This window comes from Psychrobacter muriicola 2pS (assembly GCF_904846535.1).
In the GTDB taxonomy this organism is placed as follows: domain Bacteria; phylum Pseudomonadota; class Gammaproteobacteria; order Pseudomonadales; family Moraxellaceae; genus Psychrobacter; species Psychrobacter aquimaris.
In genome coordinates, this window is sequence record NZ_CAJHBC010000005.1 from 1 (window position 1) to 115,343 (window position 115,343).

At 43.3% G+C, this 115,343-nt stretch carries 92 protein-coding genes, 2 tRNA genes and 1 pseudogene (1 of these 95 running past the window's edge); 65 read left to right on the top strand and 30 right to left on the bottom strand.

All coding sequences use genetic code 11. The features are described 5' to 3' along the window. The first annotated feature begins 38 nt into the window (after window positions 1-38). From JMX93_RS08640 to JMX93_RS08655, 4 genes are all read left to right on the top strand, one after another. Window positions 39-1,316 (top strand): hypothetical protein, encoded by a 1,278-nt coding sequence (locus tag JMX93_RS08640; protein WP_270896402.1) that lies wholly within the window; start codon window positions 39-41, stop codon window positions 1,314-1,316. 193 nt (window positions 1,317-1,509) lie between these two features. After that, a complete protein-coding gene (locus tag JMX93_RS08645; RefSeq protein ID WP_270896400.1) occupies window positions 1,510-1,923 on the top strand; it encodes an OsmC family protein in 414 nt (137 codons plus the stop codon). 4 nt (window positions 1,924-1,927) lie between these two features. Continuing rightward, window positions 1,928-2,389 carry a flavodoxin family protein gene (locus JMX93_RS08650; protein ID WP_270896398.1) on the top strand — a complete coding sequence of 154 codons (462 nt, stop codon included), beginning with the start codon at window positions 1,928-1,930 and terminating at the stop codon, window positions 2,387-2,389. A gap of 100 nt (window positions 2,390-2,489) precedes the next feature. Beyond that, window positions 2,490-3,167: a DUF938 domain-containing protein gene (locus tag JMX93_RS08655; protein WP_270896397.1), complete on the top strand. Its 678-nt coding sequence runs from the start codon at window positions 2,490-2,492 to the stop codon at window positions 3,165-3,167. Between the two features lie 95 nt (window positions 3,168-3,262). On the opposite strand, the gene ppc is transcribed toward JMX93_RS08655, so the two are convergent. Both ppc and JMX93_RS08665 read right to left on the bottom strand, forming a co-directional pair. Further along, the gene (ppc, locus tag JMX93_RS08660) at window positions 3,263-6,052 is read right to left on the bottom strand and encodes a phosphoenolpyruvate carboxylase (RefSeq protein WP_496192048.1); all 2,790 of its coding nucleotides are present in this window, start codon (window positions 6,050-6,052) and stop codon (window positions 3,263-3,265) included. A gap of 94 nt (window positions 6,053-6,146) precedes the next feature. Further along, complete coding sequence (locus tag JMX93_RS08665) at window positions 6,147-6,962, bottom strand: dienelactone hydrolase family protein (protein ID WP_265089968.1); 816 nt, start codon at window positions 6,960-6,962, stop codon at window positions 6,147-6,149. Between the two features lie 541 nt (window positions 6,963-7,503). On the opposite strand from JMX93_RS08665, the gene JMX93_RS08670 reads away from it, so the two are divergent. Next, window positions 7,504-9,591 carry a catalase gene (locus tag JMX93_RS08670; RefSeq protein WP_499204462.1) on the top strand — a complete coding sequence of 696 codons (2,088 nt, stop codon included), beginning with the start codon at window positions 7,504-7,506 and terminating at the stop codon, window positions 9,589-9,591. A gap of 247 nt (window positions 9,592-9,838) precedes the next feature. Then, a complete protein-coding gene (locus JMX93_RS08675; protein WP_499204463.1) occupies window positions 9,839-10,627 on the top strand; it encodes an MBL fold metallo-hydrolase in 789 nt (262 codons plus the stop codon). Window positions 10,628-10,691: 64 nt separating this feature from the next. Here the strand turns inward: JMX93_RS08675 and JMX93_RS08680 are convergent. From JMX93_RS08680 to leuS, 7 genes are all read right to left on the bottom strand, one after another. Beyond that, a tRNA-Lys gene (locus JMX93_RS08680) sits at window positions 10,692-10,767 on the bottom strand. A gap of 160 nt (window positions 10,768-10,927) precedes the next feature. Continuing rightward, a tRNA-Lys gene (locus JMX93_RS08685) sits at window positions 10,928-11,003 on the bottom strand. A gap of 341 nt (window positions 11,004-11,344) precedes the next feature. Next, entirely contained in the window at window positions 11,345-13,342 is a 1,998-nt protein-coding gene (locus JMX93_RS08690; RefSeq protein ID WP_198333002.1) for a MacB family efflux pump subunit, read from the bottom strand. A gap of 117 nt (window positions 13,343-13,459) precedes the next feature. Continuing rightward, complete coding sequence (locus JMX93_RS08695; RefSeq protein WP_499204464.1) at window positions 13,460-14,788, bottom strand: efflux RND transporter periplasmic adaptor subunit; 1,329 nt, start codon at window positions 14,786-14,788, stop codon at window positions 13,460-13,462. Between the two features lie 260 nt (window positions 14,789-15,048). After that, complete coding sequence (holA, locus tag JMX93_RS08700; RefSeq protein ID WP_499204465.1) at window positions 15,049-16,125, bottom strand: DNA polymerase III subunit delta; 1,077 nt, start codon at window positions 16,123-16,125, stop codon at window positions 15,049-15,051. Window positions 16,126-16,183: 58 nt separating this feature from the next. Beyond that, a complete protein-coding gene (locus JMX93_RS08705; protein ID WP_443510153.1) occupies window positions 16,184-16,903 on the bottom strand; it encodes an LPS-assembly lipoprotein LptE in 720 nt (239 codons plus the stop codon). Between the two features lie 73 nt (window positions 16,904-16,976). Beyond that, on the bottom strand, window positions 16,977-19,664 hold the full coding sequence (gene leuS, locus JMX93_RS08710) for a leucine--tRNA ligase (RefSeq protein ID WP_499204466.1): 2,688 nt from the start codon (window positions 19,662-19,664) through the stop codon (window positions 16,977-16,979). Between the two features lie 226 nt (window positions 19,665-19,890). Between leuS and JMX93_RS08715 the strand changes: the two genes are divergently transcribed. Continuing rightward, a complete protein-coding gene (locus JMX93_RS08715) occupies window positions 19,891-20,262 on the top strand; it encodes an arsenate reductase (RefSeq protein ID WP_198332997.1) in 372 nt (123 codons plus the stop codon). Between the two features lie 22 nt (window positions 20,263-20,284). On the opposite strand, the gene JMX93_RS08720 is transcribed toward JMX93_RS08715, so the two are convergent. From JMX93_RS08720 to JMX93_RS08745, 6 genes are all read right to left on the bottom strand, one after another. Further along, entirely contained in the window at window positions 20,285-20,521 is a 237-nt protein-coding gene (locus JMX93_RS08720) for a hypothetical protein (protein ID WP_198332996.1), read from the bottom strand. Between the two features lie 12 nt (window positions 20,522-20,533). Then, window positions 20,534-21,448 (bottom strand): acetylglutamate kinase, encoded by a 915-nt coding sequence (argB, locus tag JMX93_RS08725; protein WP_193012329.1) that lies wholly within the window; start codon window positions 21,446-21,448, stop codon window positions 20,534-20,536. 81 nt (window positions 21,449-21,529) lie between these two features. After that, window positions 21,530-23,311, bottom strand: a complete 1,782-nt coding sequence (locus JMX93_RS08730; RefSeq protein ID WP_499204467.1) for a phosphohexomutase domain-containing protein — start codon at window positions 23,309-23,311, stop codon at window positions 21,530-21,532. A 90-nt stretch (window positions 23,312-23,401) separates the two neighbouring features. Next, complete coding sequence (dut, locus tag JMX93_RS08735; RefSeq protein WP_193012327.1) at window positions 23,402-23,866, bottom strand: dUTP diphosphatase; 465 nt, start codon at window positions 23,864-23,866, stop codon at window positions 23,402-23,404. 273 nt (window positions 23,867-24,139) lie between these two features. Then, window positions 24,140-25,543 carry a magnesium transporter gene (mgtE, locus tag JMX93_RS08740; RefSeq protein WP_499204468.1) on the bottom strand — a complete coding sequence of 468 codons (1,404 nt, stop codon included), beginning with the start codon at window positions 25,541-25,543 and terminating at the stop codon, window positions 24,140-24,142. A 105-nt stretch (window positions 25,544-25,648) separates the two neighbouring features. Continuing rightward, window positions 25,649-27,682: a UvrD-helicase domain-containing protein gene (locus tag JMX93_RS08745; RefSeq protein ID WP_193012325.1), complete on the bottom strand. Its 2,034-nt coding sequence runs from the start codon at window positions 27,680-27,682 to the stop codon at window positions 25,649-25,651. A 902-nt stretch (window positions 27,683-28,584) separates the two neighbouring features. Here JMX93_RS08745 and ndhC point away from each other — a divergent pair. From ndhC to JMX93_RS08815, 14 genes are all read left to right on the top strand, one after another. Further along, entirely contained in the window at window positions 28,585-29,208 is a 624-nt protein-coding gene (gene ndhC, locus JMX93_RS08750) for an NADH-quinone oxidoreductase subunit A (RefSeq protein WP_499204469.1), read from the top strand. Window positions 29,209-29,328: 120 nt separating this feature from the next. Next, window positions 29,329-29,997: a NuoB/complex I 20 kDa subunit family protein gene (locus JMX93_RS08755; RefSeq protein WP_062844008.1), complete on the top strand. Its 669-nt coding sequence runs from the start codon at window positions 29,329-29,331 to the stop codon at window positions 29,995-29,997. A 132-nt stretch (window positions 29,998-30,129) separates the two neighbouring features. Continuing rightward, window positions 30,130-31,905, top strand: a complete 1,776-nt coding sequence (nuoC, locus tag JMX93_RS08760) for an NADH-quinone oxidoreductase subunit C/D (RefSeq protein ID WP_193012323.1) — start codon at window positions 30,130-30,132, stop codon at window positions 31,903-31,905. Between the two features lie 147 nt (window positions 31,906-32,052). Then, window positions 32,053-32,562, top strand: a complete 510-nt coding sequence (gene nuoE / locus JMX93_RS08765) for an NADH-quinone oxidoreductase subunit NuoE (protein ID WP_198332985.1) — start codon at window positions 32,053-32,055, stop codon at window positions 32,560-32,562. Continuing rightward, window positions 32,559-33,983 (top strand): NADH-quinone oxidoreductase subunit NuoF, encoded by a 1,425-nt coding sequence (nuoF, locus tag JMX93_RS08770; protein ID WP_193012321.1) that lies wholly within the window; start codon window positions 32,559-32,561, stop codon window positions 33,981-33,983. The genes nuoE and nuoF overlap by 4 nt, the downstream gene beginning before the upstream one ends. 10 nt (window positions 33,984-33,993) lie before the next feature. Beyond that, on the top strand, window positions 33,994-37,074 hold the full coding sequence (nuoG, locus tag JMX93_RS08775) for an NADH-quinone oxidoreductase subunit NuoG (protein ID WP_499204470.1): 3,081 nt from the start codon (window positions 33,994-33,996) through the stop codon (window positions 37,072-37,074). 52 nt (window positions 37,075-37,126) lie between these two features. Beyond that, entirely contained in the window at window positions 37,127-38,119 is a 993-nt protein-coding gene (nuoH, locus tag JMX93_RS08780; RefSeq protein ID WP_193012346.1) for an NADH-quinone oxidoreductase subunit NuoH, read from the top strand. A gap of 55 nt (window positions 38,120-38,174) precedes the next feature. After that, window positions 38,175-38,723 (top strand): NADH-quinone oxidoreductase subunit NuoI, encoded by a 549-nt coding sequence (gene nuoI / locus JMX93_RS08785; protein WP_010198902.1) that lies wholly within the window; start codon window positions 38,175-38,177, stop codon window positions 38,721-38,723. Next, window positions 38,720-39,451, top strand: a complete 732-nt coding sequence (gene nuoJ, locus JMX93_RS08790; protein ID WP_499204471.1) for an NADH-quinone oxidoreductase subunit J — start codon at window positions 38,720-38,722, stop codon at window positions 39,449-39,451. Before nuoI ends, nuoJ begins: the two co-directional genes overlap by 4 nt. Window positions 39,452-39,549: 98 nt before the next feature. Next, window positions 39,550-39,858 (top strand): NADH-quinone oxidoreductase subunit NuoK, encoded by a 309-nt coding sequence (nuoK, locus tag JMX93_RS08795; RefSeq protein WP_045445153.1) that lies wholly within the window; start codon window positions 39,550-39,552, stop codon window positions 39,856-39,858. 4 nt (window positions 39,859-39,862) lie between these two features. Beyond that, entirely contained in the window at window positions 39,863-41,737 is a 1,875-nt protein-coding gene (gene nuoL, locus JMX93_RS08800; RefSeq protein WP_499204472.1) for an NADH-quinone oxidoreductase subunit L, read from the top strand. Between the two features lies 1 nt (window position 41,738). Beyond that, on the top strand, window positions 41,739-43,364 hold the full coding sequence (nuoM, locus tag JMX93_RS08805; protein WP_193012316.1) for an NADH-quinone oxidoreductase subunit M: 1,626 nt from the start codon (window positions 41,739-41,741) through the stop codon (window positions 43,362-43,364). Between the two features lie 3 nt (window positions 43,365-43,367). Then, a complete protein-coding gene (gene nuoN / locus JMX93_RS08810; protein WP_499204473.1) occupies window positions 43,368-44,846 on the top strand; it encodes an NADH-quinone oxidoreductase subunit NuoN in 1,479 nt (492 codons plus the stop codon). Window positions 44,847-45,041: 195 nt separating this feature from the next. After that, the gene (locus JMX93_RS08815) at window positions 45,042-45,872 is read left to right on the top strand and encodes a ferredoxin--NADP reductase (protein ID WP_193012314.1); all 831 of its coding nucleotides are present in this window, start codon (window positions 45,042-45,044) and stop codon (window positions 45,870-45,872) included. Between the two features lie 138 nt (window positions 45,873-46,010). On the opposite strand, the gene JMX93_RS08820 is transcribed toward JMX93_RS08815, so the two are convergent. Next, window positions 46,011-46,790, bottom strand: coding sequence for a hypothetical protein (locus tag JMX93_RS08820; RefSeq protein WP_443556828.1), 780 nt, complete (start codon window positions 46,788-46,790; stop codon window positions 46,011-46,013). Window positions 46,791-47,449: 659 nt separating this feature from the next. Here JMX93_RS08820 and JMX93_RS08825 point away from each other — a divergent pair. Continuing rightward, window positions 47,450-48,337: an energy transducer TonB gene (locus tag JMX93_RS08825; protein ID WP_443556829.1), complete on the top strand. Its 888-nt coding sequence runs from the start codon at window positions 47,450-47,452 to the stop codon at window positions 48,335-48,337. A 126-nt stretch (window positions 48,338-48,463) separates the two neighbouring features. Next, on the top strand, window positions 48,464-49,339 hold the full coding sequence (locus JMX93_RS08830) for a mechanosensitive ion channel family protein (protein WP_443510173.1): 876 nt from the start codon (window positions 48,464-48,466) through the stop codon (window positions 49,337-49,339). A 17-nt stretch (window positions 49,340-49,356) separates the two neighbouring features. Here JMX93_RS08830 and ybeY read toward each other — a convergent pair whose 3' ends face one another. After that, on the bottom strand, window positions 49,357-49,971 hold the full coding sequence (ybeY, locus tag JMX93_RS08835) for an rRNA maturation RNase YbeY (protein WP_499204474.1): 615 nt from the start codon (window positions 49,969-49,971) through the stop codon (window positions 49,357-49,359). A 151-nt stretch (window positions 49,972-50,122) separates the two neighbouring features. Beyond that, window positions 50,123-51,205, bottom strand: coding sequence for a PhoH family protein (locus JMX93_RS08840; RefSeq protein WP_443557333.1), 1,083 nt, complete (start codon window positions 51,203-51,205; stop codon window positions 50,123-50,125). 617 nt (window positions 51,206-51,822) lie between these two features. Between JMX93_RS08840 and JMX93_RS08845 the strand changes: the two genes are divergently transcribed. Continuing rightward, window positions 51,823-53,133, top strand: coding sequence for an FAD-dependent monooxygenase (locus JMX93_RS08845; protein ID WP_499204475.1), 1,311 nt, complete (start codon window positions 51,823-51,825; stop codon window positions 53,131-53,133). A gap of 8 nt (window positions 53,134-53,141) precedes the next feature. Here the strand turns inward: JMX93_RS08845 and JMX93_RS08850 are convergent. Beyond that, window positions 53,142-53,255, bottom strand: a pseudogene (locus JMX93_RS08850) (hypothetical protein); the annotation flags it as partial. 5 nt (window positions 53,256-53,260) lie between these two features. Here JMX93_RS08850 and JMX93_RS08855 point away from each other — a divergent pair. Both JMX93_RS08855 and JMX93_RS08860 read left to right on the top strand, forming a co-directional pair. Further along, window positions 53,261-54,529: an FAD-dependent monooxygenase gene (locus JMX93_RS08855; RefSeq protein WP_499204476.1), complete on the top strand. Its 1,269-nt coding sequence runs from the start codon at window positions 53,261-53,263 to the stop codon at window positions 54,527-54,529. 59 nt (window positions 54,530-54,588) lie between these two features. Continuing rightward, window positions 54,589-55,782 (top strand): hypothetical protein, encoded by a 1,194-nt coding sequence (locus JMX93_RS08860; RefSeq protein ID WP_499204477.1) that lies wholly within the window; start codon window positions 54,589-54,591, stop codon window positions 55,780-55,782. 140 nt (window positions 55,783-55,922) lie between these two features. On the opposite strand, the gene JMX93_RS08865 is transcribed toward JMX93_RS08860, so the two are convergent. From JMX93_RS08865 to nadA, 3 genes are all read right to left on the bottom strand, one after another. After that, window positions 55,923-56,834 (bottom strand): LysO family transporter, encoded by a 912-nt coding sequence (locus tag JMX93_RS08865; protein ID WP_496191502.1) that lies wholly within the window; start codon window positions 56,832-56,834, stop codon window positions 55,923-55,925. Window positions 56,835-57,017: 183 nt separating this feature from the next. Beyond that, on the bottom strand, window positions 57,018-58,889 hold the full coding sequence (gene nadB / locus JMX93_RS08870) for an L-aspartate oxidase (RefSeq protein WP_499204478.1): 1,872 nt from the start codon (window positions 58,887-58,889) through the stop codon (window positions 57,018-57,020). 1 nt (window position 58,890) lies between these two features. Further along, window positions 58,891-60,030: a quinolinate synthase NadA gene (gene nadA / locus JMX93_RS08875; RefSeq protein ID WP_193012302.1), complete on the bottom strand. Its 1,140-nt coding sequence runs from the start codon at window positions 60,028-60,030 to the stop codon at window positions 58,891-58,893. Between the two features lie 437 nt (window positions 60,031-60,467). Here nadA and JMX93_RS08880 point away from each other — a divergent pair, with 437 nt between their 5' ends. From JMX93_RS08880 to JMX93_RS08890, 3 genes are all read left to right on the top strand, one after another. After that, a complete protein-coding gene (locus tag JMX93_RS08880; RefSeq protein WP_226914509.1) occupies window positions 60,468-61,544 on the top strand; it encodes an NUDIX hydrolase in 1,077 nt (358 codons plus the stop codon). Between the two features lie 170 nt (window positions 61,545-61,714). Continuing rightward, window positions 61,715-62,575 carry a carboxylating nicotinate-nucleotide diphosphorylase gene (nadC, locus tag JMX93_RS08885; protein WP_499204479.1) on the top strand — a complete coding sequence of 287 codons (861 nt, stop codon included), beginning with the start codon at window positions 61,715-61,717 and terminating at the stop codon, window positions 62,573-62,575. A gap of 252 nt (window positions 62,576-62,827) precedes the next feature. Further along, complete coding sequence (locus JMX93_RS08890; protein WP_083475671.1) at window positions 62,828-63,469, top strand: MarC family protein; 642 nt, start codon at window positions 62,828-62,830, stop codon at window positions 63,467-63,469. Between the two features lie 76 nt (window positions 63,470-63,545). Here the strand turns inward: JMX93_RS08890 and JMX93_RS08895 are convergent, their stop codons facing one another. Together JMX93_RS08895 and JMX93_RS08900 are read right to left on the bottom strand one after the other, a co-directional pair. Continuing rightward, complete coding sequence (locus tag JMX93_RS08895) at window positions 63,546-64,766, bottom strand: acetamidase/formamidase family protein (protein ID WP_198332966.1); 1,221 nt, start codon at window positions 64,764-64,766, stop codon at window positions 63,546-63,548. Between the two features lie 204 nt (window positions 64,767-64,970). Next, window positions 64,971-65,573, bottom strand: a complete 603-nt coding sequence (locus tag JMX93_RS08900; protein WP_499204480.1) for a LysE/ArgO family amino acid transporter — start codon at window positions 65,571-65,573, stop codon at window positions 64,971-64,973. 167 nt (window positions 65,574-65,740) lie between these two features. Between JMX93_RS08900 and JMX93_RS08905 the strand changes: the two genes are divergently transcribed. From JMX93_RS08905 to JMX93_RS08915, 3 genes are all read left to right on the top strand, one after another. Continuing rightward, window positions 65,741-66,472, top strand: coding sequence for a hypothetical protein (locus JMX93_RS08905; RefSeq protein WP_198332965.1), 732 nt, complete (start codon window positions 65,741-65,743; stop codon window positions 66,470-66,472). A 249-nt stretch (window positions 66,473-66,721) separates the two neighbouring features. Further along, window positions 66,722-67,405 (top strand): hypothetical protein, encoded by a 684-nt coding sequence (locus tag JMX93_RS08910; RefSeq protein WP_499204481.1) that lies wholly within the window; start codon window positions 66,722-66,724, stop codon window positions 67,403-67,405. Window positions 67,406-67,445: 40 nt separating this feature from the next. Continuing rightward, window positions 67,446-68,003, top strand: coding sequence for a hypothetical protein (locus JMX93_RS08915; protein WP_499204482.1), 558 nt, complete (start codon window positions 67,446-67,448; stop codon window positions 68,001-68,003). Window positions 68,004-68,147: 144 nt separating this feature from the next. Here JMX93_RS08915 and rluB read toward each other — a convergent pair whose 3' ends face one another. Next, window positions 68,148-69,095: a 23S rRNA pseudouridine(2605) synthase RluB gene (gene rluB, locus JMX93_RS08920; RefSeq protein WP_443214980.1), complete on the bottom strand. Its 948-nt coding sequence runs from the start codon at window positions 69,093-69,095 to the stop codon at window positions 68,148-68,150. A 643-nt stretch (window positions 69,096-69,738) separates the two neighbouring features. Between rluB and JMX93_RS08925 the strand changes: the two genes are divergently transcribed. The 17 genes from JMX93_RS08925 to JMX93_RS09005 all read left to right on the top strand — a co-directional run bounded on the left by JMX93_RS08925 (window position 69,739) and on the right by JMX93_RS09005 (window position 89,460). Continuing rightward, on the top strand, window positions 69,739-70,779 hold the full coding sequence (locus JMX93_RS08925; RefSeq protein WP_443556843.1) for a polysaccharide biosynthesis/export family protein: 1,041 nt from the start codon (window positions 69,739-69,741) through the stop codon (window positions 70,777-70,779). Between the two features lie 9 nt (window positions 70,780-70,788). Beyond that, the gene (locus JMX93_RS08930; RefSeq protein ID WP_499204483.1) at window positions 70,789-71,265 is read left to right on the top strand and encodes a low molecular weight protein-tyrosine-phosphatase; all 477 of its coding nucleotides are present in this window, start codon (window positions 70,789-70,791) and stop codon (window positions 71,263-71,265) included. A gap of 31 nt (window positions 71,266-71,296) precedes the next feature. Further along, window positions 71,297-73,555, top strand: a complete 2,259-nt coding sequence (locus tag JMX93_RS08935; protein WP_499204484.1) for a polysaccharide biosynthesis tyrosine autokinase — start codon at window positions 71,297-71,299, stop codon at window positions 73,553-73,555. A gap of 49 nt (window positions 73,556-73,604) precedes the next feature. Further along, on the top strand, window positions 73,605-75,608 hold the full coding sequence (locus JMX93_RS08940) for a polysaccharide biosynthesis protein (protein ID WP_499204485.1): 2,004 nt from the start codon (window positions 73,605-73,607) through the stop codon (window positions 75,606-75,608). A 66-nt stretch (window positions 75,609-75,674) separates the two neighbouring features. Beyond that, complete coding sequence (locus JMX93_RS08945) at window positions 75,675-76,991, top strand: oligosaccharide flippase family protein (protein ID WP_443517825.1); 1,317 nt, start codon at window positions 75,675-75,677, stop codon at window positions 76,989-76,991. A 69-nt stretch (window positions 76,992-77,060) separates the two neighbouring features. Further along, the gene (locus JMX93_RS08950) at window positions 77,061-78,077 is read left to right on the top strand and encodes a glycosyltransferase family 2 protein (protein WP_499204486.1); all 1,017 of its coding nucleotides are present in this window, start codon (window positions 77,061-77,063) and stop codon (window positions 78,075-78,077) included. Further along, window positions 78,070-79,260 (top strand): hypothetical protein, encoded by a 1,191-nt coding sequence (locus tag JMX93_RS08955; RefSeq protein WP_499204487.1) that lies wholly within the window; start codon window positions 78,070-78,072, stop codon window positions 79,258-79,260. Before JMX93_RS08950 ends, JMX93_RS08955 begins: the two co-directional genes overlap by 8 nt. A gap of 13 nt (window positions 79,261-79,273) precedes the next feature. Further along, a complete protein-coding gene (locus JMX93_RS08960; RefSeq protein ID WP_499204488.1) occupies window positions 79,274-80,356 on the top strand; it encodes a polysaccharide pyruvyl transferase family protein in 1,083 nt (360 codons plus the stop codon). Continuing rightward, window positions 80,353-81,354: a glycosyltransferase family 2 protein gene (locus tag JMX93_RS08965; protein ID WP_499204489.1), complete on the top strand. Its 1,002-nt coding sequence runs from the start codon at window positions 80,353-80,355 to the stop codon at window positions 81,352-81,354. The genes JMX93_RS08960 and JMX93_RS08965 overlap by 4 nt, the downstream gene beginning before the upstream one ends. A 57-nt stretch (window positions 81,355-81,411) precedes the next feature. Then, window positions 81,412-82,506: a glycosyltransferase gene (locus JMX93_RS08970; RefSeq protein ID WP_499204490.1), complete on the top strand. Its 1,095-nt coding sequence runs from the start codon at window positions 81,412-81,414 to the stop codon at window positions 82,504-82,506. Window positions 82,507-82,693: 187 nt separating this feature from the next. Next, the gene (locus JMX93_RS08975) at window positions 82,694-83,734 is read left to right on the top strand and encodes an EpsG family protein (protein WP_499204491.1); all 1,041 of its coding nucleotides are present in this window, start codon (window positions 82,694-82,696) and stop codon (window positions 83,732-83,734) included. Then, on the top strand, window positions 83,734-84,597 hold the full coding sequence (locus tag JMX93_RS08980) for a glycosyltransferase family 2 protein (RefSeq protein ID WP_499204492.1): 864 nt from the start codon (window positions 83,734-83,736) through the stop codon (window positions 84,595-84,597). Before JMX93_RS08975 ends, JMX93_RS08980 begins: the two co-directional genes overlap by 1 nt. Before the next feature lie 81 nt (window positions 84,598-84,678). Then, entirely contained in the window at window positions 84,679-85,824 is a 1,146-nt protein-coding gene (locus JMX93_RS08985; protein ID WP_499204493.1) for a glycosyltransferase, read from the top strand. After that, complete coding sequence (locus JMX93_RS08990) at window positions 85,821-86,432, top strand: sugar transferase (RefSeq protein WP_443510222.1); 612 nt, start codon at window positions 85,821-85,823, stop codon at window positions 86,430-86,432. Before JMX93_RS08985 ends, JMX93_RS08990 begins: the two co-directional genes overlap by 4 nt. Window positions 86,433-86,442: 10 nt before the next feature. After that, window positions 86,443-87,642, top strand: coding sequence for a DegT/DnrJ/EryC1/StrS family aminotransferase (locus JMX93_RS08995; RefSeq protein ID WP_499204494.1), 1,200 nt, complete (start codon window positions 86,443-86,445; stop codon window positions 87,640-87,642). A 321-nt stretch (window positions 87,643-87,963) separates the two neighbouring features. Continuing rightward, entirely contained in the window at window positions 87,964-88,842 is an 879-nt protein-coding gene (folD, locus tag JMX93_RS09000; protein WP_193011867.1) for a bifunctional methylenetetrahydrofolate dehydrogenase/methenyltetrahydrofolate cyclohydrolase FolD, read from the top strand. A gap of 99 nt (window positions 88,843-88,941) precedes the next feature. Beyond that, window positions 88,942-89,460, top strand: a complete 519-nt coding sequence (locus JMX93_RS09005) for a phosphate-starvation-inducible protein PsiE (RefSeq protein WP_499204495.1) — start codon at window positions 88,942-88,944, stop codon at window positions 89,458-89,460. A 189-nt stretch (window positions 89,461-89,649) separates the two neighbouring features. On the opposite strand, the gene JMX93_RS09010 is transcribed toward JMX93_RS09005, so the two are convergent. The 3 genes from JMX93_RS09010 to JMX93_RS09020 form a co-directional block, all read right to left on the bottom strand. Further along, complete coding sequence (locus JMX93_RS09010) at window positions 89,650-89,709, bottom strand: hypothetical protein (RefSeq protein WP_443510303.1); 60 nt, start codon at window positions 89,707-89,709, stop codon at window positions 89,650-89,652. A gap of 57 nt (window positions 89,710-89,766) precedes the next feature. Next, window positions 89,767-90,981, bottom strand: a complete 1,215-nt coding sequence (gene corA / locus JMX93_RS09015; protein WP_499204496.1) for a magnesium/cobalt transporter CorA — start codon at window positions 90,979-90,981, stop codon at window positions 89,767-89,769. A gap of 74 nt (window positions 90,982-91,055) precedes the next feature. Next, entirely contained in the window at window positions 91,056-91,445 is a 390-nt protein-coding gene (locus JMX93_RS09020) for a DUF2237 family protein (protein WP_443214986.1), read from the bottom strand. 478 nt (window positions 91,446-91,923) lie between these two features. On the opposite strand from JMX93_RS09020, the gene JMX93_RS09025 reads away from it, so the two are divergent. From JMX93_RS09025 to JMX93_RS09085, 13 genes are all read left to right on the top strand, one after another. Continuing rightward, window positions 91,924-93,231, top strand: a complete 1,308-nt coding sequence (locus JMX93_RS09025; protein ID WP_443214987.1) for an ATP phosphoribosyltransferase regulatory subunit — start codon at window positions 91,924-91,926, stop codon at window positions 93,229-93,231. A 119-nt stretch (window positions 93,232-93,350) separates the two neighbouring features. After that, the gene (locus tag JMX93_RS09030) at window positions 93,351-94,640 is read left to right on the top strand and encodes an adenylosuccinate synthase (RefSeq protein WP_193011874.1); all 1,290 of its coding nucleotides are present in this window, start codon (window positions 93,351-93,353) and stop codon (window positions 94,638-94,640) included. 470 nt (window positions 94,641-95,110) lie between these two features. Continuing rightward, the gene (locus tag JMX93_RS09035; protein WP_499204497.1) at window positions 95,111-95,527 is read left to right on the top strand and encodes a lysozyme inhibitor LprI family protein; all 417 of its coding nucleotides are present in this window, start codon (window positions 95,111-95,113) and stop codon (window positions 95,525-95,527) included. 437 nt (window positions 95,528-95,964) lie between these two features. After that, window positions 95,965-96,396: a nucleoside-diphosphate kinase gene (gene ndk / locus JMX93_RS09040; protein WP_193011877.1), complete on the top strand. Its 432-nt coding sequence runs from the start codon at window positions 95,965-95,967 to the stop codon at window positions 96,394-96,396. Between the two features lie 336 nt (window positions 96,397-96,732). Further along, window positions 96,733-97,950 carry a dual-specificity RNA methyltransferase RlmN gene (gene rlmN / locus JMX93_RS09045; RefSeq protein WP_499204498.1) on the top strand — a complete coding sequence of 406 codons (1,218 nt, stop codon included), beginning with the start codon at window positions 96,733-96,735 and terminating at the stop codon, window positions 97,948-97,950. A gap of 385 nt (window positions 97,951-98,335) precedes the next feature. Continuing rightward, a complete protein-coding gene (gene pilW / locus JMX93_RS09050) occupies window positions 98,336-99,286 on the top strand; it encodes a type IV pilus biogenesis/stability protein PilW (protein ID WP_496191478.1) in 951 nt (316 codons plus the stop codon). Beyond that, window positions 99,283-100,095: a helix-turn-helix domain-containing protein gene (locus tag JMX93_RS09055; protein WP_193011881.1), complete on the top strand. Its 813-nt coding sequence runs from the start codon at window positions 99,283-99,285 to the stop codon at window positions 100,093-100,095. Before pilW ends, JMX93_RS09055 begins: the two co-directional genes overlap by 4 nt. A 133-nt stretch (window positions 100,096-100,228) precedes the next feature. Continuing rightward, window positions 100,229-101,344: a flavodoxin-dependent (E)-4-hydroxy-3-methylbut-2-enyl-diphosphate synthase gene (gene ispG, locus JMX93_RS09060; RefSeq protein ID WP_193011883.1), complete on the top strand. Its 1,116-nt coding sequence runs from the start codon at window positions 100,229-100,231 to the stop codon at window positions 101,342-101,344. Window positions 101,345-101,408: 64 nt separating this feature from the next. After that, window positions 101,409-102,698, top strand: a complete 1,290-nt coding sequence (gene hisS / locus JMX93_RS09065) for a histidine--tRNA ligase (protein ID WP_499204499.1) — start codon at window positions 101,409-101,411, stop codon at window positions 102,696-102,698. A 55-nt stretch (window positions 102,699-102,753) separates the two neighbouring features. Further along, the gene (locus JMX93_RS09070; protein ID WP_198332940.1) at window positions 102,754-103,539 is read left to right on the top strand and encodes a YfgM family protein; all 786 of its coding nucleotides are present in this window, start codon (window positions 102,754-102,756) and stop codon (window positions 103,537-103,539) included. Between the two features lie 239 nt (window positions 103,540-103,778). After that, a complete protein-coding gene (gene bamB / locus JMX93_RS09075) occupies window positions 103,779-104,987 on the top strand; it encodes an outer membrane protein assembly factor BamB (RefSeq protein ID WP_499204500.1) in 1,209 nt (402 codons plus the stop codon). A 386-nt stretch (window positions 104,988-105,373) separates the two neighbouring features. Next, window positions 105,374-106,816, top strand: a complete 1,443-nt coding sequence (der, locus tag JMX93_RS09080) for a ribosome biogenesis GTPase Der (RefSeq protein WP_193011649.1) — start codon at window positions 105,374-105,376, stop codon at window positions 106,814-106,816. 220 nt (window positions 106,817-107,036) lie between these two features. Then, window positions 107,037-108,974 (top strand): sensor histidine kinase, encoded by a 1,938-nt coding sequence (locus tag JMX93_RS09085; RefSeq protein WP_499204501.1) that lies wholly within the window; start codon window positions 107,037-107,039, stop codon window positions 108,972-108,974. A gap of 314 nt (window positions 108,975-109,288) precedes the next feature. On the opposite strand, the gene JMX93_RS09090 is transcribed toward JMX93_RS09085, so the two are convergent. Then, window positions 109,289-110,455, bottom strand: a complete 1,167-nt coding sequence (locus JMX93_RS09090; protein ID WP_198332937.1) for a D-alanyl-D-alanine carboxypeptidase family protein — start codon at window positions 110,453-110,455, stop codon at window positions 109,289-109,291. A gap of 747 nt (window positions 110,456-111,202) precedes the next feature. Next, entirely contained in the window at window positions 111,203-111,637 is a 435-nt protein-coding gene (locus tag JMX93_RS09095; protein WP_193011652.1) for an MCR_0457 family protein, read from the bottom strand. A gap of 596 nt (window positions 111,638-112,233) precedes the next feature. Between JMX93_RS09095 and surE the strand changes: the two genes are divergently transcribed. From surE to JMX93_RS09110, 3 genes are all read left to right on the top strand, one after another. Then, window positions 112,234-113,046 carry a 5'/3'-nucleotidase SurE gene (gene surE, locus JMX93_RS09100; protein ID WP_499204502.1) on the top strand — a complete coding sequence of 271 codons (813 nt, stop codon included), beginning with the start codon at window positions 112,234-112,236 and terminating at the stop codon, window positions 113,044-113,046. Between the two features lie 307 nt (window positions 113,047-113,353). Further along, window positions 113,354-114,148, top strand: coding sequence for a peptidoglycan DD-metalloendopeptidase family protein (locus JMX93_RS09105; protein WP_499204503.1), 795 nt, complete (start codon window positions 113,354-113,356; stop codon window positions 114,146-114,148). Between the two features lie 123 nt (window positions 114,149-114,271). Beyond that, window positions 114,272-115,343, top strand: partial view of a lytic murein transglycosylase gene (locus JMX93_RS09110; protein ID WP_443556866.1) — the 5' portion only. Its footprint extends 233 nt past the window's final position; only the first 1,072 of its 1,305 coding nucleotides appear in the window; its start codon is at window positions 114,272-114,274; its stop codon lies beyond the right edge, outside the window.

Below are 115,343 nucleotides of genomic sequence, written 5' to 3' on the forward strand. Positions count from 1 at the left end.
GTTTTGAATTAATAATTTATTTAAATTAAGGATAGTGTATGCCATCACCTTTAGCTGACTTAGATGAGCTAGTTTTAAAATGTAGAGATGAAAGAGCTCTTCAATATATAAAGGAAGCTGTGAGTTGTTATAAGTCTGGTGCATTCCGATCAGCTATAGTCTCTACATGGATTGCAGTTACTTTTGATCTTATTGATAAGTTTAAAGAGCTTTCTCTACTGGGTGATAAAGAAGCGGAAAAACAAGTTGAGGAAATAGAGAAGGCTAGGCACATTAACGATATCACTAGATTTTTGCAATTAGAAAGAGATATTATTAATGTAGCTAGAGACAAGCTAGAGTTGATTTCTCATACAGAGAGTATAGATTTAGAAAGGTTGAAAGAAGATCGCAACAGATGCGCCCATCCTTCTATGAACTTAGAAGGAGATATTTTTAATCCATCAGCTGAACTAGCAAGGCTGCATATTCATTCTGCAGTAAATCATTTGTTACAGTATCCCCCTTCTCAAGGGAAATATGCATTAGATAAAATAATATTAGAAATTGAATCAAATTTTTTTCCGTCATCAAAAAAAGATGTTTTATCTGTGATAAGAAATAGTCCTTTAAGCAAGCCTCGATATAGCCTTTTAAGGAACTTTATAGTTGTTTTAATAAAAAATACATTGAAAGAAGGGTACGAAACAAGAGTAAAGACTAAGATATATCTAGTTTTAGAAGCCATTAAAGAACTTCATCAAGAGAGTTATGATGATATCCTTGGAAAAGATTTGTCTAGAATAATTTCTACAGTCTCTGATGACAATTTAAATTTTGCAGTGATTCTACTTATGAATGTAGATGATTCTTGGGAGTATTTGGAAGAATCCGTTAAGCTTAAGTTGAATAATTTTGTTCAAGAGTTGCCTACAAGACACATTGATTATTTGGAAGATTTTATTGATTATGCACCTGTAGCAGTTGCAGCAAAAGAAAGGCTTGATAGAGCTACAATGACTGAGCTAGTGAGTACTGTGCCTTTTGCTATGCATCATAAAATTATTGATAGAATGATAGAAATATATGGAAATTCACATAATTTTGAATCAGCCAATAATTGGGTAAACAAGGCTATAAGACATATAATTGATTTTTCACCTAAACACGTAGAAAAAATTATTGAGGTTGCTTCAACAAATAGTCAAATCTTTGATAGCAACGAATATCCTAGATTAATCAGAGCTATTCGTTCTAAAAAAATTGTTAGTGAGCATGATTTAAATATTTGGCTAAAGAAATTTGACATGGAAAATTTAGTGTCAGTATCAAAATAAAAAATAATGAGTGAGGTTGCTAATCTTGATTATATGATTGTTAATCATAAGTGTTATCACGATGAGTAAATTCTTAATCTTAGATATAGATGATTCAATACGGATACAGTTACGTCCGTAACCTAAGATAGGAGCTATGAGCAACAATGCTATTTATATTTTAATAGTTAACTCCATTTACCAGAGAACCCCTATGACCACATCAAAAGTAACTTACCAAGGCGATTTGCGTACTACCGCCATTCATTTGCAATCAAACAATGAAATTATCACCGACGCCCCAACGGACAATCAGGGTAAGGGCGAGGCATTTTCACCAACTGATTTGCTAGCCACCAGTTTGGCCAGTTGTATGTTGACCATCATGGGCATCAAAGCCCGTGATATGGAGATTGACCTTGCAGGCACCACGGCTGAAGTGACTAAAGTCATGGCTACTGATCCAAGACGCGTGAGTGAGATCCATATCATCGTGACTTTTAATAATGAACTTGATGATAGAACGCAAACCATCTTTTATAATACCGCATTGACTTGCCCAGTCGCCAACAGCATTCACCCTGATATCACGCAGAACTTAACGTTCCGTACCGCTCGTGGCCTTTAAAGCTATGGCAAAAACGTTATTGATCGTCGCTCATGCGCCGTCGCCCAATACTGAGAAATTGGCGCAAGCCGCGTATGCTGGTGCCAATCATCTTGATATAGATATCAATGTCGTTTTGAAATCGCCGCAGGATACGCAGCCTGAAGACGTATTGGCTGCTGATGCGCTACTGATCGGCACGACTGAAAATCTGGCGTATATGGCAGGGCTGACCAAAGACTTCTTTGATCGCTGTTATTATCCTGTGTTGGAAGAGAAGCAAGGCATGCCATTTGCACTATATATACGCGCAGGACATGATGGTACGGGTACCAAGCTTGCGATGAAGACGATTACGACGGGGCTGCGTTGGTCATGGATTCAAGAAGCGCTGATACTACAAGGCGAGTGGCAAGATAGCTTTACTGAGCAAGTAGAAGAGCTTGCTATGACGCTAGCCGCTGGCGTTGAGGCGGGTATTTACTAGTAGTGAGTTGTTTGGACAATCACTAGGGCAGTGTTTGACAATGCTCGTCAATATATTGCAATCGATGCCAAGAGCATAATAGACGGTTTGGAGAATAATAATGCAGAACGATAATCCAAATAGTAAAGTCGATATCGCTGCATTGCCATTTTCGCAAGCGTGTGAGAACAACAAGCAGCCTATTCTAGAAGTGTTGCAAAGCGAGCTACAAGGCTTTACGCATGTACTAGAGATTGGCTCTGGAACGGGTCAGCATAGCGTTTATTTCTCACCAAAATTGCCACATTTAAAATGGCAAACCAGCGATGTCACTAGTAATCACCATTATATAGCAGCTTGGCATAACGCTTATCCTGCACCCAATCTATCTCTGCCTTTGGCGTTTGATTTGGCTCATGATTCGATACCTGTTAATACTCATTTAAATAGCAGTCATTTAGATAGCAATCATTCAGACAAGCCCTATGATGCGTTATTTACAGCTAATACGCTGCATATCATCAGTTGGGCTTTGGTCGAACGGTTATTTGCATTGGCTGGTGATGCATTACCAGTGGATGGTAAGCTGATTGTCTATGGCCCATTTAATGAGCACGGCAACTATACCAGTGAGGGGAATCAGCGATTTGATGCGATGTTGAGAGCAGGTAATACTGACAGCGGTATTCGTCATAAAGAAGACATTGTAAATTTGGCAAATACACATCATTTAACATTAAGTAAGCGTCATGCGATGCCATCTAACAATCAAATATTAGTATTTATAAAACTTTATTAACGTAAAAAGCTGAGTGGATTCACTGTGATAACACCATGAATCCACTCAGCTTTGATATAAGTTCGAATCAGTAAAGACCAACCTATTTATAAATACTAACCTGTATTGCGTAGCCCTGCTGCCAAGGCGTTGATACTACGAATTAATGCATCTTCGACAGCAAGTCTATCGTTATTTTCTAGATTGTCATTGCCCGTGTTATCGGATTGGCGCATACGTTTGAGTAGCTCAATCTGGATATAATTAATGGGGTCTAAATAGGCGTTACGCCATTCTAATGACTGAGCCAAGTCTTGTTGGTTTGAGAGTAAAGACGTTTGTTCTAGCAAGGAGTTGAGACCTGCGTGAGTCAGTTCATGCTCATCAATCACTGCCTGCATTACTTGCTCACGTAAGCTTTCGTCTTTACACAGTTGACTGTATGCACGGGCGATATTCATCTCAGATTTTGTGAAGGCCATTTCGATATTACTGATAAAAACATTGAAAAACGGCCAGTTTTTATTCATCTCTTTCATTAATGCTTCGTCTTTTTTGACGCTATCTAATGCACTGCCCACGCCATACCAAGCGGGAAGGGTAAAGCGTGCCAACGACCAGCCAAATACCCACGGTATCGCTCGAATCGTCGATTTGCTCGGCAGTCCTTTTTTACGGTGAGCAGGACGCGAGCCAATATTGAGTAATGAAATCTCTTGTACCGGCGTGGCTTCAGAATAAAACTGATAGAAGCCTTCGGTATTATCCGTTAACTCTCGATATTGCTGTTCGCCTGCATCTGCTAAATCAGCAAACAAGGCTTCATAGCTATCAAGCTGCTTGGGTTGTTCCACAAATCGTGACGAGCTGGCTTTTAGGGCACCAGTGATTCCCATGGTTAATTCAAATACGGCGGTATCTGGATTGGCATACTTGGCGTAGAGCACTTCGCCTTGTTCAGTGAACTTGATTTGTCCATTTAAGGTGCCAGCAGGCTGCGCGGCAATGGCTTGATGGGTTGAGCCACCACCACGACTGACGGAACCGCCACGACCATGGAACAGGCGGGTGGTGATACCATATTGATTGGCGATATCGGTGATGGTTTGCTGGGCGCTATACAGCTGCCAAGCGGAGGTAATAATGCCGCCATCTTTAGAGGAGTCTGAGTAGCCGAGCATAATCTCTTGAATGTTTCCTGAGTGTTCAAGTAGCTCACGATATAGCCGATTGTCCAACACCATTGGCATAATCTTATCGATATTTTTTAAATCTTCGATGGTTTCAAACAGCGGCGCAACCGGTAGGGCGGAAAATAAATGTCCGTTCTCATCAATACCCGATAAGCCTGCAAAACGCATTAGTAGCAGCACCTCTAATAGCTGACTGGCGTTATTGGTCATCGAGATCACATAGCTACCAAAAGTGTCGTCGCCAACCAGTTTACGCAGTTTAGCGACAGAATTCATCAGAGCAAGCTGTTCGTGTGTTTGCTCGCTCAAGTTGTCGGTATAAATCAGCGGTGCACCTGGCTTTTCTAGCAAACGGGTTAGCCATTCTTGACGCTCTGTTTCGCTGAGTGTTCGATAGTCGGGCAGATTCGAGGCGCTAGCAAAAATATCTGCAATGACTTCGCCGTGATATCCTGAATCTTGGCGAATATCCAGCGAGGCCAAATGGAATCCACAGGTTTTGACTAGGCGAATGGTATCAAGCAGTAAGCCTTCGCCATGCGCCTTGTCATGGGTATTGACACTTTTGCGAATGAGTCGTAAATCATCTAGCAAGGCCGTCGGTGTTGAGTAAGCATCTTGTGCAGCCTCACCATCTGTGCCTTGGCTTTGGATATGCTGGTTGGTCGCTTTTATTTTAGCCAGAATAATGGATAGCAATCTTCGGTACGGCTCATTATTGTAATCATCAGGATTGTAGCAAAAGACTTTTTGATCGAGTGTGCTGTAGTCTTTGATACGGGTATAAATCTCTGGAGCGATATCGACGATAGTATCGCTATGAATCAGCTCACGACGCAATTTTCTGACCAATACTTGGTAATGGCGTAGCACGGTATTAGCATGCATCAATACCGCCATTTCAGTGGTTTCATGGGTGACGAAAGGATTGCCATCTCTATCGCCACCAATCCAAGAGCCAAAACTGACAAAGGCGGGTAAAGGGTAGTCGATTAACTCAGGATAGATATCGATAATAGCATCTTTGATATTACGATAAACTTTGGGAATGGCAGTGAATAAGCTGGCGTCAAAATAGTGTAAGCCGTTGTTTATTTCATCATAAACCAGAGGTTTTCGGCTGCGAACTTCGTCTGATGACCACAGCAAGTCAATGGTTTCTGCCGTCTTTTGCTTAGCTTGCATAAAGGCCAGACTGCCTTCGGGATAGTCGCTCATGGCATCGGTATGCTCATAGAGGGTCTGCAAGATATTCATGGTGGTGCGTCTACGGGCTTCGGTAGGATGAGCCGTAAAAACAGGAATAAATTTAAGGTGATCAATAAGCTCTTTTATTTGCGCAGGTTCGATTTGCCGCTCACGGCACTCTAACAAGGTACGGCGAAAGGAGCCTTCCCAGCTTTGATTGGACTGGGCACGCATAGTACGGCGCTGCTCACGTAGATAATTTTCTTCGGTTAAATTGGCGAGGAAAAAGTAAATAGAGAATGCTCGAATGACGTTTTTTAATGTTTGATTGTCCAACGAAGCGATGAGGTCAATAAGTTGTTGCTTGTTTGCTTCATTATGCTCGCGGCGCTCCTGAATAAAGCCTTTACGTAATGTTTCGATAGTACGTAAGGTGTCCTCCCCAGATTGGCGAGAAATGGCTTCACCTAAAAATGCGCCTAACAATCTAACACGTGCACGTAATACGTCGTTCTTCAATAGCATAACTGGCTTCCTTGGCTTCTAATCGACTCATTTATCAATGAGGTAGGCTGGTTAATGAATAAGGGTCGCTGTTCTTATAAAATATGAATTAAAGTTATTTATATTCATCTGTTAAAAAATCCAAATAGCGTTTCCACGAGCGCTCATCGGCACGTGCATCATATCTATCACTGCCGAACACGCTAAAGGCGTGTGGCGCGCCACTGTATGTCACCATCTCATGCGGTACTTTAGCGGCTTCTAATGTCTTACCCAAAGTCGCGAAGCTCTCTAGGGATACAGACTCATCAGCAGAGCCGTGGAATACTAAGATTTCCCCAGTCGTCTGGTCATAACTTTGACCCGTTGGGATATCAAAGGCACCATGGAAAGGTACAAATGCTTTTTGCGGGAAACCTGAACGCGCTAGCTCCAGAGCAACCGTACCGCCAAAACAATAACCCATGGTAACGCCTTCACGCACGTCATTACCTTGCAGTCGTCCAGCATTTAATGCACCTTCTAGCAAGCGTCGCATTTTGCTGCGGTCGTCATACAGTTCCCCAGTTAAGCGTTTATTTTCTTCAATAGAGGTGGGGCGAACACCTTGCCCAAACATGTCTGCTGCCAATACGTTGTAGCCTTCAGTCGCTAACATATCAGCACGTTTGCGCTCATAGTCTGTCAATCCATCCCAATCATGAATGAGTAGGATAAAAGGCGCATTGGCTTTGTCAGCTTTGGCGTAATAGCCTTCGTATGCTTGATCATCCACGGTATAGGTAATGTTTTTGGTCGTAATGGCGGCAGCTGTTTGACTAAAAGTGAGTGCCATTAGACCTAATGAGGTTCCAAGTGCTAATGAGCGATAGAGGCTTTTAGAAGGAAGAACAGATGATAAATCAGATGTGGTCAACGACGTAAATAACATAATAGATAGCCTCCAAGTGTCATAAAAAAAAGATAAATAGGTGGCTAAAAATAATGTCCATTTATTTATCATCGACAGATATAGTCAAAGAAATGCCAAATCGTTGCTGTGTCATTCTCGCTAGATGTAATACTTATACAATTACAATCTGCGCTCGAATGCCTTGTCTCGATTGTAGACTTCTTCAACTATCATCCTGTTTAAAGCATACCTTAAAGAATATCCATATTACAACAATCGATTATCAATAAGGTTAGAATGCAAAATATCGAAAATTTTAGTGGTATCTACTTTAACTAAATATCAACACGCTTAACGATATATGTGACGTAAATGGCTGATTTTTTGAGTAATATGATCGGTGAGCATGATTTTTAATCATTAACCGCTTTAATAATAAGCATTGCCAAGACACAGACTACTAAGCGACAGTTGAAGTCACTATCGAAGTCACTACGAATCTCCAAGGATATAAATACTGTGTCGGCTCTTTTTTAATGGTCTCATTGAAGCCCATTTTACTCATCAGCTAGGATATATTATGAATAAGAATTTAGATCATACGGACCCCGCTAATAATATGAATACCGAACGTGGCAATGGCGGTGAGACTCATCAGCGCGCAGGGGATGACACTAAAGTGCTGACGACCCAACAAGGTGTCGCCATCTCTGACAATCAAAACTCTCTAAAAGCAGGCGCACGTGGGCCAACCTTGTTAGAAGACTTTGTATTACGCGAAAAGATTCATCATTTTGACCATGAGCGTATTCCTGAGCGTATCGTTCATGCGCGTGGTAGTGCTGCACACGGTTATTTTGAACTGACTGAGTCGCTCGAAAAATATACTACTGCCAAAATTTTGACTGAAACCGGTAAGCAGACGCCTTTATTTACCCGCTTTTCTACCGTTGCAGGAAACAAAGGCTCAAAAGATACACCACGTGATGTCCGTGGTTTTGCTGTAAAAATTTATACCGAAGAAGGTAATTGGGACATTGTTGGTAACAACATGCCAATCTTCTTTATCCAAGATGCAATGAAGTTTCCAGATCTGATCCATGCGGTCAAACCAGAACCTGATCGTGGCTTTCCGCAAGCCGCTTCGGCACATGATACATTTTGGGACTTTGTGTCATTAAGTCCTGAGACCATGCATAATTTAATTTGGCTGATGAGTGACCGTGGACTACCACGCAGTTTACGTATGATGGAAGGCTTTGGTATTCATAGCTATCGTTTAATTAACAAAGAAGGCAAGAGTACCTTCGTACGTTTCCATTGGAAGCCTGTACTCGGTGTACAATCAACCACATGGGATGAGGCGGTGAAAATCTCAGGCGCTGACCCTGATTATCATCGCCGTGATTTGTTTGAATCCATTAATAATGGCGACTATCCTGAGTGGGAGTTTGGCGTACAGTTATTTACTGAAGAGGAAGCGAATGAATTTCCATTTGATCATTTAGACGCTACTAAGCTGATTCCAGAAGAGATGGTGCCAGTGAAAGTTGTGGGTAAAATGGTGCTTAATCGCTATCCCGATAATTTCTTTGCAGAAACGGAACAAGTCGCGTTCTGTCCATCACACTTGCCACCAGGTATCGACTTCAGTAACGATCCATTATTACAAGGTCGTCTGTTCAGTTATCTAGATACGCAGTTATCACGTTTAGGTTCGCCTAACTTTGCCCAAATTCCAATTAATGCGCCGAAATGCCCGTTTGCTAACAATCAGCAAGATGGACATATGCAGATGCAAGTGCCTAAGACGCGTGTGCTCTATGAACCACAAAGCTTAGATCCAACGCGTCCACGTGAAAGCACCAAACGCGGCTTTGAGTCATTTCATGAGCAGTTAGATGATGGTGTGAAAGGTCGTGTGCGTGCAGAAAGCTTCGCCGATCATTATAGTCAACCGCGTATGTTTTATCGTAGCCAGACGCCAGCTGAGCAAGCACATATTGCGTCTGCCTATGCATTTGAGCTTGGTAAAGTAGATACGGCACATGTACGTACTCGTATGCTGAGTCATCTGCCGCATATCGATGAAGACTTGGCACATCGTGTGGCCAAAGCGCTTGGTATGGAATTACCAGCACCAGCCGACGCTGCGGCTCCCGTACAAGATATGGCGACATCGAAAGCAGTACAAACGATTGGTTTGACTCCTAAGAGTCTACAAGGGCGCTTGATTGGTATCTTGGTCGCTGAAGGCTCTAAGCATAGTGAAATCAAAAAGTTCGAAGAGGCGGCAAAAGCGCAGGGTGCTAGCGTGAAAATCGTTGCACCCAATAAAGAAGTCGTCTTAGATGACGATACCCGCATACAAGCAGATGAGCGCCTCGCTGGTGGTCCGTCAGTGATGTTTGATGCGGTCGTTAGTATCATTATGCCAGAGCAAGCTAAGAAGCTGGCAAAAGACAGCTCAGCGCTAGATTGGTTCAATGATGCTTATGGACATTGTAAAGCGATTGCTTATTGTGGCGCGACCGATGAATTTATCTTAAGTAAGCTGCCCATTGAAAAAGACGCCTTTGTCACGCCACTAGCTGATTTGGATGCTTTTATTGAAAATGCCAAATCGCGTCTGTGGGAGCGTGAGCCAAAGGTTCGTGATCTTGCCTAGTTAACTTAGTAAAGGTAAGCTCGCTTATAGATAGCGCTAACTACAATCATTAATAATGAATGGTTTAACCTTAAACTCAGCCTATGTGCTGGGTTTTTTGTTTTGGTTGAGAGTTTTATAAAAAAAGCGATTTATAGTCACAAGCGTTCACTTAAAATCCTTACAATCGAGGTGACGGGCGCTATACTAAAATGAATGATATTAAATAAGCCTCATCACCATAGATAACTATGGGCAGGGAATGCAAATGAGTTTATGTGACATTGTACGCTTGGATGGATATATCCAAAGTACCTATCTTGCGATATATCCAGATAAAATTATGCTACTGGACGGTGGTTGCCGACCTGATGTAGCGATGGTGTTAGATTATATTATAACGACTTTACAGCGGCCAATCAGCGATCTAAAAGTCGTCGTGGTGACCCATATGCATCCTGATCATGCAGGTGGCGCTCATCAATTTAGAAAAGAGACAGGGTGTATCATTGTTTCGGCAGAAAAAAAGCGTCAATGGTATAGCGGTATCGGTGGGCATGCCATGCATTTTGTGGATATAAATCTTGCACATTATGTAGCGAAACGTCAAGGTCGCCCATTTAAAAACCTATATTATCCCGCCCATCTTACGCCTAATATGACTGTTAAAGATGGGGATAGTGTGCCTAAATTTGATGAATGGCAAGTGCTAGAAACACCCGGACATACAGATCGTGATTTGTCCTTATTTCATGTACCAAGTCGGCAAGTCTATACGGCAGATTTAATTATCAAACTGCGTCATAAGTTCGTGGCGCCTTTTCCTATTTATGATCCTAAAGTCTATATTCAGTCACTACAAAGAATAAAGGCATTAAAACCCTCTATGGTTATGATGGCACACGGATGTGAGTTGGCAATAGATGAAGCAACTTTTGATATGCTGATGACGCAAGCACCTAAGCATCCGCGTACGATTAAAGACACCATTAAGCATAAGCTACTGTGGCGAAAAGACGCTGATTTCACTATTTTTAAACGAAACCGTAAAAAATAAAGTGAAATTTTAAACAAAAAAAATCCCAGTCACTATGCAATATAATGACTGGGTTTTCTAAATATGGTGGGCCGACCGCGACTCGAACGCGGGACCAATTGATTAAAAGTCAACTGCTCTACCAACTGAGCTATCGGCCCTGAAGAGCGTATAAAAAAAGCATTGCTTTTTTAACTCTGCAAGTGAATTTACATGTTCGTAAATTCGGTGAAGTTTTCTAAAAGAAAGCTTCTTAAACTTTGTTACTTATTATACCTATGCCTGATAGGGCAATGTACATAACAAGCGTACTACTAAATATGGTGGGCCGACCGCGACTCGAACGCGGGACCAATTGATTAAAAGTCAACTGCTCTACCAACTGAGCTATCGGCCCTGAAAAGCATTAAAAAATTGTATTACAATTTTAGCTTCGCAAGATAAACTTCCTTAAAGGGAAATTTAATAAAACTAGACATTTAAAAAATGTCTTTAAACTTAATTTTTTAATATTGATGTAACTAACATTAAATAAAAGATGCATTAAGTTTGTTTCAACGTTTAAATAATTTCTATCCCTAAACGTGAGAGCACATTATATATATAATTATGACAATTACAACCCCATATGACGAAAAAAGTGCAAATATAAGGTAAAAATCACTATTTTTTTATAATTTCAGCATAATATCCGTTTTAAGGGCTTAATTTTTGACTGAATGTGGGGATTATCGCTAGTTAGTCTCTAGAAAGCGCTTCAACAGGATCCAGTTTGGCGGCGTTACGTGCTGGTAAAAAGCCGAAAACGACACCAATGAGTGTTGAGCAAACAAAGGCTGCAATGATAGAGGTGGGTGAGTAAATCACTTTGAAACTATCACCGCCGATGCGATTGATTAACTCACCAATGGCAAATGCCAGTCCAATCCCTAGTAAGCCTCCTAAAATACAGACGAGAACCGCTTCAATCAAAAATTGCTGCATGATATCGCTTTGGCGTGCACCAACGGCCATGCGTACACCAATCTCATTGGTGCGCTCAGTGACTGATACCAGCATGATATTCATCACACCAATACCGCCGACGACTAAAGAGATAATGGCAATCGATGAAATTAATAACGTCATGGCTGTGGTGGTGGATTCGATGGTTTGGCGAATAGAGTCTGAATTGCGGATACGAAAGTCATCGGTACCGTGGCGGCTTTCCATCAGTTGTGAAATGGCTGACTCGGCGGCTGAAGAAGAGATATTGTCATCGATCAAGGCGACAAAGCTCTCGATATGGGAGCCGCCTTTGATACGTGACATCATGGTGGTGTAGGGCATATATAACGTCGGCGTGTCGACATTTCGACTAAATCCACTGTCATTGGGCGCAAGGACACCGATCACCCGTCCCGGTACGCTACCGATCAGCAAGACTTCGCCGATGGGATTGGCATTGTCCGGAAAAAAAGTTTTTTTCGCATTGTCATCAATAATAATATCTTGAGTACGGCGTAAAATACTTTGCTCATCGAAGCCTTGACCTTGAATGAGCTTCTCACCACTGACACTCAGGTAGTCTTTGCCCACACCGCTGACACTAGCGGCTTCTTGTATATTGCGATAACGTACATTCATATTGCTATCGAGCTGCGGACTGACACTGAGGACATAAGGTTGGTCGGCGACTGCTTGAGCATCTTGCGGTGTCAAATTATCATCGTTGTACTGACGTCTTGGGTCGCCGTAAGGGTAACCGTCACTGACAGTAATAGTGTTAGTGCCAAGCGAGCTGATATTACTCAGAATTTGCGCTTGTGAGCCTTTGCCGAGACCGACGACTGAGACGACGGAGGCAATACCGATAATGATACCAAGCATGGTCAATAAAGTACGCATTTTATGGGCGCGCATCGCCAGCAATGACATTTTGAACGCTTCAAATAAACGGTCAATAAAACTACTAAGGGCACTTTTACGATTGTTGTCTAAGATAGGCTCGGGCTGCACATGGGTTTGCTGATAATGATCGTTTTTATAATCAGCAATGACATAGCCATCTTTTAGCTCAATCACGCGCTCGGCTTGTGCGGCAAGTTTGGGATCATGAGTGACCATGATGATGGTATGACCTTGGGCGTTTAGATCATGCAATATTTTCATTACATCTTCGCCGGACTTACTATCAAGCGCACCTGTTGGCTCATCAGCTAAGATAATGTCGCCACCGTTCATTAGGGCGCGTGCAATAGAAACACGCTGCTGCTGTCCACCTGAGAGCTGATTAGGACGGTTATTGACTTTATCCGCCAAGCCTAAGTCTGCTAATAATTTTTCGGCACGCTCGCTGCGTGTTTGCCCATCCATTCCCGCATACACCGCAGGAACAGAAACGTTGTCTCGGGCGCTGATATCACCAAGCAAATGGTAGCGCTGAAAAATAAAGCCGAAATGCTCACGGCGTAGTTTGGCCAGCTCATCTGCATCTAAGCGATTGACTGATTGTCCATATATTTTGTATTCGCCAGCAGTGGCTTGATCCAAACAGCCTAAGATATTCATTAAGGTCGATTTGCCAGAGCCTGATTGACCGATGATAGCGACCATCTCGCCTTGATTGATGGTCAGGTTGATATCATGAAGCACGCGAATGGTTTGTTCACCAGCTTTAAACTCTCTGATTAGTCCTTTGACCTGCATTAACGGGACATCTGCTGCGGTATTAGGACTGGGATCTCTGGTATTCATTTACGCTGCTGCCTATATCAGTACTGCATATGTAATGACTTATTATAAAAAATTATATATAAAAAGTTATAAAACGCTTATTCAGTATGGTTTTACGCTCATTAAGACGCTTAAACATTAAAACGGTCTACCACCTTTGCCGCCTTGTCCTTTCGCAGAACTTTCTTCGCCTAATATCACTTCGTCACCTTTGCTCAGGCCACTTAAAATTTGTACGTTGACGCGATTGTTGATACCTGTTTTTACCGTTTGTTCAACCACTTCACCATCCGCTTTTAGTACACGAACCATCGCCATTTTTACGTTTGGATCTTGATTGGCAGCGGCTTTGTTGGTTTTTTTGATGGGTTGTAAAGCGGCAGCAGGTATCAGTAAGGCGTCTTTTGCTTGGTCGATAATAATGTAAACCTGTGCGGTCATATCAATACGAAAGCGACGATCGGTATTGGGTACTTCGATATAACCGACATAATAGATAGCAGAGTCGGTCGAGCTGGTATCGCTGATTTGCTCAGGTGCAGGCTCAATGGCTTTGAGTACGGCGTCGAATTTTTGATCAGGGTTACCAATGATATTGAAATATACAGGCATACCAGCATCGACGTTGATGACGTCTGCTTCAGAGATTTGAGCGTTGATACGGACGGTCGATAGGTCTGCTAATGTCACGATAGTGGGCGCGGTTTGATTGGCGTTAACTGTGGTGCCTTGCTCTGTTGTGATCGATACCACGGTACCTGATATAGGCGCACGGATAGTAGTGTAGCTGAGATCTTCCTCAGCAGTACTGACGTTGGTCTGTGACTTACGTAGCGCGGCTTCCTGGCTATTGATATTAGCCTCAGCTGTAGCAATCGCTGCTTTAGCAGTATCGATAGCAGCACGTGCGTTGGCAACAGCTGCTTTTGCGGTTTCTACCTGAGTCGCTTGAGTGTCATACTCTTGCTGGGATATTGCATCAATCGCGACCAAAGACTTTAAACGAGCAAAGTCGGTCTGTGCTTGCTTGAGTTCAGACTGGCGGCTGGCAAGATCGGCATACGCGCTCTTCAGGCTGGCTTGTTTACTTAATGCTTCTGCTTTGGCGCTTTGTATCGCCGCTTCACTTTGCTCAAGGCTTGCTTGCTCATTGCTTAAGTTATTCTTTTGTGTGACTTGATCGATTTGGGCAATAAGATCTCCTTGCTGCACCTCGTCACCAACCTCAACATACAGACGTTTTACTTCACCAGATACTTGCGCGCCGACATCGACGGTATTTAAGGCTTTGACTTTACCAGACGCCATGACGTTGTTTTCAATGTCACCAATCTCAGCCGCTGCGGTCAGATAGTTGGGGGTAGTTTCTTTGGGTTTGAAAAAACTATAGGCCAACGCCGCTAGTGCTATAACAGTTAGGGCGATAACTCCCCATTTAATAGCAGATTTTTTGCTTATTTTGCGCATGACAACAATCCAATCACAGTTAAATCAAGTGTAGATATAGTAGAGAATTCATGTGCAAAAGGAAATGATAATTAGTTTACGAAAGGTTAAGGCGTATGTAGGACGAATAAAAATCCAGAAATTAAGCGACTGCTCAGGTATGGATGTCAGAGGGATGTACCTAGAAAATAATAGGAAGACGGAGTGCTTTAGATGGAGTTTTTTGGTGGGGCAGGTTTAACGAAAGAAGTGATAGAGAGGTAAGAATTAATCATTAAGACTTATCGCATAGCAAATAAGCGTTTTCCTGCTAGTTCTAGCGCTGCCTGCAATAATAATTCCCACGCTGGCTGACGAACGAGTCCTTTGATGGCTTGGTCACATTTATAAAGCAGGGCAGGCCATTCAGCCGTTTGCGCTGTTGACTGGCGACGGCAAGCTTGCTGATACAACCCTTGTTTGCTACGCCAGATACCAAGCGCTTGCGGGTCTTGTCCATCCATCAACTGCATAATTTGCCGCATGTCTTTACTGATTGCCCATAATACCAAGGTGGTCGGTTCATCTGTGGCTTTCAGCTGAAACATAATTTTGGCGACTTGCGTGCTGTTACCAGAAAGCATGGCATCCGATAAATCAAAAACACTAAACTGTGCATCACTGACCAACGCGGCTTGTAGATCCTTAATGTCTAAGGCAATATTGTTTGGCAGTTGTGTAGAGTGCTCAGTCTGTTGAATAGCCTCTTCATTCTTAGCGACTAGCTGCGGCGCAAATAAATAGGAGAGCCGCCATAAAGTCTGATAAGCGCTTAGCAAATGGTGCTCAGTATGCGACATGAGCAGCTGCCACGCCTCTTGAGACAGCCGTAAGCCAAACTGCTGAGCCTGTATTTGTAATAGCTGCTGTCGTTGCTGCTCATTATATAAATTGCAATCAATGACATGACCATATTGAGCAAATGGCGCAAACCATTTGCCGCTTTGCGCTCGTTTGTCTTGTTTGGGCGTTAACCATAACAAACTATGGCTATGCGCACCTGTTTGTGCCTCAACAGCAAAGCGCTCAAGCTCAGCGATGACGGCCTTGTCTGGCTTATGATTGCCAGTTACGATCAATGCGCTGGCATCATCAAATAAAGACTGGCTACCAAGCTCTGACAATACCTCTTGCCAGCTCTTGACCGATATCAGCTCAATACGCTTAATCGCATAATTCTGCGTGCGCCAATGTGGGCGCAGGGCATCAATAAGCCATTGACTGAGTAGTGGCTCATCACCATGCGCCAGCCACAAGCCAGCGACTGCAACGGAAGGTTGTAGTAGCTTTGGGTAGGCCTGTATAAAGGTATCTTGCATAGGGTGATAAGCACACAGATTGATTAAAATAAACGTGGAATGTGTCGCGCATTATAAATTATGGGTTTGGCACTACCACCGCGATCGACGTTGAGCCATTACCGCTTTGAACAGTTTGTTTGACTCCAGAAGAGCTAACCTTAGGTAGGGAGATGGCGACATATTGATCAGTAATTCGGCGAGCCAAACTGTCATAGAGCCAGTCACGAATTTGATCGCCTTGCTGATCATCAGTGCTCACCGATGCCTCATTATATTGATAGCTACGCTCGACTTGGATAGGGTTGCTTAGCGTAATTGGTTTGCCATTTTCCATGGTCTGGTAGCTGACATCTGCTGAAAGTACCAAGCGGATCTCTGTCAGTACACCGACCAGCTCATAACGCTTAAAACGGACGTTATTGATGGTGATAGCGGCAATGGGTTCAGCGTTTGCTTGTTTGTTATTGTTCGCAACATCAGCTGCTGTCATGTTGTCAATGACCTCAACACCTAAAGTTTCTAAGCGTCTTGTCAATGGCAGCTTAAGCGGAAATGAGATGCGATTGTCTTCGAGAATCACTGCTGTTTTGGCGACATCAAGCAGCATTGGTGCATCATAGCCACGTAATTGAAAGCCGCAGCCACTAATAGCTGCCGTTGCACCTAATAGCGTAAACATTGGCAGGGCAGTTAGAAAAGCCGCCGCCAGTTTTTGTCCGCTTGATTTTTTGGCAAAAGCGTCTTTTTTGCTTAAGTTGGCTTTGGATGACTGACCTACTCGATATTTATACGACATAATCGCTATCCTAATATTATAAAGAGGCTCAGACTAATAATTAAACTAATAAAAAGTACTGAGCCTAAAAAATCTAGCCTACCACCACGATGTTTACCAGTTTATTAGGGACGACGATTTCTTTTTTGATGTCGCCAGTCAAGAATTTTGCCACACTTTCCATTGAACGTGCTTGTGCTTTTAGCTGTTCTGGATCGCTATTTGGGGCTACATCCATTTTACCGCGCATTTTACCATTGACCTGTACCACCATCGTGATCATATCTTGTACCAGAGCGCTTTTGTCAACTTCTGGATAATTCAAGGTAAGGGTATCTAAACCCAATTGCTCAAGTAAATGTTCACCAATGTGCGGCGCATATACGGATAGCATAATCAGCAGATCCGTCAATGCCTCATGCTGTACCTGTAAGTCTTGCTTACTACTGGCCTTAAAGCCAGTCAGCTCGTTGGCAAGCTCCATCAAACTTGACACAGGCGTGTTCAATGCCAAACGATCACCCAAATCATTATCGATTTTAGCAATGGTTTCATGAGTTTTACGGCGTAAGTTTTTGGCTTCTTTGCTTAAGCCATCAGTGCTCAAAGCTTCATTGTTCAGCGTCTCGATACTTAGGTTCGCGGCAGTAAGCGCTTGCATGTGTTCAGTAGCAATACGCCATACTTTCTTGACAAAGTTATAAGGACCTTTGAGCGCATCATCTGACCATTCTAGCGTTTGATCCGCAGGCGCGGTAAAGAGCGTATAGAGACGAACGGTATCAGCGCCGTATTTATCGATGGTAATTTGCGGATCGACACCATTGTTTTTTGACTTAGACATTTTTTCGATTTTGCCAATGGTTACTGGCTGCCCATCAGATTTTAAGATGGCTTTAATCGGTTGACCACGTTCGTCATAATCGATATCGACGTCTTCAGCAAAGTAGTAGGTGGTACTGCCATCTGCATTTAGGCGATAGAATGTTCCTGCCAATACCATGCCTTGCGTCATCAAATTAGCAAACGGCTCATTTCCTGAGACTAAGTCTTCATCACGCATGAGCTTATGGAAGAAGCGTGCATAGAGTAGATGCATCACCGCGTGCTCAACACCACCGATGTATTGATCGACAGGCAGCCACTTATTGGCGGCAGATTTGTTGACCATGCTTTGCGCATCATTTGGGCTAGCAAAGCGTGCGTAGTACCAGCTTGATTCCACAAAGGTATCAAAGGTATCGGTTTCGCGCTCAGCAGGATTACCGCATTTAGGACACGTCGTATTGACAAATTCTGGAATGTTTTTTAACGGATTTCCGCGACCGTCAGGAACGACATCAGTCGGCAACACAACGGGCAAATCTTGCTCTTCGACAGGCACAGTACCGCAATGCTCACAGTTGATCATTGGGATAGGACAGCCCCAATAACGCTGGCGAGACACCCCCCAATCACGTAGGCGATATTGGATTTTTTTCTTAGCAAGCTCTTTTGGCTCAAGCTTAGCTAGCATTGCTTCAAATGCTTGCTCAAAGTCCAACCCATCAAACTCGCCTGAGTTGACTAAGGTATTGAGTTCGGTATAAGCACGATTAATCTCAGTATTGTTCGCTTTAGCATCTGCTTCTAACGCATCAAAATAGCCGACAGGGATATCGATGACTTGTTTAATAGGTAAGCTGTATTTAATCGCAAATTCATAATCACGCTCATCATGAGCAGGTACCGCCATCACCGCGCCTGAGCCGTAGCTCATGAGCACATAGTTGGCAACCCATACGGGTACTTCTTCGCCAGTGAGTGGATGCGTGACCGTAAGGCCAGTAGCCATACCGATTTTTTCAGCTTTAGCTAGGTCTGCTTCCGCGACTGAGCCTTTTTTGCAAAGCGCACAGAATTGCGCAATCGCTTCATCATGCTCAGCCGCATACTGCGCTAGCGGATGTTCGGCCGCGACTGCCACATAAGTCACACCCATCAAAGTATCAGGGCGAGTAGTGAACACATCTAACGTATTGGTCTCGCCAGCAAGCTCATAAGGGAAGTGTACTTCCATACCTGCGCTACGACCAATCCAGTTACGCTGCATGGTCAATACTTCTGATGGCCAGTGACCTTCTAGCTGATCCAAATCATCGAGCAATTCGTCAGCATAATCGGTGATATTAAAGTAATACATTGGGATGTCGCGCTTTTCGACTGCAGCGCCACTACGCCAGCCTTTACCATCGATGACTTGTTCATTGGCTAAGACGGTATTGTCAACAGGATCCCAGTTGACCGTCGAAAGCTTTTTGTAGACCAAACCTTTTTTGTACAACTGTAAAAACAACCACTGTTCCCACTGATAATACTCAGGGCTGCAAGTAGCAAATTCACGTGACCAGTCAATGGACAAACCCAACAATTTAAGCTGGGCACGCATACTGTCGATATTGGCAAACGTCCATGCAGCAGGTGGTGTTTGGTTAGCAATCGCCGCATTTTCTGCTGGCAAGCCAAAACCATCCCAGCCCATTGGCTGCATGACTTCATAGCCCTTGAGACGATAGTAACGGCTCAGTACATCAGAAATCGTATAGTTACGCACGTGACCCATATGCAGCTTGCCACTTGGGTAAGGGAACATCGACAGCATATAGCGACTTGGCTTATCGCTTGGCTCATTACTCACTTCAAAGCGCTTGTCAGTTGCCCACTTGGCTTGCTGCGCGGCTTCTATCGCTTGTGGGTTATAGTAATTGTTTTCTGATTGGTCTGCTGTCACGGCGTTGCTCATAGTCGGCTCGGAATTTGTTATTACAGATAAATTGAGTGAAATTAAATAATGCCATAGCATAGCGTAATTTGGCGAAAATTGCGACGATATGATAGGGCGTTTGCGCATCTCGAAGGACACAGATCCGAAAATTTGAGCGTGTTTTTAATGTTTTGGTTATCATAAACCAAATACCCATAGGCTTAGGTATAATAAACAGAATAATAATCATTGATTTGGAGTTTTTATGACCATCACTATTTACGGCATCAAGTCGTGCAGCACGATGAAAAAGGCGTTCAATAAGCTGGATGAATTGGACGTTAGCTATGAGTTTCATGATTATAAAAAACAAGGTATCGATAAAGAAACGGTACAGCGCTGGGTCAATGAGCTAGGTATTGATAAAGTGCTCAATAAGCGCGGTACGACATGGCGAAAACTAGACGACAGTCAGAAGCAAGCCGCTGACGCTAGCGTAGACAGTGCCATTGATTTGCTCGTAGAAAATACCAGTATGATCAAACGTCCGATAGTTGAGGGTGAGCGAGTAGATAAAAACCAGCAGATATTATTATGCGGCTTTGATGAAGCGGAGTTTGAGCGTGTGTTTGGTTAAAAACGGGCGTAAAGAGCCTGAGCTAATAATTAAATCTTAGCTCAGGCTTAATAACTCCAACAATAAACCAAATCACACTAAAGCCCCAAATAATAAGCACATACAGGCGAATTTGTTCGGCATTCCAATCTAGTGCAAACCACTCAATGAGGAAAAATGACTTCCACCCTTCTATCCATTTTGCGCCACCATAGCCAATAATCCACCAGCAATACAGGCTTTCTAAGATAAAAAGTAGACACCAAAGCCACAATGCCATGATTTACTCCTGCTACTCGGCTAATGATGAGCCTAAATCACGACTGATTAATGTACCAACCCCTTCATTGGTAAAAATCTCTAACAGCGTGGCATGAGGCACGCGACCATCGACGATCACCGCGCTTTTTACGCCGCTACGTACCGCATCAAGTGCACATTGAATTTTAGGAATCATGCCGCCTGAGATAGTCCCATCTTCAATGAGGCTATCGACTTTCTTTGGTGTGAGTCCAGTCACGACTTCGCCGTCACGACCTAGCACACCTTTGATATTGGTTAGAAGCATGAGCTTTTCAGCTTGTAAAAATTCCGCTACTTTACCCGCGACCAAGTCGGCATTGATATTGTAAGTATTGCCTTCGCTATCGACCCCAAGTGGCGCGATGACGGGAATGAAGTCAGAGGCAATCAGCATATTAATCACGTCTTTATTGACACTCACTACATCACCAACGAATCCTAAATCGACGGGCACAGCAATACCATCTGCGCCAATTTTTTCCATCATTAACTTCTTGGCTAGGATTAAATTGGCATCTTTACCAGTCAGACCAATGGCGCGGCCACCGTGCTTGTTGATTAAGCTAACAATCGATTTATTGACGCTACCACCCAAGACCATCTCGACGATATCCATGGTGCTTTTATCGGTAACGCGCATCCCATCGATACGGTCTGACTGACGCCCCAGCTCTTTTAATAAATTATCCACTTGTGGACCACCGCCATGCACGACCACAGGATGCATACCAACGGTTTTTAACAAGACGATGTCGCGGGCAAACGAGCTCTCAAGTGCAGGATCCGTCATCGCATTGCCGCCGTATTTGACCACGATGAGCTTATCGACAAAGCGCTGGATATAAGGCAGCGCCGTGGTCAATACTTCAGCAGTGTTTTTGGCATCATCTAAATTAAGCGTCATTATAAACTCCTAAGTTGTGGTATTGAAAAGTCACATTTTATTTGACAGCAACTATTTTGACAGCAACTACTTTAATGACAACTATTCGGCAGGAATAGCGACAATTTGTTCTGCCAGTTTTTTATCAAATGGGCGACATAAAGCGGCAAATTTTGCTTGGATATCTCTTAGGTCTTCTATGCTATCACCAGCAAAGCGTGCGGTAAGATTGTGACTGGTATTTGATTGGCGGAGCACCCCAAAACCATGGGCGAAATCCAAACGCACGCCATCAATACAGCTCAGCTTCGTCCCCACTGGCAATAAGCAGTTGGCTTGCTTGGATGTCATATATTGCCAGCTCGTAGAACAACGGCAAGGTGATGGTTGACGAGTCGCTATCCAATGATCACCAGAGTCTTCTGCTACGGTCGCTTCCACGAGTTGGCGTAAATACTGACAAAATTGGGTCAGCTGCTCGATGATAGCATCGTCTTTTTTAAGGGTTTTAGGCATCGGCAAGTAATGGTCAGCAGTACTCACCATAGCAGGCAGGTTTTGAGTCATATCTGTCAGTGCTCTTTTACCTTGAACGCCATGAGCGGTGACTAACCAATGCAACAGTCGTAATGCGGCGTACATGGCGTCATCATAAATAATAAAGCGGCTGTCATTAAATATAAAGTGCCCTGATAATTCACCCGCAAAGACAATTTGACCAGCAGACTGCTGCATCTGTCGGCGCATAAAACTGCTGCCCGTTTTGCTGAGCACGGGTGTTGCGCCAAGATTAGACAAGAGCTTCGGCAGATGATGGGAGCATTTAATATCAAAAAGGATTTGAGAGGGCGGTTGTGAATTGACTGAGCTTTTAGAACATAGCGTTTTAGGATGTTCGGTCAGCGCCACTTGTGCTAATAAGTATAGCAAGTGATCGGGCGTGACAACCTTACCGCTATTATCGACAATCATTAAGCGATCGCCATCTCCATCAAAAGCGAGGCCTATGTCTGCTTGATGCTGAAGCACACTTCGCTGTAATTGTTTAAGACGGTGTGGTTCAGTGGGATCAGGATTGCCAGAGGGAAAACTGCTATCTGCGGTGTCATTGAGCATGATGACCTGCTGGCAAAAATTCTCAAATAAACGCTGGGCAATATTACTGGTCGCCCCATGCATGCAGTCTATGACGACTACTGCATTAAGGGTGTTAGATGGTGGCTGATTATCTTTGGAGTGTTGTTTATTACAGGGATGGATTTGCTTAAAAACTTGAGCAATAGCCTCAATATAAGTCGTCGCGACTCGTGTATCAGATAAATTGAATTGCTGACTACAAATAGGCTTATCAATGGTGTTTGTCAGCGTATTTTGAGCATCAACCCGTGCTTGAGAGTCACTAAGATCACAGGCATAGTTAGCCCGTGTTTTTTGCCAAAGCAACTGAATCTCTGCATGACTCGGGGATTGATGGTTGACCAACCATTTGATACCTAAAATGTCTTTAGCCGAATGGCTGGCGGTGACGATAATGCCATGACCAGAATATTGTTCTGCCCAAAAAACCATCATAGGTGTAGTAATTAGCCCCAGCTGGATAACCTGTAAGCCGTATTCAGTCAATATATCAGCCAATCTCTGAGCGATAATATCACTACCGAGACGCACGTCATAACCAAGCACAATGATGATTTTTTCAAGATTAATGCTTGGCTTCGGCAGGCAAGCATTGGCAGGAGCCGCTGTTGAGTCGAAATCTGTGGCACTATAAAGATGAGCAAATGCCTTGCCTAATGCTAGAATAAAGTCAGTGGTGAAATGCTGGCGTGAACCACGAATATCATAAGCACGAAATAAGCATTGCTGCGCAGCAAAAGACGGCATCGCTTACTCTCCTTATGGCGTGATTCACGTGATCGTGGTTTTGTGATGACTAAAGTACAATTAAAATGGCAAGTTAATAGTGACGACTAATTACTGGCGGCCTGAATGTCCAAAGCCGCCCGCACCGCGTGCACTGGTATCACTAAATTCTGAGACCACTTCAAACTCAGGGCGGGCAACGGGTACGACTACATATTGTGCCATACGTTCCGCAGGATTCAACACAAAATCCTCATTACTACGATTCCAAATACTGACCATCAGCTCACCTTGATAGTCAGCATCAATCAAGCCGACCAAATTACCCAAGACGATACCGTGCTTATGACCAAGACCTGAACGCGGTAAAATCATCCCTGCATAATTAGGGTCTTGAATATAAACTGCGAGACCAGTGCCAATTAAATGCGTGGCACCTGCTTTAATCGTCAATGGCTCATCAATACAAGCGCGCAAGTCGATACCAGCGCTGCCATCAGTGGCGCGTGTCGGTAACGAGAACGCTTTATCTTCAGTAATTTTCGGGTTTAACACTTTAACTTGTACAGCTTGCATAACGCACTCACTTAACGATTTAATGGTTTTATAAATTAAGGTAATTCGGGGTATGTCTTCAATTCAATCGATAATCACTTAAATGGGCTAAATTTTGCCAAACTGCGTCAAATAACGGGTTAATATTTCAATATTATCTGCGCTATGGCCTCATTTGACGGCAGCTTATCTCATTTTTATCACCATTTTTGCAATCAGGACATGCCCCGGTTTTTACATAAAATAGCGCTTTTATATTTTAACAGGGTATTTATTCAGTAACACAGCATTCAATTAGAGTATCAATACACTCGCCAAACCCAAGAATGACATAAAGCCGACAATATCCGTCACGGTGGTTAGAATAACCGAGGCGGATAGGGCAGGGACAATATCCATACGTTTTAGGAGCAGTGGAATACTAATGCCCGCAACGTTGGCAGCCGTCATGTTAATGGCAATGGCAAAACCAATGACGGCGCTAATTTTAATGTCATGAAACCACAGTTGGGCAATAATCGCTATAATTATCGCCCATATGATACCGTTTATCGCGCCGACCCACAGCTCTTTATTTAATAACCATAACCGGTTAGAACCACCGATTTGACCCATCGCCATACCGCGAATAACGACAGTCAATGTTTGCGAGCCTGCAATACCACCCATACTAGCGACCACAGGCATCAATATTGCCAGTGCCACCACTTGTGCCAACACTTCCTCGAACTGACCAATCACAGCGGCAGCCAATAATGCGGTACACAAGTTAATGCCTAGCCAAATACTACGGCTTTTGGCACTGGTTAGGATGGGCGCAAACAGTTCCTCATCTTGACTGACACCCGCCAAGTTTTTCATGGTGCTATCGACATCATCTTGGATGATTTCCATGATGTCCTCGCCATTTAACTGACCGACCAACTCACCATGGCTATTGATAACGGGGGCAAAACGAATGTCCTCTGAGCGAAAAATGGCAGCGGCATCTTGAATGTCTAAGCGATCATTAATGGTAATGGCGGTATCAATCAATTCTGATACCAAGGTGCTTTGGTCATGTTTAATCAAGTCGACCAGACTGAGTAGCCCAAGTAGCTGTTGGCTTTGATCGACGACCAGCAGCTCTTGGCTCTGATCATCGAGTAGGTCGTCATTTTCTCGTAGCCAGTTCTGCACCTCTGCAAGGGTGATATCATCCCTGATCTGAATAAGGTCAGGATCCATATAGCTACCGACTTCCCAGTCGGCATAGGTATCCAGCTTATTGACCTGCACTCGAATATCTTCATCTAAGGTTGCCATCACCGAGGTACGCACACTTTCGGTAACGGTATCTAAAATCTCAGATATATCTTGCGCATCAAGGTCTTGGGTAAATAAAGAAATCTCTTTTGAAGAGACATTTTCTAACAGCGGCTGGCGTGTATCAAAATCTAATTCCGCCAGCACTTCGCCTTTGATACTTTCTGGCACTTGTGCCCAAATCAAGAAGCGATTTTGGCTTGGAAATGATTCTAATAGGCTAGCAATCTCATATTTTGACTGCTTTTCTAAAAACTCAGTAATCGCCTTGTATGCCTTTTCAGCAACCAAACTTTGCAAGTACAGAAGCTTATATTCACCGCTAGACTCTGCCGGATTATAATCTCCCTGTAGCGTAGATGGTCGTTCCTGATCAGGCATAGGGGTAGGCATAAAGGTTCCAAAGTTTTTATAAATAATAACAAACATTAGCATGTCGCATAAATGCTAAGTTCTCATGTCGCAAACTGGTGATGCTCTCAAGCATTGAGCCTAAATTTAACGATTACCCAATAAAGCGCGAATATTAGCCAAGTATTCATCAGCGACTTTTTCAGGGTCTTTGCTGGCTTTTTTCTTTTTCGCCTTGGCTGGCCAGTCGATATGGTCTTCTGGTAACTCATCTAAAAATCTTGACTCAGAAGTGACACGCATCTGACCGCCCGCACGGCGCTGAGTCGCTAGTGTCAATGTCAGCTCACGACGAGCGCGAGTAATACCTACATACATCAAGCGCCGTTCTTCTTCAACCGTCTCACTCAGGATAGAGTTGCGGTGCGGTAGCATTTCTTCCTCAAGCCCCATGATATACACAAAATCAAACTCCAAACCTTTTGCCGCATGTAAGGTCATCAAGTTAACCTTGTTGGTGTTTTCTTCTTCTTGTTGTTGCTCGAGCATATCCAGTAACACAAGTTTACGAATGATGGTATCAATGGTGCGGTCTTCGTCTTCTTCGGCGCGATTAATCAGCGATTGAATACTAGTGTAGAGCATATCAATATTATCGATACGGTTTTTTTCTTGTTGCGGGGTTTTGGAGTCGCTACGCACAAAGTCGATATAACCCGTCTCATCGATCATTTGACGCACGATAGGTACAGGGTCAGGATGCTGATCTAGCTCACGCGTATAATGTTCAATAAACTCACCAAACTCCTTTATCGTACCATAGGCCTTCGACGGCAAAACATGTGCTAGACCTGCGTGGGTACAAGAAGCGAGTAGCGAGATACTATGCTCTTGTGAAAATAAACCAAGCTTTTCAAGGGTTGCTGGCCCCATTCCACGCTTAGGCGTATTGATAATACGTAAAAATGCACTGTCGTCTTCAGGGTTAAGAATCAAACGCAGATAGCCCATGATGTCTTTGATTTCACTACGCGCAAAGAACGACTGACCGCCCGATAACTTATAAGGAACTTGCAGTTGACGTAATTGCGCCTCTAGCATGCGTGCCTGAAAGTTACTGCGATATAGAACCGCATATTGCTCCCACTCATTACCAAAACGCAGCTTATGCGTGACGATTTCTTTTGCCACGCGCTCGGATTCATCATCGTCATTACGACAGTTAATAATGCGTATTTTTTCGCCTTGACCTTTATCTGACCAGAGTTTTTTTTCAAATAAATGCTCGTTATTGGTAATAACAGCGTTGGCAGAGGTCAAAATACGCGTGGTCGAGCGATAGTTTTGCTCAAGCATGACGATTTTTAATTTTGGAAAATCTTCTTTGAGCAGTGCCATGTTTTCAGGCTTAGCACCGCGCCACGCATAGATAGATTGGTCGTCATCGCCAACGACAGTAAAACGCCCTTGCGGTCCGACTAAGTATTTAATCATTTCATACTGGGCGGTGTTGGTATCTTGATATTCATCGACGAGCAAGTAACGAATACGGTTTTGCCATTTATCGCGCAGCTCTCTGTTTTCACGTAATATCTTGGTCGGAAGGACAATCAAATCATCGAAATCAACGGCGTTATAGGCCCGCAAATTGCGTTCATATAAGGCATAGAGGGTCGCAAAAATCATGTCTTCTGGATCGTCTAAGGTCTCCATTGCCTTATCTGGTTCAATCAGATCGTTTTTCCAGTCAGAAATCATTTTAATGGCTTTGCCGACCAGTTCACGACTTTCAGCGCCGCTTAAGTTGTCACGCATCATCAGCTCCATCAGCAAACGCTTACTGTCGTCGCTGTCCATGATGGAGAAGTTACCTTTGAGCGGCGTATGAATCAGCTCATAACGCAAAAACTGTAGCCCAAATTGGTGAAAGGTCGATACGGTTAGACCGCGTGTCTTCTCGCTTGGCAGTAATTTGCTGACACGGGCTTTCATTTCACGGGCGGCTTTATTGGTAAAGGTCACCGCGGTGATACGCTCAGCTGGCATGTTGCATTCTTCAATCAGATAGGCAATCTTGCGGGTAATCACCGACGTCTTACCGGAGCCGGCACCTGCTAGCACGAGCAATGGACCGGATACGTAGAGCATCGCTTCTTGTTGTTTGGGATTAAGTTGACTCATAAGGTGACCTGTAAGACAAAAGCAAAAAGAAAGCAAAAAAGGCTGGTGTTGATATCAAGAGTTGCTAAGTAAGATAAAAACTGCACGTATGAGGCAAATCGATAGCGCAAGACGGCAACATAGCATTATGGCTGGTTGCATCATCTCGATATCAAAACATGGCGTCGACAGGGTTAATCAAACCATCCGCTAATCACGCTCATAACTGTTAATATTTTGTGACAATTAATCATGTGCACCGTCATTAAAATAGCCGCTGATACCAGCATGTAATTAGGGGGGTTATTATAAAGCAAAAACCGTCACTTTGGGGAGGAGTTCAAAGATGAGCACTCAGTAAAAAAGCGTTAAATTTTCGTGACTTATACTATATATACTAGCGTCTACTCAAAAATATGGATTTGGACTTAATATAAGGTAACGTCTATATCATAATTCATGGTAAAAAAAACATGTTTTTTTTACCTATAAAGTGACCGTTCAATACAGTTAAAAACTAGCTTTTAGGCACTGATATGCGTATAGTACGTAAATAATTTATGCCAGTTGTCTCGTCATTGTTGACTACGTGTAATGAGCTATTAAATCAATTAAATAAACAGTCGAATATGATATTGATTTAATACGTTGATCTTACGTTGTTAAAGGATGCGTTAGGCGACCAGCCTTTCTCCGTTATATACCGGAGTCTCTATAGTTGGTCCTGTCTGACATCGTCGTCAATAAGCTTGATAATTGGTTATTACCAGCACAGTATCTATATAGTCATTGAGTTATTAGATAACCCAATGGTAGTTACTTTGTGTTTTCGTCTGCGTTATGCCGGTCGCCATTACCACTCTAGAGTTTGTGTGTATGCGCGCTGCGCTTGACACTCGATTGGGTGAGGAGCACGTATTATCATGTCTGCTTTTAATTGGTCAGCCATTGCTTTTATCTTAGCCGCCATTGGGCTAGTTGTCTTTATGCTGGTTGTGCCGCGTTTGCTTGGCGGTCGCTCTCAGGGCTCACAAAAAGAAGAAGTATTTGAAGCGGGTGTTGTCGGAGCTGGCAACGCCCGTATTCGTTTGTCTGCCAAATTCTATTTGGTGGCAATTTTCTTCGTTATCTTTGATTTAGAAGCGCTGTATTTGTACGCCTATGCCGTTTCAGTACGTGAAGCAGGCTGGCTTGGCTTTGCCGCTGCCGCGATATTTATCACCATCTTGATTATAGGCTTGGTATACGAGCTTAGTCTGGGAGCGATGAATTGGGCACCAGCGGACAAGCGCCGCAAACAACCACGTCTACATGCTGCGCCGGCAGGTTTTAATTTGGCAGATATCACGCAGTTTGATGGCGTCGATGAGTTGATGGTCGATCCAACTGGCAAGATACCAGCACAGTCTTCAGGTCAGATTAACGTTTCGAACAATATCGAGACCAACCGTCGCCACTTGCAAAATATCGATCATATTAATACTACTGGTAATGTGACTTCCATGGATTTCGCCGCGTCTGCACAGCAAGACACAGTCAAACGCTAATCGCTTTTGACTGTCTTGTAGCACGTTACTGCAAAATGGTCACCTATTAATAATAGAAGTTAAGGTGATAGCGGAAGCAAGATGATTGCTGCGCTGCACCTAATATAAAGGTTGTATGTTATGAAATACACATTAACAAAAGCCAACCCTGATGCAGATGTCTATCCTGCACAGACCAGTCAAACGGTCAATGATCCTATCGAAGATGAAGTTAATAAAAACGTCTTTATGGGTCGTCTCGAAGACCTTGTCCATTCAACAGCAAACTGGGGGCGCAAGCACTCACTCTGGCCATTTAACTTTGGTACGTCTTGCTGTTATGTCGAATATGCCACCACCTTAACCGCGGTTCATGATTTATCACGTTTTGGTGCGGAAGTGATTCGCGCCTCGCCCCGTCAGGCAGATGTGATGATCGTTGCTGGTACTTGCTTTGTCAAAATGGCACCGGTTATTCAGCGCCTTTATGAGCAAATGCTCGAGCCAAAATGGGTTATCTCGATGGGTGCTTGTGCCAACTCGGGCGGTATGTATGACATATACTCAGTGGTACAAGGCGTGGATAAAATTATTCCAGTCGATGTCTATGTGCCAGGTTGTCCGCCGCGCCCAGAAGCTTTGATTCAAGGCTTGATGCTGCTGCAAGAGTCTATTACCAAAGAGCGTCGCCCGCTGGGTATTCATGTCAATGAGCAGGGTATCTATCAGCCACAAATGACGCCTGAGCGTGACCGTAAGCAAGCAGATCGTATTGCTGTCAAAAACTTGCGTAGCCCAGATAGTATTTAAATTCTAGACAGTATTTAGACTTACAGTAACAACCTCAATATTTTATGCGCTTATCATAGTTCGGTTATGATTAATATAGCTCGGTTATGGTTGATATAGTTCAGTTATGATTAATGAAGGAATACATCATTCATGGTCACGGTAGTCGAAAACATAGATCCTAAGATTAAGCCTGTTCCAGCGGTTATCACTGAGCTGGAGCAGAAGTATGCCGGTAAGTTTGTCGTGCAGCACACTGTGGATGAAATTCCAACGGTTTGGGTGGCGCGTGCTGATTTACTCGATATTCTCTTATACCTGCGTAAATTGCCAAGACCTTATGTCATGCTATTTGACTTGTCAGCGATAGATGAGCGCTTACGCCAACATCGCCAAGGTTTGCCTGATAGCGATTTTACAGTGTTTTATCATTTGATGTCGCTTGAGCGCAATAGCGATGTACGTATCAAGGTCGCGCTAAGCGAAGACGATCTTAATGTACCGAGCGCTACCCAGATTTGGCCAAATGCTAACTGGTATGAGCGCGAAGTGTGGGATATGTTCGGTATTGTCTTTAGTGGTCATCCGCATTTAACGCGTATTTTATTACCAAAATATTGGGAAGGTCATCCACTGCGTAAAGAGTATCACGCGCGGGCGACTGAATTTACCCCATACTTTTTGAATACGGCAAAGCAGCAATATGAGCAAGAGAATCTGCGTTTTGTCCCAGAAGAGTGGGGCATGAAACGCTCAGGTCGTGATGAAGACTTTATGTTCTTGAACATCGGTCCTAACCACCCCTCTGCTCATGGTGCGTTCCGTTTGGTATTACAGCTTGATGGTGAAGAAGTCGTCGATTGTATCCCTGATATTGGCTATCACCATCGCGGCGCCGAAAAAATGGCGGAGCGTCAAACATGGCACTCATTTATTCCTTATACCGACCGTATTGATTACCTTGGCGGTGTAATGAATGAGCTGCCGTACATCATGTCGGTCGAAAAGCTGGCGGGTATTACGATTCCACCGCGCGCTGAGACCATCCGTGTGATGATGAGTGAGTTTTTCCGTATTACCAACAACTTACTATTTGTCGGTACTTTTATTCAGGATGCGGGCGGTATGACCCCTGTATTCTATATGTTTACCGATCGCCAAAAAGCCTATGACGTCATCGAAGCCGTGACGGGCTATCGTATGCATCCCGCTTGGTTCCGTATTGGCGGTACAGCTGCTGATTTGCCACGCGGCTGGCAGCGTTTGGTTCGTGAATTCTTGGATTGGATGCCAAAACGCTTGGACGAATATGTCAAAGCGGCATTGCAAAACAGTGTGCTCAAAGGCCGTACCCAAGGCGTTGCCCAGTATAATGCTAAGCAAGCATTGGCTTGGGGCGTGACCGGTGCAGGCTTGCGTGCGACGGGTGTGGACTTTGATTTACGTAAAGCACGTCCGTATATGGGCTATGAGAATTACGACTTTGAAGTACCGGTTGGTTACAACGGTGATGCGTATGATCGCTGTATGGTCAAAGTCGAAGAGATGCGTCAATCATTGCGTATCATCCGTCAATGTATGGACAATATGCCACAAGGCCCTTACAAAGCGGATCATCCACTAGCCGTACCACCGCCGAAAGACCGTACATTGAATGATATCGAAACGCTTATTAACCACTTTATCTCAGTATCTTGGGGTCCTGTGATGCCAGCAGGCGAATGTACGACGATCGTCGAGGCGACCAAAGGTCTGAACAGTTATTACATCACTTCAGACAAAGCCACAATGAGCTATCGTACCCGTATACGTACACCGACATTTGCACATTTACAACAGATGCCATCGGTCATTAACGGCTCGCTAGTTTCTGATGCCATTATGTATCTAGCGTCGATTGATATTGTGATGGCGGATTGTGATCGTTAAGACCGCTGCCTCAAAAGTATTTGTTCATCAATATATTATTGCCTGATGGCACACCAAAATGCTGTCACTTGTCAATATAACCACAGTGGTAATTAGACTGATATTGGCTTGTGATAGAGCAGGATGAGTGAGGAAAGACAGAAGATTATGAAAATTGTTTCCGACAAAATGCCAAAAGTAGATGTAGAGAGCATCCTCACCACTGAGGAAATTGCTGCCATTCATGAGTTTATGCATCACTATCCGCAAGCACGTGCCGCCTCGCTAGATGCACTCAAAATCGTGCAAAAGCGCAACGGCTGGGTTGATGACGCGCAAGCGAATGCCATTGCCAATATCCTAGACATTCCGATGTCAGATATGGATGGGGTTGCGACTTTCTTTAACCGTATTTATCGTCAGCCTGTCGGTCGTCACGTGATTCTCATCTGTGACTCTGTGGCTTGTTACCTAACGGGTTATGAGGCGTTATCGGCTGAAATTAGATTGCAGCTGGGTATTGAGTATGGTCAGACAACTGCTGATGGTCGTTTTACGCTATTGCCAATTTGCTGCTTAGGTAATTGTGACAAGGGGCCAGCAGTGTTGATTGATGAAGATACTTACGGCCCTGTCCAGCCCTCAGAGGTCGCGCAATTATTGGAGCTATACGCATGAGTTTAACACTTTCAGAGCAGATTGCTCGTCGCGGTCAAGGCCAAGCGCCAAGCCAGCTAAATGCACAGCGTGTTCCAATTTATGGTGATAAAGCCACTGCCACTAGCGAAACCAAGCCTTTGACTTGGCGTTTGGCGCATCATGATGCGATTCTTGATCTATCAACTTATAAATCGTTGAAAGGCTTTGATGGCTTAAAGCAAGCTTTGAGTCAATCGCCTAAAGCAGTCGGTGATATGATTAAAGCGGCTAACGTCAGAGGTCGCGGCGGTGCAGGTTTTAATGCTGGTTTGAAATGGACATTTATGTCACCGCCTGATGGTTTACCGCGTTATCTCATTTGCAATGCGGATGAAATGGAGCCGGGCACTTTTAAAGACCGTTTATTGATGGAGCGCCTACCGTTTCAGCTTATCGAAGGTATGTTGATTACGGCTCATGCGATCGGTGCAACTGACGGTTATATCTTTATTCGCGGTGAGTACATCTTAGCCGCTGAGCGTTTGGTGACAGCCATCGAAGAGTGTTTGGCTAATAATTTAATGGGCGAGAATATTTTAGGCTCAGATTTTAGCTTTAATTTGCACGTGCATACTGGCGCTGGGCGCTATATATGCGGTGAAGAAACGGCACTGATTAACTGTCTAGAAGGTCGCCGTGCTAACCCACGTACAAAACCGCCGTTTCCACAAATCTCTGGTGCATGGGGTCGTCCAACGGTTGTCAATAACGTTGAGACTTTGTGTAATATGCCAGCCATCCTAAACCATGGCGTCGAATGGTATCAGTCGTTATCTGAAATCAAAGGCAAAAGCCAAACACCGGGCACCAAGCTGTTTGGTTGCTCAGGTCTAGTTAACGATCCAGGCCTGTGGGAATTGCCATTTGGTTATACGGCACGCGAAATCATTGAAGATTTAGCGGGTGGTATGAAAGATGGTAAAACGCTTAAGGCTTGGCTGCCGGGGGGCGCATCGACTGACTTTTTAACCACTGAGCATTTAGATGTGGTGGTAGATTTTGACCCCATTCAAAAAGCGGGTAGCCGTATGGGTACTGGTTTGATTATGGTGGTAGATGAAGAACAAGACATGGTGCCACTCGTTCGCAATCTTGAAATTTTCTTTCAGCGCGAGTCATGCGGTTGGTGTACACCATGCCGTGATGGTCTACCTTGGGGCGTTAAATTGCTTACCGCCATCAATGATGGTGAAGGTCAAGTGGGCGATGTAGAAAAACTAGAAGGCCTGACGCGTGACTTATGGATTGGTAAAACATTCTGTGCGCATGCCCCAGGTGCGATGGAACCACTAATGAGTGCGATTAAATATTTCCGTCCAGAGTTTGATCAGAAAATCGCGCAGGCGGTTGGTGTAGACGTCATTGATGCTGCAGCCAACCAACAGCCAGTAGTGAAATAAGGAGAGCGGCATGGCAGTCATACATATTGATGGAACCACTGTCGAAATAGATAGCGCAGATAACTTGCTACAAGCCTGCTTATCACTCGGCATTGATGTGCCGTATTTTTGTTATCATCCAGCCCTTGGCTCAGTAGGCTCGTGCCGTCAGTGCGCGGTCAAGCAATTCCAAAATAAAGAAGATATGGAAGCAGGTCGCGGTCGCCTAGTAATGTCATGTATGGTCGCTCCTGGCGATGACATGTATATCTCGGTTACTGATGATGAAGCCAAAGCATTTCGTAAGTCGATGGTTGAGTTACTCATGACCAACCATCCGCATGATTGCCCGACATGTGAAGAGGGCGGACATTGTCATTTGCAAGACATGACCTATATGTCAGGTCATAGCCGTCGTCGCTATCGCTTCACCAAACGCACCCATCACAATCAAGAGCTTGGTCCATTTATTGCGCATGAGATGAACCGCTGTATCGCTTGCTATCGTTGCGTACGTTTCTATAAAGACTATGCGGGCGGCGAAGACTTAGGCGTTTATGGCTCAAACAACCGTGTGTATTTTGGTCGCGATAAAGATGGTCAGTTTGAAAGCGAATTTTCAGGCAACTTAACGGAAGTTTGCCCAACGGGTGTGTTTACCGATAAAACCCATTCTGAACGTTATAACCGCAAATGGGATATGCAGTATGCGCCAAGCATCTGTCATGGTTGCTCAGCTGGTTGTAACATCTCACCAGGTGAGCGCTATGGTGAATTGCGCCGTATCGAAAATCGCTACAACGGTGAAGTAAACCGTTACTTCTTATGTGACCGTGGTCGCTTCGGTTATGGCTATGTCAATCGTGACGATCGTCCAACCCAAGCGCTCGAGCGTATCAATGATAAGCACGTCAAAATCAATATTGACTACGCACTCGATGAAACCATCAAGCGTATCAAAGATAAAAAAGTCATCGGTATCGGCTCACCACGTGCCAGTTTAGAGACCAACTTTGCGCTAAAAAATCTCGTTGGATTTGATAAATTTTCAACAGGTCTGAATCATCAACAGCAAGCGTTGGTTAATAAATGTATCGAAGTGCTTAGCACTGAGGGTATCTATAACCCTAGCATGACTGATATCGAAACGCATGATGCAGTGTTAGTGTTGGGTGAAGATATCACCCAAACTTCATCACGTGTTGCGCTGTCAGTACGCCAAGCGGCAAAAAACGAAGGCCTAAAAATGGCAGCGGCGTTGCAAACGCAACCTTGGCTTGCAGAACCAGTTAAACGTATTGCTCAAGATGCGCTAAGCCCAGTCTATGTCATCGATGTGACGCAAACCAAGCTAGAAGACATCAGTAAAGTGAGTGTGGTGGCGACACCTGAAGACATCACTAAACTTGGCTTTAAAGTGGCTGATGAGATTGCGAGCTTCGCCGATGATTTAGCAGAAATAGCAGATCCACAAGCGGCTGAAAAAAATACTGGTGCCAGTGCTGATACTGATGGTATGCAGGCGCTAGCTCAACAAATTGCCTATGATTTGATTCAAGCTGATAAGCCATTAGTTGTTTCGGGTAGCAGCTTGTCTTCTACCGCATTGATAGAAGCAGCTGCACAGATTACTCAAGCACTGACACAAAAACGTGCAGCGATTAAAGCGACCGAGCAGCAGCAAGTTGAAACGCATAATGCCAAAGTGCGTGCAGCAGAACAACAAGCACAAACCGATCAGCCTGAAGAAGATCAAGAGTTGTCAGCCAAACCAAACAAGCCTGAAACTGGGGTGAATACAGAAGTACAGGATGATGTCGAACGCGCACCTGCTGAAAAACTTGAATTAAAAGAAGTGAACAACCGCTATCATGGACAAGCTGGTATCTACTTAACGGTTACCGATGCCAATAGTATGGGTGTTTGCATGCTCGGCGGACAATCTGTAGAAGAGCTGTTGGCCACTGATTTCGATGTGGTAATTGTTGCTGAAAATCAGCTGACCGATGCAATTGATGCCAATAAACTAACACAGCTATTAGCCGATAAGACCGTTATTGCCTTAGATCACCAGCTGCTTGATTGGCATAAAGACGTCGATATCGTGTTACCTGCGGCAAGCTTTGCTGAGGCGGATGGTACGCTAATCTCTGCTGAAGGCCGTGCTCAGCGTTTCTTCCAAGTTTACGATAATGAATATTATCATCCCATGAGCAGCATTAAAGAAGGCTGGCGCTGGTTACATGCTGTGCATAGCAGCATAGAAGGTCGCGATGTCGATTGGACACAGCTAGATGATGTCATAAAGGCATTGATTGCCACACATCCTAAGCTTGCTGGTATTAAAAATGCTGCTCCTGATGCCGATTACCGTATGACGGGTCTTAAAATCGCACGGCAGCCGCGTCGTTACTCAGGTCGTACTGCCATGCGTGCACCGATCTCAGTACATGAGCCGATGCAGCCAAAAGACTTAGACACAGGTTTAACTTTCTCAATGGAAGGTTATAGCGGTAAAGAAACCCCAAGCTCGATGATTCCTTTTGCCAATGCGGCAGGTTGGAACTCACCGCAAGCGTGGAATAAATACCAAGACAAAGTCGGTGGTCATCTAAAAAATGGTGATCCAGGCGTGCGCATGTTTGATCAGCTAGAGCGTTTGGCCACTCGTCAATATGTTGCGCCAGAAGCCATGTCTGCAAACACGACTGATTTGCAGCAAGGACAAGCAAAACTAATACCTATCTATAATATTTATGCCAGCTCAATGATGGCGTCACGTAGCCCAATCGTTGCAGAGCAACTACCAGTTGCCGCATGGCGTATCGGTATGGATGATGCTAAGGACTGGAATATTGCTGCCGGTGATTATTTAGCGATTGAAATCGATAAGCAACAAATCACCTTGCCAGTACAGATTGTTGGTTATTTAGCAGAAGGTTGTATCGGTTACCCAGTTGGGCAGGTGAGTATTATTCACCCATCAATGCCAGCGTCGGTACGTAAAGTGGATGCACCAGTGATGATGATGGGCAGCATGGCTAACGATATGATGAACAATAATGACGCTGCGCAAATGAATACAGCGCCGACCACCACACAGGAGGTGTAATATGCAAGTTACCCGTATTATCCCTGATGTGCCAAGCTTTTTGGCTAATAGTATGACCTTTGACACATGGTCGGTACTTTTTATGGTTGTACAATCGCTGGTCATCTTTTTGGTCGTGGTGATGGTCGCTGCTATGATGATTGTTTATGAACGCCGTATGCTAGCTTTATGGCAAGATCGTTACGGTCCAAACCGTGTCGGTCCATTTGGTTCGTTGCAATTGGTTGCGGATATGCTAAAAATCTTCTTTAAAGAAGATTGGACACCAAACTTTACCGATAAGTTTATGTTTACCTTGGCACCAGCGGTCGCAATGTTCACCGCATTGGCTTCATTTGCCATTATTCCTATTTCGCCAACGCTTGGCGTTGCTGATTGGGATATTGGTATTTTGTTCTTCTTTGCGATGGCAGGTATTGCGGTCTATGCCGTAATGTTTGGTGGCTGGGCCTCGGCCAACAAGTTCTCACTACTGGGTGGTTTGCGCTCTGCTGCACAGACGATTAGTTATGAAGTCTTTTTAGGCTTATCATTAATGGGTGTGGTCGCCCTAACAGGTTCATTTAACTTGCGTGCTATTGTTGAAGCGCAAATTGACGGTTGGTATATCATTCCGCAGTTTTTCGGCTTTTTGACCTTTGTGGTGGCTGGTGTTGCCGTTACCCACAGACATCCGTTTGACCAACCGGAAGCAGAGCAAGAGCTGGCCGAAGGCTATCATGTTGAATATTCAGGCATGAAGTTCGGTATGTTCTTTATTGGCGAATATGTCAATGTCGTCCTGATTTCTGCCTTGATGACCTGCTTATTCTTTGGTGGTTGGCTTGCGCCTTTTAATTTAGATATTCCATTTATTCCACCAGCTTTTTGGTTCATGATTAAAACGCTGTTCTTTATGACCATGTTTATTTTGGCTCGAGGCTCACTCATGCGTCCGCGCTATGATCAAGTGATGAATTTTGGCTGGAAAGTTTGTCTGCCAGTAACGCTGATTAATTTATTAATCACTGCTGCGGTCATTTTGATCTTTTCTCCAACGTTGTAATCATTACTAGCCATCATTAATGAACTAGGGTAAAGCTGATAAGGATAATAATCCCATGTTTACTACCATAAAAAAGACCGTCATTGGTATATTTACCATTGTCCGCAGCATGTGGATGGTCAACAGTCATGCGCTCAGACCGCGTGACACCATCCTTTATCCTGAAGAGCCGGTACCTGTACCGCCGCGTTTTCGTGGGCGTATTGTCCTCACGCGTGACCCTGATGGAGACGAGCGCTGTGTTGCTTGTAACTTGTGTGCGGTGGCATGTCCGGTAGGGTGTATCTCATTACAAAAAGCCGAGCGTGAAGATGGACGCTGGTATCCAGAGTTTTTCCGAATTAACTTTTCACGCTGTATCTTTTGTGGATTGTGTGAAGAAGCTTGTCCAACGACAGCCATTCAAATGACGCCTGATTTTGAGTTGGGTGAATATAAGCGCCAAGACTTGGTTTATGAAAAGGAGCACTTGCTCATTTCAGGGCCAGGTAAATATCCTGATTATAACTATTATCGTGTGACGGGTATGGCGGTAGCGGACAAACCAAAAGGTGCAGCACAAAACGAGTCTGCACCGATTGATCTAAGGAGCTTGCTACCATGATGAATATTTTGAACCATCCTGAACTGGCAGGGTTTTATTCACTGGCGGCAGTGGCAATATTTGCCAGTCTGCGCGTCGTGACTCAAGCCAATCCAGTGCATGCTATCTTATCGATGATTGTGTCATTATTGGCAATCGCAGGAATATTTTTTGTACTCGGCGCGCCATTTGCGGGTGCGCTTGAAATCGTCGTTTATGCAGGTGCCATTATGGTGCTATTTGTCTTTGTCATCATGATGCTCAACTTAGGTATGAGCAATGATGAGCGTGAAGAGCGCTGGCTTGATGCGGGCACTTGGGCGCTACCGACAGGATTGACGATTATTATCGCGGTTGTGCTGTATGCGATGATTGGTTTTAATCATGACGAAGCGGCGATGATCGGCGGGTCGACAATATCTGCCAAAGCCGTTGGTACGGTGCTATTTACCAAATATGTGATGTTGATAGAAGTGGCGGCATTGCTACTACTAGCCGCCTTGGTTGCCGCTTATCATTTGGGTAAAGAATCTATCGCTGATGAGGTCGCTGTTAATGCAAGCCATGCATCTAATGCTAATGTTGCTAGTATCAAACACTATGATGATCACGGCATGCCTATAGATACTGATGCGGCAAAAATGGCAGAATCTTACGAATATAAAGATGTTGACCCGCATGATTATGTAAGTATGAATGTAGGTACGCAGGTGGGTGTGAATAAAGTCACGCGCAAGGAGTCAGACTAATGGTACTAGCAGCGAGCGTGGCACAAGACGTGTCAAACGTGCCGTTTGCCCACGAGGTAGCAGGCTTAGTACAGCCTGTTGCTGAGGCGCAGAATGTACTGGGCATGATACCCATGAGCCATGGACTGATTTTGGCAGGTATCTTATTTGCCATTGGTTTGTGCGGCGTCATGGTACGACGTAACTTCCTATTTATGCTAATGAGCCTTGAGATCATGATGAATGCAACAGCATTAGCATTTGTGGTGGCAGGCAGTCGTTGGGTCGATCCAGATGGACAGATTATGTTTATCTTTATTTTGACCTTAGCAGCAGCAGAGGCCGCCATTGGTTTGGCAATATTATTGCGGTTTTATCATCAGCGTGGGCATCTCGATGTCGACAGCGCCAATGAGATGAAAGGATGATGTCATGAGTTTATTACCATTAACCTTTATATTCCCGCTCGTTGGCTTTTTGATTTTAGCCTTTATGCGCGACAAGCTAACAGAGCAGGTGGCAGCGATTATCGGTGTGGGTAGCATGCTGTTATCAGCACTATGCACGCTAATCGTTAGTTATACTTTTTTAACCAATAATCCAGCAGGAACGGTCATAGAGATTCCGCTATGGACATGGTTCCAAGTCGGTGATTTTGCGCCAAGCTTCGGTTTAAGCTTTGATGGCTTGGCACTAACCATGACTGGGGTCATTACTGGCATTGGTTTTCTGATTCATCTGTTTGCCGCTTGGTACATGAAGGGCGACACTGGCTTTGCCCGTTTCTTTAGCTATATGAATTTGTTCGTCGCCAGTATGCTATTGCTAGTGTTGGCAGATAACTTGTTCTTGCTGTATCTCGGCTGGGAAGGCGTTGGTATTTGTTCGTACTTGCTGATTGGTTTTTATTACCATGACCGTGCCAATGGTCTTGCGGCGATGAAAGCCTTTACCGTGACGCGCGTGGGTGATGTATTCTTAGCCTTCGGTTTGTTTTTATTATTCCGTGAATTCGGTACGCTTAATATTCAAGAAATTATTACTCGTGCGCCAGAAGTGTTTGATATCAACAATCCAACGATGATGTTGACCACGATGATGTTGGTTGGCGGAGCGATGGGTAAATCGGCGCAACTGCCATTACATACATGGCTTGCTGATGCGATGGCAGGTCCGACGCCAGTATCGGCACTGATTCACGCAGCGACGATGGTCACGGCAGGCGTTTATTTAATCGCCCGTTTACATCCATTGTTTGAGCTGACGCCTGGTATTTTATTATATTGGGTCGGCGGCGTAGGGGCGTTGACGTTAGTCGTTGCTGGATTTTGTGCGCTGGCACAAACCGACATCAAACGTATTCTTGCTTATTCAACCATGAGCCAAATTGGCTATATGTTCTTAGCACTCGGTGTTGGCGCGTGGCAAGGCGCAATCTTCCATTTGATGACCCATGCTTTCTTTAAAGCCTTGTTATTCTTATCATCAGGTGCGGTCATCCTTGCGGTACACCATGAGCAAAACATCTTTAAGATGGGCGGCTTACGTAAAAAGATACCGTTAGTATTCTGGTGTTATATCGTTGGTGGCGGTGCACTTGCGGCGATACCTTGGGTCACTGTCGGCTTTTATTCTAAAGAAGCGATTCTTTGGGAGAGTTATGCAACCGGTCATTTAGTACTATTCTATATGGGTGTATTCGGGGCATTCTTAACCGCACTTTATACTTTCCGTATGATTTGGATCATATTCTTCGGTGAAGAAAAAACGCCTGCGCATAAGTTGTCTGGCGTATCGTACTGGTTGCCTCTAACTGTGTTGCTAGTACTATCTACAGCCGTTGGTGCATGGATTACTCCGCCACTACAAGGCGTCTTGCCAGAGAGTGTCGGTCATCTATTAGAAGTCGCGGGTCAAGCGCATGCTAAGCATACGGCAGAGTATATCGCCATGGGTGCGATGCTGGCTGGTTTAGTAATAGCGGCGCTATTATATGTGGTGGATAAAGGTCGAATGCTCACCCGCTTTAAGCGCTCACGTGTTGGTGGGGCGTTGTATCACTGGTGCTATCATGGCCTAGGTTTTGATGCGCTATACGATGTAATTTTTGTAAAACCCTTTTTGTTCATCGGCCGCTTATTTAAAGCCGACCCTATCGATAAAGCGTGGCTCATCTTACCTAAGCTGGCATCTGCTGGTAATAAAGTATTGTCTGCGACGCAAACAGGGTCACTTCGAGGTTACGCTGCAAGCTTTGGCTTAGGCGTCGCTGTATTGCTGGTGCTGGTAATGATGACGGTGGTATAAGATGATTGAGTTACAACAAACGTGGATGCTACCAGCATTAATCGCAATTCCCTTTATTGCAGGGTTGCTATGTTGGTTGGTCGAGCGATTTAATAAACGTCTGCCGCGCTGGATTGCTTTAATCGGTATGACGTTGACCTTTGTGTTGTCGCTAGTGCTATGGCAATACGGTGACTTTAGCGGTATGAGTAAACAAGTCATTGCGCCAGATGCAAATGTGCCTTGGGTAGCGGAGTTCAGTGTGCCATGGATACCGACTTTTGGTATCAGCTTCCATTTGGCATTAGATGGTTTATCACTGATGATGGTTGCCTTGACAGGCTTGCTCGGTATTGCAGCAGTGGCTTGTTCGTGGAATGAGATTCAACGCCGAGTCGGCTTTTTCCATCTCAACCTTTTGTGGAGCTTGGGCGGCGTCATCGGTGTTTTCTTAGCCATTGATCTGTTTTTATTCTTCTTCTTTTGGGAGATGATGCTGGTTCCTATCTACTTCTTGATCGCTATTTGGGGTCATGATGTGGTTGGCAAAACCAAGGAATACGCAGCGACTAAGTTCTTTATCTATACCCAAGCGTCTGGGCTTATCATGCTGGTCGGTATTTTGATTTTGGTCATTATCAGCTACGCTCAAAAAGGGGTGGTGAGCTTTAATTATAATGACTTGCTCGGTACGTCACTTGGCGGCTGGGAATATCCGATCATGCTGTGCTTCTTTATTGGCTTTGCGGTGAAGTTGCCAATCATTCCTTTTCATGGCTGGTTGCCAGATGCGCATGCACAAGCCCCAACTGCAGGTTCGGTGGATTTGGCAGGGGTACTAATTAAAACTGCTGCTTATGGTTTGATTCGTTTTGTTTTACCGTTATTCCCAGCAGCATCACAAGATTTTGCGCCGATTGCGATGACCTTAGGTACGATTGGTATCTTCTATGGAGCATGGCTCGCCTTTATGCAGACGGATATGAAGCGTTTGCTGGCTTATACCAGTATCTCGCATATGGGCTTTGTGGTACTGGCAATTTATGCTGGAACCTTACTAAGCTTGCAAGGTCTGATGATTCAGATGTTAGCGCACGGCTTAAGCTCAGCAGCACTATTCATCATGGCAGGCCAGTTGTATGAGCGTCTACATACCCGTGATTTAACGCTGATGGGCGGCATGTGGGGTCAATTTCGTTACTACGCACCGATACTGATGTTCTTCTGTGCGGCATTGCTCGGTATTCCGGGGACAGGTAACTTCATTGGCGAGTTCATGATTTTATTTGGCTCATTTGCTCAGTACCCAGTGTTTGTGGTCTTTGCGACATTCAGTTTGGTACTAGCAGGGCTCTACTCGCTTATTTTGATTCACCGTGCATTATTTGGCAAAAACAACATCGAAGCCGTCGCCATGCAAGAAACCAAATCACACGGTTTGCCACCGCGCAAACTAAAGGATTTGGGCAAGCGTGAGTTGTCATTGCTGCTCATGTTGGCTGCTGGACTGGTCTGGCTTGGTCTATATCCACAGCCGTTCCTTGATACCTCAAGTCATGCGATGCAGTGGATCAATAATGCTTATATATACAGTCAAGTCACACAAGTAGATGCGTCGCAACTGCTTGATGCAATGGAGGCACGTTAAGTCATGAATGATATTACGATGAATGATTTGATGGGATTATTGCCTTACGCGCCAATCATTGCCGTTGTTATTACGGTATTGGTTGTCATGATTGCCATCGCAATTAAACGCTCACATATGGTTACTGGTACGGTCACCGTTGTCGGCTTAAATATTGGTTTGTTTATTTTGCTTGGGCAAATGACTGGTATCGTTAGTAGCGGCACTCTTGTGCCTAATGCTGAGCAGTTATTCGTGATCGATAACTTTGCTCAGTTTAATATGGTGATTATTTTTATCTGTGCGTTGGCTTGTTGTACGCTATCTTATGCGTATTTAGCCAATCTCAAAGATAATAAAGAAGAGCTATATTTGCTCATGTTGCTATCGACGATTGGTGCTTTACTGATGGTCAGTGCTCAGCATTTAGCGTCATTCTTTATGAGCTTAGAGATGCTATCTATACCGCTATACGGCATGCTGTCATATACCTATATGCGCAGCCGCTCGCTAGAGTCAGGGTTGAAATACTTGGTGCTATCAGCGACGGCATCAACGACATTACTCATGGGTATGGCGTTTATCTATGCTGAAGTAGGCTCGTTGGCCTTTAAACCAATTAGTATGGTATTGGGTGATGTTTTTGAGTCGCCACTACTGATACTGGGTGCGGCGATGATGATGTTCGGTATTGCTTTTAAACTCTCTGCTGCGCCTTTTCATATGTGGACGCCAGATGTTTACGAAGGCGCACCAGCCCCAATCGCTACTTTTTTAGCCTCAGTCTCTAAAGTGGCTATGATGGCACTGGCGGTTCGTTTCTTAATCGATACGGCTTTATTGGCATTGCCATCGGTGCAAATGCTGCTTATGGTCATGGCGACTTTGTCTATTTTGATCGGTAACTTGCTAGCAGTACGTCAAACCAGCCTCAAACGTCTATTGGGTTATTCATCTATTGCCCATATGGGTTATGTGCTGATTGTCATTGTCAGTATCGGTACGGCAGCAGATAGCATTTCTAGTATGTATATGGCGGTTTATGCCTTGACCTCTATCGGTGCTTTCGGTGTGGTAACGTTGATGTCGAGCCCTTATCGTTTATCTGGTGAGGCTGATGAATTGACCCATTACCAAGGATTGTTCTGGCGTCGTCCCGTATTGACAGCGGTCATGACTATCATGATGTTGTCATTAGCGGGTATTCCATTGACGGCTGGCTTTATTACCAAGCTATTTGCCATATTGGCTGCCGTACAAGGAACCAACTGGTTCTTAGCGGCAATGATTATCTTGGGTAGTGCGATTGGTTTATTCTATTATTTACGTGTGATGCTCACCCTCTTTAAGCGTCCAAAACAGTTTATTGAGTTTGATGTTCCTGGACAATGGGCTATCCGTACTGGCGGGATTATGGTTATTGCGGTGACCGCGATGATTATCTTCTTTGGTATCTTGCCAAACAGTATGATTGAATGGGCAAGTCTGGCACGTATTTGGTAATGTTGCCGAGCCGATACAACAGATAAGTCGCTGTGACTTATCTGTTGTTACTGTTAAAAAACCAAGATGCGCCAGCTTTATGATAAGCTTGGCGCATCTTTTTTTGTGCTTACCTTTTCGATATCTATGTCTTTTTTACCTATCAAAGATATCTTATAAAAATACAGTTTAATAAAGTATAAGTGATGAAGCGTTATGAGTGATAATATTCAGACAGTAACCGTGCTCAGCAAAACCACGTGGACGCCAAACCTATTTAGCTTCACTGTCAGCCGTCCCGATAGCTTTAAATTTACGGCGGGTCAATTTGTGCGTTTGGGCGTCAATCCCAGTCAATTAAAATATTACCAGCAGCAGACGGAAGCAAATGGTAAAGCTTCTGATGCAGCATTGAATGAAGACGTCTTTCGAGCTTATTCGATTGTGTCTTCGCCGTTTGATGAGGTGCTAGAGTTCTTCTCTATCGTAATTCCTGATGGCGCATTTACGTCGCAGTTGCAGCATTTAGAAGTAGGCGATGAGCTGCTGCTTAATACCATGCCGTTTGGTTTTTTGACGTTAGCGCGTTATCAAAAGCCATTACCAAAAGATTTGTGGCTGCTCGCGACTGGAACGGGATTGGCACCATTTTTGTCGATGTTACAAGATTTGCAGACGTGGGAAGATTACGAGCACATCATATTGGCCTATAGTGCTCGCTCGCTAGAAGAGCTTGCCTATATCGAGAAAATTGAAAGCTTGCAAGAAGACTTTGGCTCTTTGGTCGATCATCCAGCAAAACTAATCTTTATTCCCATCGTTACTCGTGAACCTGTCGAAGGCGCACTGACAGAGCGTCTGCCCAAGCTGCTATTGGAAGGCACGCTACAAGAGCGAGCAGGTATTGCCTTAGATATCGATAGTACGCACGTCATGTTATGCGGTAATCCAGACATGGTGGAAGACACCAAAGAAGCGCTAAAGACCTTAGGTCTGGTGATGAATCGTCGCGGCGAGGGTAATATTGCGGTAGAAAATTACTGGTAGTTGCACGATTGATAACGGCACGCTCTAGAAGCCATTGAAAATTTGCTTGATAAAAAAGCGCTGACTCTAAAAGACAATAGTCTCTAAGTGTCAGCGCTTTTTTAATAAGTAAAAATTGTCATTTTTATACTGAGGGATTTATACCTGACTCGGTTCGGTAGCATCATCTATTGGGTTAATAGGGCCTTGCATCAGCTCAGGCTCATCATCATCGCTGATAATATCTTCGTTACTACTGGCAGCCAATAAGTCACGATAATTGATTTGAGTTTTCAAAATCATTTGCTCTTCTTCAAGCTCGCCATAGTTGACTTGAACTTTATGCAAAGTGCTCATGATTTTTTTGTTCTTTTTTAACCAACGATTGATATCAAGGTATATGACCTCGTCTTTTGCGCGAGCGATATTGATATAAGAGAGAATAAAGCCCAAAGGGTCTTTTTTCAGAACACTGTGATAAAACCAAATAGCAAGCTTGATGCCTTGGCGCTTGATAAACGACTCACAACGTAGGTTTAGCACATCAGTATAAGTCTGCTGCCCAAACACGAAGCGCTGGACGTTACGATCGAGCTGTACATGAATCAAGCTAAAGTTACTCGCCACCTCAGCATAAATGCCACCAGCATCGACCGTACAGTATAAGCGGAACCAGTCATCATGCATCTCAACGCGCAACTCTAAGATGGCTTTCACATTATCAGTGACGAACTTCTGTAGTGCATCATTGACATAGGTCTGTGCCACTGGTAGCGACAACTCATCTTCGAATTTATCAGTCGTTTTATGGTATATCTGTTTGATTGATTGGGTAAGGCGCTCCCAACCATCGCTAAATGATTCGTCAAAACGATAGCCCATATTCTCAAAAAACTCATCAAAATTGTCTGAATTATCCCTGTTATCAAAATCACTCAAACTTATTATCCTTATAATTATAGGGGAGGTAACTGAATCAATGGCATAAAGAGCTACTAACTAAACAGTGACAAGCTGACTCTGCTTTAATGAAAGTTGGCAAGTGGTCATTTATAAAGTAAGCACTTATAAAACAGGTGCTTATAAAACAGGTACTTATAAAATAGAGCAATACACTATGGTCACGATACGGTATTTCATTGGGCGTTACCACCCATACAGTATTTAGCACACGCCTTACTAGCTTGCGTTTTTGCTAAATAAGCAGCAATCTGTCTTGTCTGTTTGCGCCTGTTTAACTCGTCTTAATGATACAAAAATTATAAAACAGTATATAACAAATATGATGGCTTCAAAATGGACACATACGTTTTGTCGCAAATCATTTAATTGCTAGCGCTTATATGCTAAAAAGGTAGTCCAGCGGCGCCATAGTCGTATAGGTTTTATAGCATTTTTGCTGGTTCAGCTTTTCAATAAATTGACCAAAGGGGATAAATAATGTGTGAGCGGGTCAAAATGAGTCGGCAACGGTTGTGCTAGCGATAGAATTCTATGTCATGTTATGATAGCGTCAGTATAAATCCTACACATTATCATAACGCTTATTACTTGCTGTCTTGTATTTATAAGCTCATATTCATAAGCTGAGACCCATTGTGGCCTATATCAAAGATTCACAAAGCTATCATTTTTCTGCGCAAGCCCCAAAGCGAAATATTAGTTTACCAGTAGCCATCGTTATCGCTGTGGCCGTACACGCAATTATTATTTTTGGTATTGGCTTTTCGATGGGTAAAGATCCTGCGGCAATGATGCAAGATGTGGCAAAAGCGCTAACCGATAATATGCAGCCAAATGAAGACGCTCACTTTATTGCTAATGCCTCCCAAGAAGGTGGCGGCACAGTAGAGGAGCAATTAAGACAAGAGAACGACCAGCTAAGTCCATTGTCTGCTGAGCAAATAAGTGAAACGCAAGATGTAATTAGCCTACAGCGTCAAGTTCGCCAACAGCAATACCAAGAAAGTTATCTGCGTACCACCTTAAGCTGGCGTCAAGCGAGCGTGGAGTCTGATAATGATAGCAAGCAAGCACAAGATGATATGATGGCGCAAGAAGAGCGTCTGCGCAAACAAATCGCTACCTTAGAGACGCAGCTGTCTCAGCGTCAGCAAGTCTATGCGACCAAATCAAAAGTAGTAACTGTCGATAGCAACTCGACGACGCGCGGTGCCGCAGCTGACTATATTAATACTTTTCGTGAGCATGTCGAACGTGTTGGGAATTTGCATTATCCCATGCAGGCACGAGCACAAGGTATCACGGGCGAAGTGCGCCTTATGGTCATCATTAGTAGTGATGGTAATATCAAAGCCATACGTCTGCTTGAAAGCTCCAACTCTACATTACTAGATGAAGCAGCAAAGCAATCGGTACGTCAAGCAGCGCCCTTTGGTAAATTTACCGAAGATATGAGCGATATTGTTGAGCTACGTTTGATACGTACCTATCGTTATAGCGACAAAGTTGACGTGACTTATTAAGGCTGTAGAGAGTAGGCGACACGATAAATAAACATAGAATATCAATGAATGCGTCATACTATTTTGACGATTACGATTAACAGATACCCAAACTTATAACACACCGCTATAGAATAAAGAGTCAGTATGGAATTTTTAGGTTTTACAATAGATGTTGCCAACTTGACCAGTAACGCATTAAGCTTGGTCATTAAAGTTGCGCTAGCGATATTAATATTCTTCGTAGGTCGCTGGCTTGCCAAAAAGGCAGTCACCGTTTCTCACAAAATGATGTTGCGTAGTCGCTTAGATGATACGGTCGCTAACTTTTTAGGTCGCTTAATCTATGGGGTACTACTGGTCGTGGTTGCGTTAGCTGCCTTAAGTAAAGTTGGCGTACAGACTACCTCAGTCGTCGCTATATTGGGCGGTGCTGCAGTAGCCATTGGTCTGTCACTAAAAGATCAGTTGTCGAACTTTGCCGCTGGCATCATGATTGTGACTTTTCGCCCCTTTGTACGCGGCGATTATGTGCAAATCAGCAGCTACACAGGGACTGTAACAGACATCACTTTGGTCAATACCCACCTGACGACGATAAACAATCACGATATCATCATCCCAAATAGTGATATTACGACTTCAGCCGTGACGAACTATACGGCGCTACCCAACCGCCGTGTCGATATCACAGTCGGTATTGGCTATGATGCCGATATCAAAACTGCCAAAAATGTGATGCTGAGTTTGGCAAAGAAGAATCCATTGGCCTTTACTGACCCTGAACCTATCGTACGCGTCACCAATCTGGGCGATAACTCAGTAGACTTAACGCTAAATATTTGGACAACCAATGCTGACTGGTGGACAATGCAGTGTGATTTGCTTGAGCAATTCAAATACGCCTTAGATGATGAGAAAATCGACATTCCATTCCCGCAGCGTAATGTCCATGTCAAAGGGTTAGATCAAATGATTAATCAAATGAGTCAAGCACAAAAGCTACCGATGACCAAAGACTAATCGCTAAAAAATCTGAACTAAGCATAAGGGTTTGGAAGGCTGAGACCTGCCAGAATCTCAATTTCAAACCTTTCCATCTCATCTTGCTCAGCCTGTCCAAGCTCATGATCAAAACCCAATAAGTGCAGTACACCATGTATTAGTAAATGGCTGATGTGCTGTGCTATTGTTTTTTCTTGCTCTGCCGCTTCACGTACTATGACATCATGACAGATGACCAGCTCACCGAGAGGTAGCGTTGGCATCAGCTCAATAATCGCGGCTGGCAGATCACTGGGATAAGATAAAATATTGGTCGCATAATCCTTACCGCGTGCTTCCAAATTTAATGCCTGACCTTCAATCTCATCGGTAATGTATATGTCTAGTACTTTAGATTTCTCTTGCCATAGCTCAGGGTTGATATCTACAAAATAGGGTAGCGTTAGATCCTCTTTAATGCGCCCATCGATATAATCCAGCGCTGCCATCATCACAGACTGTAAGTGCTTACGACTGTAAAACGTATCGAGTATGTCATCGTCAATGCTACTGGTTGCACTGATATCAAGTGCCGCCAAGCTGGCATCATCACCAGCAAACTCATTTGCATCATTGTTGTCAAAACTGTTGTTAACGTTCTCTTGGGTCATGCCATTATCCTTTTACTTTATTGTAAGATGGGGCGCTTAACTATCTTATATAACTCATGATTAGATCTAAAAAACTCTAGTCGTAAAAAACCGGATTACTGACAGCAATCCGGTTTTCTTATTTTGAAATGAATGTGCTAAGACAGCTCGCTTATCGTTTGGCTGCTGCATCAGCAATGGCTTGCTTGCGCTCTTGCTCTTTCATGCGTTCAAGCTTACGCTTTTCTTGTAGAGCAAACTGTTCATCATCAAAGACGTCATAAGCTTCGACGATTTTTTGCACCAATTGATGGCGCACCACGTCTTTTGAATCAAACTTAGTGATATGAATCTCTTCAATTCCACTCAAGATATCCATCGCTTGTGCCAGACCTGATTTACTGCCGCGTGGTAAATCGACCTGCGTAATATCACCAGTAATCACTGCCCGCGAGCCAAAGCCTAAGCGAGTCAAAAACATCTTCATTTGCTCAGGTGTGGTATTCTGCGCTTCATCCAAGATGACAAATGAATTGTTCAAAGTACGCCCACGCATATAAGCGAGCGGCGCAACCTCAATGATTTGGCGCTCAAGCAACTTACCGACTTTCTCAAAACCGAGCATTTCGTATAGAGCATCATATAGGGGACGCAGGTACGGATCGATTTTTTGGGTCAAATCACCGGGCAAAAAGCCCAGTTTTTCACCCGCTTCTACGGCAGGACGCACCAGTAAGATACGCTCGATCTCGTTGCGTTCAAGCATATCGACTGCGCAAGCGACAGCCAGATAAGTTTTACCCGTACCAGCAGGGCCAATACCAAATGACACATCAGAGCTTAAGACGTTTTTTACATAACTTTGCTGGTTGCCACCACGTGGAATAATCTTGCCTTTGCGTGTGCGCAGGCTAATCGGGGTAAAGTCGCTTGCTGGGCTTAAGGTCTCTTCGTCATCTGCCAATTGTTCATCGGCTTCGATATCTTCATCCCGAGAGATGCTTGATTGAATGATCAGATGCAGCTCTGCTGCGCTAATGTCTTTGGTGTTTTGTGCTTCATCTACTAGCTTATAAATAATACGTTCACCGCGCTCGACACCTGTCACATCACCACTCAGGCAAAAGTCACCTTGACGCTGCATGATTTTGATATCGAGGCGTTCTTGGATATATTTCATGTGATTATTATATTCACCCAGCACGGTTTTGAGCTGTGCTGGTGTCAATGATTCAAACTTTATACGGCGGCTCATGGAATCAGTCAAGCGATTATCCTTTTATTATGTACCCCAATGCTATGATTTGGTTTTGATTGCATTGGGGGTTTAAGAGATAAAATGGTCGGTCGTTATTGTCTTGGCTTTATATTACGGAGATAGAAATGACGGTAGAGTTATTATTTGTTTTATGAGTGATGATAAGTAACGGTCTTGCCTTTATTATGGTCGATAGATTTTAAATTTCAAGCCATACGTCGAACAGATGGCACTGTTTTTGTACGACGATTGCAACCGCTGGCATAGTTTTTCGATATTTATATTTTCATGTCCATTTTTGAGTGAGTTACGGCGTTACAAATAACGTTTAGAGCGTTATAAAATCAAGCGTTTCAGGTATACGTTTTGGCTACTGTTAAGGCCACAGAATGAGGGGTAATTTGTGGTAATCTATGGGGGATATCATAGTACTTCGTCGCGAGGTTTAAAAGATGAATAAAATGATAAAGGCGGATGAAGGTTAGGGCGTATGACGCATTCGACTAAGGCTATGCCTATGTATGAATGTTTAATACGCCCTAAAAAATTAAGATAATTCTAGCGACTATTCATCGCTGATAGTGCGCGCCCAACAGAGTATATTAGGAATAATAATGATGCAAAATACTGATGTGAATTTATCGAATGCTAAAAACACGTTTAAAAATACAAAGGCAATCACTGAGCAGCAAGTCCTCATCGCTGGTGGTGGTCATGTGGGATTGTCCTTTGCGCTGTTACTAGCGCATCACGGTATTGCTAGCACGTTATTAGAAAAAAATAGTTATCCAACCATCAGTCCAAATGATGACAGTAATCGTAACCATTATTTAGACAGCCGCAATACAGCACTGTCACGTCGTACGGTACAGATTTATCAAGAAATTGGTTTATGGGATGAGTTGCAAAGTCATGCTTGTCGTATCGATGCGGTACAGATTAGTGAGCAAGGCAGCTTTGGGCGTGCACAATTAAACAAAGCTGAAGAGCGGGTCGAGTCATTTGGACAAGTGATGGAAAATGCGTGGCTCGGACGTAAGCTTTTATTAGCTGCGCAACAAGAGCCATTAATCACTTTGATTGATAATGCCAATGTCATCGCCGTGACACAACAAGCAGATGGGGTGACGCTCAGCTTTAACTATTATGGTGAAGAAGAACATGAGCAGCAATTGCAGGCCAGCGTTTTGGTCGCTTGTGATGGTCGCGATTCGACCGTGCGCCAATTATTAAATATTGGCACGACCACTTATGACTATCAGCAAACGGCTATCGTGGGTGTGGTAGAAACTGACAAAGCGCATGAGCATGTAGCGATTGAGCGTTTTAGTCCAGCAGGGCCACTGGCGGTGTTACCACTGACCGATCCAGACGGTGATGGCAATGATGACTATCAAAATGGCTATAGACGCTCGGTGGTTTGGGTCTGCCCAAAAGGTGAAGAAAATAAATACTTAGCAGATGATGCGCATTTTTTAGCGACATTGCAGCAAGCCTTTGGTGAGCGTGCAGGTAAGTTTGTCGCTGCCGGTCGCCGTGGCGCTTATCCACTGACACGTGTACTGGCAGACAAGCAAGTAGAGGGTCGCTGTGTCATCATGGGCAATGCCGCCCATACCTTGCATCCTGTCGCAGGACAAGGTTTTAACCTTTGTATGCGTGATGCTCATGTGCTGGCACAAATGATGAGCGCGCAAGTGCTAAAGGGCGAAGACATCGGCAATACGCAACTGTTAAAACGTTATGAGAAAGCGCGTCTAAGCGATCAAAAACGCGTCATTCGATTCTGTGATGCCGTCGTACATGGTTTTACCCATCCTAACCCAGCCATCAAGTTGGCAAGGAATGTGGCCTTGGTTGCCTTTGATAAACTGCCAAATATTAAGCCACTAGTTGCTAACTACGCGATGGGGTTAAAGTCTTAGTTTGCCACATCACAGGCATCCCAGCCCAAATCGTCCATCTCTTTGCGGCTCATTGGCAAATAAGGCGCAGGCTCATAGCAGCTCGCCCAATGTTCTATACGATTGCACTTAAATGTAGGAATAACTTATGAAAAATAACCATACGCTGATTATCGGTAGCGGTATTGTTGGGGCAACGCTTGCTCTAAAACTGGCGCAAGCAAAAATGCCTGTGACGTTAATTGATGCCCGTCCTGCACGTGATGACTCAGAGTGGCAAGAAGTGTTGAAGCAACGAGACGCTCGGGTCTACGCATTGAGCTTGGCCAGTATTAACTTACTCAACGATATCGGTGCGTGGCAAAAGATTGCTGCCTCTGAGCGTAAGGCAGACTACTCACAAATGCAGGTGTGGCAACTCAACGGCATGGGCGAGCTGTTATTTGGCGATAGCGGTGACAATTATTCTAACAGTCATTTACCGAAAATGCTTGGCAGCATGGTCGAGCCTGCCGTCATTGAACATGCGTTATGGCAACGCCTGTATGAAGATGATGTCAGTGACTATCTAACTGTTATCGCTGGACATAAAGTTATCAATATGGATTGGCTGGGTGCAGAGCAAGGCTACCGTGTGACTTTAGACAATCATACTGCTATCGATGCAATGCTGCTGGTCGGTGCTGATGGTCGTGGCTCATTTGTGCGCCAGCAAGCGGCGATCGGGCTGGATACACTCGATTATAATCAAACCGCTATTTGCTGTGCGATTCACACCGAAAAACCGCATCAAGCAACGGCGCGCCAAGCGATGTTGCCCACAGGTACGCTAGCATTATTGCCGTTAGCGGATATCACTGATGCAGATAAAGCCAATCCACAACATTGGCAGTCGATCGTGTGGACATTACCACGCAATCAAGCATTGGCATTGATGGGAGAAGATGCGCGCGTCATTGCTGATAAATTGGCTGCTGCTAGTAACTATGAGTTAGGTGCTATCACTCAAATTGAGTCAATCGCCAGTTTTCCACTGACCGCGCAACAAGCTAAAAGCTACGTCGCGGATAACTTAGTTTTGATCGGTGATGCGGCGCATGGTGTCCATCCGCTGGCAGGTCAAGGGTTAAACCTAGGCATGCTCGATGTACAGACTTTAAGCGAGCAATTGGCACATGATTTTGAACGTAGTGGTGGAATCAGTTGGGGCAGCAATCAAACATTGCGTAGTTACGAGCGTTTGCGCCGTCCGCATAACAGTCTAATGATGCACAGCTTTTCCGCCCTTAACTGGCTATTTGCAGGGTCGCTTGCCCAATCACGTCCTATTCAACAAATTCGTAATGAAGGTATGTATCGCGTTGGCAAAATTAAGCCGTTGATGCGCTTGTTTGCTAAGCAGGCGAGTGGGGTTTAGCTGCTTAATATTAGACCAATAATAGTTTATTTTGAAATAAATATCCAAAGGCAAACCCCATGTTAATCCCTAAATACTGGGCGCAATATAAGCAGCGCTTTGAGTTATCAGTAACGGCTAATAGTTTTAATTCTAAACAAGCAACTATTAAACGTTATGGTTGGTCAGATATCAGTCCAGACGAGGCGCTAAGCCATGCCAAAGCGCGAGTAGATGACGCCCATAAGCGCTGGCTGGCAGGTGAAGATATCTTACGCCGTGAGCGTAGGGAAGAGTATAACGAAGGCAATGGTATTCCTATTCGTGAAGAGATTGTTTCTGAGCATAATTTTCCAGAAAATGAATTATCCATTAATAGCGCAGCAGTGACGAAGCTTGTCGTTACGCGTAACAGTTACGGCGCACAAGTCGCCAACATTGATAATATTGCCATTATTGATGTCGATAATGGTGATTTATTGCGTCACAAATATCCTGATGACTATAACCATCATGGCTTTATGTCTGCCTTTCTCGTTAATCAAAGCAATCCATCAACCAAAATAAAAGTTTGGGCTTTTGTCTTTGTCTTTATAATTATTGCCAGTGTCATCGCTTGGCTAGGACTATCATGGTTATTGCTGTTAGTGGTTATGATTGGTGCGACCGTCTATTTGTGGCAGCAAGCCAGTGCAAGAGACAAAGCCCGTGCACAAAAATATGCCGATGATGCTGCCTCGTTACTGCCTTATATGACGGATTTAATCAAAAAACGTGTTGCCACTTATCCTACCGAATGCTTTCGTTTATATCAAACGCCAGCAGGATGTCGCATTATTGCCACTCACAATACCATTGCGCCAAGTGATGAGTTGGTCGCTGAGTGGTTTGAGTATTTCCATGCGGATGCCAATTACGTACGTCTCTGTCAGGTGCAACAGTGCTTTCGAGCGCGGCTCACTGCCAAGCCATGGCGCATGAGTGAGGTTGAAAATAATAAGTTGGCTAAAGATATCCCCGCTAAGAATTTTTGGTTTGCTGAGGATAATACTTTTGATGATACGGATGCACAACACCGCAAAGATTTAGAGGCACGGAAGCAGTGGATTATCCACTATGATAAGTATGCTAAAAATTATCGCGCCTGTCGTTATGTTGAGACTTTTTCTGGTAGAAATTTTGTCAGTGACAGCATAGTACAAGCCAGTATTGATACTTTTGTGCGCTGGCATGATAGTGCTTGTCAGGTGGATAAAGAGCTAGAGATGGCTTAATAACAATCCCGTTATTTAACCAGTTTATCGTTGAATATATCTATATAAAAAATAGCAAATATTAATCTAACATTTATAGTATTGGTCATTTATATAGAAAAAATTACCAGTCTTTTATTATGGTTCACTCATGCAAATTATTACCCCAACGCCGAAAACACCACCATCAGCACTGGTGAGACGATATTGATAATAAAGCCAAAGCTAATCGCTAATGGCACGACTTTGAGACCGCCAGATTGTTGAATAATAGGTAAGGTAAAGTCTAAGCTGGTCGCACCGCCCAGTCCAACTGCTGCTGATGGGTATTTACGCATAAACACGGGGATAAATATCAACGCAAAAAACTCACGTACCAAGTCATTAAATAGGGCGACACTGCCCCAAACCGCGCCATAAGCATCGGTCATGACGATTGCTGATAGCGAGTACCAACCAAACCCTGACGCCAGTGCCAAGCCTTTGGTCCACGATACTTCACTGAACATCAGCGCAAATATTAAGCCGCCAACCAATACAGATAGTGTAAAGATAACGCTCATCTCAACGCCGCGCTTATTGAGTAAGACTTCTTTTAGGGTAATGCCCGAGCCTTTTAAGCCAATGCCGACCAGCAAAATTAATATCATTAACATCACCGTCATCGTATTTTCAGGCGGCATATAATTGTCTGGTAGGAAATAACCAATCACCATACCAATGACCACACAAATGACTTGAGCGAGGCTACCACGGATACTCACGCGATGTTCTTTAGATTTTACGCTGGGTTTTTTGGCATGCCATGGGCGCAGTCGGTCAAACAACATCAATGCAAATAACCCAGTACCAATCGTCAATATCGATAATATGGTCACATAAAGAGCAATTTCGCCTATCTGACTGCCAAGCCCTTCAACTTGTGAAAGCTCAATACCAATCAGCGCTAAGATGATAAATACCAGATAAGATAAACCTTTATCCGCAAGCTTTGTCATGGTTGGGTGAGAGGGAATGGCAAAGCCAATAAACATTGGCATTAATACCAGAACAAGGGTAACTAAGCTTTGCATGGTGGTTGGCTCGCAGCGTTTTCAAAGGCATTTTTAAGAAGCTGCAGATTGTAGCATATCACCGAAACAATACTGAAAATATAGGGGTAAAAATCATAATGCCCTTACAGCTTGCAAGCAAAACAAACCAAACTAGTGGGTGTCTGATAACACTTGACTCTGAGTGATCAGTCTCACAGCACTTTAATCTACTGAGTGGTAACTATTTTGAGGGTTTTTTATCGACTTATCAAAGTAGATGCATTGCTTATAAGATAAATTGAGTGGTGACTCAATCACACTGGTTCGAGGTGTGGATGCCAAATGCGGATAGTCTTGACGATAGTGACCACCGCGACTCTCATAACGCTGATAAGCCGACTGAATAACCAATGTGGCTAATTGTAATTGTCGTCCTAATTGAAATAGTGTCAGCTCATCAGTAGTGATAGTGTCAACTAGAGTACTCACACTGGACTGATTTAACTTGGTTTTTTCAAGCCACTGTTGCCATTGCTGTATCTGTATTAATATTTGCTCTAATGATTCGGCATTTCGAGTGATACCCATATAGGAGGTCATTAAAACTTTCAATTCTGTGACTATTTTGCCAGCATGATCGTTGGTAACGATATCAGCGTCATCACAATGAGGTAAGTTAAATAGAATGATAGGAGAAGAAGGTAGCTTAATAGTTTGAATATCTTTAAGCGTTGGTGCTGTCCAAATGGTGGTTGCTGATAAATTCGAGTGCTCATGACTGGCAACCGGATCTAGATTTTCTAATGCTTTTAAATATCGTGGTAAGTCAGCGGCGATATTGCGCCCAACCACCACGCATTCTAAAAGTGAATTACTCGCCAAGCGATTCGCACCATGCAGGCCAGTATAGGCGACTTCACCTGCGGCATATAAACCTATCACATCGGTCAAACCATTGGCACACGTTACCACGCCGCCACAACTGTAATGAGCGGTAGGGGCGACTGGAATAGGATCAGAGGTGATATCGATGCCGAGATTTAATAACGTTTGATAAATCTGCGGGAAGTGCTCTCGTAAAAATTGGTCTGGCAAATGACTGACATCTAAATGTACGTAGCCAAGTCCATTATTATTGATCTGCTCAGCGATGGCGCGAGCGACGATATCGCGTGGTGCCAATTCTGCCCGCTCATCAATGTCCAACATAAAGCGCGCACCAGTTTGCGGACAGGTCAGTCGTCCACCTTCACCGCGTAGTGCTTCAGATATCAAAAAACTACTGCCTGCCACTGCTAAGCCCGTCGGATGAAACTGGATAAATTCTAAATTTGCTAAGCGACAGCCTGCTTGCCATGCCATCATCACACCATCGCCGACACAGACATTTGGTGCACTGGCTCGCTTGAACAGTTGTCCTAAACCGCCACTGGCTAAGACGACGGCGTGACTATGAAAAGTCAGTTGTCGCTGATTGCTATGGTCAAAAACTTGCGCCCCTTGGCACTGGTTATCACTATTTGTTAAAAGCCTCAGCGCTTCATGATCAGGCAAAATAGTGATGTTGGCAGCGGCTTGCGCCTTTATCGTCAAGGCTTCCATAATGTGTCGACCAGTCGCATCATCAGCATGCGCGACTCGCCTGCAACCATGCCCGCCTTCTTTGGTTAAATGTAAGTCAGCAGTTTGTAGTTCGGTCTGTAGTTTGGTGAAAGGTTTTGCATTATATTTTTGCGGTATTTGGGTAAAAGGCACGCCTTGCTCACACAACCATTGGACGGCTTGTTGCCCCGCACTTAAAATGCGACTGGTATTGTCAGCTTCGCATAACCCTGCGCCAGCGATTAGAGTGTCAGCGATATGATCAGCGACAGAATCCTCTTTATCCAAGCTTGCCGCGATACCACCTTGGGCATAATGACTGGAGCAAATCTCCAAGGCGGCTTTGCTCAATACGGTAATATTCAGCGATTTTGGTAACGCTAGAGCCGTGCTGAAGCCTGCTAATCCCGCGCCAATGATAAGTACGTCAGTTTGTAGCATATCATCAGAGCTAGGGGCACTTAATGGCTTCGCGGTAAGTGCCGCGCTCATGTTAGGCAGCCCCGACATTGGCAAACAACTCGCGGTCTTTGACAATATCGCCGCTCGCTGTCACGCGTTGTTTTTGTGATTCGGCAAAATCAAGCATACGTTGCAAGGGCTTTTTAGCTGAGATTGCCAGCTCAGGCGTCATTAATACTTCGCCGCTATTATTCACCAAACATTGCTCAATACCTTTTAGACCATTCATTGCCATCCATGGGCAAAACGCGCAACTCTTACAACTGGCACTTTCACCAGCCGTCGGCGCAGCTAAGAAACGCTTATTTGGCGAGCGCTTTTGCATTTCGTGCAAGATACCCAAATCGGTCGCTACGATAAAGGTATCGGCATCCATCTCATAGGTAGATTGCAACAGTTTACTGGTCGAGCCGACCACATCGGCGAGCGCTACTACGCTGTCGGGGGATTCTGGATGCACCAAAACTTTGGCGTCTGGATGATCCTCTTTTAATTGCACCAGCTCGGTCGCTTTAAACTCGTTATGTACAAGGCACGAGCCTTGCCAAAGCAGCATATCTGCGCCAGTCTCTTTAGCAATATATTTACCCAAATGGCGATCAGGACCCCAAACAATTTTTTCACCATTAGCATGCAAATGGCGAATGATATCGATGCCAACAGATGAAGTCACCACCCAGTCAGCACGGGCTTTGACGGCGGCACTGGTATTGGCGTAAACAACGACTGTACGCTCAGGATGGGCATCACAAAATGCAGAGAACTCGTCAGCAGGGCAGCCCAAATCAAGCGAACACTCAGCTTCTAGGTCTGGCATAAGTACCGTTTTTTCCATACTTAAAATTTTTGCTGACTCGCCCATAAAGCGGACACCAGCGACTACTAAGGTCTGGGCACTGTGCGCTTGCCCAAAGCGTGCCATCTCAAGCGAATCACCCACGCAACCGCCCGTTGCCAATGCCAAATCCTGAATAAAGGGATCGACGTAATAATGGGCGACCAATACCGCATTATGCTCTTTTAATAGCTGTTTGATGTTTTCCTCGACCATGAGACGTTCAGCCCGTGGCAGGTCTGCAGGGATTTTAGCTTTGGCATATTCAATATTCATTTGTGTTGCAATGCGATTGTCATTACTCATGATGGGTGCGTCGTAAGGATAAGTTTTCATAGCTGCAAACCTTTTAGGTAGTAACGACAAGCAATATGCCGCTAAAAATAAGTCAATGAATACCGCTGGCTAATCAGATATATTAATTATGCTCATTTTGAGCATAAATACAAGCGTTTTTTATCACTTGATTGCAAAATGATATTTATTTGTACAGAATTTTCCTCATGATTCTCTTCATGATCTTTCGCATTTATTTTTTCAGTTTCCTATATTTACATCGGCAGGCTATGATAGTTTTAGATTCAAGCTATACTGGGCATTGCTATAGAGCTCAACTGTGATAGCGTTCTTATACCAAACGCCAAAAATACGATTAGCTGTGTCAAAATCGCTTAGCCTACAATGCGTAGTACTTGCACTCTTTTTCCTTGCTACTCTAATTTTTGTGAATGGTATTATTATGTTCTTCAGTACCAAGGATAATCATTAAAGTCATGACGTTGTCTTATTCACATGCGCATCAGCAAGGTAGTGGCACCACAGAAGTTGTCGCTGTGCTAGTCGCCATTACTGAGCATACCGCTCGGGTCTTAACCGTTGATCAAGGTAAGCTGTTACCCAATGGTCCATTGATGCCATTGCATCGCTCACTGCAAGCTGGCGTGCACCAATGGGTTGAGGAGCAAACACAGCAACCACTTGGTTATTTGGAGCAACTCTATACCTTTGTCGATACCAATAGGCGCAACGTTGATGGTCATGCACTGGTGTATGTGAGCTATTTGGGACTGGTACAAGAGACACAAACGCAGCAGCTGCAAAGCCAAGCATTGTGGCGCGATTGGTATGATTACTTTCCTTGGGAAAATCATTTGGATGGTATACCTAGCATCATTATGAATCATATTGTACCGGCATTATTAAGCTGGGCAGATAGCGCTAAGGATTCAGGCATTCAGCAGCGCCGCCGTCAGCGTATTGGTTTATGTTGGGGTGTAAGTGAAGCGCTCTTAGTGGGTGATATGCCCACAGGTAAAAATGCGAATAATGAATACACAGCATATGAGTATTATGAAAATAGAGAGTGGGTCGCTGAGCATGTGTTACTGCGCTATGAGATGCTGTATGAAGCGGGACTGATACCAGAAGCACCGAACTATCCACCCAGCTATTCGATGAATCATCAAAGCGCTCATCAATCGAGCCATCACAGTAAGCTACCTGAAAACTGGTCACAGCTCATTGGTGTGCCGATGTATTATGATCATCGCCGAGTGATTGCGACTGCTATGTCACGGCTGCGAGCTAAAATTGAATATCGACCGCTTATTTTTGGCTTGATGCCAGATGTGTTTACCTTGTCACAATTACAACAAAGCGTAGAAGCGCTCTCAGGAGTGCGCTTGCACAAGCAAAATTTCCGTCGTTTGCTAGACTCACAAAAACTTGTGACGGAGACCGGGCAGAGTAGTAGCGCCCAACGTGGTCGTCCTGCCAAACTTTATCGCTTTCGTCATGATATTGAACTACAAAGCTTATTGATGGATAGTAAGTTGCCTAAGCGTAAATAGGAGGCAATAAACTACCTTGCCATATTTATTTTGATAACTATAAAACCTTGTCGGCTGCACAAAATGCTGACGGTTCCTTGCGGCGCTGTTAACTTTACGCTATATTTATGCTCATTTTGAGTTTAATTGCATAAGCGGATATCAACGTCACGTTTATATAAGGGTTAGAGATGACAGCTAAAAAAGAACCAGCATTGGATGACGTATTGCTTAGACCTTTGGTTGAAGCTGCGCTAACTGAGGATTTGGGCAGACGCGGGGATGTCACATCACAAGCCACCATTCCAGCCGATATGCAAGCGAAGCTAGAAATTAAAGCGCGGCAAGCAGGCGTGATATGTGGTATGGATTTGGCACGTTTATCGTTTGCTCTGGTTGATCCTCAGATTGAGTTTATAGCTCAAGTTGCTGATGGTGAATGGGTTGACGCGGGTACAGTTTTGGCTAGTGTTCGTGGTAATGCCCGCCATTTACTGACAGCAGAACGTACCGCGCTCAATTTCATGACTCACTTGAGTGGCATTGCGACAGATACGAGAAAAATTGTAGATAGTGTGGCAGAGTATCCTGCGCAAATTACTTGTACACGTAAGACCATTCCAGGCTTGCGCATTGTACAAAAGTACGCGGTACGCTGCGGCGGCGGGCGCAACCATCGTTTAGGACTGGATGATGCTATTTTAATCAAAGACAATCATATTGCCATCGCGGGTGATATAAAGACTGCGATTAGACAAGCGCAAAACTTCGCTGGGCATTTAATTCCCATCGAAGTAGAAGTCGATACTTTAGCGCAACTAGAGCAGGCATTAGACGCTGGTGTGAGCTTGGTGCTATTAGATAATATGTCCCCTGAAATACTAGCGCAGGCAGTAGCGATGTGTAAAGGTCGCGCGAGAACAGAAGCTTCAGGCGGTATTACCCCTGAAACGGTGCAAGCAGCGGCAAAAACGGGTGTAGATTTTATTGCTATGGGTTATTTGACGCACAGTACCACGGCATTAGATATCGGTCTTGATTTCAGTGCATAATGTTCAACATGCCTTTTTTAACCGTTAGTCTTCATCAGCTTATCTACCCGCCAAATGACGGTTGACTGGTCAATGTTAAGTATCTGTTTTTATAGATAGTCTGCTGTCAGAAAGTTAAGCAAAGTTAATGATTTAATTAGCTTATCTGCCTATGATACAATGACATTTTCAACCAACTATTGGGTCATCGTTGTACTTGCACGATGACCTTATCTTTTTGCCCGATTTGACTAATAGACAAGCGAGCGCTCAGTGAATACTGAAATCATCAAGATAATCTTAGCCTTTATGGTACTGATTAATCCCTTTAGCGCTTTGACGTTATTTTTGGATTTGACCCGTGGTTATTCGATGAATAATCGACGCAAAGTGGCGCGTGTTGCTTGCTTGACGATTTTTATTACTATTAGTTTCTTTACGGTAGCAGGCGAGACATTACTAAAAGCACTTGGTATTTCTATCGGCTCATTTCAGCTGGCAGGCGGTATATTGGTGTTTTTGATTGCTCTTAACATGATGAATGGCGACGGTAATCCCGTGAAGCCTGATCAAGAAAACTTCGATGTTGACCATGTGCAAGACGCGCCGCCCACCATGGCAGCAGCGGTTGTGCCGATCGCTATTCCAATGATGATTGGACCGGGCGGTATCTCGACGGTGATTATTTATTCTTCACAAGTCTCTGGTATTTTGCAGGTATCTGCCATATTGATTGCTGGTTTATTTATCAGTTTGTTTTGTTACCTAGCATTGATGGCGGCAGGTCGTATCAGTCGTTTGTTAGGTGATACTGGGCTAAATATTATGAGCCGAATTATGGGAATGTTATTGGCGGCAGTTTCTATCGAAATTATCGTTAATGGCTTACGCACTTTGTTTCCTGATTTAGTGTAAAAACAAGCACTTAGACCCCAGGTAATCTACCTGCGTTAAGTGCTTGCTATTGTCGTATGAAAGACGCTTGTTTTACTTACTCTTCACTAAACTCTTTGAAATCCGCTTTACGAATTTTTGCGTGGATACCTTTCGTTTTATCGACGACTTGTGACACCTCAAAGTCGGTCGCCGCACTTAAATAAGCATAAGCCAACGCTTCATCAATACCATACTCTCTATTTAAAAAACCAATGGCTTCACGAGTCGATTTTTTCATGGCTTCATCCAAGTCTTCATCTAAACCCGGCGTAATCCAAAATTCAGCATTTTCACCCAGTGGTTGTGACAATGTCTTACCAGGTATTTTATCTTTACCAGCTTTTAGTAATGTAAACTTAAAGGTAGCACGGGCTGAGGCTTCGAGTGCGGTGAGTGCGACTTCACCATCTCCTTGAGCAAAATGACTGTCGCCTGTATAGAAGAGTGCGCCAGGAACTTGCACAGGATAATATACCGTTGAACCATCGCCTAAATCATTGATGTCCATATTACCGCCGTGTATTGCAGGAGGGACAGAATGCACCAGTTCTGAAGTATTGGACGCCACTCCCATCAGGCCCATGAATGGATTGAGTGGAAAGCGAATAGACTTACCAGATTCTGTCTTGATAATACCTTCATAGTCACCGTTAGCATTTTTTTCTATAGGCGTAAAAACAGAGACATTACCAAAGCGTTCGGGATGATCTTTAGAGGCATTTTTTTGCTGTGATTTTTTTGGAAACTCTCCAACCAATGTCCCTTTACCATGGCGATTAGAGATAACACCATAGGGCACACGAGGTTCAATTTTAATAACTTCTACTTTTAAAATGTCACCTGGCATGGCGCCTTGTATTTCAAGCGGCCCTGTCACAATATGTGGTCCGTCTTTATGAAAATCATGCTCTAAACTGGATCCTGTAATCTTTTTTGCTTCATCCAAAACATAGTCAGCTTTGACGCCTTTTGACTTAAAGTATTTTTCTGCATCACGTCCTTGATCTTCGAGTAACCCCTCATGAGAAACCGTATCGAAGGTAACACGACTGCCAGATGGTACGCTCAAAACAGGCTTGGCGTCTCTATTAGGTAAATAGCCCCAGCTGATGGTTTGTAGGGTGGAAGGCACATAATAGTTACCTTGGTATTTGCCCTCTTTTAGTTGCGTGGGCTTATTTGTTATTTCCTTTAGCACTTGGAAGTTTTCTGCATTGGCAAACGATAAAGTAAACGTGCTTAAAATAAGTAGAGATAAAGCCGTTCTTTTCAACATAAATCATATCCTTAATTTTTTAAAAGCAACAATTTCATAACTGCTTTTTGATTAAGGCAAGTTCTATACCAATCCCAAAAAAGCGCTCATTTACGCACCATATTCAAAAAATCTTTATTCTACCCTTATAATAAGTTCTAACTTGGTGCTATAAAACCACTGACGAACGATTTTGGTGCATGAATATAAAATACCAAAGCAATACTAACTACTATATAAGTGCCACGCCAAATACAACATGAGTATCCCTACCAAAGCATCGAGTATATTCCACGCTTTTGGTTTGGCAAATAATGGTTTGAGTAATCGCGCCCCATAACCCAATGCAAAAAAGAAAAAGAATGAGGCATTGATGGCACCGACTGCAAATGCCAGCTTACTGCTAGCACCCGTTGAAACCATACCAACGAGTACCAATGTATCTAAGTAGACGTGTGGATTAAGCCATGTAAAGCCAAAACATAATAACAGGGCTTTTTTTAAGCTGGTGACGACCTGTCCCTCGACGGTGAGTGCATGTGTGACACGTACACTGGCATATAAGCTTTGCAATCCATAGCCTAGCAAGAATACGACGCCAGCGAATTTTGCGATATTGACCACTTGTGGGTATTGCGCCGTGACTGCGCCAAAACCGCCAACGCCAGCAGAGATTAAAAGTGCATCACTGACCGCGCAAAATAAGCAGACAAAAAATATGTGCTCACGTTTGAGCCCTTGTTTGAGTACAAAGGCGTTTTGTGAGCCAATCGCGATGATGAGCGATAGCCCAAGTAAAAATCCAGAGGTGTAGTCGGTCGCATTCATAATAGTGTGCTTAGCATGGGGCGGATGAGAGGTGTTGACATTTTGCTTACTGGCAGCGCGGTAAAAAGCTGTTAAGATACGCTATTGGATAAATCTATGCAATACGAGCGCAATAAGCGTGCACGGCACGAGGGGCAAGGTAGGTCATGGTGGTAAGTCTGACAAGAATGCTAAAGTCATTTGGGCAAGCTCAAAATGACCTGCCAACGCTCGCAGCCAAAAATGCTCAGGAAACGGCTATCAGTCAAGATATAAAGGTGACTGATAACAATGATGAGAACGATCAAACTGTCAATCAGCGTTCTGTGCTGACGCCTCCTGAGCGTGCAGGTCGTATTTGTGATGCTTTAGCACAAGTGAGTGATATCAGAACGCCGACGCCATTGACTGATCGCTATCTGTCCAATCGCGCTCAGATGCGCCCGACCAATAGACCGCCTTTTGACCCCGATACCTTGTGGTATCTCAAACATGGACGCTGCCCGATTATGACTGAGCTTGTTGATGTGGTCGATGAAGCCACCCTAAATGCCATGCCCATTGAGGCGGTTGCGATACTAGACCGTATCAATGGTAAGTTAAAACGCTATCGTGAGTGGAGCAGTGAGCTCAATGAGCAGCAACAACAGCAACATAATGAACGCCAATTTGTCATTGATAAGCTGGTGTCAGAGAGCATCCCAGAAGCGCTACATCATTATGAGCAATTACAGCGCTTTAGTCCGCACCGCACCAAAAACAATATGGTGCAAGGAAAAATGACGGCAGGTGACATGCTGACTGATTTGTTTTTAGAGATTGATTATGAGCTTGATGAGTTGTTAGATGAGCTGCATCAAACGGTGATGAATCGTTTAGCTTCAACGCACCGTTATGTCAAAAGCCGTACAAAAAGTTAATGGCTAATGGCTGTTAATTATCATCATCAAATTAACATAAGTCAGTGCTGTGACTGAATTGAGGACACGCCCTAACACGGCTTGAACATGAGCGACGCAATGCATAACAATATAGGGCTTTAATAGAGCCTTATTTTTTTGTTTAATGATAACTATCTATCTTATTTAGAATAATAAGCTATTTAAAATAATAAGAAATTTACCAAGCAATTTAGCTAAGCCATTTTATTCAACAATTAGGATACTCTAATGACTCAAGTTACTGCGATGTTTGTCATGTTTATTTTATATGGGGTGTTACCAGTCGCTGGGTTATATCTGGGATATCGTGGTATCAAAAAAATGACTGCGCCTAAAATGCTTGAGTACAAAGCGATGCCGCAATTGGGTTATATCCCCGAAAAAAGCTTGCCCGTTGAGGTTAAAACAGCACTCGACCAAATCAATGAAAAAGGGGAGAAGCTGCGGGTCATTTATGGCGATACCAATAATGATGGCAAGATAGACGATAAAGATACGGTCAATGAAACCTATATCATGATTCAAAATTTAATGGACAGACATGTGCCACTTGCTGTGGCTGACTATCGCCGCTTGCATGACTTAGATGTGGGGGATGGCGCGCGCGCTGACACGACCAAAATTAAGCACTCTAATATGACTGGAAAAGAAGCGCTACTAGATGTATTGCGTACCATTAATACTCAGTTTGATGATTTACTGAATGCCTCTTATCACCAAGATGGTCAAAAACTGCTCGCGACCAACCGCTATCTACAAAAACGCTTTAATAATCCTGCTACTGCAGATATTGAAAAGCTCGATAGCAATGTTAGTAGTGCTAATGCTAATACCGATATAGAAATTAAAGCGCTTGAAAATCCAACTGGTGCAACTCGTAAGAGTGTGAGTGCTGAGGATATCAAACTGTAAATGCAAAGTGGTCTGATTAAACGATGAAGAGTAAGGGTATATGAGTATCTTAATAGGCATTGGCATTGTAACGACCGTCACGACCTTTTATTTAGGTAAAAAAGGCTGGCATGCGCTGCACAAAGCAGTCGGTATTTCGCCAGGTGTACTCACTTATCGAGATTATGATGCACCGTTGTCATTATCTACTATAAATTGGCAACAGCTGGCATTGAATAAAGCGCATTTGAAAAACTTGTCAGAGCCACAGCTGCGCCAATTAAAACGTATTGATGAAAAAGTAACTAGCTATCAAGCATATCAAAAAGCCCTACAAGCTCAGCACAAAACGCCTGCAGTAACAGAGCAACAGTTTGTACTGAATAAAATGTTGCACACTCGACTACCTGAAATGCTTTCCAGTCATCATCATCTAGCGAATATTAATATAAGCGTTGGCAATGCAAATAATGAAAAAAAAGCGGAAGCCAATCAGTTATTACAGCAGGTACTTAATAATATTGAGCAGCGTCTAGATAGATTATTAGAACAAATGGAAAGTCAGCAGCTACAGGCGTTACGAGTAATGAAGAATTATATTAATAGCCACGATAGCTAAATATAAGTCGTTAGGTTTACAACAACTTTTTATAAAATTCTATAAAAAAAGCTGCCAATGATTATTCCTCATTGGCAGCTTTTTTGTGGTCTACTTTAAATCTATTAAAGATTCAAAGTCACACTACATTTTACACTCAGGCGATTAACGCTTGTCGTTGCGATCACGAGTGTTACGCGTACCACGACTGGCAGGGCTAGCACTGCTTTTAGGCTTCGCGCTACTGTTACGATTGTCGCTACCACTGCGGTTATCGCTGCGACTGTCAGTAGTACGACGCGCTTTTAGCGGTTTGTTTTTGATACGCTCTTGCTTTTCTTTAGCCGCACCGTGCAGACCTGTACCATAACGAGGACGTAAGCTCACAAGATCTGTCAACGTATTGATGTCTTTTTTGTCCAGTTCCAAGAAGCGACCAGTACGCAACTCTTTTGGTAGGGCAATCGTACCATAGCGTGTGCGTAGTAGACGGCTAACTTTTAGGCCTTGTGATTCAAACAAGCGACGTACTTCACGGTTACGGCCTTCTTTTAGTTGGACGTGATACCACTTGTTGACGCCTTCACCACCGCCTTCTTTAATGTCTTCAAACTGTGCCATACCATCTTCTAGCATAACACCAGTAGTCAATGCACGGGCGATGTCAGGCGTCACTTCGCCCAATACACGTACTGCGTATTCGCGCGTGACTTCGCCAGACGGATGCATCAAGCGATGCGCCATCTCACCATCATTGGTAAACAATAACAGTCCGGTTGAATTGATGTCCAAGCGTCCGACCATCACCCAGCGATCATGAGTCAGTTTTGGCAAACGCTCAAAAACGGTTGGACGACCTTCAGGATCTTTAGCTGAACAAACTTCGCCTTCAGGCTTGTAGTAAGCCAATACGCGGCGACGCTTTTCATTTTCGGCAGTGTATTTAATCTGACGACCGTCAACGCGAATCTCATCGCCTTGTTCGACGCGATCACCAATGGTCGCTGGGCCATTATTAACAGTAACGCGCCCTGATTTGATGACTTCTTCCATTTGACGGCGTGAGCCAAGACCCATACGGGCGAGGGCTTTCTGTAATTTTTCATCTTTCATAATCATGTCCTTGAGTCGGTGGGTTTACATTTCTCAATGTAAAAAAATTGGATTGACTATTCTACGCTATTTTGATGACTTTAGCACGTAAACCAGTTCCTACAAACTGTATCAAGTTATTGTTATATAACGATAAGAAAAAAGTTTGGTAAATTGAACGAGGTTTTTAAAATAAGATTTTATCTAGCCATTCTAAAAAAGGTATTTATTTATTGATAATTACTTACATTTATCTGTTAATAAAACAGTGATTTTTATAAATATAATTAAGATGAGTTAAACAGTAAAACCCACGCCAAATTTTTATTTTTGAGTCCATAAGTACTAAGAAGCACTTCTTATCTCTTCTAATATATCTTCTGATTCATTATGTTTGTATTTTTAATTTTATTAATATGAGCTATAAGCCTTGTATAAAAGGGGGTTCACGTAAAACTGATAAAATAAAAAATTGTTCTTACATCAATGTTTATAAATATTGCGTTATGTATAGTTTAGGTGTATATTCAATAAATACATCCTTTTTTATGAATATATTGAACGCAGCAAGGCACTTCTATTTGATTCACGAATATAAATATGAGTAACTGTTATGGTTTATAAATATTTCATTTCTGTACAAAAGCGCTCTTTAATAACAAGCGTGTCTTGCTTATTGCTGACATTGGTACTCACCAGTTGCACGATAAATTCAGGACTTCAGTCTGGGAAAATACCCGAATCAGGGGTGTTCACTGCAGAAAATGGTCTACAGTTTTATGTTCAACCTTTGAGTTTAGCCAACTTACCACCTAAAGAAGCCATCATCCTAAATCAAGATTTATCCTATTTAGTAAAAACATCTGGGCGCGTCAGCTATGGCATTGCTAAAGGGGATATTCTCAATATTATCCTGACCAATTACCCAGATATTAATGCCTCAACATCTAGTCTGACGGTCGATCAGCAAGGGTTCATACAGTTCCCATTAATAGGAAGAATCAAAGCCAGCGGTCTCAGTGTGCCGCAGTTCACTGCTACTTTGCAAAGTAAGCTCCAACGCTATCTCAAATATTCAGATCCTCAGGTCAAAATCATCAACTACCGTGGTAGCAAGTTTTTTGTGGATGGTGAGGTTAAGCAGTCTGGTGAGTTTGCTATCGCAGATGTGCCTATCTCAGTATATGGCGCGATCTCTATGGCGGGCGGTACGACTGAAGCTGGTGATTCAAACCATATCGTACTAAATCGTCAAGGCAAAAGTTACAAGCTTGGCACCCAATCATTAAATCAAATGGGACTGTCTGCCAATCAAATCTACTTACAAGACGGCGATGCTATTCATGTTAATAGTCAAAGCCGCAATAAGGTCTATGTATTGGGTGAATTTGGCAAAATTGAGCCCGTTGCTATTCCTGAGCAAGGGCTGAGCCTAGCGCATGTATTAGGTGAGTCAAATGGATTGAATTCCAATACAGCCAACGCAGCCAAAGTATATATCGTTCGGGATAACCCAAAGTATCAGTATACCAATATTTATTATGTCGATATGCAGAGCATCACGAGTTTGGCATTAGCCAGCCGTTTTGACATGCAAGCCAATGACATTCTTTATGTCGATCCCACTGGCTTGGCGCGCTGGAATCGTATTATTAGCGCCATACTGCCTTCAACGTCAGCAATTAATGTGATTTCAGGGATATAGGAGTCAGTTATGGGAGCGTTTAATCATATCTTAGTCGTTTGTGTTGGCAATATATGCCGCAGCCCGATGGCTGCTGCCATATTAATGGCATATTATCCAGAAAAGCATATCGAATCCGCTGGTTTGTCAGCGCTCGTAGGACAGGCTGCTGATGCAAAAGCGGTTGCATTGATAGCTACTCATCATATAGATATCAGTGCTCATATTGCCAAGCAAATTAATGAAGTGTTAGTCAGTCAGTCAGATTTAATTTTGACGATGACAACCAGCCAAACCAAATGGATTGAAAGTCAGTGGCCGCATTGTCGCGGAAAAACCTTTCGAATTGGGCATTGGCTTGATAAAGATATTGCTGACCCTTATCAGCAGGATGACTCAGCATTTGAAAAAAGTAGACAAGATATTATCGATAGTCTTGAACAATGGACTGACAAGATTAGCGACGCGACATCAATTAGAGCGTTGAAGTTCAGCGAATGCTATTAAACGATCAACATTGAGCGATGAGTATATGGTTATGAATAATATGGATTCAAAAGACCTATCAACGTCTACGGGCGAAAAAAACAATGACGACATCGATTTAATGGCGCTGATTTTAGTATTGTTGCGTGGTTGGAAAATTATCGCTCTCATGGCGATATTGGGGCTTTTACTAGGGCTTTTGTATACCCGCTATGTGAATCCCACCTATAAATCAGATGCGCTGATACAGATTGAAGAAAATACTCAAGGAATAGAGGCGCTTGGCGCGAGTATCTCAGATTTGGTCGGTGCAGAAGTCAGCAAAGCGGAGACAGAAGCAGAGCTGATAAGATCACGTATGATATTGGAGCCAGTGGTTGAGCTATTGCACCTGCGCATTAAGCTAACAGATCCCAACATTGGTCATCTTGATAGGATAAAAAGCAATCGTACTTACACTCAATTAAATACACCGGATGATGTGTCACTTGATACCGAAAATGGCGTAGTAAAAGTCCGCCAATTTGATGTATCACCAGCGTACTTGAACCAACCTTTTACGCTCACAAAATCTGCTACAGGATTTGTTTTAAGCAATGGATTTGATGACTTCAAAGGTCAGCTTGGTCAGCCGCATCAGTTCAAAGGGTTGAACGGTCAAATTAATATCACTGTCATAGAGTTACCCGCTGATGGTTACCCAATTAATATTACTAAGCAGACGATAAAGACCGCGACTGACGCTATCAACAGCGCTTTATCTGTTGAAGAACAAGGTCAAAAAACGGGGATTATTCAGCTGTCGATGACGGGTCCCAACCAAGAGCAAATCACGACTATACTCAATCAGATTGTCCAATCCTACGTCGATCAAAACCAATCTCGTGGCTCTGAAGAAACGACCAAAACACTTGCCTTTATGGAAACGCAGATACCTCTATTAAAAGAAAAATTAGAGACTTCTGAAGCACTGTTTAATGACTTTCGTAAAAAATATGGCACGATTGATGTGGGTAAAGAAGCTGAATTGTTATTGAATGAGAAGTCGCGCATTGATGAGCAGCTCAATGAGCTTAGACTCAAAAAAGCAGACCTAACTACTTATTACACCGAAGAACATCCACTGGTCATTCAAATTAATGAACAGCTCAAAGTGCTGAATAATAGAATAAGAGAGATAGACAATACCATTGCAGGTCTCCCTGAAATACAGCGAGAGTTTTTAAAGCTGTCAGAAGATACCGCCATCAATCGAGAAATCTATCTGACGCTGCTCAAAAACTATGAGCAACTTAAAATCGTCAAGGCCGGTCAAATCGGCTATGCCCGTATTATCGATTCACCGACCAGCACCTTTAATGCCATTGCACCAAACAAACTACAAATCATGATGCTGACTACATTCATAGGCATGATGCTTGGGGTAATGCTGGTGCTATTGAAGAATCTTATTAGAAATGTCGTAAAAGATCCAGAGCATTTAGAGGCCACCACGGGCATCCCTGTCATTGCAACGATTCCACGCTCACCCTTACTGTCGAGGTTGAATAAAAAGAAGACCACCCCTCGCATGCTCGCTCATGTTGATCACAGTAGTTTAAGTTATGAAGCGATTAAAAGCTTAAGAACCAATTTAATGTTTGGTATGCCAATGGGGACAGTGGTCGGGCAGCCCGCGCAAGTAATATTGATTACTGGGGAGAGCCCAGGTGTCGGCAAGTCGTTTATCGCTGCCAATTTAGCAGAGGTATTTGCCCAGCTCAATAAAAAAGTCTTAGTCATTGATGGTGATATGCGTTTAGGCGAGTTGCATAAAATGTTTAACATGAGCCAACATGATGGACTTGCCGATTATTTATTGCAGGATCAAAAGAACTTTTCTCCGATTGATGGTACTCAATCAGACAGTGAGGTTTCTAGCTTAGGGATTGAAGGCTTTATCCACTCTACTGGTATGGATATGATTGACTTTATACCGCGTGGACGGCAGTCGCACAATCCTACCTCATTGCTGATAGGAGAGAAATTCGATCATTTAATGGCAGAGCTAAAAACTCAATATGATTATATTGTCATCGACTCACCCCCAATATTGGCGGCATCAGATGCTATGGTACTCGCGCAACATGCAGACAAAGTGCTTATCGTCACGAAGTTTAATCATTCAATAGAAGGGCAACTGGTTTATGCGATCAAGCAAATGAATAAAGCCAATGTACAAGTAGATGGCATTATTCTCAATGATGTACAGCAGAGTCTTATGGATAAATATAGCTATCACTATCATTATGCCTACGGAGATAACCGCTAGTTTGCGTGGTGGTTGCCTATAAGCAGACCAACTTAATTGGGTGGATCTTATGTTTATAAAAACAGAGTCAAACAATGCTTATCAGTCGTCCAGTGGTTTTAATCAATGGTCGAAGCGTATGGCTCTGTATTTATTGTCATTACCACGCCTTGCTAAAAGCACCCTCTTATTTAGTATAGACTTTGCCATGTCGAGCTTTTGCTTATTATTGGCATTGATGCTACGACAAGGGTATGTGGCCTCTCATATCAGTCTTGCCGCATTGGCTTTTTATGCATTCGTGCCGGTTGCGAGCTTATATCTTATTGGTTTTTATCGAAGTGCCTCTCGAGGTTTTTTTGATGCAGTGATGGGTCGTGTGCTGCAACTGTTCTTTTTACTTATTATTGTTTATCAAGTGATCATTTATTTGAGTCCATCAGCGATGATACCGCGCTCAGCCCCAGTTATATTTCTATTTCTATTTTTTATTTGGCTGTGGAATAGTAGGCTCATGATACGCGCGTTACTGAAACGTCTACAGGGTACAGGTCAGAACCGTCGTCCAAATGCCTGTTGTGACAACGTGATTATTTATGGTGCAGGAGAAGCTGGTAGAGAGTTGCTAGAAAGTTTGAGACATTCTTATCAGTACAATGTGGTGGCGTATATCGATGATGATCAGCAGCTTACCGGAGCTTATCTGCATGGCAAACAAATATATGCGGCTCACGCGCTTCCATGGTTGATAGAAAAACTCAAGGTGGCACAGGTGATTTTGGCCATGCCCTCTATGAGCCGTGCTCGTAAAAAACAGATTATGGACAGTCTGTCAGGTATCTCCGTTAAGATAAAAGATTTGCCAAGCTTACGAGAGCTCGCTGATGAGATAGTAACCGTCAGTCATATAAGACCCGTTGACATACTAGATGTGCTCGAACGAGAAACGGTCGAACCTGTGGCTGAGTTGCTACAAAAAAACATTACTGGTAAAAACGTCCTAGTTACAGGGGCAGGTGGCTCAATTGGTAGTGAGCTGTGTCGGCAAATTATCAAAAATAAGCCTAAATGCTTAGTGCTATATGAACAGTCTGAGTATGCTTTATACACTATAGATCAAGAACTTGGTAACCTCAAAAAAGCGGATGCTGATTATCAAAATATTGAGATTATTAGCATTATTGGCAGTGTCAGGAACGAAAAAAAATTAATCAATATATTCGAAAAAAACCATATAAAAACGATTTATCACGCTGCAGCCTATAAGCATGTGCCTATGGTTGAGTCCAATCCCTTTGAGGGTACCATCAATAATACCAAAGGCACTTACCATTGTGCCCGTGCTGCGATACAGGCTCGCGTTGAGACTTTTGTGCTGATTTCTACTGACAAAGCCGTGCGACCTACCAATGTGATGGGAGCGTCCAAACGCTTGGCTGAGTTGGTCTGCCAAGGATTGAGTCAAAGTAACAGTCAGACTTGTTTTAGCATGGTGCGTTTTGGCAATGTTCTAGGGTCGTCAGGTTCTGTGGTGCCGTTATTTACCAAACAGATTGAGAAAGGCGGTCCGATCACCATTACTCATCCAGACATCACGCGCTATTTTATGACGATTCCAGAAGCGGCCAGTTTGGTTATTCAGGCAGGAGCGATGGCATTCGGTGGAGAAGTGTTTGTGCTTGATATGGGCGCACCCGTCAAAATTGTTGATCTGGCAAAACGTATGATTCGTTTGACGGGTTGTGAGCTAAAAGATGATAGCAATCCCAATGGTGACATCGAAATCATATTTACTGGATTGAGACCGGGTGAAAAGCTCTACGAGGAGTTAATCATTGGTGAAGACAATATCGAACCTACTTTTCATCCATTGATTATGCAAGCAATGGAGCACAGCTTTCCTTTGCAAGATATCGAAAATATCTTATTTGAATTGGTAGAAAAAGCAAAGCAGCAAGATGTAGTCTGGCTGAAAACACAGTTTAAGTTTTTTGTCGAAGGCTACCGAGAAGGCTCTGAGAATGATATTGAGGTAGAGAAAGTAGATACCACACTGACAGATGAAATTGGTTAATAGAGTGAAGCGCGCTATCGTAACTTCCTTACAAGTTCTGTGAGGCACTAAATTGGACAATATGTCATGAGCTCTGAAGTATGTTTATTGATACAGAGCACAATAAACAGGTTGAAAACCAGTCATTTTGTGCGAGATGTGGTCATGGTTGGTGGCGGTATTGCTGCTGGACAGGCCATCGCCATGATTTTTATGCCGTTTCTCACCAGACTATATAGACCTGAGGATTTCGGTATTGCTGCCGCCTTTACTGCTGTCGTCAGCATCATCACTCCGATTGCCACTATGGGCTATGCAAATGCAATCGTGATGCCTGACAGTGATGAGGATGCAGCGGCAATTGCTCGATTGTCTATATTACTCAGTCTGGTGATAGCCGTTTTCTCATTCATTGTTATATATGTCGGCAAGTTTTATTTGGCAAGGTGGATGGGTATGGAAAGTACGCCAAACATGCTATATCTCATACCATTAACGCTATTAATAGGTGCTTTTCTTTCTGTCGCTGATCAGTCTGCTATTAGAGTGGGCTTATTTAAAGCGAAAGCTCGGGCTTATGTCGAAAGCAAGTTTGTGACAGATAGCAGTAAGCTGATAGGCGGTATGCTGGCGCCTTCTGGTATGTTGCTTATTTTATTAACGATAGCAGGGCAGCTCACAAACTTTATCATGCAGATGCTTCGTGTACCTAGAGTAGGTGTATTAAATGTCCGTCATTGGTTTGGTACTGAGGGTATTCGACATGCCGCGATATCGCAGCGTGATTTTGCGATATATCGTATGCCACAAAGTATCCTGAATGCGGCTTCAGTGGGGTTGCCAACCATCTTGTTAGCATCACTATTTAGTGCTTCTTCTGCAGGGCAGTATTCATTAGCTGTCCTTGTGCTTGGCGCGCCAGCGATGCTGTTAGGTCAGGCGGTTGGAGAGGTTTTCTATCCTAAAATTACGCGTGCCATCACAGCAAATTCATCTGAGGCTTATCAGTTTTTATTAAAAGTGACGTTGATTTTATTGGTGGTTGGTATTGTTCCATTCGGTACAGTGTTCGTTTTTGGTGATTATCTTTTTTCTTTAGTGTTCGGTGCAGAGTGGGCATTGGCAGGTAGTTATTCGCAGTGGCTGTCTATTTGGCTTTTGACCAGTTTAGTGTCTGGTGCGAGTACTGCGGCATTGCCAGCATTGCGTTTACAGCGATTTCTTTTGATTAGAGAAGTGTTTGCAGTGGTATTTCGTGCCGTAGCACTATATGTAGGTTTTTACGTTTTTGAGTCAGATATGATAGCCATTGCCCTTTTCTCATTCGTTGGGGTGCTGCTGAGTTTATCTATCATTTATGTCGCTTTTCGGCGTCTTGTCCATATTCCTGAAATAGAGCAGTAGCTACGTTTTTCGGCTGCTTTGAATGGTACAAAGGATATGCATTAGAAGTCTCAATTTGAGAGGCTCACTATGATTTCAGTTATTATCGCCGCGTTCAATGCCGCCGCCACTATTGATCGTTGTATTAATAGTATTGATGTTGCGAAAAAGAGTCACGACATTGAGCTAATAGTCATTGACGATGGTTCTAAAGATGAAACGGCTCGTCTATTGCATAGCTGGGCAAATGCTAGGACATGGATAACGGTGAAATATCAAAAAAATGGGGGCGTGGCAGAAGCTCGTAATACTGGGCTCGATATATCAACTGGCAATTACATCGTTTTTATAGATGCGGATGACACCATTGATGATTGGTATTTTGATTTTGTCTTTGAACAGGCTGTTGATCGAGATGTCGAGATGTTGGCGTTTGGTCATAAGCGCATGATGCTAGATGGCTCTGTTGTCGAGCGTCCTAACAGTGCAGCAGAATACTCACGGCAAGATATTGAAATGCTACAACTGAGAGTGACAGAGAATAGACATATATATTGGTACGCCTGTACCAAGGTGTATAGCAAAAACTTAATCGCAGATCTGCGCTTTGATAGCGACGTAAAATTTGGTGAGGATGGTATTTTTAATATCGAATGTCTAAGTAAAGCGAATCGTTTGTCGGTGGTGTCAGACTGCCCATATAACTACTATGAAAGTGCGACCTCGATAACAAGCTCACAATACAAATCAGGGCTTTTGGAATCTATTGAAGCGGACTATAAAGCCAGAGTCAGGATACATGATTGGTCGATCAGTGCTACTGAAAAGCAAGTGCTATTATCAGATTTTGCTCGTAGTTATGTCGAGCATATGCTGCCATATTTACTTAATAATTTGGCGCATATCAGCATGAAAAATCGTCGGGCAGAGTTAATGAAAATACGCCAGTCTTTCGTTTATCAGAAATGTCTGCCGCATTACTATCAACGACATCCAGCACGCGGTATTCGTGTGTTGATTCTATGTTTTTCTCGACGTTGGTATGTTATGACGCTGGTTTTCTTACAGTTGTCTTGGTCTAAAGCAAAGGTGAAAAAATATGCTTAATATTGATTTGTTGCCCCAGCCTTTAAATAGTGACGAGAACGGTCAAAAGCGCTGTTGTTTGCTGCAACAGACAATAGATAGCGGGCAAATGACTGAGAAAGAATTGTGGTTTTTGTACCCAGCTGACCTACCAATGCCAGAAGACGATGATTGTGACGCTTATTTACTAGCCACATTATTGCCAGCGATGCAGATGCGAGCAGCCATTCATGTGCATGGTAGCGTGTCGCGTGAGCTATTAGCCAACATGACAGAGCTACAGTATGTTTGGAATAAATGGTTACCAGATCGTTATTTTTTGATTGATATACAAGTGGATCGTATGCGAGAACAAGACTGGCATGTAGGTGGTGCTATTGCTGCGTTTTCTGGTGGCGTTGATGCCCAGTTTACTGTTTATCGTCATGCGACAGGCATCGCAGGATATGCTACGCGAGATATTAAAGCAGGGGTTTTTGTGCATGGCTTTGACATACCACTAGATGATGCAAAAGGGTTTGCTGATGCGGCAAAAATAGCGACAAAAGTGCTTGCAGATATCCATATCGATTTAGTGGTCGTTAAAACGAATATTCGAGGACTTTGGGATATCAATTGGGAAGACTATCATGCTGCTGCTATCGCTTCAGTCTTATGTGGCTTAAAACAATATGCAGACATTGGACTCATCGGTAGCGGTGACTCTTATGATGCCCTAATTAGCCCTTGGGGTTCACATCCTATCACTGATCCACTGCTAAGTTCTAGTGACTTTAGAGTGATTCATGATGGCGCAGGGTTTAGTCGATCAGAGAAGCTTCAAGCGCTTGCAGAATGGCCATTAGGTATACAAAATTTACGTGTCTGTTGGGCTGGAGATAAGCATGATAGCAACTGCGGTCGCTGTGAAAAATGTGTTAGAACACGACTAAATCTTTTAGTGGCAGGTATCGAAAACCCTCAATGCTTTAGTGATCCTATTGATTCATCACTCTTTAAAAATATGATTTTAAAAAACGAAATAATACGTATAGATTGGCATTTTATCCGCCGTGAAATGCTCAAAACGGGTAGAGGTCTTGAATGGCTTCCACATATTGAAAAAGTTCTCAAACGTCAATCACCTCCTAAATTGAGTAGGTTGTTTCCTTTTGGCTCAAAGCGTCGTATGTGGGTTAAGAAGCTATTAATGAAAAACAAATAGGGGAGCGTTAAAAATGAATATTGCTGCTATAAAAAAGCTCATTCCGCTCAGACTAAAAAAACACTGGGCCGCGTATATGGGTGCGAGAGGTTTGCCGTTACCAAGCGGTAAACGGTGTTTCATTTTTCTTGCCGCTGACTATGGCAATATTGGTGATATTGCTATTTCTCACGCGCAAAAGCAGTATTTACAACGTGTACTGACGGATTATGAGGTCATTAGTGTTGCTATCAGCCAAACCAGATTCGTGCTCAATTCGATTAAACAGCAAATAAAAGAGACGGATATCGTTACTATCATCGGCGGCGGTAATATGGGTGGCACGTATCCTGACATTGAGGAGCTGCGCCAATTAGTCATTAAGTCGTTTCCTGCCAATCGTATCGTTTGTTTTCCTCAGACACTAGATTGGAATGATTCTGCTCAATCTAAACGTGCCTTGCAGCGTATTGTGAACGTCTACGCCAAACATCCGGATATACATGTTTTTGCCAGAGAGTCGATAACAGCGTCGAAACTCATCGAGCTTTTTTCTGAGTACAGTAATGTGCATATTGGTCTCGTACCAGATATTGTTATGAGCGCCAATGCAACAGTACTTGGTACGACAGATTGCTTAGCACCTTCAGGTATCTTGCGCTGCTTACGAGATGACAAAGAAGCCGCATTATCGGCTGAGCAATATAGCATGATAGACAAAGCCTTAGCAGATACTGGCTATCAGATTGAAAAAACCGACACACATGCTGGTGGCTCTCAACTGGATGAGGCACATTGTACAAAATTACTGACTGACAAACTGAGCCAGTTTCGTGCTGCAAAATTGGTCGTGACTGACCGTCTGCATGGCATGATTTTATGTTTGCTATCGGGTACGCCGTGCTTGGTACTCCCGAACTCCAATCATAAGATAAGACAAACGCAGTTGGACTGGTTACGCAATCATCCAAGGCTCGTATTTTTAGAGTTGGAAGAGATCGCGGATATTGTAAAATTCATCGATAGCCTTTTATCCCTGCCTCACGGTACGATGGATGAGTCTCCAGTTGATATAGCTGAGTACGATGACCTAAAAAAAGCCCTGGTAGCGATATGACGACTCTCGAAACGCCATTAGTGAGTATCATCGTACCAGTATATAACGTCGCGTCATATATCGATGCCTGCTTAGCGTCCATCAAGCAGCAGACTTATCAGAATATTGAAATTATCGTTGTGGAAGACTGCTCTACTGATGATTCAAAACAAGCACTTGCGCCACATCTCACAGATGAGCGTATAAAAGTCGTCCAGCATCGTGAAAACAGCGGACTTTCTGCGGCACGTAATACTGGTATGCAGTCTGCGATAGGCGAATACATGATGTTCGTTGATTCTGATGACATTATAGACACTCGCTTGGTGGCAGCTTGTGTGGATTGTGCGCTCACCATGAACGCAGAGGTCGTGACATATGGCTTTACACCATTCAAAGATGGAAGCACAGAGACAGATTTGCCGTATCCCGCTGCCAATTTAACATTTGAGGCAACTAAAATAGACGGCTCATATTTTAGTTTACCGCATTTTGCATGGCTTAAATTTATTCGAGCTAGTGTCGTAAGGTCTGCCTCATTGTATTTTCCAGTGGGTTTATACTATGAGGATTGGCCATTTCATTGGCACCTTGGCTTATCTACTCAGAGTAAGTATCAATTACCCATTAGTTTTTATCTATACAGACAGCGGGGCACGTCGATCACAGGATCAACGGATAAAAAGCTATTAGACCTCTTCGTTATCCACTCAGAAGTCATCAGCCTAGTAGAGGACTATCAAGCGGATGAGGTTAAAAAAACACTCGCCAATAAAATTAAACAAAGCCATTGGAGTATTCTTACTCGTATAGATAATGACTATTTGGCAGCTGCATTGGCACAAGCTAAAAAAGCAGATAAAACGTTACGACTAAAGGGCTATAAGAACGATTTGACCGTAAGAAATATGATGATTAGTAACATAGTGCGTATGCCAAGCCAAGTTGCCTTGCCTATGTTACAGATACTTCGTCAAGTGCTAAATAAAAGAGCAAGATTAAAGGTCAAGAGAGAATAGATTTAAAACAATTTTGAAAAATACGTTTGGTTTTATGGCTTCTTAATAGGTAAAGAGATGACTATTCAGAGAGTGCTGCACATAGTGGGAAAAATGGATCGGGCTGGGGCAGAGACCATGCTTATGAATCTATATCGTCATATAGATCATAGCCAGATTCAGTTTGATTTTATCACTTTTACTGAGGAAGTCGGCGACTATGATGCTGAGATAATAGCGCTGGGCGGTAGAGTTATACCTATTTTGGCCAGTCATTCATTAGCGCGTATGTGGAAGCTTAAACAATTCCTTAAACAACACCCTGACTATCGAATCGTTCATGCGCACATGTTATTAAACAATGCCTTTCATCTGTTAGCCGCGAAAAGTGCTGGCGTGCCGCATCGCATTTCACATTCTCATAGCACCAGTAATGGTAAAACCAATGTTATTAAAAAAATATATGAACAATGGGCATTAATCAGCAATCGTAAATTAGCCACTGATAAAATGAGTTGCGGCGAACAGGCGGCAAGTTATTTATTTGGCAGTACAGAAGATGTGTGGCTCTTGCCAAATGCTGTTGATATAGAAAAGATGATGACAATTGCTAACCAATCACGACATTATATCAAGCAAGAATTCGACGATGAGGGGCTAAAAATCATCCAAGTCGGTCGCCTAAATGAGGTTAAAAACCATCAGTTTTCTTTAGAAATCGCTGAGCAGTTAAAAAAACGTCAGATCGCCTTTACCTTATATATTGTTGGACAAGGTTCATTGGAGGCAAGGCTCAGGCAACAAGTGGCAGAAAAATCACTGCTAGATACCGTCAAGTTTTTGGGGATGCGTACGGATATTACTGAATTAATGGCCAGCGCCGACTATATGATCATGCCTTCGTTGCATGAGGGTTTCCCTGTCGTATTGGTCGAGAGTCAAACAGTTGGATTAAAGGCATTAGTTTCGGACCAAGTGTCACCTGAGGTAGATTTAGGACTTGGATTAGTACAGTTTTTACCGATTCACTCAGCCAAGGATTGGGTTGAGTGTTTATTAGCGTCTAAACAGCCAAAGCCCAATGAAAAAGACATAACAGCGGCGCTGAATCTATACGGATTTAGTGCTGCTACCAACGCGCAAATACTAATGCAAAAGTACTTGAGTATGTGACGGAGTGGTTGCTTCTTATCTATAGTCGTTTCAAGGTAGTTTGGACGGAATGAGAAAAAAAGCGAGGTGGATAGGAAGGCTATAGTTATATAGGTACTGGACGGTACAAAAGATACTAGACGGTGTAAACCTGCCACCATATCCGATTTATATAAGATTGACGACATCTACTTTTATAGAGGGTTAAATGCTTCCATACCTGCTGGTTCTTAGCCTTGTTATTTTTTGGATCGTACTGGAGAAAAAATCTCTCAACCGTACGTCTTTTTGGTTGCCACTAATTATATTGACATTATTTGCAGGCATTCGTAGCTACCGAGTCGGTACGGATACAGGAAACTATACGAGAAATTTTAACAGTCAATTAAATGCCGAGTACTTTAGATTCAACGAAGACATAGAGTTTGGTTATCAGCTATTAGAATATGCACTATTAAGGGTGACCACTCATTATTTTTGGCTGCTTGTTATTACCAGTTTGATTATTGTCTATTGCTATCTTAGAGTGATTAAAAAATACAGCGTAAATTATTGGTTCTCAGTATTTTTATTTATTACATTAGGCGTTTATACCTTTTCTTTTAATGGACTGCGTCAAGGGTTGGCAATGGCGATTTTTACATTAGCCATTCCTTATTTATTAGAAAAACGATTTATTCCATACCTACTGATTTGTGCAATTGCTTCATTGTTTCATGTAACAGCGTTATTTATGATTCCATTTTATTTTATCGTTAATTTAAGAGTAAAGCCTTTATATAAAATTTTGGCAACATTCTTAGGCTCGCTATTAGTGAGTGGGGTGTTGGTCTCTTACATTTCTTCTACTAATGATAGATACGAGGGTTATGCGAAAGCATCGGATGAAGCAGGCGGCTTTTTAACGCTTGGTTTTTATACGGCGATTATGATTTTAATCATCTTTGTCAGTTATCTATATAAAATTAAAGACAAAGATTTTCAAAAACTAATAACATTTTATGCGGCAGGCGTGGTTTTTATCATACCGTTAGCGATGTTGGGCACCAGTCCTTCAGGCCCACAAAGGCTGCTTGCGTATTTTACGTGGACATTGGTTTTGATACTGCCTATGATTTTAAAAAGAATCAATAATATTTATTTATATATGGCGAGTATCGTTATTTTTCTCATGTATTTTATCTTGACGACATCGAGATTTAGTAACTTAAGTCCGTATCTTATCAATCCGATATTTGAGGTTTTCTAATGAAAAATCAGACATATATATCTATTGGTATTCCCATTTATAATGCTGAAGCGTACTTGGAAGACGCTATCAAATCTATATTGGCTCAAACGCATGAGTTATGGGAGCTTATATTAATCGACGATGGCTCTACTGATGCGTCATTGGCCATCGCCAAGCGTTTTGAAGAGGCTGATCATAGGATAAAGGTAATTGCTGATGGCATAAATAAAAAACTGCCTGCTCGATTAAATCAGCTCATTGAAGAAGCTAACTATGATTATATAGCGCGTATGGATGCCGATGATCTCATTCACCCAGATAGACTAGCGATTCAATTAAGTTTTTTAGAAAAAAACCCAGATTATGATTTGGTTTCTACAGGCGTCGTGTCTATTGATAATTTTAATAAAGTGTATGGTTGCCGTCATGTTGATCAAATTTACACAGAGTTTGAAGAAATAGCCGCTGCTTATCCTATTGTACATGCCGCTGTTTTGGCAAAAAAGAGTTGGTATGAACGAAATAAATATAATGAAAATTATCCAAGGTCTGAAGATTATGATTTGTGGTGTAGAGCCATCTCAAATCAAGATTTAAATTTAGCGGTATTGCCCGATTTATTATACTATTATAGAGAAGAAGGGAATTTATCATTATCTAAAATAACGAGGTCCTACAAAGACAGTTTTAAAACGTACTGTGAATATAAAGGAAACAGTTATTTAGGTTCTTTAAAATTATCAGCAAAACTTACCACAGTTACTTTTTTAGATTCGATAGGATTATTACAAAAGATAGCCAATAAAAGAAATAAATTAACAATATCTGACACGCTAAGAAATCATCATCAGTCAGTAGTGAATAGTATTTGTGCCGAATGACATCATTCATAAAACGTCACTGATAAAATAATGTATAAAAAATACTGAGGTGCTGAAATGACATTAAAGATATGCTTTCTAATGACAGATGCAGTGTCATTTAATGTGTTATATCGCGATCAGCTTGAGTACATTAGAGATCACTCGGCTGTTGATATCACCTTAATCTGTGGTGGCGATAAACAGCAGCTAGATATTTTGCGTGAGCGCAAGATAGGTAATGTGATTAATTTAAATTTCCAGCGTAAGCCTTCTTTGCTTAAAGATGCTCAGTCACTCGCGCTTTTAATCCGTTATATGCTATCGAATCGTTTTGATGTGGTGGTTTATCTAACTCCTAAAGCCTTATTGTTAGGGAGTATCGCAAGTGCTTTTACATTGCAAAAGAGACGAATTGCTTTTAGTGTAGGTAGAGCCTATGAGAATTTCTCAGGCTTAAAAAAGAGAGTGTTTCAGGGTCTGGATATATTAAGTTTTGGCTTATCTCACGAGGTTTTATTTGTTTCTGAGTCTTTGCTCAGCGTATGCTTGGAAGAAAACATCCTCAAAAAAAGTAAGGCAAGTGTCATTGATAAGGGCTCATTTAACGGCATCGATACTGATTTGCTACAACCTGTGGCTCAGCTAGAAAAAGAGGCATTAAGAAAGAAATACAAGGTACCTGAAGATACCTTTGTGATTTGCGTGGTAGGACGAGTTTGTGATGATAAAGGCTTTAAAGATATTGAGTATATATCTGAAAAACTAAGAGAAGAAAACGTCCATTTTATGTTCATGGGAGACTTTGAAGACGACGTAGGGAAAACAGTCGTTGAGAAAATTGTCAAAGATAATAGAGGCGTATATATACCAGCCAACCCAAATGTGTACGAGGTTTTTCAGTGTGCTGATTTGCATTTATTTTTGAGCTATCGTGAAGGGTTTGGAAGTGTCGCTATTGAGGCAGCAAGTTGTGCTGTTCCAACTTTTGCCTATGATGTCGTTGGTGTAAAAGATAGTGTCAAAGAAGGAGTCAGTGGCCGAAAATTTAATTTTAAGGATATGTCGTCTGTTGCCGAAATGATCAGTGCTGCCGCTACTGATAGAGAATTCAAAAAGAGATATCCTGATGCAAGAGATTGGGCCATTGCAAATTTTGAACGCAAGCAATTGTGGCAAAGTTATTTAAGTTTTTATTTACGCAGTAGGGATGGCCACGTAAACGACAAAAGGCGGGCTGCAAAATGATAAAGCGACTGTTCGATATCACTGCGGCCACGACTGCCTTGCTAATATTATCTCCTGTGTATGCTATTACGGCATATAAAGTCAAAAAAAACTTAGGCTCACCAGTGATATTTAAACAAACTCGTCCTGGTCTAAACGGCAAGCCATTTGAGATGATTAAGTTTCGCTCGATGAAAGATGCTATCGATACCGATGGCAATCCTTTGGAGGATGATGAGCGTTTGACTGTATTTGGTAAGGCTTTGCGCAATAGCAGTCTCGATGAGCTGCCTGAACTATGGAATGTGATTAAAGGCGATATGAGTTTGGTGGGGCCGCGACCATTATTAATGGAATATCTACCCCTATATAATGATGAGCAAGCGCGTCGCCACCATGTACGTCCAGGTATTACGGGATACGCACAAGTTAATGGTCGTAATGCCATTGGTTGGAATGAAAAATTTGCACTCGACACGTGGTATGTCGATCATCAGTCATTATGGTTAGACATTAAAATTCTATTTAAAACAGTAAAAAAAGTCATTATCAAGGATGGCATTAGTGCTGATGGTGAAGCGACCATGAGCAAATTCACAGGTAATAGCGTCGATAAAAATACGCTTTGATGAGGAACGCATGCTAAATACTCCTTTTTCACCTTGGCCTAGTTTTACTCAGCAAGAAGCGGATGCGGTCAGTCAAGTATTGTTATCCAACAAGGTCAATTATTGGACAGGGCAACAATGCCGTCAGTTTGAAGAGGAGTTCGCTGACTGGGCGGGTAGCAAATACGCGATAGCATTGGGCAACGGAACTTTAGCATTGGACGCGGCATTGCAGGCACTTGGTATAGGCGTGGGTGATGAGGTGATCGTGACGCCGCGCACTTTTATTGCCAGTATTTCCTCAGTGGTTAATGCAGGAGCGACGCCCATTTTTGCGGATGTTGATGAGGCGACAGGGAACATCACGGCAGAGTCGATAGCGGCGGTATTGACGGACAAAACCAAAGGCATCGTCTGCGTGCATTTGGCAGGTTGGCCCTGTGATATGGATGGCATCATGGCACTGGCAGATCAGCATCATTTATATGTCATTGAAGACTGTGCACAAGCGCATGGTGCACGCTACAAAGGTCGCAGCGTTGGTAGTATCGGTCATATTGGCGCGTGGAGTTTTTGTCAAGATAAGATCATGACCACAGGCGGCGAGGGTGGTATGGTCACCACTGATGACGAGCAGCTATGGCGAAAAATGTGGGCGTATAAAGACCATGGCAAAAGCTATGCGGCGGTCTATGAGACTGAGCAGCTGCCCGGCTACAATTGGCTGCATGAGAGCTTTGGGACCAACTGGCGCATGACCGAAATTCAAGGAGTCATTGGGCGTATTCAATTGGCACAAATGAGTGACTGGATAGCGAAGCGCAGTGCTAATGCTCAAGCGATATTAGGGGCATGTGCTAAATGGGAAGAAAAAGGTTATCTATCGGTGCCGAAATTAGAGCAAGCTTCTCAGTTTCCAAACTCTAATCATGCTTATTATAAATTGTATGTTTATGTGCAACCAACTAACCTAGCTGAGGGATGGACGCGTGATCGCATCATTGAGGAAATAAATGCGCTAGGCGTGCCTTGCTACTCAGGGTCTGCCTCAGAGGTATATTTAGAAAAAGCATTCGATGATACAGGCTTGCGTCCAGAAAACAGATTGCCAATAGCAAAACAGTTGGGAGAGACTAGCTTAATGTTTTTGGTTCATCCTACCTTAACCACTGCCGAGATCGCGCAAACGGTAGATGTAATCGATCGCGTGTTTGGTTCAATGATTAAATGATTAAGTGATGTGAGGATATCGCTTATTAAGGCGTATTGAGTATTTATAAATAGTCGCAGCTATTGGTTTTTTATTTGCTATTGGAGTTTTTTATAAAACGGTAGATGTTATCAGGGTTGCCTCGGTAATGGCATGATATTGTGGGATTGGCGAGTGATAGAGATTTATAGGCATTCAAGTCTTATCTTACGCTAGGATTTTTTAGCCCAGACAGGTACAATATCAGTCTTAATCATATATTGATCAAGCATAAGACAGGCATGCAAGTAGTTGCGGGCGCTGTCTTTACTTTTTTTTATCGCACCCTCTATTGGAGTTACTATGTCAACTGCCCAAGGATCTGCTACCGTTTTGGACGGTAAAGCACTTGCTAAACAAATAGAACAGCAACTGAGTACGCGTGTAGACGCTATTAAAGCTAAGACAGGACGTACTCCAAGCTTAGCGACAATATTGGTCGGTGACGATCCAGCTTCTGCGACTTATGTACGTATGAAAGGCAACGCTTGTAAACGCGTCGGCATGGATTCTATACGCGTTGAGATGCCAAGTGCGACAACCACTGAAGAGCTGATGGCGAAAATAGATGAGCTCAATAGCAATCCAGACGTCCATGGTATTTTGCTGCAGCATCCAGTACCTGCACATATCGATGAGCGTGCTTGCTTTGAGCAGATTGACTTGGCAAAAGACGTTGATGGTGTGACCTGTCTTGGCTTTGGTCGTATGGCGATGCAGCAGAGCGCTTATGGTTCATGTACCCCGCAAGGCATCATGCACTTATTAGAGCATCATAATATCGAGCTGTCAGGTAAAGAGGCAGTAGTGGTCGGTCGCAGTGCTATTTTGGGTAAACCTATGGCGATGATGCTATTAAATGCCAACTGTACCGTAACGATTTGCCATTCAAGAACGCAAGATTTAGAGTCTCATATCAAGCGTGCTGATATCGTGGTTGGGGCAGTGGGCGTGCCTGAATTGATTAAAGCAGAGTGGATTAAAGCGGGTGCTGTGGTCATTGATGCAGGCTTTCATCCAACGGATAATGGCGGCGTCGGCGATATCGAATTGCAAGGCGTAGAAAATATCGCTAGTGCTTATACGCCTGTACCAGGTGGCGTGGGTCCAATGACCATTAATACTCTCATTCGCCAAACGGTCGATGCTGCTGAAAAATCAGCGGGTCTGAATATCGGCTAAGAAGATAGCCATACGAATACTGATTGCCGATAAATAAGGGGCCTGAGGTAATATAGACTCAGGCTGAATCAACCACATCTCAGTTGATAGGACCTAAACATGGCTAAAAAAAACGTAGGTGTTCATGAGCGACTACAAGGTATCGGTAGAGAGTTTGTCGATATCTGTCATTACGTTATTTTATTTCTAATCAGTGTGGTTGTCGTTTGGACTGCTGGCAAAGAGTTCGTTGGTATTATTCAAAAAGGCTCAGCGGATTTAAAAGACATATTGATGTTGTTTATTTACCTTGAGCTGCTGGCTATGATAGGTATTTATTTTAAAACGCACCGTCTGCCAGTACAGTTTTTGATATTTATCGCTATAACGGCATTGTCACGACATTTAGTGGTTGATGTACAGGCAGTCTCAGACTATTTTCATTTATGGCTACTGGCGACAATTTCTGTGGCCATTATGCTATTGAGCGGTTCTATCGTAGTATTAACTTGGACAGCAAAAACGTTTGGCCGTCCAGAGGACAATCTTGATAAACAGCATGCAAACTTAACGATTAAAGCACTGTTACCTGATAATGCTCAAGCGCCTGATAGCCATACCAAGCATCGCCGTGAATAACTATTGAATAGCAGCATAAAAAAAGGGCTACCACTGGTAGCCCTTTTTTTGCCTTCTTAAATCTCACATTTTACTGTTTGAGCGTTAAATCCCTTTTAATAAGGTCATTAATGTTTGTTTTTGCGTGGCAGATAACGTGTAAGGCGTGTCTTTGCGCCTTCTGCTTCACCACCATGCCAGAGTATCGCCTCAGTCAAGCTTGCTGGCACGACCATCATGCAAAAACCGCGCTTCTGGATTACGTGCCACAATGCCAATTCCCCATAATGGCGGCGTACGCCACTCAAAGATTTTTGCATTGTTCAGTTATAACCATTTAAGCCTTTTAAAATTGTAATATAAATAGCCACATAATGAACCAATAAGGATCATGATGACAAAGTAGGAGTATTGCCAATGCAGCTCGGGCATAAAGTCAAAGTTCATTCCATAGATACCTGCGATGGCCGTCGGTACGGCTAGAATACCTGCCCAAGCAGCAAGCTTACGCACCACCTCGTTCTGTCCCATATTGACCATGGCCATATAGGTATTCATGACCACACTCAGCATCTCATTCAGACCATTGATGGCATCTAAGGAATGTAGTAAATGGTCATTGACGTCGCGGAAGTAGGGTTTAGCGGCTTGAGAAAACCCAGAGACCAGCTCGCTTTTTTTATGATTGATAAAAAAACTACAGATATCTTGTACTGGTAAAATAATCGCGCGCATGTGTACCAATTGCGATTTGAGCTCATAAAGGTTTTTCAGCGTGCCTTTATCAAACTCATAGGTAAACACATAGCGTTCTTGCTCACGCAAATAGCGCCCCAAGCGATCGGTAATCGGCATATAGTTATCCACGATAAAATCGAGAATGGCATGCAGCACAAATATCGGCCCCATACGCAGCTTTTCAGGGCGACGATGACAATGCTCGCGGACAGGTGCGTAGGAGTTGGATGGGCCATTACGGATGGTAATCAGGTAGTTTTTGCCCATAAATATCGCAGTGGTGCCATAGCGAATGACATTGTCCTCAAGCTTAGCGGTACGCAATACCACAAACACCATATCATTGTCATAGTTTTCAACTTTGGCACGCTGGTGATCAGCAAATGCATCCTCAATTGCCAGTTCATGCAGCCCAAAGGCTTCTTTGACTTTGACCATGGTTTTTAGGCTAGGATCATACAGCCCGAGCCAAATAAATTGACCATTATTGCTCAAAGCACGACTGACATCGTTTAGCGCCAATTTATCGAGGTTTTCGCCCGTTTTACGTGAGTAGGCATAACAGTTGACGACCTCGTCCTCACTGGATAAATCGATATCTTCATAGCGCTCAGAGTCAGGATCGTAGACCGTCATGGTCTCGATGGTGTCCTCAGTGGTAGCATCCGCATCGCCATAGATATAGCTGTCATCATTGTCTAGATAGAGATGTTCATCATTCATATCGGCGTAAATACGATTGATATTAGAGTTAGGTGCAATACGCGCGGTTTTTTTGATCAACTGGTCGTTATTGTTTTCCATACACCCTCCCTTTATAAAGTAAAAAACGTGTCACAAGCGAAACTTATAATCATCGTTATTAATAAGTATTGTTATTAAAGAGCATAACTTTTCAAAGTATCGATATCGACCAAGCTCAATAAGCTTTCGTGGCAAGCTTCTAGTTTGATTTGCGGGGCAATATCAAAGTCCAATGCTTCAACCCAGCGTAGCGCGCAAATGCACCAGTAATCACCAGGTTTAAGGCCAGAAAATCCATACTCAGGTAGTGGCGTAATCAAATCATTGCCCCGACTGGCAGAGAAGTTCAAAAACTCACTGGTCATCTTGGCACAAACGGTATGCTGACCGACGTCATGATTGCCAGTATGACAAAAGCCATTGCGGTAATAGCCAGTAATAGGATCAAAGCAACAGCTGGCAAGGGCCGTACCTAAGACGTTGCTCTGGTTGATGGCTGGGTTTGGGTGGTAATCAGATGACATAAGGCTTCCGAGATAAAAATATGCGTTAGTGTACCATGAGTCGGTATCGAAGGCGTTGTTCTCACTTTGCTCATTTTTTCTTTATTATACAGAATAAGGGTCACCATTCTTGAGCAAACCATTACCTACATAGTCTATAGATAATCTGCATCGTTTTAGTACTGACGAGAGATAATTAGATGGTAATTGTGGCTAATTGTCACTAGGCGAACCTTGGCTGCTATGCTAAACTAAAGCATAAAGTGCCTTGATTATTTAACGCCGTTTATTAGCGCATAAAGATACTCGTCTTATCATTCTAAATTATACTTATTACTCACCCTTTTGCGGCTACCTAGTTTGTTTATAAATAATTGGGTCAATGATGTTGCGCGTTAAAAATAAAAATGCATGGCGTCAATGCAATTGTAAATATAACCTTTAAGTACCGCATCAGTACCGCGTTTTTGGTAAGCGATACGCCAAACAAGGATTTATTGTGTCTGTCAGTTCTGATTCTGCAAAACCTGCCCAGTTAAATACGACAAATGAAGCGGCAGCTCAGCCTGCTGAAAACACTGCTACCTCCAATAGCATGCCATATTTGAACAACTTTGCCAGCGACGTTGCCAATAGTTGGTTGTTGCCTGATGGGGTGGTGGATGTGCTGTTCGAAGATGCGCGTAAGCAAGAAGTGCTTAGGTATCAGCTTACGCAGCAACTTATTGGTCATGGCTATCAGTTGGTTAATCCACCAATGATTGAATTTACTGAGTCATTGTTAAGTGGCGCTTCAGAAGATTTAAAGCGCCAAACTTTCAAGATTATCGATCAGTTAACAGGTCGCTTGATGGGTCTGCGTGCGGATATTACTCCGCAGATTTTGCGTATTGATGCGCATCATGGCGGTACAGGTATTGCGCGTTATTGCTATGCAGGTGATGTGATTCATACGTTGCCATCAGGGCTGTTTGGCTCACGTACACCTTTGCAGCTCGGTGCTGAAATATTTGGCTGTGCAGAAATTGCCGCAGATATTGAGCTGATAGATGTGTTGTTTGGTATGATAAATAAGCTAAATATGAGTGCTGCGCTACATATCGACTTGGGTCACGTAGCAATATTTAAGCGCTTGGCAGAGTTGGCTGAATTGGCTGATAATGACACTGAACAACTAATGCATTTATATGCCAATAAAAACCTGCCAGAGCTAAAACGTGTCTGCCAGTCATTGCCATTGGGTGATGACTTTTACGCATTGGCACGCTTTGGTCATGATATTACCAATCTATTGGCAAAGCTGTCAGAGACTGCACAGCAGGACACGCAAGTCGCAACTGCTATCACTGAATTACAACGCCTCAAAACACATCTACAAGAGCAGTGGCAATGCCCTGTGAGTATCGATGTGACGGAATTATCAGGCTATCATTATCACACGGGTATTGTATTCAACGGCTATATCAATAGTGAGACGCAGCCACTGGTACGCGGCGGTCGTTTCGATGGTATGCAAAGCGGCAATCAGTTAGCAATCAATCAGCCACGTGAAGCCACTGGCTTTAGTATGGATGTCAGTCGCTTGCTTGCACACACCCAGCTTGAAGCACCCATTATCGTATTGGTTGATTATGAAGTATTGAGCAGTGCGAGCCAAGAACAGAGACAGATACTGCTACAGCAGGTTGAGAGTCTACGTGAGCAAGGCTACCGTGTCACCATGCCATTAAATGCAGAAGATCGTCCCTCTGATGTGACGCATCGCTTGAGCTTTATAGATAATCATTGGCAGTTACAGAGTATTTAAGCATTCATTTTTAATATTAGTACCATTTTTTTAACGTCTTTAAATTCATGATAATGAAAGTTATCGCAGTTTTTAATCGTTATTGCACACACCTCAATACATAAAGGTAAGGATTGATCATGGGTAAGAATGTCGTAGTTTTGGGTAGCCAATGGGGCGATGAAGGTAAAGGCAAAATCGTTGATTTGCTGACCGAAAAAGCTTCAGCAGTTGCACGTTTTCAAGGCGGACATAACGCTGGTCACACGTTAGTTGTTGATGGCAAAACCACTGTCTTGCATTTAATCCCATCAGGTATCTTACGTGAAGGTGTTACTTGTTTCATCGGTAACGGCGTAGTATTAGCACCTGACGCACTTCTAAAAGAAATGAAAGAGCTAGAAGACAACAACGTACCAGTACGTGAGCGCCTACGTATTTCACCCAACTGCCCACTTATCATGCCTTATCATGTAGCACTTGACCAAGCACGCGAAGCCAAACGTGGTACTGGCAAAATCGGTACGACGGGTCGCGGCATCGGTCCTGCTTACGAAGATAAAGTAGCACGCCGTGCGATCAAGCTTGCTGACTTGTTCCGTGAAGATCTAGAAGAAAAACTACGCAACTTAATCGAATATCATAACTTCCAACTGACTCAGTATTATAAAGTTGAAGCGATTGATTTTGATGAGACACTTAAGCTTTGCAAAGAATGGAAAGAAGAGATTAAAGGCATGGTTACTGATGTGACCGAAGACCTTAATCAATTGCGTCTTGCTGGCAAAAACCTGATGTTTGAAGGTGCGCAAGGTACATTGCTTGATATCGACCACGGTACTTATCCGTTTGTTACCAGCTCAAGCGTAACCGCTGGCGGTGTGTCTACTGGTACGGGCATCGGTCCATTGTATTTAGATTACGTATTGGGTATCACTAAAGCTTATACTACCCGTGTTGGTAGCGGTCCATTCCCAACTGAGCTATTTGATGATGTTGGTGCGCATTTGGCCAAAGTCGGTCATGAGTTTGGTGCGACAACTGGTCGTGCGCGTCGCTGTGGTTGGTTCGATGCAGAAGCGCTACGCCGTGCCGTGGTACTTAACTCTATGTCAGGTATCTGCTTGACCAAGCTTGACGTATTAGATGGTCTTGAAGAGTTGCTAATTGGTGTGGGTTATAACCTGCCTGAGACTGAGTGTGCAGGCGCACATGATGCTGAATTCTATGAGTCAGTAACGCCTAAATATGAAACAATGCAAGGGTGGAGCGAGTCAACCGTTGGTGTAACCAACTATGACGACCTACCAGAAAATGCGAAAAAATACATCAAGCGTATCGAAGCGTTGATTGGTTGCCCAGTTGATATTATCTCAACCGGTCCTGACCGTGAAGAGACAATCGTATTGCGTGACCCATATGATGCTTAGTTTTTTACTATAAGAGTTAGATAGCTTGTAGTATCAATCAAAAAAATCCCAGTGCTGAGTACTGGGATTTTTTTATGAGTAACTTTTCATGAATTTTGTTTATTATGCCAATTAGCATTAATTCCAAGTAATAAAATCGCTTATCACTATTAATCTCTAACGACAAAAAACAAGATGCTTAATAATAAAACAGACTAGGGCATGTCCTCAATTCAATCGATTACTCTCTAAATGGGCTAAAAATGGCTAAATTTTGCCAAACATCGTCAAATAGCTTATCAATATCTCGATATTATTTGCGCTACTTTCCTTGTTTGACGGCAATTTATCTCATTTTTATCACCATTTTTAAAATGAGGACATACCCTAGGATAAAAAATAATTTGCTAACATTATTTTGGTTTTATTTGGTGTAATATGTTATAAATGGATTTAGCTTTATAACTACATGACATGAAAAGGAAAAGGCGATGACAGCCAATACTATCAAACACTCTATAGGAAAAACATCTTTAGCGCTGCTAACCTCTGCGGCTTTTATGTTTCCTATGCTGTCATGGGGCGCGCAAAACTGTGATAAACCCAACAATGATTTTGATGATTTATATTGCTTAACGAAAGTATATTTGGAGGCAGATAAAGAGCTGAATAATTCTTATGCAAAACTGACTAAACGCTTAAATACCTCGCAAAAATCCAAATTAAAGCGTGGACAACTGGCGTGGATACGCGAGCGTAATGACCAGTGTAGTTATAATAATGACGAAGGTTTTTTTGTCAATATGGGCTGTGCGACTCGGGTAACAACTGAGCGAGTGAACTTCTTAAATGATCGTGTGCGTGAATGTAGCGCTGGCAGTTGTCGAGACAGCCGCTTAGGCGAGTAGTTGTTTTGAGTATTGCTTAAAAGCAGTTAGCCTCATAGTTTCGTATTAATAAAACCCCTTAGTATTATATGCTGAGGGGTTTTTGTTAGTCACATTTACATAGAGTTTTGCTAAGTTAGTCTTATACCCATAAATGACAAAGATAGTTAGTGATGAGATACGTAGGGCAATAATCTGCTATTGATGAATGCTTACTTTGTCTTAAGATAAGATGCGGTAATAAATTTACTTTTATGCAAGGTACGGTCATAAATTAACCCTATCATTTATAGCGCTAATCATTATAATAGGCAGCAATCCTGTGTTGGCGCTCATATTATCGCATTGATAGACCATGAGTTATTTGAATCTGCCTAAGTCAACATTGCGGCCAAAGATAAAATAACCCCTTTATTATTTCATTTTTTATCAAATTTATTATTTATTAGGAGCTTTTCATGGCTAACGAACGTACTTTATCTATCATCAAACCTGACGCAGTAGCTGGCAACAACATCGGCGCTATCTACGATCGTTTTGAAAAATCAGGTCTAAAAATTGTTGCTGCTAAAATGATGCAACTTGATGATAAAAAAGCGGGCGGTTTTTACGCTGAGCACGCTGAGCGTCCATTTTATAATGATCTAGTATCATTTATGACTTCAGGTCCAGTATTGGTATCTGTATTAGAAGGCGAAAATGCGATCGCTAAGCATCGCGACATCATGGGCGCTACTAACCCAAAAGATGCAGCTGAAGGCACTATTCGTGCTGACTTCGCTAGCAGCATCGATGAAAACGCCGTTCATGGTTCAGATTCAGCGGAGTCAGCAGCACGTGAAATCAGCTACTTCTTCAATGAAGATGAAGTTTGTGCACGTACGCGTTAATAGCAGTTTTTATTAATAGCTTCTTTTGTGCATAATAGTTGTTATGCATAATAATAGTGCTGATTAATAATTAGTGTCGCGAAACGGCTTATATCTTTTGGTATAAGCCGTTTTAGCTATTATAATGGTCTAACTATGCATTGAAATCTCAAACTTTCTCCCTCATTATTAGTTTTATGTAGCGTTATCAATCCCTTGTCAGCAGGTTCTTATCAATTTTAGATAAAAAATGCGCTCATAACGGATTGCTCATGCATTCATACATTGCGTATGACTGGCAACACTCATATCAATAATTGCAGCGCTTATTTAAGCTTATGCAAAAAGGTTACTATTATGTCCACTATTCAAGCACCGACCCAACACACACCTGCTCACATCAAGCTGGTAGATGAAGCTCAGGCAAAAACCAATTTATTGGGGATGACACAAGCGCAACTGGCGGATTACTTTAAGAGTATTGGCGAAAAGCCGTTTCGCTCGACGCAAGTGATCAAGTGGATATATCAGCAGGGTGTCACTGATTTTGAGCAAATGACCAATCTGAGTAAATCTTTGCGTGATAAATTGTCAGCCAATGCCTGCGTCATTCCGCCAAAAGTAATCCATCGTCAATATAGTGATGATGGTACGCGTAAATGGGTATTTGAAGTCACTGGTGGCTCGTTGGTTGAGACGGTACTGATTCCCGCAGATGATAGTAAATTAAACGGTCGTAAAACCTTGTGTATTTCTTCGCAAGTGGGCTGTGCGCTGGACTGTAGCTTTTGTAGTACCGGCAAGCAAGGCTTTGAGCGCGATTTAACAGCGGCTGAAATTCTTGGACAATTATGGGTGGCAAATGCCTCTTATATGACCGATGAAAACGACAGTTTAGAAAATGTTGACCATAGTTTATGGGAAAACAACGTCACCAACGTCGTCATGATGGGCATGGGGGAGCCGTTATTAAACTATCGTCCCGTTGTCAGCTCGATGGAATTGATGCTCAGTGACCATGCTTATGGTTTATCAAAGCGCCGCGTTACTTTGTCGACTTCAGGTGTAGTGCCAAAAATGTATGAGTTGGCACAGGAGCTTGACGTGGCTTTAGCGATTTCATTACACGCACCAAATGACGAGCTGCGTAATGAGTTGGTCCCGATCAATAAAAAATATCCATTAGAGCAGCTCATGGCGGCAGCGAGAAATTACGTTTTTGAAGTGAACCCGCGCCACAAAAAACACGTGACTATTGAATATGTGATGTTAGATGGTGTCAATGATAGTAATGAGCATGCTGAGCAATTGGTCGCATTATTGGGCGATTTACCCAGTAAGATTAACCTGATACCGTTTAACCCGTTCCCTCATGCAAATTATGATAAGTCGAGTAATAATCGTATTCATGCCTTTAGTAATATATTAAGCGAAGCAGGTTTTGTTTGTACCATACGCCAAACACGCGGTGATGATATTGATGCGGCATGTGGTCAATTGGTTGGGCAAGTTGCCGACAGAACGCGTCGTTCAGCCGCGTGGCAGCAAAGCATCAAAGATCGTGAAAGTGTTTAGGGCGTTTCCTTATTTTAAAAATGGTGATAGAGATGAGATAAATTGCCGTCAAACAAGCGAAGTAGCGCAAATTATATCGAGATACTGATAAACTATTTGACGATGTTTGGCAAACTTTAGCCGTTTTTAGCCCATTTAGAGGATAATCGATTGAATTGAGGACACGCCTTAGTATGGCTGTCATGTAAATAGTGAATAGACATTTCTGATGTAGCAGCTTATTTGTCTTTTATCTGTCGCAATGGTAATAAAAATGTAGCAATAACGATTAGTTTGGATGTGCACAGCAATTAATAACAACTAAATTGTACTTATGCGGGCTAAATCTATTAAACTGATGCCTCGAGGATCGAACGCATTGAATCACAGTTTTATGATGGCGGCTATGATGACTTCTAGAAATTCTTGTCAGTTCAATTATCAAAAAGTATCTTCTCAGACTTATAAGCGATTGAGTACGGCGACCGAACAAGTGGCTATTGTCCCAATGGTGACGTCGAAGGGTATGGTGTTAGCAACGGCATTGGCAGTGTTACTGCTCACTGGTTGCCAAAGCACGCCGACCAATGATTTGACAAGCATCACGCCTTATCAAACGTCCACGCGACCCAATGACAATCGTAACTTAGATCAACAAGAAATTGCTCGCGTGCGCACTTCACTTGCCGCGCAATATATCCGCAAAAATGAGCTTGATACCGCTCAGCGCCAACTCGAAAAAGCCTTTGCTGCCGATAGCCGTTACGCGCCAGCCTATGATATGATGGGCGTTTTGCTGCAGCAAGAGGGCAGTCGTCTCAATCTTGAAAAAGCCGATCAGTATTTTAAAAAAGCGATCACGCTTGATAAAGATTTTGAGCAAGCCCACAATAACTACGGCGTTTATTTGTCACAAATGAAGCGCTATCGTGAGGCGGCAGAGCAGTTTGAGATTGCAGGTTCAGCATTAGGTTACGAGGGCCGTATTGGTGCGCTAGAGAATCTAGGGCGTACTTACTTACAGCTAGGTGATAGTAGTGCTGCTGCCAAAGCATTTTTACGAGCACTTGATGGCAATCGCAATAGTATTATTGCCCATATCGAGTTGGTCGATTTATTGCTTGAGCAGCAACGTGTTCCACAGGCTCAACGGCTTTATGATGAAACCTTGATACTGGTACAAGGGCAGGGTATTAGCCCGCGCTTGCTACTACAAGGCATCAAATTGGCCGCTGCACAAAATAACATAACGACGCGCCAGCAATTGGCACAGCAGCTTTTATCCGCTTATCCTTTAAGTGATGAAGCAAAACAACTTAAGACTTGGCTTAATAATCCAGAGGCACCATGGAAATGACCACCCCATCATCAAACACTCAATCTAACGCTCAGGGATCATTTGGTGCCATGTTGCAGCAAGCCCGTAAAAATAAGCAAGTCAGCTTAGAGGAGGTAGCCGCCGAGTTATTTATTCTAAAGCGACATTTGCAAGCGCTTGAAAGTGAAAATTTTTCGGAGATGCCGCAAGCTGCTTTTGCCCGTGGATTTGCAATCAATTATGCTAAGTTTTTGGGTTTGGATCCTGTAAAGATAGCGACTAGCTTTGATGCTGCTTATCCTACCGAGCTAAAAGCCAAGTCAGTCAACAACACGGATACACCACTGCGCCCAATGGGCACGTTGCAACGTGATACGCATAATCGTATTCGTTTTAACCCACTACTGATCATCGCCGTCATTGGTGTCATTATTTTAGCGATTTTCTTATTTCGCATGGTGAGTAACGCAAGTAAAGAGAATACCGAGCAGCCAGTATCGACGGTCGAAGACGTCTCAGCGATAGAGCAAGCGCAAGGTGCGGCAATCAATACCGATGAGCTAGGCGTCGGTGCCTCTGGCTCTGCTCTAAACTTAGGCGGCGATGCAAGTCCAGCGTCTTTAGATGTCAAACTGACGGATACCGCCGTCGTGAGTATCACTGATGCCTCTGGTAGCAGTCTAATGACTGGCTCTCAAACATCTGGAGATTATAAACTGTCAGGTACGCCGCCGTTTAATGTGCAAATTGATAATGTCGATAATGTCAGCTTAATGCTCAATCAAGAAGCGGTTGCTCTAAATACTTATGCAACGGATAAGCAAGCCAATTTTGAGTTAGCGCCTTAATTTTTAAAGCGGATAATTTTGAATGCTAGTCTTCTCAACTGCTGTACAAGATTTATTTTTGAAAGTTGCTATCTGCAAGCTATTATAAGTGTGTTTTTTCTGCGTTTTTTCGCTCCAACTGAAGGGTTTGTCTATGTCAACGTCAGCGCCTATTAACCGTCGTCTTACCAAAAAAATATATGTCGGTGATGTCGCGATTGGTGGTGATGCGCCGATTAGTGTGCAGAGTATGACCAATACAGATACTTGCGATGTGGCAGCAACTGTCGCCCAAATCGAACGCTGTGTTGAAGCTGGTGCGGATTTGATGCGGGTGTCGACGCCAACGATGGATACGGTCAAAGCTTTTGGTGAAATTCGTAAACGAGTCAGTGTCCCCTTGATAGCTGATGTACATTTCGACCACAAGATTGCGTTAGCAGTTGCCGAAGCAGGGGCTGACTGTCTGCGTATTAACCCAGGTAACATCGGTAGCGATGCCAAAGTACGTGAAGTGGTCGCCTGTGCCAAATATTACAACATCCCTATTCGTATTGGTGTCAATGCAGGCTCGCTAGAAAAAGACATTCAGCGCAAATATACTGAGCCAACTGGCGAGGCGATGCTTGAGTCAGCCATGCGCCATATCGATATATTAGAGCGTCTAAATTTTGACCAATATAAAGTATCGGTTAAAGCCAGTAATGTATTTTTGACCTTGGATGCATATCGCCTGATTTCTGCCCAGATTGATAATCCGCTGCATTTAGGCGTCACCGAGGCAGGTGTTTATCGTACGGGTGCAGTCAAATCCGCGATTGCACTTGGCGGTTTATTATTAGACGGCATCGGTGATACCATTCGTATTTCACTGGCCGCAGAGCCTGAAGAAGAAATTAAAATCGGCTTTGATATTTTAAAATCGCTGAATATACGTTCTAATGGTGTCAACTTTATTGCTTGCCCAAGCTGCTCGCGCCAAGAATTTGATGTGATTCGAGTCATGACTGCTTTAGAATCGCGCTTAGAAGACATTCGTGAACCGATGAACCTGTCTGTAATTGGCTGTAAAGTAAATGGTCCAGGTGAAGCAAAAGAGGCTGATATTGGCATTGTTGGTGCCGCACCAAAATCATTGGTATATCGTATGGGTGAAAAAAGTCATCTTATTGATACCAATAACTTGGTCGATGAAATAGAAGGCATGGTACGTGCACATGCCGAAGATTTGGCTAAAAAACGCGAGAATGAGATTATCCGCGTAAAATAAAACACTATTATGAGCAAAAAATAAAAGAGACATTTGTTAAAATTTTTAAGGATACGACCGTACCATGATTAAAGCTATCAAAGGGTTTAATGATATTTTGCCTGACCAGTCCGCAAAATGGCTGCATTTAGAAGCGATATTGGCTGAAGTGCTTGGCAGATATGGCTTTGAGCATATTCGCTTACCAATCGTTGAGCAAACCGATTTGTTTGCGCGTGCCATTGGCGGTGCGACTGATATTGTCGAAAAAGAGATGTATAGCTTTACCGATAAGTCTGAGCCGCCAACGCCATTGGCTCTGCGCCCTGAAGGTACGGCAGGGGCGGTACGTGCTGTGATTGAGCACAACTTGCTGCGCGGTGATACGCCTAAGTTATGGTATATCGGTCCGATGTTTCGCTATGAGCGTCCGCAAAAAGGCCGTTATCGTCAGTTTCACCAATTGGGTGTTGAGAGCTTTGGTAGTGCGCTACCAGATGCTGATGCTGAGCTGATTGCTATGACCCATTTGATGTGGCAGGAGTTGGGTCTAAAAGATGAGATGCGCTTGCAACTGAATAGTTTAGGCGAGCTAGATGAGCGTTATGCTTATCGCGCAGCATTGGTTACTTATTTAACCGATAAAAAAGATCAGCTGGATGAAGACAGTAAGCGTCGCTTGACCACCAATCCGCTACGTATTTTAGACAGTAAAGAAGCAAGTACACAAGCCGTGTTGGTAGATGCGCCGAAGTTGGCTGACTTTTTAGGTGAAGAGAGTATAGCGCACTTTGAACAAGTGCAAACGTATCTGACTGAGCTTGGTATCGATTTCGAGATCAATCCTCACCTAGTACGCGGTCTTGATTATTATAACAAAACGGTTTTTGAGTGGGTGACCGACAAACTTGGCAGCCAAGCGACTGTTTGTGCCGGCGGCCGTTATGATGGTCTGATTGGGCAATTAAAATCTATCGGTACTGATGGCAATAAGCCAGTAAAATCTGAGCCGGCTGTTGGTTTTGCCATGGGGCTTGAGCGTTTGTTATTGTTAATGGAAGCGGTTGCGCCGATTGCTGATGTTCCAGCTTGTGATGTCTTTGTGGTTGCGCATCCAGAAGTTTATAGTGTTGGTATTGGCTATGCTCAGCGCCTACGCTATAGTCGCCCAGATATTCGGGTGAAAATGGCGAGTGCGACGAGCTTAAAAGCGCAAATGAAGAAAGCCGATAAGTCAGGTGCTGCATTGACTGTTATTATTGCACAGCAAGAGCTGGATGATAACACCCTTAGCGTTAAAGACATGCAGACGGGCGAACAACAGACGGTTGCGACAGATTGGCTGTCGAGCAAAGAAAATTTTGTTCGTCAGTAATCGATTGCGGTTTTAGCATTAGCAATTTCATAACAATTTTATTAGGTAAACACATATGGCTCTGACACCCAATTCGCCGAATGCAGACAATTCAATGCAAGCGTTAAAGCAGTATGGCAGCTATATTGTCACTGCGATTTTGTTGGCACTGGCCGCTTATTTCGGTTGGACATATTGGCAGGACAACCATGCGCGCGTAGACACCGTTGCAGCAGATCATTATGCAGACATTCAGCGATTGAATGAAGAAGTCAGTTTGGCCTCACAAAACCCCGATTTAGAAGCGGAGGCACAGGCAGCACTTGCACAAAGCCGTACCCAGTTAAACAAAGATATTGATGCGCTAGTCAGCAAGCATGGTGAGTCGGTTTACGCTTGGCAGGCACTGATGATTAAAGCGCGTCAGCAAGTTGATAATAATGAATTTACCGAGGCAAGTGAAACCCTCAAAAAAGCATTGGCTATTGATTTAGGTGATGCAGGTTTACAAGCAATTACTCGTTTGCGCTATGCGACAACGTTACTAGCGGCAGGTGATGCGGATGCTGCATTAGCAGAAGCAAACAATGATATGCCAAGCTCCTTTGAAGCCAGCCAACAAGAATTGTTAGGGGATATTTATTTAGCACAAGGTAATAAAGACTCAGCGATCCAGTCGTACAATAATGCTTGGGAGCTGTTACGCAACCGTCAAGAAACGCGTGCAGTATTGGCATTAAAGATGGAGAGTCTGGGCATCGTACCTGAGCCTATAGACGAACCAGTCAGTCTGATTCAAGAGTCAAGTAGTCCTGCACAGCCCTTAGTGGAAGAAAATGCTGCCGCTGAGGTTGCGCAATAATTGCTGACAAGCGCTGTTAACCAATAATAGCGTTTGCGTTCTACCTAATGCCTGATAATTGCTAGTCAATAGCGCGTATCTATAACCGTTCTATAAGTTAAGTGGTACAGTAAAACAATCGCGTCGCATGGACAGCCAGCACTCATTGAATGTGTTTGGTTAGTACTAATCGCCGATCTTACATTTACTGATAACCAATTTACTAATTAATAATAATTTATTTGTAGTGAGAACTCATAATGACTCAATCTATTCGCTCTAGCAATATATCAAAAGCTAAAACCATCAAATCGACGGTGATGCATGTGGCAGTACTGGCAGTAATGAGTACTGCGGTGATTGGGTGTAATCGCGGTATTAAACCCGTCGTCAACGACCCAGTCAAGCTGGTACAGATTGCTGAGCCTATTAGTGTTTTGCAACCTGTGTTTAGCACAGATATTGGCAACAAAAAAGCCAGTAAAAAAGATCCATTAGATTTACAAGTAGGTTATGTCAATGGACAAATCGTCACTGCATCGCGCGGTGGGGATTTGACCGGCTTTAACAGTGCAGGCGAACGTTTATGGTCGATCAACGTTGGCGATCAAATCACGGGTGGCGTCACTTTAGATGCCTTGAGCCAGACAGCGATTATTAGCACACGCGGCGGTCAAGTGATGGCATTTGATAGTGTGACTGGTGCAAAACGCTGGCAGCAGCAGCTATCAGGATCAGTATTGACACCCGCTTTAATTACTAATAACCGTGTCATTCTATCAGCGAACGATGGCTTTTTACATGGCTTGTCACTACAGACAGGTCAGTCTGTCTGGCAGTTTGCCACGCAAGTACCAGCCATCAGTGTGCGCGGTAGTGCGGCGCCAACATTGTTAGACAGTAAGACAGCCTTACTAGCGACTGCCGATGGTCGCTTACATGCGGTAACGACTGATAGTGGTTTACCGCAGTGGTCAAGACGTGTTGGCGTTGGTACTGGCAGTAGCGAAGTTGAGCGCATGAGTGATGTCGATGGTACGCCAATCGTCGATAATAACCAGTTATTTGCCATCAGTTATAGTGGTCAGTTGCTCGGTATTGATTTGGCTTCGCGCCAAGTCATGTTTGTCAACGACCTTGCCAGCTTAAAATCACTTGCTGTAAATAACCAGCAAGTCATTGCTACCAGTTTAGAGGGTAAAGTGGTTGCCTATAATCGCAGTACTGGTGAGGTTCTTTGGGAAAGTGAAGAGCTGGCTTATCGTCATTTAACCAATCCTGTGATGATTGGCAATTATATTGCTGTGGGTGATTTTGACGGCGTGGTACACTTATTTGATCCAGCTAGCGGTAAAATCGTTAGCCGTGTACAAACCAAGGGCGCTTTGAGTAGCTTGCAGGTACAAGGCAGCCGCTTAATGACCCAAAGCACGTCAGGACAAGTTGCTATTTGGCAGTTAGCCCGCTAAGCTTTTTATCGGTTAACAGTTACTCAGATAGTGTGTTTTGATACTATCGTTAAGTCAACTGTAAGCCAACTGGTTGATTGTAATTTTAGAGAACACAAACGCTGCTTCGTCAGCGTTTAGTGCCTTGTGTAAATCGCTTGTTTAAACACAGGCTTTCGCGTACTCTATGCGACCGATGCGCCGTAGGTGTTATCCATATATATATTATTTATCTATAATTTAGTCGTCCTATGTACCACTTGCTAAGTGTAAAATAGCTGTCGATTATTTTTTTATCATTCATTTTAATTTGCGGTCAAGAGCAGCCTATTCACGACTACTGTTATATCACTGGTTATAAGAATAACTGTACTGCCCGCCATCGTGCATTTCACTGAGAGTAACCCATGAGTATCAAGCCTGTGGTCGCCTTAATTGGTCGTCCAAACGTCGGTAAATCTACCTTATTTAATCAGTTCACAAAAAGTCGGCAGGCATTGGTTGCTGATTTGTCAGGACTGACTCGTGACCGTCAATACGGTGATGCGACCTATGAAGACAAATCTTTTATCGTTGTAGACACTGGTGGTATTGGTGAAGCGGATGATGGTAGCGGCAATATTGATGACTATATGTCTGAGCAGTCGCATACGGCAATTCATGAAGCAGATATCATTGTATTTGTCGTTGACGCTCGTGCTGGTATGATTGGTGCAGATGCTGAGATTGGTAAGTTTTTACATACGCTTGGTAAACCAGTCTATGTCGTTGCCAATAAAGTCGATGGTGCTCACGACGCTGCGCCTGCCGAGTTTTATGCATTAGGATTGGGTGAGCCATATCCGATGGCGGCCAGTCATGGTCGCGGTGTCGGTAACTTGCTTGAAATATTGACTGCTGATATGCCTGAGCAAGAGAATATCGTAGAGCCAAAAGGTCTCAAGCTGGCGATTATCGGTCGTCCAAACGTCGGTAAATCAACGCTAGTCAATCGTTTATTGGGTGAAGACCGAGTAGTGGTTTTTGATATGCCCGGTACCACGCGTGACAGTATTTATATTCCTTATACACGCGAAGGTAAAGACTACGTCTTGATCGATACTGCTGGTGTGCGTCGCCGCGGCAGAATTGACGAAAAAGTAGAAAAATTCTCTGTTATTAAAACCTTGCAAGCAATCGAAGATTCTAACGTAACCGTTATTGTTATTGATGCACATGAAGGTATCGTTGATCAAGATTTACATATGATTGGTTATGCGCTCGATGCGGGTCGTGCTCTGGTTGTTGCGATTAATAAGTGGGATGGTTTGACTGCTGATCAGAAAAATTATATCAAGATCGAGATGGATCGCCGCTTTAACTTTATCCCTTATGTGAAAGTACATCTAATCTCAGCATTACATGGTACTGGTGTGGGTAATCTATACCCATCTATCTTACGTGCTTATAAGTCTTCGATGTTTGAAGTGTCAACCAATCGTTTGACTCAGATTCTACAAGATGCGGTGACAGCCAATCCACCACCAACGGTTGCTGGTCGCCGTATTAAACTGCGCTTTGCTCACATCGGTGGTCATAATCCGCCTGTGATTGTCATTCATGGCAACCAAACCAGTGCGCTACCTAAGAGCTATCAGCGTTATCTTGAAAACCAATTCCGCCAAGTATTTAAGCTCGAAGGCACGCCGCTCAACGTCGTACTTAAACAAAATGACAACCCATATGCCAACAAGAGCGATACCCCAACCAAAGCGAAGACGCAACAGTTGCGCCAACGTGAGCGTAATCGGGCACAGAAATTTACCACCAAAGATAAGCAGAAATTTACCAATAAAGATAAAAAGCGTTAATTTAGCAAAATAATGATCGTCTTTTTATTGTTGTAGCAAATAAAGACTATTTTAGTCTATCTTTCATGCTTCTCTGTAATGTGCTTTGTCGTGATGGCTATATTAGTCATCATGACATATTCATACATTATTAAGTTTTATTAATATGTCATATTTCCTTTACTACTCCTATAAAATACCTATACTATAATCAAAAGTTGTCTTAACTCAGTTGAGTGATATGAACAACCATCCCTCTCGAACCATTCCTACGTTTATCTGGCGCTCTGTCTTACAAGCCATTCTTTTGGCTGTGTTGGCTGGCTTCTTAATGTCTATTATTTATGGTTTATTACACCACTATAAAGAGAAGCGTCAGCATATCCAGCAGCTGGCTACCCTGTTGACTGTCAGCGCATCGACAGCCGATGGTGCTGATATCGTGGCTGAGCAAGTGAGATTTTTGTTAGAGAGTGAACCAAGCATTAGAAGTATTTTATTTTATTCAACCCCCCAACCTATTGATAATGTTAATCAATCTAGAGACGATTGGAAAAATGCTTTATTTGCAGATACGGTCAGTTTTAATTATCCAGTCACCAGCGCATCTGACGATGATGATAGCGCGCTAGATACATTAAAGGCCAGTCAGCAATCGTTTACGACTTCATCAGATGGCGAATATAGATTATCAACGTCTGGTGAAGCTAATAAAAATAGCGCGTTAGTTGGTTATATCAATCTAACTTTAGATCTAAACACCTTGCGTTTAAATTGGTTTCGAGCCAATCTACTATTATGGCTTATCACTACGATACTGACGGTACTTTGGGTATTGTACATTCTGCGCAAACTTCAATGGCCAATCAGAGATATTGACGCTTTGAATGAAGTCTGCTACATCGTTGTGAAAAACCCAGAACTTGAGCAGTTACCAGTGATTCCACAGCTTTTTGAGTTTCAGGAACTGGTGCAAATTAAGCAAACTTTTACTACTTTGTTTGATCGTTTACAGAAAGTCAGAAAAGATTATGAAGCGCTGGCTGCTTTTGAGCAGCAATTGCATAACAAAGACATATCCCTTGATGTGCAGCTGCATAACTTTCAAAGTATGATAACCCATGAGCTAAAAACCTCGCTAAATGCTATCGTAGGCGGCTTGCAGCTGCTAGATTACGATACCCTCAACAGAGAGCAAAAAGATGCGGTCGAAATCATCAGTGATGGTAGTGACAAACTGGTGTCGTCGCTTGATCATATTATCCAATTGAATCAAATACAAAAAGGTCAGATGAATATTGATTGTATTACGTTCAACCCATTACAGTTGATCGCCGATCTGTTGGCAGAATATGAGCCTATTGCTCAGCAGAAAAGGCTAGAGTTAATTAGCCGCATTCATCATATAGACTACTGCCTTGAAGGTGATGCGGAAAAAATAAAACAAATATTATCGATACTACTGAACAATGCGATTAAATTTACCCCAGCGGGACAGGTGACTATTACGTCGCAATTGACCCATTTTGATAAAAGTAATCGCTGGCAAATCAGCGTGAAAGATACGGGTATTGGTATCGATAGCAACCATATTGATGATATTTTTAATCCGTTTTTCCAAGTGGATTCATCACAAACTCGTCAATATGAAGGCTCAGGTGTTGGTTTGCCAGTCGTCAAGCAAATGGCTCAGTTGATGGGTGCTACTATAGAGGTAGATAGTACGTTAGGGTTAGGAACCCAGTTTATGCTGACTATATCGATGACCAATAAACATCAGTCTCGGCAGCAGCACTTATTGGCTGGATTGACTGTTATTTACTATTATTATCATGAGGTTGGATTTTTAGCGAAGGAGCTAGAGCGTTTAGGCGCTACGGTCATCTATCGCCAGCATGAAGCATTGGTTATAGAGGAGATGAGTATAAGAAAGGTGAATATGGTGATGTTTGCAGAAGATATTTTTCCAAGTAAAGCTGCGTCGTTAGCCAAGCGTATTCGACAATTTGAAAGCGAGCATCGGGCTTTACTGGTATATTGGTATCCACCACATCGAGCGAAGCAGTTAGATAGTTTTGAGCATGGTTTAAAAGCGGCTGGTGTGGATTACTGTTATGGTGCCACTTATAAAGATAAAGCATTAAGCGACTTGCTTAAGCGCTGGTTGGTATGGAAGTAATATAGTTATCAAAGTATTTGTCATGTTTAGGGTATTAACCTCGTTTAATGTACTCGATTGCCTTGTACTTATTTTAAATGGCTTTGATCATCGAATTTTCGAAAAGTGTGATTGCTTCTAACCTGCAAAATATGGTGAACGGTGTCAAACCTTCTTAGTCTACTAAATACCGTGTTTACACCTGTTTTCTCATGACGCTGTTTTATAGGAATAATACAATTTCTGTGGTGAGTGAGGACATAAAAAAGACGCCCCGTTTTGAGGCGTCTTTTTTATTAGCAATATTCTTAAAAATAGCACTTTCCTGATATTTTTTAAAATAGATTTTGTGCCCAACGTACTACACGCTGCCAAGTGCGGCTCATAAAGCCCGACTGTTCAATATCGCTGGTGGCTATAATAGGCACTGAAGCCACGGCTTTACCATCAATAACGGCCATCATTTTGCCAATTTCTTGACCTTTTTTGATGGGTGCTTCTAAGCTCTCAGGAATATCGACCACAGTCGTGATTTTATTTTTTTGTGTTTTGCTGGTCAGAATTTGCAGGTTATCTGCAGTAACTAACTCGACTTCATCGGCTTCACCGAACCATACCGGAACTTTGCTGACGAATTGTCCAGCAGGGGCTTTGGTGACGGTAGTGAAGTGGCCAAAGCCCCAATTAAGCAGCTCACGTGATTGATCGGCACGTGCTTGTTGGCTGTCGGTTCCCATAATCACAGAAATCAGACGCATGCCGTCACGATTGCTTGAAGCCGCTAAGCAATAGCCTGCTGCATCAGTGTGGCCAGTTTTTAGACCATCAACAGTGGGGTCAGTTGCGAGCAGGGCATTACGGTTACCTTGAGTGATACCGTTATAGGTAAACTCTTTTTCTGAATAAATACCGTAATAGTCGCCGCTATTTTTAATAATAGCACGTGACAATTTAGCCAAATCTAGTGCTGATGCCTCGTGTCCTTCGTCAGGCATACCAGTAGAGTTGACGAAATGGGTATTTTCCATGCCAAGCTTTTCTGCCTGTTCATTCATCAAGATAGCAAAGGAGGCTTCACTACCAGCGATATGTTCCGCCATGGCTTTTGAGGCATCGTTACCTGATTGAATGATAATACCGCGTAGCATGTCAATAACACTAGCGGATTTATTTACCGGCACATACATGCAAGACTGGCTGCTACTACCACGGCACCATGCATTTGGACTCATTATGACTTGGTCGTCTTCTTTGAGGTCACCTGATGCTAAGCGCTGCTCAATGATGTAGCTGGTCATCATTTTCGTCAAGGACGCTGGCGGTAGCGACTCATTGGCGTTTTTTTGCGCCAAAATCTCACCAGTATTATAGTCCATCAATACATAGGCGGTATTATCCATCTCAGGCGGCTGTATGGCTGCGTTTGCCATCACTGCACTCATAGAGATACTCACACCAACTACCAGCTGCACCAGCTGATTTTTTACACGCTTTACTGTCATATATCGTTACACCGCATCATGAAACCAAATGTATCTATCGCTTGTGCCCCGTACTAAACCTCATGCATTCTTTCAAGTAGCCTGTCTTAAACATTCTGTTTAAAAACAATGTATTAATAAGAGTAGTGATGGCTGAGCGACAGACATAAAATTAACGCCTTATCTTAGCAAAATGCCAACCGATGGGGAATCGATAAATACAAAAAAAGACCCGATTAAAAAGAAAGCGTGACTAGGAGCAAACGTTTGCTCAGACTAGGAGTGTCCTTAATTTAAACAAAAGCGACTAAATGCGCTAAAGATGGCTAAGTCTTGCCAAACTGTGTCAAAAAGCTGGTCAATATCCCGACGTTATCTGTGCTATTTTCCTTGCTTAACTGCAATTTCTCTCATTTTTATTAGCCTTTTCAAAATGAGGACATGCTCTAGGACTACTACAATGTCCCGAATAAAACAATTTGACTGTCATAAAAAAGCCTGCTGCATCACCTGTAGATTTCAACAGGATTACAGCAAGCTTTTTATCCTTATAAGTTTGATGAACAAGCTTATAAGTTATCGCTAAATAGCTCATGTTCAGCGTTCTAAAATAGATAATGCCATGATTTATTATCATTGATTATAGCTGGCTTTATCAATCTAAAATCAACGCTGTGGCTTATTTATTGTAGGCGATACAATAGGGGATATGATAAGCAAGCCAATTATAACGTTGTGATTATTAGGCTTACTTATGACGTTCCGCTACTAGTATTCAGCATTCGCTAAATCTTCGCATAGAGCTTTATTTTCTTGTTTGGAGAAACCCATTGTCCAACTACGAATGCCTTGTAATATCTGGCGATAATCTTGCTGGGTTGATAGATATTGGATCGCTGCTTTCGGATCTTCTAAAGACGGCATCAACTCGTGAAGCTGCACAGTATAAGATTTATAAAAGCGCTGTTTTTGTTTGCCATTGAGCATCGGTGGGCATATCTCTGATAGTACTTGCATGACCGCAATTTCATGTTTAGTGACATTGATGCCAGACATATCTAGAGGTATGGTGGTGGCGGGATTGTTCGCCGCAAAGGATGCTTGAGATAGCATGGCAACAGACGTTATCAGTCCTGCAAGACCAACTTTCGACGCCGTCTTTGCTATCACAGAAGCTACAGATAATATCGATTGATTTTTCATTCAGTATTACACTCGCTTATCTTTATTTAATGGTGATATGTTAATGGGTAAAAAAACAAAAGTCACATAAAATATTGATTTATGTGTGGATATCTTGTGAGCCAAAGCTCTTTTTTAGCAACATATCAGTAGCATAGACTCATAAGTTACGTCAGCATGAAAGTATAAGTTTATATTGTTGTACGTTGTTGCCTATTGTAACGTCACGCCAAGAATTTCTGCTGTTATTGATGCCGAAATCGTAGGGATGAAATCATAAATCAGGTGGATTCTGCTCAAAGACAGGGTTCGTGTCAGCGTACTATTAGGGTATAATCGCCCACAATTATGGTTGCATTAGCGCTTTGCTATAGCAATTTTCTCATATAAATATAGTGTCACTTTATATGGATTGTGGTGTTGGATTTTATTTATTTTATAGCAAATCCAACTGCCATTTATCACATATTGTGTATGCAGAAAAAGCCAATGTGAATGCAAGCATCGAAAGTATCGTTAAAGAATCTAACCTCCATTTGCGGGTCTGATTATAGCAATTTTATGATGATAAAGTTCATAAGTGGACAGACGGTCATTAATGAGTATATTGAGTAAAAATGAAGTTTTTAATTAGTAATGATGATGGGGTTTATGCGCCAGGCCTGTTGGCACTATATCAAGCACTGTCTACGATTGCAGAGGTGGTAGTGGTCGCGCCAAACAGTGAGCAAAGTGGCTGCGCGAGTGCCTTGAGCCTCTCGACGCCATTATATACTCATCAATTGGATTCTGGTTTTATAGCGGTAAATGGTTCGCCAGCGGATTGTGTATATTTGGCGTTACATGAGTTGTATCGTGATACGCGTTTTGACTGCGTGATTACTGGCATTAATTCCGGCGCCAATCTTGGTCAAGACGTTTTATTTTCGGGTACCTTTGGCGCTGCATTGACCGCGCAGCTCTTTGGAATACCCGCTATTGCGACTTCCCTAGTAGGCGGCGGCGTCAAAGGAGAAGGGCAAGAGCAGGCCAGTCATTATCAAATGGCGGCAGCTGAGATTGTTAAGTTATTGGTAGAAACACCGATATTAGATGCTTGCAAAAATTTGCCCTATCATGTATTAAACGTTAATATTCCTGATGTGAATAGTGCCGATGATATCAAAGGTCGGAAAATAACAGCGTTAGAGCACCGTCAGATTGCACGTCCTGTACACCATGTGGTTGATCCACGTGGGCGCGATGCTTACTGGTTGTCGCTACGTAAACGCCCAGGGGAGTTGCCATCAGAAACTGAAAATATTCAGTCATCTACAATAGGCATGACGGACGGTCAGGCGGTAGCGGCGGGTTATATTAGTCTATCACCAGTGCGCCTGCACCATACGCGAGCAGACACGCTTAAGTCGCTGTCGGCGTTAGTACTATAAGTCAGCGCTACCAAAGATTAGGGCGTGTCCTCAATCTGAACGAAAGCGACTAAATGGGCTAAACATGGCTAAATCTTGCCAAACAGCTGGTCAATATCCTGATATTATCTGCGCTATTTTTCTTATTTGGCTGCCATTTGTCTCATTTTTATCACCATTTTCAAAATGAGGACATGCCTTAGAAAATGATTTATCATCGAATCATTAATGGTGGTATTTGCCGAATACTAAACGGTATAAAAGTTAGCAAAATGCTTGTGAGTAACACAAGGAGTTTGTGAGTAACATAAAGAATAGGAAATCTTGTATGAAGAAGCTTATTGCTGGATCTCGCTTTGTAACAGTGGCATTGATAGGTACTTTAACAGCAGCAACGTTAACGATGGTGGGCTGTGCAACCAAGCCTACTTACCAATCAGCCAACCAAGCGGGACCTAAGATTATTACCAATGCACAAGGCGTTCCTAACTACCATCGTGTACAGCGTGGTGATACGGTCAGCCAGATTGCTGAGCGCTATCGTCTCAGTTACCGTCAAATCGGTTCGCTGAATGGTTTGGACAGTAAATATACGATTTATAGTGGTCAATGGCTCAAGCTGTGGCAAGGTACACCAGCCAATAACAGTCGTTATAACGCGCCTACAACGACACAGCCAACGTACACACCACCTGTAACGAGCGTGCCTAATAATAGCTCGCAAAGCCCTGTATACGAAGTGACGGCTAACGCAACGTCAGGCTATGAATATCCAAGTCGCAATCAAGTGACCCGTAACTTTGATGCGGCAGTGGGCACGATGGGTATGTGGTTTGCCGGTAATATCGGTGATCCAGTACTTGCTAGCCAATCTGGCACTGTACTGTACTCGGGCGATGGTCTGCCAGAGTATGGCAATCTTATTATGATTCGTCATAGTGATAATTACATCACTGCTTATGCGCATAATAGTCAGCTACTGGTCAAAGAAGGCGATGCTGTACAGCGCGGCCAGCGCATTGCAAATATGGGTAATAGTGGCGAAACCAATCAGGTCGGTTTAGAGTTCCAAGTGCGCTTAAATGGTAATCCTATTGATCCACGTGCGGTACTGGGGCGTTAAATGTGATGCCAAGTTGTGACTGATTTGGCGAGCTTAGTGGCTTTATTCAGAGTGCTTGAATAAAGCCACCTTAACTAAATCGGTTTATTTGAGTTGCTTTACTTATTCATACTTGAGAATTTTATGATGTTAAAAAAACAATATCTTGCCCTGTTTCCTGCGTTAGTGATGGTTGGGTGTACCAGCCAACAGGCGATGCAAAAACCTAGCAAACCCGTGCGTCAAGGCAACGTTCAGATTACCCAAACTCAAACCATTCAGGTGAAACCAACACCGAAGCCCGTCATTAAGCCGCAGCCAGTGGCAAAGCCAAGTTATAATAGCTTCTCTGATTGGAAGTCGGATTTTTCTATGCGGGCGATTTCATCAGGTCATGATGCAGCGACGGTGCGTCGTTTACTTGATACGGCTTATTTAAATCAACAAGTCATCTCCCTTGACTCAGGACAGCCAGAGTTTTCTAAGATGCCATGGGAATATGTTGATTCTGCCGTCTCTGATGGGCGTGTGAGTACTGGTAAGCGTAAGTTTGCCGAGCAACGGGCATTTTTGTCGCAATTAGAATCGCAATATGGTGTCAATGCAGAAATAATCGCTGCCATTTGGGGTATGGAGTCGTCATACGGCGTGGTGACGGGTAATAGCAGTATACCAAGCTCGCTTGCCAGTCTGGCTTATGATGGTCGCCGCCAAGAATTTGCCGAAACTCAGTTGTTGTCATTAGCGACGCTATTGCAACGCGGTGATGTGTCTTGGTCGCAGCTGGATGGCTCTTGGGCAGGTGGCATGGGGCAAACGCAGTTTATTCCTGATACTTGGCTGAAGCATGGAGTGGATGGCGATGGTAATGGTCACCGCAATCCATGGTCAACAAGTGACGCATTGGCGTCCACCGCTAATTATTTGAGCAATTCAGGTTGGGTTCGGGGTCTAGCGCCATTTTACGAAGCGACTGTTCCTGCCTCATTCGATTATTCCGTGGTTGGTAGTAAGCAGCCTGCCGCGAGATGGGCGGCGATGGGTGTGGATACGATAGCTGATGTCTATTTGGATGCCAATACCGAAATGGAACTATGGCTACCAGCGGGCAAGGATGGTCCAGTGCTGCTACTCAGCCCAAACTTTGATGTGATCAAGGTTTATAACAACTCATCGAGCTATGCGCTAGGTGTCAGCTTATTGGGTAAAGCGCTTG

Bases quoted from the DNA above. Each gene is read 5' to 3' on its own strand.
- JMX93_RS08640 (WP_270896402.1), top strand. From the start codon at position 39: ATGCCATCACCTTTAGCTGACTTAGATGAGCTAGTTTTAAAATGTAGA.
- JMX93_RS08645 (WP_270896400.1), top strand. From the start codon at position 1,510: ATGACCACATCAAAAGTAACTTACCAAGGCGATTTGCGTACTACCGCC.
- JMX93_RS08650 (WP_270896398.1), top strand. From the start codon at position 1,928: ATGGCAAAAACGTTATTGATCGTCGCTCATGCGCCGTCGCCCAATACT.
- JMX93_RS08655 (WP_270896397.1), top strand. From the start codon at position 2,490: ATGCAGAACGATAATCCAAATAGTAAAGTCGATATCGCTGCATTGCCA.
- ppc (WP_496192048.1), bottom strand. From the start codon at position 6,052: ATGCTATTGAAGAACGACGTATTACGTGCACGTGTTAGATTGTTAGGC.
- JMX93_RS08665 (WP_265089968.1), bottom strand. From the start codon at position 6,962: ATGTTATTTACGTCGTTGACCACATCTGATTTATCATCTGTTCTTCCT.
- JMX93_RS08670 (WP_499204462.1), top strand. From the start codon at position 7,504: ATGAATAAGAATTTAGATCATACGGACCCCGCTAATAATATGAATACC.
- JMX93_RS08675 (WP_499204463.1), top strand. From the start codon at position 9,839: ATGAGTTTATGTGACATTGTACGCTTGGATGGATATATCCAAAGTACC.
- JMX93_RS08690 (WP_198333002.1), bottom strand. From the start codon at position 13,342: ATGAATACCAGAGATCCCAGTCCTAATACCGCAGCAGATGTCCCGTTA.
- JMX93_RS08695 (WP_499204464.1), bottom strand. From the start codon at position 14,788: ATGCGCAAAATAAGCAAAAAATCTGCTATTAAATGGGGAGTTATCGCC.
- holA (WP_499204465.1), bottom strand. From the start codon at position 16,125: ATGCAAGATACCTTTATACAGGCCTACCCAAAGCTACTACAACCTTCC.
- JMX93_RS08705 (WP_443510153.1), bottom strand. From the start codon at position 16,903: ATGTCGTATAAATATCGAGTAGGTCAGTCATCCAAAGCCAACTTAAGC.
- leuS (WP_499204466.1), bottom strand. From the start codon at position 19,664: ATGAGCAACGCCGTGACAGCAGACCAATCAGAAAACAATTACTATAAC.
- JMX93_RS08715 (WP_198332997.1), top strand. From the start codon at position 19,891: ATGACCATCACTATTTACGGCATCAAGTCGTGCAGCACGATGAAAAAG.
- JMX93_RS08720 (WP_198332996.1), bottom strand. From the start codon at position 20,521: ATGGCATTGTGGCTTTGGTGTCTACTTTTTATCTTAGAAAGCCTGTAT.
- argB (WP_193012329.1), bottom strand. From the start codon at position 21,448: ATGACGCTTAATTTAGATGATGCCAAAAACACTGCTGAAGTATTGACC.
- JMX93_RS08730 (WP_499204467.1), bottom strand. From the start codon at position 23,311: ATGCCGTCTTTTGCTGCGCAGCAATGCTTATTTCGTGCTTATGATATT.
- dut (WP_193012327.1), bottom strand. From the start codon at position 23,866: ATGCAAGCTGTACAAGTTAAAGTGTTAAACCCGAAAATTACTGAAGAT.
- mgtE (WP_499204468.1), bottom strand. From the start codon at position 25,543: ATGCCTACCCCTATGCCTGATCAGGAACGACCATCTACGCTACAGGGA.
- JMX93_RS08745 (WP_193012325.1), bottom strand. From the start codon at position 27,682: ATGAGTCAACTTAATCCCAAACAACAAGAAGCGATGCTCTACGTATCC.
- ndhC (WP_499204469.1), top strand. From the start codon at position 28,585: ATGTCTGCTTTTAATTGGTCAGCCATTGCTTTTATCTTAGCCGCCATT.
- JMX93_RS08755 (WP_062844008.1), top strand. From the start codon at position 29,329: ATGAAATACACATTAACAAAAGCCAACCCTGATGCAGATGTCTATCCT.
- nuoC (WP_193012323.1), top strand. From the start codon at position 30,130: ATGGTCACGGTAGTCGAAAACATAGATCCTAAGATTAAGCCTGTTCCA.
- nuoE (WP_198332985.1), top strand. From the start codon at position 32,053: ATGAAAATTGTTTCCGACAAAATGCCAAAAGTAGATGTAGAGAGCATC.
- nuoF (WP_193012321.1), top strand. From the start codon at position 32,559: ATGAGTTTAACACTTTCAGAGCAGATTGCTCGTCGCGGTCAAGGCCAA.
- nuoG (WP_499204470.1), top strand. From the start codon at position 33,994: ATGGCAGTCATACATATTGATGGAACCACTGTCGAAATAGATAGCGCA.
- nuoH (WP_193012346.1), top strand. From the start codon at position 37,127: ATGACCTTTGACACATGGTCGGTACTTTTTATGGTTGTACAATCGCTG.
- nuoI (WP_010198902.1), top strand. From the start codon at position 38,175: ATGTTTACTACCATAAAAAAGACCGTCATTGGTATATTTACCATTGTC.
- nuoJ (WP_499204471.1), top strand. From the start codon at position 38,720: ATGATGAATATTTTGAACCATCCTGAACTGGCAGGGTTTTATTCACTG.
- nuoL (WP_499204472.1), top strand. From the start codon at position 39,863: ATGAGTTTATTACCATTAACCTTTATATTCCCGCTCGTTGGCTTTTTG.
- nuoM (WP_193012316.1), top strand. From the start codon at position 41,739: ATGATTGAGTTACAACAAACGTGGATGCTACCAGCATTAATCGCAATT.
- nuoN (WP_499204473.1), top strand. From the start codon at position 43,368: ATGAATGATATTACGATGAATGATTTGATGGGATTATTGCCTTACGCG.
- JMX93_RS08815 (WP_193012314.1), top strand. From the start codon at position 45,042: ATGAGTGATAATATTCAGACAGTAACCGTGCTCAGCAAAACCACGTGG.
- JMX93_RS08830 (WP_443510173.1), top strand. From the start codon at position 48,464: ATGGAATTTTTAGGTTTTACAATAGATGTTGCCAACTTGACCAGTAAC.
- ybeY (WP_499204474.1), bottom strand. From the start codon at position 49,971: ATGACCCAAGAGAACGTTAACAACAGTTTTGACAACAATGATGCAAAT.
- JMX93_RS08840 (WP_443557333.1), bottom strand. From the start codon at position 51,205: ATGAGCCGCCGTATAAAGTTTGAATCATTGACACCAGCACAGCTCAAA.
- JMX93_RS08845 (WP_499204475.1), top strand. From the start codon at position 51,823: ATGATGCAAAATACTGATGTGAATTTATCGAATGCTAAAAACACGTTT.
- JMX93_RS08855 (WP_499204476.1), top strand. From the start codon at position 53,261: ATGAAAAATAACCATACGCTGATTATCGGTAGCGGTATTGTTGGGGCA.
- JMX93_RS08860 (WP_499204477.1), top strand. From the start codon at position 54,589: ATGTTAATCCCTAAATACTGGGCGCAATATAAGCAGCGCTTTGAGTTA.
- JMX93_RS08865 (WP_496191502.1), bottom strand. From the start codon at position 56,834: ATGCAAAGCTTAGTTACCCTTGTTCTGGTATTAATGCCAATGTTTATT.
- nadB (WP_499204478.1), bottom strand. From the start codon at position 58,889: ATGAGCGCGGCACTTACCGCGAAGCCATTAAGTGCCCCTAGCTCTGAT.
- nadA (WP_193012302.1), bottom strand. From the start codon at position 60,030: ATGAAAACTTATCCTTACGACGCACCCATCATGAGTAATGACAATCGC.
- JMX93_RS08880 (WP_226914509.1), top strand. From the start codon at position 60,468: ATGACGTTGTCTTATTCACATGCGCATCAGCAAGGTAGTGGCACCACA.
- nadC (WP_499204479.1), top strand. From the start codon at position 61,715: ATGACAGCTAAAAAAGAACCAGCATTGGATGACGTATTGCTTAGACCT.
- JMX93_RS08895 (WP_198332966.1), bottom strand. From the start codon at position 64,766: ATGTTGAAAAGAACGGCTTTATCTCTACTTATTTTAAGCACGTTTACT.
- JMX93_RS08900 (WP_499204480.1), bottom strand. From the start codon at position 65,573: ATGAATGCGACCGACTACACCTCTGGATTTTTACTTGGGCTATCGCTC.
- JMX93_RS08905 (WP_198332965.1), top strand. From the start codon at position 65,741: ATGCTAAAGTCATTTGGGCAAGCTCAAAATGACCTGCCAACGCTCGCA.
- JMX93_RS08910 (WP_499204481.1), top strand. From the start codon at position 66,722: ATGACTCAAGTTACTGCGATGTTTGTCATGTTTATTTTATATGGGGTG.
- JMX93_RS08915 (WP_499204482.1), top strand. From the start codon at position 67,446: ATGAGTATCTTAATAGGCATTGGCATTGTAACGACCGTCACGACCTTT.
- rluB (WP_443214980.1), bottom strand. From the start codon at position 69,095: ATGAAAGATGAAAAATTACAGAAAGCCCTCGCCCGTATGGGTCTTGGC.
- JMX93_RS08930 (WP_499204483.1), top strand. From the start codon at position 70,789: ATGGGAGCGTTTAATCATATCTTAGTCGTTTGTGTTGGCAATATATGC.
- JMX93_RS08935 (WP_499204484.1), top strand. From the start codon at position 71,297: ATGAATAATATGGATTCAAAAGACCTATCAACGTCTACGGGCGAAAAA.
- JMX93_RS08940 (WP_499204485.1), top strand. From the start codon at position 73,605: ATGTTTATAAAAACAGAGTCAAACAATGCTTATCAGTCGTCCAGTGGT.
- JMX93_RS08945 (WP_443517825.1), top strand. From the start codon at position 75,675: ATGAGCTCTGAAGTATGTTTATTGATACAGAGCACAATAAACAGGTTG.
- JMX93_RS08950 (WP_499204486.1), top strand. From the start codon at position 77,061: ATGATTTCAGTTATTATCGCCGCGTTCAATGCCGCCGCCACTATTGAT.
- JMX93_RS08955 (WP_499204487.1), top strand. From the start codon at position 78,070: ATGCTTAATATTGATTTGTTGCCCCAGCCTTTAAATAGTGACGAGAAC.
- JMX93_RS08960 (WP_499204488.1), top strand. From the start codon at position 79,274: ATGAATATTGCTGCTATAAAAAAGCTCATTCCGCTCAGACTAAAAAAA.
- JMX93_RS08965 (WP_499204489.1), top strand. From the start codon at position 80,353: ATGACGACTCTCGAAACGCCATTAGTGAGTATCATCGTACCAGTATAT.
- JMX93_RS08970 (WP_499204490.1), top strand. From the start codon at position 81,412: ATGACTATTCAGAGAGTGCTGCACATAGTGGGAAAAATGGATCGGGCT.
- JMX93_RS08975 (WP_499204491.1), top strand. From the start codon at position 82,694: ATGCTTCCATACCTGCTGGTTCTTAGCCTTGTTATTTTTTGGATCGTA.
- JMX93_RS08980 (WP_499204492.1), top strand. From the start codon at position 83,734: ATGAAAAATCAGACATATATATCTATTGGTATTCCCATTTATAATGCT.
- JMX93_RS08985 (WP_499204493.1), top strand. From the start codon at position 84,679: ATGACAGATGCAGTGTCATTTAATGTGTTATATCGCGATCAGCTTGAG.
- JMX93_RS08990 (WP_443510222.1), top strand. From the start codon at position 85,821: ATGATAAAGCGACTGTTCGATATCACTGCGGCCACGACTGCCTTGCTA.
- JMX93_RS08995 (WP_499204494.1), top strand. From the start codon at position 86,443: ATGCTAAATACTCCTTTTTCACCTTGGCCTAGTTTTACTCAGCAAGAA.
- folD (WP_193011867.1), top strand. From the start codon at position 87,964: ATGTCAACTGCCCAAGGATCTGCTACCGTTTTGGACGGTAAAGCACTT.
- JMX93_RS09005 (WP_499204495.1), top strand. From the start codon at position 88,942: ATGGCTAAAAAAAACGTAGGTGTTCATGAGCGACTACAAGGTATCGGT.
- corA (WP_499204496.1), bottom strand. From the start codon at position 90,981: ATGGAAAACAATAACGACCAGTTGATCAAAAAAACCGCGCGTATTGCA.
- JMX93_RS09020 (WP_443214986.1), bottom strand. From the start codon at position 91,445: ATGTCATCTGATTACCACCCAAACCCAGCCATCAACCAGAGCAACGTC.
- JMX93_RS09030 (WP_193011874.1), top strand. From the start codon at position 93,351: ATGGGTAAGAATGTCGTAGTTTTGGGTAGCCAATGGGGCGATGAAGGT.
- JMX93_RS09035 (WP_499204497.1), top strand. From the start codon at position 95,111: ATGACAGCCAATACTATCAAACACTCTATAGGAAAAACATCTTTAGCG.
- ndk (WP_193011877.1), top strand. From the start codon at position 95,965: ATGGCTAACGAACGTACTTTATCTATCATCAAACCTGACGCAGTAGCT.
- rlmN (WP_499204498.1), top strand. From the start codon at position 96,733: ATGTCCACTATTCAAGCACCGACCCAACACACACCTGCTCACATCAAG.
- pilW (WP_496191478.1), top strand. From the start codon at position 98,336: ATGATGACTTCTAGAAATTCTTGTCAGTTCAATTATCAAAAAGTATCT.
- JMX93_RS09055 (WP_193011881.1), top strand. From the start codon at position 99,283: ATGACCACCCCATCATCAAACACTCAATCTAACGCTCAGGGATCATTT.
- ispG (WP_193011883.1), top strand. From the start codon at position 100,229: ATGTCAACGTCAGCGCCTATTAACCGTCGTCTTACCAAAAAAATATAT.
- hisS (WP_499204499.1), top strand. From the start codon at position 101,409: ATGATTAAAGCTATCAAAGGGTTTAATGATATTTTGCCTGACCAGTCC.
- JMX93_RS09070 (WP_198332940.1), top strand. From the start codon at position 102,754: ATGGCTCTGACACCCAATTCGCCGAATGCAGACAATTCAATGCAAGCG.
- bamB (WP_499204500.1), top strand. From the start codon at position 103,779: ATGACTCAATCTATTCGCTCTAGCAATATATCAAAAGCTAAAACCATC.
- der (WP_193011649.1), top strand. From the start codon at position 105,374: ATGAGTATCAAGCCTGTGGTCGCCTTAATTGGTCGTCCAAACGTCGGT.
- JMX93_RS09085 (WP_499204501.1), top strand. From the start codon at position 107,037: ATGAACAACCATCCCTCTCGAACCATTCCTACGTTTATCTGGCGCTCT.
- JMX93_RS09090 (WP_198332937.1), bottom strand. From the start codon at position 110,455: ATGACAGTAAAGCGTGTAAAAAATCAGCTGGTGCAGCTGGTAGTTGGT.
- JMX93_RS09095 (WP_193011652.1), bottom strand. From the start codon at position 111,637: ATGAAAAATCAATCGATATTATCTGTAGCTTCTGTGATAGCAAAGACG.
- surE (WP_499204502.1), top strand. From the start codon at position 112,234: ATGAAGTTTTTAATTAGTAATGATGATGGGGTTTATGCGCCAGGCCTG.
- JMX93_RS09105 (WP_499204503.1), top strand. From the start codon at position 113,354: ATGAAGAAGCTTATTGCTGGATCTCGCTTTGTAACAGTGGCATTGATA.